The organism is Rhizobium leguminosarum (assembly GCF_002953715.1).
Lineage (GTDB): Bacteria > Pseudomonadota > Alphaproteobacteria > Rhizobiales > Rhizobiaceae > Rhizobium > Rhizobium leguminosarum_V.
Map to the genome: position 1 here is coordinate 839,840 of NZ_CP025012.1, position 109,263 is coordinate 949,102.

Annotated in this window: 114 protein-coding genes and 4 pseudogenes (2 of these 118 only partly in view); 72 read left to right on the forward strand and 46 right to left on the reverse strand. The window is 61.0% G+C overall.

Going from position 1 to position 109,263, the window contains the following annotated elements:
- The 6 genes and pseudogenes from CUJ84_RS04275 to CUJ84_RS04300 form a co-directional block, all read left to right on the forward strand.
- A pseudogene (locus tag CUJ84_RS04275) lies at positions 1-185 on the forward strand (DODA-type extradiol aromatic ring-opening family dioxygenase) (it extends 663 nt beyond the left edge of the window).
- Positions 182-562, forward strand: coding sequence for a glutathione S-transferase N-terminal domain-containing protein (locus CUJ84_RS04280; RefSeq protein WP_105005316.1), 381 nt, complete (start codon positions 182-184; stop codon positions 560-562). The pseudogene CUJ84_RS04275 and the gene CUJ84_RS04280 overlap by 4 nt, the downstream one beginning before the upstream one ends.
- Positions 563-593: 31 nt before the next feature.
- Positions 594-992, forward strand: coding sequence for a DoxX family protein (locus CUJ84_RS04285; protein ID WP_105005317.1), 399 nt, complete (start codon positions 594-596; stop codon positions 990-992).
- Positions 993-1,075: 83 nt separating this feature from the next.
- Positions 1,076-1,978 carry an NADP-dependent oxidoreductase gene (locus CUJ84_RS04290; RefSeq protein WP_105005318.1) on the forward strand — a complete coding sequence of 301 codons (903 nt, stop codon included), beginning with the start codon at positions 1,076-1,078 and terminating at the stop codon, positions 1,976-1,978.
- 180 nt (positions 1,979-2,158) lie between these two features.
- On the forward strand, positions 2,159-2,557 hold the full coding sequence (locus CUJ84_RS04295) for a hypothetical protein (RefSeq protein ID WP_105005319.1): 399 nt from the start codon (positions 2,159-2,161) through the stop codon (positions 2,555-2,557).
- Between the two features lie 8 nt (positions 2,558-2,565).
- Positions 2,566-2,762, forward strand: a pseudogene (locus CUJ84_RS04300) (hypothetical protein).
- A gap of 148 nt (positions 2,763-2,910) precedes the next feature.
- On the opposite strand, the gene CUJ84_RS04305 reads toward CUJ84_RS04300, so the two are convergent.
- Complete coding sequence (locus CUJ84_RS04305) at positions 2,911-3,486, reverse strand: TetR/AcrR family transcriptional regulator (RefSeq protein WP_105005320.1); 576 nt, start codon at positions 3,484-3,486, stop codon at positions 2,911-2,913.
- Between the two features lie 113 nt (positions 3,487-3,599).
- Here CUJ84_RS04305 and CUJ84_RS04310 point away from each other — a divergent pair, with 113 nt between their 5' ends.
- Together CUJ84_RS04310 and CUJ84_RS04315 are read left to right on the forward strand one after the other, a co-directional pair.
- Complete coding sequence (locus CUJ84_RS04310; protein ID WP_105005321.1) at positions 3,600-4,388, forward strand: SDR family NAD(P)-dependent oxidoreductase; 789 nt, start codon at positions 3,600-3,602, stop codon at positions 4,386-4,388.
- A gap of 120 nt (positions 4,389-4,508) precedes the next feature.
- Positions 4,509-5,582: an alkene reductase gene (locus tag CUJ84_RS04315; RefSeq protein WP_105005322.1), complete on the forward strand. Its 1,074-nt coding sequence runs from the start codon at positions 4,509-4,511 to the stop codon at positions 5,580-5,582.
- A 360-nt stretch (positions 5,583-5,942) separates the two neighbouring features.
- Here the strand turns inward: CUJ84_RS04315 and CUJ84_RS04320 are convergent, their stop codons facing one another.
- The 5 genes from CUJ84_RS04320 to CUJ84_RS04340 all read right to left on the reverse strand — a co-directional run bounded on the left by CUJ84_RS04320 (position 5,943) and on the right by CUJ84_RS04340 (position 8,658).
- Complete coding sequence (locus CUJ84_RS04320) at positions 5,943-6,359, reverse strand: GFA family protein (protein ID WP_105005323.1); 417 nt, start codon at positions 6,357-6,359, stop codon at positions 5,943-5,945.
- Between the two features lie 64 nt (positions 6,360-6,423).
- Entirely contained in the window at positions 6,424-6,888 is a 465-nt protein-coding gene (locus CUJ84_RS04325; protein WP_027685562.1) for an SRPBCC family protein, read from the reverse strand.
- Positions 6,885-7,214, reverse strand: coding sequence for an ArsR/SmtB family transcription factor (locus CUJ84_RS04330; RefSeq protein WP_105005324.1), 330 nt, complete (start codon positions 7,212-7,214; stop codon positions 6,885-6,887). Before CUJ84_RS04330 ends, CUJ84_RS04325 begins: the two co-directional genes overlap by 4 nt.
- Before the next feature lie 332 nt (positions 7,215-7,546).
- Complete coding sequence (locus tag CUJ84_RS04335) at positions 7,547-7,726, reverse strand: hypothetical protein (RefSeq protein ID WP_199788770.1); 180 nt, start codon at positions 7,724-7,726, stop codon at positions 7,547-7,549.
- 86 nt (positions 7,727-7,812) lie between these two features.
- Positions 7,813-8,658 carry a dienelactone hydrolase family protein gene (locus tag CUJ84_RS04340; RefSeq protein WP_105005326.1) on the reverse strand — a complete coding sequence of 282 codons (846 nt, stop codon included), beginning with the start codon at positions 8,656-8,658 and terminating at the stop codon, positions 7,813-7,815.
- Positions 8,659-8,843: 185 nt separating this feature from the next.
- Between CUJ84_RS04340 and CUJ84_RS04345 the strand changes: the two genes are divergently transcribed.
- Positions 8,844-9,086 carry a hypothetical protein gene (locus CUJ84_RS04345; RefSeq protein ID WP_245457526.1) on the forward strand — a complete coding sequence of 81 codons (243 nt, stop codon included), beginning with the start codon at positions 8,844-8,846 and terminating at the stop codon, positions 9,084-9,086.
- Between the two features lie 13 nt (positions 9,087-9,099).
- Here CUJ84_RS04345 and CUJ84_RS04350 read toward each other — a convergent pair.
- A pseudogene (locus CUJ84_RS04350) lies at positions 9,100-9,863 on the reverse strand (IS5 family transposase).
- Positions 9,864-10,088: 225 nt separating this feature from the next.
- Here CUJ84_RS04350 and CUJ84_RS38205 point away from each other — a divergent pair.
- Positions 10,089-10,503, forward strand: a pseudogene (locus CUJ84_RS38205) (DUF1515 domain-containing protein).
- Between the two features lie 279 nt (positions 10,504-10,782).
- Positions 10,783-10,968 carry a hypothetical protein gene (locus CUJ84_RS04365; RefSeq protein ID WP_105005329.1) on the forward strand — a complete coding sequence of 62 codons (186 nt, stop codon included), beginning with the start codon at positions 10,783-10,785 and terminating at the stop codon, positions 10,966-10,968.
- Positions 10,969-11,583: 615 nt separating this feature from the next.
- Here CUJ84_RS04365 and CUJ84_RS04375 read toward each other — a convergent pair.
- The 8 genes from CUJ84_RS04375 to CUJ84_RS04405 form a co-directional block, all read right to left on the reverse strand.
- Entirely contained in the window at positions 11,584-11,784 is a 201-nt protein-coding gene (locus tag CUJ84_RS04375) for a hypothetical protein (protein WP_027685556.1), read from the reverse strand.
- 448 nt (positions 11,785-12,232) lie between these two features.
- Positions 12,233-12,415: a DUF3606 domain-containing protein gene (locus tag CUJ84_RS04380; RefSeq protein WP_105005330.1), complete on the reverse strand. Its 183-nt coding sequence runs from the start codon at positions 12,413-12,415 to the stop codon at positions 12,233-12,235.
- 116 nt (positions 12,416-12,531) lie between these two features.
- Positions 12,532-12,768, reverse strand: a complete 237-nt coding sequence (locus tag CUJ84_RS04385; RefSeq protein ID WP_105005331.1) for a hypothetical protein — start codon at positions 12,766-12,768, stop codon at positions 12,532-12,534.
- Positions 12,769-12,980: 212 nt separating this feature from the next.
- Entirely contained in the window at positions 12,981-13,424 is a 444-nt protein-coding gene (locus CUJ84_RS04390; RefSeq protein ID WP_105005332.1) for a pyridoxamine 5'-phosphate oxidase family protein, read from the reverse strand.
- Positions 13,425-13,510: 86 nt separating this feature from the next.
- Positions 13,511-13,657 (reverse strand): hypothetical protein, encoded by a 147-nt coding sequence (locus CUJ84_RS38210; protein ID WP_199788771.1) that lies wholly within the window; start codon positions 13,655-13,657, stop codon positions 13,511-13,513.
- Between the two features lie 71 nt (positions 13,658-13,728).
- Positions 13,729-14,091: a hypothetical protein gene (locus CUJ84_RS04395; RefSeq protein ID WP_105005333.1), complete on the reverse strand. Its 363-nt coding sequence runs from the start codon at positions 14,089-14,091 to the stop codon at positions 13,729-13,731.
- A gap of 76 nt (positions 14,092-14,167) precedes the next feature.
- Positions 14,168-14,431, reverse strand: a complete 264-nt coding sequence (locus tag CUJ84_RS04400) for a DUF1488 domain-containing protein (protein WP_105005334.1) — start codon at positions 14,429-14,431, stop codon at positions 14,168-14,170.
- A gap of 140 nt (positions 14,432-14,571) precedes the next feature.
- On the reverse strand, positions 14,572-14,874 hold the full coding sequence (locus CUJ84_RS04405; RefSeq protein WP_018449489.1) for a hypothetical protein: 303 nt from the start codon (positions 14,872-14,874) through the stop codon (positions 14,572-14,574).
- 191 nt (positions 14,875-15,065) lie between these two features.
- Here CUJ84_RS04405 and CUJ84_RS04410 point away from each other — a divergent pair, with 191 nt between their 5' ends.
- Positions 15,066-15,470 (forward strand): hypothetical protein, encoded by a 405-nt coding sequence (locus CUJ84_RS04410; RefSeq protein ID WP_027685551.1) that lies wholly within the window; start codon positions 15,066-15,068, stop codon positions 15,468-15,470.
- Positions 15,471-15,543: 73 nt separating this feature from the next.
- Positions 15,544-15,912, forward strand: coding sequence for a hypothetical protein (locus CUJ84_RS04415; protein ID WP_105008085.1), 369 nt, complete (start codon positions 15,544-15,546; stop codon positions 15,910-15,912).
- A gap of 111 nt (positions 15,913-16,023) precedes the next feature.
- Here the strand turns inward: CUJ84_RS04415 and CUJ84_RS04420 are convergent, their stop codons facing one another.
- Positions 16,024-17,529: a DegQ family serine endoprotease gene (locus tag CUJ84_RS04420; protein WP_105005335.1), complete on the reverse strand. Its 1,506-nt coding sequence runs from the start codon at positions 17,527-17,529 to the stop codon at positions 16,024-16,026.
- A gap of 611 nt (positions 17,530-18,140) precedes the next feature.
- Between CUJ84_RS04420 and CUJ84_RS04425 the strand changes: the two genes are divergently transcribed.
- Complete coding sequence (locus CUJ84_RS04425; protein WP_199788772.1) at positions 18,141-19,130, forward strand: LacI family DNA-binding transcriptional regulator; 990 nt, start codon at positions 18,141-18,143, stop codon at positions 19,128-19,130.
- A gap of 53 nt (positions 19,131-19,183) precedes the next feature.
- Here the strand turns inward: CUJ84_RS04425 and CUJ84_RS04430 are convergent, their stop codons facing one another.
- Positions 19,184-20,113: a LysR family transcriptional regulator gene (locus CUJ84_RS04430; RefSeq protein WP_105005337.1), complete on the reverse strand. Its 930-nt coding sequence runs from the start codon at positions 20,111-20,113 to the stop codon at positions 19,184-19,186.
- A 111-nt stretch (positions 20,114-20,224) separates the two neighbouring features.
- Here CUJ84_RS04430 and CUJ84_RS04435 point away from each other — a divergent pair, with 111 nt between their 5' ends.
- Complete coding sequence (locus CUJ84_RS04435; RefSeq protein ID WP_105005338.1) at positions 20,225-20,824, forward strand: NADPH-dependent F420 reductase; 600 nt, start codon at positions 20,225-20,227, stop codon at positions 20,822-20,824.
- Positions 20,825-20,920: 96 nt separating this feature from the next.
- Positions 20,921-21,841 (forward strand): LysR family transcriptional regulator, encoded by a 921-nt coding sequence (locus CUJ84_RS04440; protein WP_105005339.1) that lies wholly within the window; start codon positions 20,921-20,923, stop codon positions 21,839-21,841.
- A gap of 1 nt (position 21,842) precedes the next feature.
- Here CUJ84_RS04440 and CUJ84_RS04445 read toward each other — a convergent pair whose 3' ends face one another.
- Positions 21,843-22,796 carry an NmrA/HSCARG family protein gene (locus CUJ84_RS04445; protein WP_105005340.1) on the reverse strand — a complete coding sequence of 318 codons (954 nt, stop codon included), beginning with the start codon at positions 22,794-22,796 and terminating at the stop codon, positions 21,843-21,845.
- A gap of 682 nt (positions 22,797-23,478) precedes the next feature.
- Here CUJ84_RS04445 and CUJ84_RS04450 point away from each other — a divergent pair.
- The 10 genes from CUJ84_RS04450 (at position 23,479) to CUJ84_RS04495 (ending at position 35,253) form a co-directional block, all read left to right on the forward strand.
- Entirely contained in the window at positions 23,479-24,735 is a 1,257-nt protein-coding gene (locus CUJ84_RS04450; RefSeq protein ID WP_245457527.1) for a polysaccharide biosynthesis/export family protein, read from the forward strand.
- Between the two features lie 110 nt (positions 24,736-24,845).
- Entirely contained in the window at positions 24,846-25,643 is a 798-nt protein-coding gene (locus tag CUJ84_RS04455; RefSeq protein WP_105005341.1) for a glycosyltransferase family 2 protein, read from the forward strand.
- Between the two features lie 25 nt (positions 25,644-25,668).
- Positions 25,669-26,829: a glycosyltransferase family 4 protein gene (locus tag CUJ84_RS04460; RefSeq protein WP_105005342.1), complete on the forward strand. Its 1,161-nt coding sequence runs from the start codon at positions 25,669-25,671 to the stop codon at positions 26,827-26,829.
- Positions 26,816-28,915, forward strand: a complete 2,100-nt coding sequence (locus CUJ84_RS04465) for a hypothetical protein (RefSeq protein WP_105005343.1) — start codon at positions 26,816-26,818, stop codon at positions 28,913-28,915. The genes CUJ84_RS04460 and CUJ84_RS04465 overlap by 14 nt, the downstream gene beginning before the upstream one ends.
- Positions 28,912-29,799, forward strand: a complete 888-nt coding sequence (locus tag CUJ84_RS04470; protein WP_105005344.1) for a DUF6492 family protein — start codon at positions 28,912-28,914, stop codon at positions 29,797-29,799. Before CUJ84_RS04465 ends, CUJ84_RS04470 begins: the two co-directional genes overlap by 4 nt.
- A complete protein-coding gene (locus CUJ84_RS04475) occupies positions 29,796-30,623 on the forward strand; it encodes a hypothetical protein (protein WP_105005345.1) in 828 nt (275 codons plus the stop codon). Before CUJ84_RS04470 ends, CUJ84_RS04475 begins: the two co-directional genes overlap by 4 nt.
- Entirely contained in the window at positions 30,616-31,617 is a 1,002-nt protein-coding gene (locus CUJ84_RS04480) for a glycosyltransferase family 2 protein (RefSeq protein WP_105005346.1), read from the forward strand. The genes CUJ84_RS04475 and CUJ84_RS04480 overlap by 8 nt, the downstream gene beginning before the upstream one ends.
- 2 nt (positions 31,618-31,619) lie before the next feature.
- Complete coding sequence (locus CUJ84_RS04485) at positions 31,620-32,999, forward strand: hypothetical protein (RefSeq protein WP_105005347.1); 1,380 nt, start codon at positions 31,620-31,622, stop codon at positions 32,997-32,999.
- Positions 33,000-33,015: 16 nt separating this feature from the next.
- Positions 33,016-34,197, forward strand: coding sequence for a glycoside hydrolase 5 family protein (locus tag CUJ84_RS04490; protein WP_105005348.1), 1,182 nt, complete (start codon positions 33,016-33,018; stop codon positions 34,195-34,197).
- A 555-nt stretch (positions 34,198-34,752) separates the two neighbouring features.
- The gene (locus tag CUJ84_RS04495; protein ID WP_105005349.1) at positions 34,753-35,253 is read left to right on the forward strand and encodes a hypothetical protein; all 501 of its coding nucleotides are present in this window, start codon (positions 34,753-34,755) and stop codon (positions 35,251-35,253) included.
- A gap of 187 nt (positions 35,254-35,440) precedes the next feature.
- Here CUJ84_RS04495 and CUJ84_RS04500 read toward each other — a convergent pair whose 3' ends face one another.
- A complete protein-coding gene (locus CUJ84_RS04500; RefSeq protein ID WP_105005350.1) occupies positions 35,441-36,412 on the reverse strand; it encodes a quinone oxidoreductase family protein in 972 nt (323 codons plus the stop codon).
- A 45-nt stretch (positions 36,413-36,457) separates the two neighbouring features.
- On the opposite strand from CUJ84_RS04500, the gene CUJ84_RS04505 reads away from it, so the two are divergent.
- On the forward strand, positions 36,458-37,348 hold the full coding sequence (locus CUJ84_RS04505; RefSeq protein WP_105005351.1) for a LysR family transcriptional regulator: 891 nt from the start codon (positions 36,458-36,460) through the stop codon (positions 37,346-37,348).
- A gap of 219 nt (positions 37,349-37,567) precedes the next feature.
- Here the strand turns inward: CUJ84_RS04505 and CUJ84_RS04510 are convergent, their stop codons facing one another.
- From CUJ84_RS04510 to CUJ84_RS04530, 5 genes are all read right to left on the reverse strand, one after another.
- Complete coding sequence (locus CUJ84_RS04510) at positions 37,568-37,981, reverse strand: GFA family protein (RefSeq protein ID WP_105005352.1); 414 nt, start codon at positions 37,979-37,981, stop codon at positions 37,568-37,570.
- A gap of 405 nt (positions 37,982-38,386) precedes the next feature.
- The gene (locus CUJ84_RS04515; RefSeq protein WP_105005353.1) at positions 38,387-39,028 is read right to left on the reverse strand and encodes a peroxiredoxin-like family protein; all 642 of its coding nucleotides are present in this window, start codon (positions 39,026-39,028) and stop codon (positions 38,387-38,389) included.
- A gap of 480 nt (positions 39,029-39,508) precedes the next feature.
- Positions 39,509-41,005: a sulfate adenylyltransferase subunit CysN gene (cysN, locus tag CUJ84_RS04520; RefSeq protein WP_105005354.1), complete on the reverse strand. Its 1,497-nt coding sequence runs from the start codon at positions 41,003-41,005 to the stop codon at positions 39,509-39,511.
- Between the two features lies 1 nt (position 41,006).
- On the reverse strand, positions 41,007-41,960 hold the full coding sequence (gene cysD / locus CUJ84_RS04525; RefSeq protein WP_105005355.1) for a sulfate adenylyltransferase subunit CysD: 954 nt from the start codon (positions 41,958-41,960) through the stop codon (positions 41,007-41,009).
- Positions 41,961-42,111: 151 nt separating this feature from the next.
- On the reverse strand, positions 42,112-42,870 hold the full coding sequence (locus CUJ84_RS04530; RefSeq protein ID WP_105005356.1) for a phosphoadenylyl-sulfate reductase: 759 nt from the start codon (positions 42,868-42,870) through the stop codon (positions 42,112-42,114).
- Between the two features lie 420 nt (positions 42,871-43,290).
- Here CUJ84_RS04530 and CUJ84_RS04535 point away from each other — a divergent pair, with 420 nt between their 5' ends.
- The 5 genes from CUJ84_RS04535 (at position 43,291) to CUJ84_RS04555 (ending at position 45,620) form a co-directional block, all read left to right on the forward strand.
- A complete protein-coding gene (locus CUJ84_RS04535; protein ID WP_105005357.1) occupies positions 43,291-43,737 on the forward strand; it encodes an RrF2 family transcriptional regulator in 447 nt (148 codons plus the stop codon).
- Positions 43,738-44,082: 345 nt separating this feature from the next.
- Positions 44,083-44,430: a DUF6152 family protein gene (locus CUJ84_RS04540; RefSeq protein ID WP_105005358.1), complete on the forward strand. Its 348-nt coding sequence runs from the start codon at positions 44,083-44,085 to the stop codon at positions 44,428-44,430.
- A 19-nt stretch (positions 44,431-44,449) separates the two neighbouring features.
- Positions 44,450-44,923: a DUF6644 family protein gene (locus tag CUJ84_RS04545; RefSeq protein WP_105005359.1), complete on the forward strand. Its 474-nt coding sequence runs from the start codon at positions 44,450-44,452 to the stop codon at positions 44,921-44,923.
- A 119-nt stretch (positions 44,924-45,042) separates the two neighbouring features.
- Positions 45,043-45,324 carry a YlcI/YnfO family protein gene (locus CUJ84_RS04550; protein WP_003546405.1) on the forward strand — a complete coding sequence of 94 codons (282 nt, stop codon included), beginning with the start codon at positions 45,043-45,045 and terminating at the stop codon, positions 45,322-45,324.
- Complete coding sequence (locus tag CUJ84_RS04555; protein ID WP_105005360.1) at positions 45,321-45,620, forward strand: type II toxin-antitoxin system RelE/ParE family toxin; 300 nt, start codon at positions 45,321-45,323, stop codon at positions 45,618-45,620. Before CUJ84_RS04550 ends, CUJ84_RS04555 begins: the two co-directional genes overlap by 4 nt.
- Here CUJ84_RS04555 and betA read toward each other — a convergent pair whose 3' ends face one another.
- The 3 genes from betA to betI all read right to left on the reverse strand — a co-directional run bounded on the left by betA (position 45,621) and on the right by betI (position 49,608).
- Entirely contained in the window at positions 45,621-47,270 is a 1,650-nt protein-coding gene (gene betA / locus CUJ84_RS04560; protein WP_105005361.1) for a choline dehydrogenase, read from the reverse strand.
- Between the two features lie 251 nt (positions 47,271-47,521).
- Positions 47,522-48,985, reverse strand: coding sequence for a betaine-aldehyde dehydrogenase (betB, locus tag CUJ84_RS04565; RefSeq protein ID WP_105005362.1), 1,464 nt, complete (start codon positions 48,983-48,985; stop codon positions 47,522-47,524).
- Positions 48,982-49,608 carry a transcriptional regulator BetI gene (betI, locus tag CUJ84_RS04570; protein ID WP_105008087.1) on the reverse strand — a complete coding sequence of 209 codons (627 nt, stop codon included), beginning with the start codon at positions 49,606-49,608 and terminating at the stop codon, positions 48,982-48,984. Before betI ends, betB begins: the two co-directional genes overlap by 4 nt.
- 155 nt (positions 49,609-49,763) lie before the next feature.
- On the opposite strand from betI, the gene CUJ84_RS04575 reads away from it, so the two are divergent.
- The 4 genes from CUJ84_RS04575 to CUJ84_RS04590 all read left to right on the forward strand — a co-directional run bounded on the left by CUJ84_RS04575 (position 49,764) and on the right by CUJ84_RS04590 (position 53,911).
- Positions 49,764-50,312: an HdeD family acid-resistance protein gene (locus CUJ84_RS04575; protein WP_105005363.1), complete on the forward strand. Its 549-nt coding sequence runs from the start codon at positions 49,764-49,766 to the stop codon at positions 50,310-50,312.
- A gap of 218 nt (positions 50,313-50,530) precedes the next feature.
- Positions 50,531-50,770, forward strand: coding sequence for a ribbon-helix-helix domain-containing protein (locus CUJ84_RS04580; RefSeq protein ID WP_027685520.1), 240 nt, complete (start codon positions 50,531-50,533; stop codon positions 50,768-50,770).
- A gap of 159 nt (positions 50,771-50,929) precedes the next feature.
- Complete coding sequence (locus CUJ84_RS04585; RefSeq protein ID WP_245457529.1) at positions 50,930-52,747, forward strand: GGDEF domain-containing protein; 1,818 nt, start codon at positions 50,930-50,932, stop codon at positions 52,745-52,747.
- A gap of 165 nt (positions 52,748-52,912) precedes the next feature.
- Complete coding sequence (locus CUJ84_RS04590) at positions 52,913-53,911, forward strand: NAD(P)H-quinone oxidoreductase (RefSeq protein ID WP_105005365.1); 999 nt, start codon at positions 52,913-52,915, stop codon at positions 53,909-53,911.
- 150 nt (positions 53,912-54,061) lie between these two features.
- Here CUJ84_RS04590 and CUJ84_RS04595 read toward each other — a convergent pair whose 3' ends face one another.
- Entirely contained in the window at positions 54,062-55,501 is a 1,440-nt protein-coding gene (locus CUJ84_RS04595) for an MFS transporter (protein WP_105005366.1), read from the reverse strand.
- Positions 55,502-55,602: 101 nt separating this feature from the next.
- Here CUJ84_RS04595 and CUJ84_RS04600 point away from each other — a divergent pair, with 101 nt between their 5' ends.
- Positions 55,603-56,226, forward strand: coding sequence for a helix-turn-helix transcriptional regulator (locus CUJ84_RS04600; RefSeq protein WP_105005367.1), 624 nt, complete (start codon positions 55,603-55,605; stop codon positions 56,224-56,226).
- A 28-nt stretch (positions 56,227-56,254) separates the two neighbouring features.
- Here the strand turns inward: CUJ84_RS04600 and CUJ84_RS04605 are convergent, their stop codons facing one another.
- Entirely contained in the window at positions 56,255-57,466 is a 1,212-nt protein-coding gene (locus CUJ84_RS04605; protein ID WP_105005368.1) for an MFS transporter, read from the reverse strand.
- Positions 57,467-58,230: 764 nt separating this feature from the next.
- Here CUJ84_RS04605 and CUJ84_RS04620 point away from each other — a divergent pair.
- The gene (locus CUJ84_RS04620) at positions 58,231-59,238 is read left to right on the forward strand and encodes an asparaginase (protein ID WP_105005371.1); all 1,008 of its coding nucleotides are present in this window, start codon (positions 58,231-58,233) and stop codon (positions 59,236-59,238) included.
- Between the two features lie 128 nt (positions 59,239-59,366).
- A complete protein-coding gene (locus tag CUJ84_RS04625; RefSeq protein WP_105005372.1) occupies positions 59,367-60,107 on the forward strand; it encodes a hypothetical protein in 741 nt (246 codons plus the stop codon).
- On the opposite strand, the gene CUJ84_RS04630 is transcribed toward CUJ84_RS04625, so the two are convergent.
- The gene (locus CUJ84_RS04630) at positions 60,082-60,837 is read right to left on the reverse strand and encodes a DeoR/GlpR family DNA-binding transcription regulator (RefSeq protein WP_105005373.1); all 756 of its coding nucleotides are present in this window, start codon (positions 60,835-60,837) and stop codon (positions 60,082-60,084) included. The two genes, CUJ84_RS04625 and CUJ84_RS04630, sit on opposite strands and share 26 nt — an antisense overlap.
- A 143-nt stretch (positions 60,838-60,980) precedes the next feature.
- Here CUJ84_RS04630 and CUJ84_RS04635 point away from each other — a divergent pair, with 143 nt between their 5' ends.
- Positions 60,981-61,337 carry a hypothetical protein gene (locus CUJ84_RS04635; protein WP_012756560.1) on the forward strand — a complete coding sequence of 119 codons (357 nt, stop codon included), beginning with the start codon at positions 60,981-60,983 and terminating at the stop codon, positions 61,335-61,337.
- A 363-nt stretch (positions 61,338-61,700) separates the two neighbouring features.
- A complete protein-coding gene (locus CUJ84_RS04640; RefSeq protein ID WP_105005374.1) occupies positions 61,701-62,321 on the forward strand; it encodes a glutathione S-transferase family protein in 621 nt (206 codons plus the stop codon).
- On the opposite strand, the gene CUJ84_RS04645 is transcribed toward CUJ84_RS04640, so the two are convergent.
- Both CUJ84_RS04645 and CUJ84_RS04650 read right to left on the reverse strand, forming a co-directional pair.
- The gene (locus tag CUJ84_RS04645) at positions 62,309-62,671 is read right to left on the reverse strand and encodes an MmcQ/YjbR family DNA-binding protein (RefSeq protein WP_105005375.1); all 363 of its coding nucleotides are present in this window, start codon (positions 62,669-62,671) and stop codon (positions 62,309-62,311) included. The genes CUJ84_RS04640 and CUJ84_RS04645 overlap by 13 nt on opposite strands.
- Before the next feature lie 38 nt (positions 62,672-62,709).
- Positions 62,710-62,904 carry a hypothetical protein gene (locus tag CUJ84_RS04650; protein WP_105005376.1) on the reverse strand — a complete coding sequence of 65 codons (195 nt, stop codon included), beginning with the start codon at positions 62,902-62,904 and terminating at the stop codon, positions 62,710-62,712.
- 177 nt (positions 62,905-63,081) lie between these two features.
- Between CUJ84_RS04650 and CUJ84_RS04655 the strand changes: the two genes are divergently transcribed.
- Complete coding sequence (locus CUJ84_RS04655) at positions 63,082-63,978, forward strand: LysR substrate-binding domain-containing protein (protein WP_105005377.1); 897 nt, start codon at positions 63,082-63,084, stop codon at positions 63,976-63,978.
- 3 nt (positions 63,979-63,981) lie between these two features.
- Here CUJ84_RS04655 and CUJ84_RS04660 read toward each other — a convergent pair whose 3' ends face one another.
- Complete coding sequence (locus tag CUJ84_RS04660; protein ID WP_105008088.1) at positions 63,982-64,647, reverse strand: glutathione S-transferase family protein; 666 nt, start codon at positions 64,645-64,647, stop codon at positions 63,982-63,984.
- A 98-nt stretch (positions 64,648-64,745) separates the two neighbouring features.
- Positions 64,746-66,113: a TIGR03808 family TAT-translocated repetitive protein gene (locus tag CUJ84_RS04665; protein WP_105005378.1), complete on the reverse strand. Its 1,368-nt coding sequence runs from the start codon at positions 66,111-66,113 to the stop codon at positions 64,746-64,748.
- 254 nt (positions 66,114-66,367) lie between these two features.
- Between CUJ84_RS04665 and CUJ84_RS04670 the strand changes: the two genes are divergently transcribed.
- The gene (locus CUJ84_RS04670) at positions 66,368-68,665 is read left to right on the forward strand and encodes a sensor domain-containing protein (protein ID WP_105005379.1); all 2,298 of its coding nucleotides are present in this window, start codon (positions 66,368-66,370) and stop codon (positions 68,663-68,665) included.
- A gap of 105 nt (positions 68,666-68,770) precedes the next feature.
- On the opposite strand, the gene CUJ84_RS04675 is transcribed toward CUJ84_RS04670, so the two are convergent.
- The gene (locus CUJ84_RS04675; protein WP_105005380.1) at positions 68,771-69,718 is read right to left on the reverse strand and encodes a glycerophosphodiester phosphodiesterase family protein; all 948 of its coding nucleotides are present in this window, start codon (positions 69,716-69,718) and stop codon (positions 68,771-68,773) included.
- Positions 69,719-69,832: 114 nt separating this feature from the next.
- Here CUJ84_RS04675 and CUJ84_RS04680 point away from each other — a divergent pair, with 114 nt between their 5' ends.
- The 12 genes from CUJ84_RS04680 (at position 69,833) to CUJ84_RS04740 (ending at position 79,395) form a co-directional block, all read left to right on the forward strand.
- Positions 69,833-70,639 (forward strand): alpha/beta fold hydrolase, encoded by an 807-nt coding sequence (locus CUJ84_RS04680; RefSeq protein ID WP_105005381.1) that lies wholly within the window; start codon positions 69,833-69,835, stop codon positions 70,637-70,639.
- Positions 70,640-70,726: 87 nt separating this feature from the next.
- On the forward strand, positions 70,727-71,737 hold the full coding sequence (locus CUJ84_RS04685) for a ligase-associated DNA damage response exonuclease (protein ID WP_105005382.1): 1,011 nt from the start codon (positions 70,727-70,729) through the stop codon (positions 71,735-71,737).
- A gap of 229 nt (positions 71,738-71,966) precedes the next feature.
- Entirely contained in the window at positions 71,967-73,592 is a 1,626-nt protein-coding gene (locus CUJ84_RS04695) for a cisplatin damage response ATP-dependent DNA ligase (protein WP_105005383.1), read from the forward strand.
- 176 nt (positions 73,593-73,768) lie between these two features.
- The gene (locus CUJ84_RS04700) at positions 73,769-74,689 is read left to right on the forward strand and encodes an alpha/beta hydrolase family protein (RefSeq protein WP_105005384.1); all 921 of its coding nucleotides are present in this window, start codon (positions 73,769-73,771) and stop codon (positions 74,687-74,689) included.
- A gap of 48 nt (positions 74,690-74,737) precedes the next feature.
- The gene (locus CUJ84_RS04705) at positions 74,738-74,962 is read left to right on the forward strand and encodes a hypothetical protein (protein ID WP_105005385.1); all 225 of its coding nucleotides are present in this window, start codon (positions 74,738-74,740) and stop codon (positions 74,960-74,962) included.
- Positions 74,963-75,117: 155 nt separating this feature from the next.
- Positions 75,118-75,816, forward strand: a complete 699-nt coding sequence (locus tag CUJ84_RS04710) for a nucleotidyl transferase AbiEii/AbiGii toxin family protein (RefSeq protein WP_105005386.1) — start codon at positions 75,118-75,120, stop codon at positions 75,814-75,816.
- A gap of 99 nt (positions 75,817-75,915) precedes the next feature.
- Positions 75,916-76,722, forward strand: coding sequence for a L,D-transpeptidase (locus tag CUJ84_RS04715; protein WP_105005387.1), 807 nt, complete (start codon positions 75,916-75,918; stop codon positions 76,720-76,722).
- 139 nt (positions 76,723-76,861) lie between these two features.
- Positions 76,862-77,596 carry a L,D-transpeptidase family protein gene (locus CUJ84_RS04720; RefSeq protein WP_105005388.1) on the forward strand — a complete coding sequence of 245 codons (735 nt, stop codon included), beginning with the start codon at positions 76,862-76,864 and terminating at the stop codon, positions 77,594-77,596.
- 327 nt (positions 77,597-77,923) lie between these two features.
- The gene (locus CUJ84_RS04725; protein WP_003546468.1) at positions 77,924-78,133 is read left to right on the forward strand and encodes a cold-shock protein; all 210 of its coding nucleotides are present in this window, start codon (positions 77,924-77,926) and stop codon (positions 78,131-78,133) included.
- Between the two features lie 207 nt (positions 78,134-78,340).
- Complete coding sequence (locus tag CUJ84_RS04730) at positions 78,341-78,625, forward strand: hypothetical protein (protein ID WP_003557652.1); 285 nt, start codon at positions 78,341-78,343, stop codon at positions 78,623-78,625.
- A gap of 59 nt (positions 78,626-78,684) precedes the next feature.
- Positions 78,685-78,921: a 30S ribosomal protein S21 gene (rpsU, locus tag CUJ84_RS04735; RefSeq protein ID WP_018241185.1), complete on the forward strand. Its 237-nt coding sequence runs from the start codon at positions 78,685-78,687 to the stop codon at positions 78,919-78,921.
- Positions 78,922-79,170: 249 nt separating this feature from the next.
- Positions 79,171-79,395, forward strand: a complete 225-nt coding sequence (locus CUJ84_RS04740; protein ID WP_105005389.1) for a hypothetical protein — start codon at positions 79,171-79,173, stop codon at positions 79,393-79,395.
- A 41-nt stretch (positions 79,396-79,436) separates the two neighbouring features.
- On the opposite strand, the gene CUJ84_RS04745 is transcribed toward CUJ84_RS04740, so the two are convergent.
- Positions 79,437-79,925, reverse strand: a complete 489-nt coding sequence (locus CUJ84_RS04745) for a MarR family winged helix-turn-helix transcriptional regulator (RefSeq protein ID WP_105005390.1) — start codon at positions 79,923-79,925, stop codon at positions 79,437-79,439.
- 338 nt (positions 79,926-80,263) lie between these two features.
- Between CUJ84_RS04745 and CUJ84_RS04750 the strand changes: the two genes are divergently transcribed.
- Complete coding sequence (locus tag CUJ84_RS04750) at positions 80,264-80,686, forward strand: organic hydroperoxide resistance protein (RefSeq protein ID WP_018241187.1); 423 nt, start codon at positions 80,264-80,266, stop codon at positions 80,684-80,686.
- A 92-nt stretch (positions 80,687-80,778) separates the two neighbouring features.
- On the opposite strand, the gene CUJ84_RS04755 is transcribed toward CUJ84_RS04750, so the two are convergent.
- Positions 80,779-81,225 carry a MarR family winged helix-turn-helix transcriptional regulator gene (locus tag CUJ84_RS04755; protein ID WP_105005391.1) on the reverse strand — a complete coding sequence of 149 codons (447 nt, stop codon included), beginning with the start codon at positions 81,223-81,225 and terminating at the stop codon, positions 80,779-80,781.
- An 88-nt stretch (positions 81,226-81,313) separates the two neighbouring features.
- Here CUJ84_RS04755 and CUJ84_RS04760 point away from each other — a divergent pair, with 88 nt between their 5' ends.
- From CUJ84_RS04760 to CUJ84_RS04770, 3 genes are all read left to right on the forward strand, one after another.
- Positions 81,314-82,042 (forward strand): DUF899 domain-containing protein, encoded by a 729-nt coding sequence (locus CUJ84_RS04760; RefSeq protein WP_105005392.1) that lies wholly within the window; start codon positions 81,314-81,316, stop codon positions 82,040-82,042.
- 30 nt (positions 82,043-82,072) lie between these two features.
- Positions 82,073-82,540, forward strand: coding sequence for a DUF1579 domain-containing protein (locus CUJ84_RS04765; protein ID WP_105005393.1), 468 nt, complete (start codon positions 82,073-82,075; stop codon positions 82,538-82,540).
- Positions 82,541-82,618: 78 nt separating this feature from the next.
- Positions 82,619-83,398, forward strand: a complete 780-nt coding sequence (locus CUJ84_RS04770) for a VOC family protein (RefSeq protein ID WP_105005394.1) — start codon at positions 82,619-82,621, stop codon at positions 83,396-83,398.
- A gap of 241 nt (positions 83,399-83,639) precedes the next feature.
- On the opposite strand, the gene CUJ84_RS04775 is transcribed toward CUJ84_RS04770, so the two are convergent.
- Positions 83,640-85,160 carry an ABC-F family ATP-binding cassette domain-containing protein gene (locus CUJ84_RS04775; protein ID WP_105005395.1) on the reverse strand — a complete coding sequence of 507 codons (1,521 nt, stop codon included), beginning with the start codon at positions 85,158-85,160 and terminating at the stop codon, positions 83,640-83,642.
- Between the two features lie 380 nt (positions 85,161-85,540).
- Between CUJ84_RS04775 and CUJ84_RS04780 the strand changes: the two genes are divergently transcribed.
- Positions 85,541-86,038: a metal-dependent hydrolase gene (locus CUJ84_RS04780; RefSeq protein WP_105005396.1), complete on the forward strand. Its 498-nt coding sequence runs from the start codon at positions 85,541-85,543 to the stop codon at positions 86,036-86,038.
- A 7-nt stretch (positions 86,039-86,045) separates the two neighbouring features.
- Here the strand turns inward: CUJ84_RS04780 and CUJ84_RS04785 are convergent, their stop codons facing one another.
- Together CUJ84_RS04785 and CUJ84_RS04790 are read right to left on the reverse strand one after the other, a co-directional pair.
- Positions 86,046-87,641 (reverse strand): ABC-F family ATP-binding cassette domain-containing protein, encoded by a 1,596-nt coding sequence (locus CUJ84_RS04785; protein WP_105005397.1) that lies wholly within the window; start codon positions 87,639-87,641, stop codon positions 86,046-86,048.
- Between the two features lie 362 nt (positions 87,642-88,003).
- Positions 88,004-89,569, reverse strand: coding sequence for a helicase HerA-like C-terminal domain-containing protein (locus CUJ84_RS04790; RefSeq protein ID WP_105005398.1), 1,566 nt, complete (start codon positions 89,567-89,569; stop codon positions 88,004-88,006).
- A gap of 221 nt (positions 89,570-89,790) precedes the next feature.
- On the opposite strand from CUJ84_RS04790, the gene CUJ84_RS04795 reads away from it, so the two are divergent.
- From CUJ84_RS04795 to CUJ84_RS04805, 3 genes are all read left to right on the forward strand, one after another.
- Positions 89,791-90,183, forward strand: coding sequence for a hypothetical protein (locus tag CUJ84_RS04795; protein WP_003546502.1), 393 nt, complete (start codon positions 89,791-89,793; stop codon positions 90,181-90,183).
- Between the two features lie 114 nt (positions 90,184-90,297).
- Positions 90,298-90,753, forward strand: coding sequence for an NUDIX hydrolase (locus CUJ84_RS04800; protein WP_105005399.1), 456 nt, complete (start codon positions 90,298-90,300; stop codon positions 90,751-90,753).
- Between the two features lie 188 nt (positions 90,754-90,941).
- A complete protein-coding gene (locus CUJ84_RS04805) occupies positions 90,942-91,265 on the forward strand; it encodes a hypothetical protein (protein ID WP_105005400.1) in 324 nt (107 codons plus the stop codon).
- A gap of 15 nt (positions 91,266-91,280) precedes the next feature.
- Here the strand turns inward: CUJ84_RS04805 and zwf are convergent, their stop codons facing one another.
- The 3 genes from zwf to CUJ84_RS04820 all read right to left on the reverse strand — a co-directional run bounded on the left by zwf (position 91,281) and on the right by CUJ84_RS04820 (position 95,219).
- The gene (zwf, locus tag CUJ84_RS04810; protein ID WP_105005401.1) at positions 91,281-92,798 is read right to left on the reverse strand and encodes a glucose-6-phosphate dehydrogenase; all 1,518 of its coding nucleotides are present in this window, start codon (positions 92,796-92,798) and stop codon (positions 91,281-91,283) included.
- Positions 92,799-93,048: 250 nt separating this feature from the next.
- Positions 93,049-93,819, reverse strand: coding sequence for a trans-aconitate 2-methyltransferase (gene tam, locus CUJ84_RS04815; RefSeq protein WP_105005402.1), 771 nt, complete (start codon positions 93,817-93,819; stop codon positions 93,049-93,051).
- A gap of 125 nt (positions 93,820-93,944) precedes the next feature.
- Positions 93,945-95,219 carry a hemolysin family protein gene (locus tag CUJ84_RS04820; protein WP_105005403.1) on the reverse strand — a complete coding sequence of 425 codons (1,275 nt, stop codon included), beginning with the start codon at positions 95,217-95,219 and terminating at the stop codon, positions 93,945-93,947.
- Between the two features lie 641 nt (positions 95,220-95,860).
- On the opposite strand from CUJ84_RS04820, the gene CUJ84_RS04825 reads away from it, so the two are divergent.
- Positions 95,861-98,242: a methyl-accepting chemotaxis protein gene (locus tag CUJ84_RS04825; protein WP_105005404.1), complete on the forward strand. Its 2,382-nt coding sequence runs from the start codon at positions 95,861-95,863 to the stop codon at positions 98,240-98,242.
- A gap of 208 nt (positions 98,243-98,450) precedes the next feature.
- The gene (locus tag CUJ84_RS04830; protein ID WP_105005405.1) at positions 98,451-98,957 is read left to right on the forward strand and encodes an AAA family ATPase; all 507 of its coding nucleotides are present in this window, start codon (positions 98,451-98,453) and stop codon (positions 98,955-98,957) included.
- Positions 98,958-99,005: 48 nt separating this feature from the next.
- Here CUJ84_RS04830 and CUJ84_RS04835 read toward each other — a convergent pair whose 3' ends face one another.
- Both CUJ84_RS04835 and CUJ84_RS04840 read right to left on the reverse strand, forming a co-directional pair.
- Complete coding sequence (locus CUJ84_RS04835; protein ID WP_105005406.1) at positions 99,006-99,455, reverse strand: hypothetical protein; 450 nt, start codon at positions 99,453-99,455, stop codon at positions 99,006-99,008.
- A 97-nt stretch (positions 99,456-99,552) separates the two neighbouring features.
- Positions 99,553-100,239 (reverse strand): TetR/AcrR family transcriptional regulator, encoded by a 687-nt coding sequence (locus tag CUJ84_RS04840; RefSeq protein WP_105008089.1) that lies wholly within the window; start codon positions 100,237-100,239, stop codon positions 99,553-99,555.
- 146 nt (positions 100,240-100,385) lie between these two features.
- On the opposite strand from CUJ84_RS04840, the gene CUJ84_RS04845 reads away from it, so the two are divergent.
- From CUJ84_RS04845 to CUJ84_RS04860, 4 genes are all read left to right on the forward strand, one after another.
- On the forward strand, positions 100,386-101,564 hold the full coding sequence (locus CUJ84_RS04845; RefSeq protein ID WP_105005407.1) for a patatin-like phospholipase family protein: 1,179 nt from the start codon (positions 100,386-100,388) through the stop codon (positions 101,562-101,564).
- Between the two features lie 27 nt (positions 101,565-101,591).
- Positions 101,592-102,350 (forward strand): acetoacetate decarboxylase, encoded by a 759-nt coding sequence (locus CUJ84_RS04850; protein WP_105005408.1) that lies wholly within the window; start codon positions 101,592-101,594, stop codon positions 102,348-102,350.
- A gap of 26 nt (positions 102,351-102,376) precedes the next feature.
- The gene (locus CUJ84_RS04855; protein ID WP_105005409.1) at positions 102,377-103,159 is read left to right on the forward strand and encodes a 3-hydroxybutyrate dehydrogenase; all 783 of its coding nucleotides are present in this window, start codon (positions 102,377-102,379) and stop codon (positions 103,157-103,159) included.
- Between the two features lie 128 nt (positions 103,160-103,287).
- On the forward strand, positions 103,288-104,181 hold the full coding sequence (locus CUJ84_RS04860; RefSeq protein WP_105005410.1) for a DUF2092 domain-containing protein: 894 nt from the start codon (positions 103,288-103,290) through the stop codon (positions 104,179-104,181).
- 1,250 nt (positions 104,182-105,431) lie between these two features.
- Here the strand turns inward: CUJ84_RS04860 and CUJ84_RS04870 are convergent.
- Complete coding sequence (locus CUJ84_RS04870; protein ID WP_245457530.1) at positions 105,432-106,115, reverse strand: TetR/AcrR family transcriptional regulator; 684 nt, start codon at positions 106,113-106,115, stop codon at positions 105,432-105,434.
- A 121-nt stretch (positions 106,116-106,236) separates the two neighbouring features.
- Between CUJ84_RS04870 and CUJ84_RS04875 the strand changes: the two genes are divergently transcribed.
- The 3 genes in view from CUJ84_RS04875 to CUJ84_RS04885 are tightly spaced (at most 1 nt apart) and all read left to right on the forward strand, a layout consistent with a single transcriptional unit that may run on beyond the window.
- On the forward strand, positions 106,237-107,301 hold the full coding sequence (locus CUJ84_RS04875; RefSeq protein WP_105005412.1) for an efflux RND transporter periplasmic adaptor subunit: 1,065 nt from the start codon (positions 106,237-106,239) through the stop codon (positions 107,299-107,301).
- 1 nt (position 107,302) lies between these two features.
- Positions 107,303-108,400 (forward strand): efflux RND transporter periplasmic adaptor subunit, encoded by a 1,098-nt coding sequence (locus tag CUJ84_RS04880; RefSeq protein WP_199788773.1) that lies wholly within the window; start codon positions 107,303-107,305, stop codon positions 108,398-108,400.
- Positions 108,397-109,263, forward strand: partial view of an efflux RND transporter permease subunit gene (locus CUJ84_RS04885; RefSeq protein ID WP_105005413.1) — the 5' end (the start) only. 2,184 nt of this gene lie beyond the right edge of the window; only the first 867 of its 3,051 coding nucleotides appear in the window; it begins with the start codon at positions 108,397-108,399; its stop codon lies beyond the right edge, outside the window. The genes CUJ84_RS04880 and CUJ84_RS04885 overlap by 4 nt, the downstream gene beginning before the upstream one ends.

Below are 109,263 nucleotides of genomic sequence, written 5' to 3' on the forward strand. Positions count from 1 at the left end.
CTGCGCGTGCAGCGCATCCGCGTGAAGACCACCTGATCCCCTTGATGGTGGCGGTGGGTGCGGCCGAGGACGAACCGGGCACTGTTACCTATCACCAGAAAGATTTCGCCGGCGGCCTGACCGCATCGAGCTTCCGCTTCGGCGATGTTCCCCCGGCACCTCAATCAAAAGGAGATGCGCCATGACCAACGCACCGTTCAAGCCGATCGTCTATCTCAAGGAAAACTGCCCCTTCTGCCTCAAGGTTCGCCTGTTCCTTCTGGAATCGGGACTGGCCTCGGACGTTGAAACCCGCGACTTCGTCCCCGACAGCGAGCACGAGAAGAAGATCCGAGCCGAGCTTCAGCCACATCTCGACAAGGTGAGCTTTCCCTCCGCGCAGCTTGAGCCCGGCCGATACGTCACGGAATCCGACGACATCGTTGCGTTCTTTGCAGCCAAGGCAGGCCGCGATCCGGCCGGCATGACGGTCTACCGGAACTATGTCGACGGCGTCTTCGCCATGTCGATGAAGCTCTGGAAAGAAAACCAGGAACTGAAGAAGGCGGCATCCGCCGCCTGATCTCTCCCACAACCCACATTGGAAAGTCTCGATGACCGATACCAGCAAATGGACGCCATACGTCCTCGCAATCCTGCGCATCATCACCGCGCTTCTCTTCCTCGAACACGCGACCATGAAATTCCTGCAATTTCCGGGTCCGATTCAGGGCGTGCCCTATCCGCTTCCGACCATCATGATCATCGCCGGCGCCATCGAGGTGATCACCTCGGCTCTGATGCTGGTCGGCTTTCAAACGCGCATCGCCGCTTTCATCGCCTCGGGCGAAATGGCGGCCGCCTATTTCATGGGCCACATGCCCTATGGCTTCTGGCCGGCGCTGAACATGGGTGAAGTCGCCATCCTGTTCTGCTTCATCTTCCTCTACATCGCCTTTGCCGGTGGCGGGGCATGGACGCTCGACACCGCGCGTCGTCCGGCCACGGCTTAAACGGCAGGAACCGGCCTGTACCGGGCTGCCAGCCGGCAGCCTGGTCTCGCGCCCAAACGCGACGACAAAATCTGGAGACCACAATGAAAGCGGCCCTTCTCAAATCCTACGGCGATGTCGATCAGTTCGAAATCGGCGATATCCCGACGCCGAAGCCCGGACCGGGCGAGATCCTGATCAAGATCGAAGCATCCGCCGTCAATCCATTCGATCTCATTCTCCGCCGGGGTTTCATGGCCAAGTTCATTCCGCTTCCGCTGCCGGCCGTGCTCGGGGGCGACGCTGCCGGCACCATCTCGGCACTCGGCGACGGCGTCACCAGTTTTGCGGTCGGTGACCGGGTTGTCGCCGATTTCGCGGCAAACGGCAAAGGCGCCCATGCCGAATATGGTGTGCTTCCCGCCACATCGGTCGCCAAGCTGCCGGCCGGCCTGGGCTTCGAAGAGGGTGCATCGCTGGTCAAGGCCGGGTTGACCGGGCGCCAGACCGTCGAGGCGCTTGGCGTCAAGGCCGGCGACCGGGTTCTGGTCTCCGGCGGCCTCGGGACCGTCGGCCGTTCGGCCATCCAATATCTCAAGCAGATCGGCGCCCAGCCGGTGGCCGGTGTCCGTCCCGAGCGGCTGAACGAAGGCCGGGAGTTGGCCGGCGAAGCCCTCGACATCACGCTCCCCACCGCAAGCCCGGGCTTTGCCTATGCGATCAGCACGGCCGGCCCGGTGGCCGGCAATCTCATCGGCCATGTCAGTGATGGCGGCACGGTCGCCAGCATCGTTCCGGTGCCGGAAGGCGCCAATGCCGGAGACCGTGTCACCATCCATGAACTCTTCCACCGCACCGATGCGGCGACGCTCGACGCCGTGCTGGATGCCGCCGTGCGCGGGCTGCTGGTCATCCCGATTTCCCATACCTTCACTCTGGAGGAGATCGGTGCGGCGCAGACTGCGGTCGCAGCCGGAGCCCCGGGTAAGGTCGTGCTCAAGCATTGAGGGATCAAGACCAGGGCCGGAGCGTGGTGCAGATCTCTTGATCAGGCACCATTCTCCGGCGGGTGCAGTGAAAGGTTGCTCACAGCAAAACATCCGTCTTGACACTCTTCGCTATCAGAACATAATAAGAACATCGGCGCGGCGGCCGCCATCTGAAAACCGAAGATGTGGAGAGCGGATATGCGTGAGCAGCCGATCGGCGAAGCCGTGGAAGACGATGCGTGGCCTGCAAGTGATGTGATGTGGCCGCCGGAGAAGGAGATTGAGGTCTCCGAGGCGCATGCAAGCCTGGTCAAGGCCGTGGCGGGGAGCCGAGGCGTGAGATTTTTCACGGCCTTCATCATCGACATCCCCAGCGATACCTATCTTGGCGATGTCCAGATGGCGATCGACGAGGCCGCCGGCGAGGCCTGCGGCATCCTGCTGACGAAACATGTCACCGGCCGCGACGCCACAACCGGCGAGCCGGTTCTGACCGAGGAAGCCACGCGACCGTTCAAGTTTCCCTGCAGCGAGGGCGTCGCGAAAGCCATAGCGAGCTTCTGCGACAAACTAAAAATGGCGGGCATCCTCCCTTGAGTGCCACCATGGAAGCCGAAACATCGTCACCGCCGGTCGAAAATGAGCTTGCCGAGGTGGTCGCCTATCACAATGGCGATATGCGGGCCGCATAGGCACGCTGCTGGAGGACGTCCGACATTTGCGCCGGCCGTTGATATTAGCAGAAGGCGCCATGGGCGGCGGCATGACCCGCGGCTGGCGGCCGAGCTACAATCGGGACTAAAATACCCGAAATGAACAACGACAAAAAGCTGCGGGGCTGGACGCTCAGCCGACGGCTGCTCACCTATGGCAGGTCGGCATCGAGGATCTTGGATCCGGCGATGGGATGACAACTGCGGCGCGACGCGGCCGCTGGCCGTCGCATTTCCTCATTCGGCTTTTGCCGGTACCGAAGCAGGTCGGTCGGCTCCGTCATCGATCCAGGCCAGCGTCTCCGTCAATATTTCCTTGGACAGGGCGGGATCGACCATGACGCGAGCGAGGATCGTTGCCCCGACCATCGCCGACCAGCTGGCGATTGCCCGGCGTCGGCGGTCGGCGTCCGGCCCTTCGACCTTCTCGCTCATCCAGTCGATCTGCGCCCGCACACCCTCCGTCACCGCCGCACGGGCCTCAGGCGTTTGGCGCAGCGTGTCGGCGGCAAGTCCCGAAATCGGGCAGCCACCGGCCCTGTTGTCGCGATGGCGCGGCGACAGGTACTCTTCCATGTAGGCGCCGAGCGGGAGTGACGCGCCATTGCGCTGGCCAAGCGCATGCGCGAGCGCCTGGACGATCAGGTCGTCCTTCGAGCTGAAATGACCGTAGAAGCTGCCATGCGTCAGGCCCGCGGCCTTCATCACCTCGGCAACGCCGACGGCCTCGAATCCTTTCTCCCGAAACAGCCGGCTTGCGACTTCCAGGATCCTTTGGCGGTTTTCGGCCATCTGCTCACGGCTGATTTTCATGTTGAGATTTCTCCCTCTCTACCATTGACTTTTTTATGATAGCCATCACTTTAAATCAGTAATTAGGATCGTCATCATAATTATATAACGCTCATTCGAAAGAGAACAAGACAATGACTGACACTCCCACCGTCCTCATCACCGGCGCCTCCTCGGGTATTGGAGCGACCTATGCAGACCGTTTCGCCCGTCGTGGGCACAATCTCGTACTGGTCGCGCGCAATAAGGCAAGGCTGGAGGCTCTCTCGACGCGACTTCGCGAGGAAACCGGCGTAACGATCGACATCCTGCAGGCCGATGTCACCAAATCCGATGAGCTTGCGGCGGTGGAAAGCCGTCTGCGCGACGATCATCGGATCGGAATTCTCGTCAACAATGCCGGCACGAGCCTCGAAGGCACGTTCGTCAATCAGCCCGTCAATGATATCGCCCAGCTGATCGCGCTCAACGCGACGGCGGTTGCCCGCCTTTCCAGCGCCGTTGCGCCACGCTTCGTCGAAGCGGGCTCGGGCGCCATCGTCAACGTCTCCTCGGTCGTCGGGCTCGTCCCGGAATTCGGAATGACGGTCTACGGCGCCACCAAGGCCTTCGTGACCTTTCTTTCCCAGGGGCTCAGCCTCGAACTCGGTCCCAAAGGCGTCTACGTCCAGGCGGTCCTGCCGGCGGCGACGCGGACGGAGATCTGGGAGCTTTCCGGCATCGACGTCAACACGCTCTCCGGCGTGATGGAAGTGGGCGAACTGGTGGACGCCGCCCTGGCAGGCTTCGACAAGCGCGAGCCCGTCACCATCCCGCCGCTGCACGATGCCGCCCAATGGGACGCCTATCAGTCCGCGCGCCAGGCGATGATCCCGGGCTTTTCGCAGGCTGAGCCGGCAGAGCGCTATCGCGCCGCCTCGTAGCGCTTCCCGCGGGAACGCGCCGTCACCAGCACAGGCTGTGTCTTAAGGCCGGCCTATGCCGAGTTCCGGCGCGAAACTCCGAGACATGACAGAGACCCCCGAAATTCTGAAAGAAACGAAATGACTGACAACGCAGTTTTTGAACCCTACACACTCGGCGCCCTGACGCTGGCGAACCGCATCGTGATGGCGCCCTTGACCCGTAACAGAGCCGGCGCCGGCTTCGTGCCGGGCGATATCGCCGCGACATATTATGCCCAGCGGGCGACAGCCGGCCTGATCATCTCGGAAGGCGCGCAGATTTCGCAGGAAGGGCAGGGCTACCAGGATACACCGGGAATTTATACGCAAGCCCAGATCGACGGCTGGCGGAAAGTCACCGACGCGGTGCATGCCAAAGGCGGACACATCTTCCTGCAGCTCTGGCATGTCGGTCGTATTTCGCATGTCGATCTGCAGCCGAACGCGCAGGCGCCGGTCGCGCCATCGGCCATCAAGGCCGAGACCAAGGTCTTCGTGAACAATGCCTTCGTCGACGTCTCCGAACCTCGCGCGCTCAAACTGGATGAGATCCAGGCCATCATCGCCGATTTCCGTCGCGCCGCCGCCAACGCGATTGCCGCGGGCTTCGATGGCGTCGAAGTCCATGGCGCCAACGGTTATCTGCTGGAACAGTTTGCCAAAGACGGCTCCAACACCCGCACCGACGCCTATGGCGGCTCGATCGAACATCGCGCCCGGATGATATTGGAAGTCGCTGCCGCCGTGGCTGCCGAGGTCGGCGCAGAGCGGACGGGAGTGCGGATTTCGCCGGTCAACAGCGTCACCTCGAGCGATCCGCAGGCGCAATTCAACTATATCGCCGAGAAGCTTGGCCAGATGGGGATTGCCTATCTCCATGTCGTCGAAGCTGGGCGCGGCGGGCCTAATGACGCTGTTGCCTTTGACTACGCGGAGCTCAGGGCCAAGTTCGCAAACACCTACATTGCCAATAACGGCTACGACCTCGACCGCGCAACGTTGCGATTGACGGAGGGCGCGGCGGATCTCTTCTCGTTCGGCCGGCCATTCATCGCCAATCCTGATCTCGTCGAGAGACTGAAGACCGCTGCTCCGCTGGCGGAGGTGAACCCGGCGACCATCTATGGCGGCGGCGCCCAACGCTATACCGACTATCCCTCCATCGCCGCATGACGCGCGCGTGATGCACCGGCGCCGTGCTGCTGCACGGCGCCTTTTCACCATGCCGAATGGCGGAGGCGGCGGGGCTACGAACGCCCTTGCCTCAGCTTTCATCAGGACGGACTGCGCAGACCGAGGCGAATTTTTGCATTACCAGCTGACACCGTCCGCCAGCTTTGGATGTTCAGACGCCGGATCATGTTCATTGGTTGGACTATCGCCCGTATTGGATCGACCTCGCCGAGCCGATCGAGTGTCTTGCCGGAAACTTAACTCTCCTGGCATCGCCTGCATCATCAGCTTGAGCGGGCGCTCGAAATCGCCCGCGCGCAGCAGCCGCTCTTCTGAGTTTCGAGCGGCCGCGAACCGGCATCACATCGGCGGCATCGTCTCGAATTTCGGCGCCGCCGGATCGACCAGGTCCCAGGCGAGGCCGCGCAGCGTGTAGGTCACCATCTGCGGCTGGTATCGGTTGGGATCGTCGAGGCTGGCGGCGTGAATGGTGAAGAGATCGGGCATGGCAGAGAAGGTCAGATAGACCGGCGAGCCGCAGGCGGGGCAGAAGCCGCGCGTCTTGACGTTGCCGCTGTCTGCGACCATGTCCCAATGCGTCGCTTGACCCTTGAGCTTCACCGCCTGCCGGCTCGGGAAGGTCAGGTAGGATCCGTGCCCGGTGCCGCTGGTCGCCTGGCAATCGCGGCACTGGCAGTCGTTCATCGCAATCGGCTCGGCCGAGATTTCATAGTGGATCGCACCGCAGGCGCATCCGCCGGTGTAAGGCTTGCTCATATCTCTCTCCTGATGAAGCGCTGCCGAATAAAACGTTGCGTCGGCAAGCGCGATGTCGGTCGCCTCAGTCCGTCTCGTCGACGATGGCGCCGATGTTCTTCACGACCTTCTTCCAGCCTTCGCCCATCTTCTGGAAGGCCGTTTCATTCCTAGGCAGGACGAAGCCGGAATGGATGAGGCGAAGCCGCGTGCCGGCTTCGACCTCGGACAGAATGAAGGTGACCACGGTGTTGAGCGGGGAGCCGTAGCCGGCGTTTCCCTCATGCCCGCCTTTCCAGGCATAGGAGAGACGCTCGTTCGGCTTCACTTCCAGCACCTGGCAGTGAATGGTGCCGTCCCAGGCGCCAGCCGGCGTCGTCTGGTAGGAGAAGCGCTTGCCTTCCACCGGCTCGAAGCCCGCCGGCATCATCAGCCAGCGGCCCATCAGATTGGCCGTGGTCAGCGTTTTCCAGATCGTCTCCGGCCGATGCGGGAAAATCTCGTCGACCACGATCTCTTGCGTGTCGGGCTTCAATGCGGCGTCGCTCATGGATCGATTTCCTTCAGCAATGTTCTGAGATTGGCAAAGCGGTCGCGCCAGAAGACGCCGTAATGGCTCATCCAGTCGACAAGCGGCTCCAGGCCTTCCGGCTCGGCGCGGTAATAGACCTTCCGCCCTTCGGGGCGCTCGGCGACCAGGCCCGCCTGTTTCAGCGCCTTGAGGTGCTGAGAGATGGCGCCCTGCGTGACGCTGCTTGCCCGCGTCAGTTCGACGACGGTGATCTCGTCGGAATTGACGATCTGCTCGAAGACGGCCCGCCGCGTGGGATCGGCAAGGGCGCGCATGACGGTGGTGATGGAGGCGGCTTCGGTCATGGGGGAATAAATAGCGGATACTAATTGATGAGTCAATACTAATTGTTGTGGTGGGTGATTGGTCGATAGTCATTCCGCGGCGGCGCGTTCGCACAATTCTCGCCGTACGTCGCTGTATTTTCCGCAGAGTTCGCCCCTTGCTCCGTCTTCCCAGGGCTTGACCCGAGGATCCACGTCGGCCTCCATCAGCCACCGGCATGGATCCCAGGCTCGAGGCCTGGGATGACGGAGGTTGGGGGTGCGTTTCCGCCAAACTCGCCGCCGGCGCGGAACCCTGCGCAAGCCAATGCAACGATTGAACCCGCGTGCCTCATGCCTCGGCAATGGTTTACCTAGGACCCTTCGTTACCGGTGTCCGTGATATTGGCATCATACGGCTCTACGGAGTTCCCGCTCGGTTGCGGGAGCCATGATTTTCGGTCGGACAGTGACGGGGAGGTGCCGACCCAGATCGCGAGGCCGATCAGTAGCGCGCCGCTCAAGACGCCGATGACAGAGTAGATCCAGATCATCCGCTCGCTCCTCTTGCGAGCACCCACCATAACACCGGGCGCCTTGTTTCAACAATATCAGCGCTCAAGCGGACAAACCTCGGACTTTAGTTCGAGAGGTGCGTTTGAAGGAATGTGCGAACGCTGCGGATGGACTTTCCGGCGGCGTCCGGATTGTATTTTTCGATATGACCAAACACCCTCCTTCCCACCTTAAACTCCGGGGCATCGAAATCGTGGTAGGTGCCCTTGTAGATGTTGAGCTCGATGGGCGGGCTATTGTCACTGAGACGGGCAAGCCTCTTCCGGCATCGGTCGGCCGGGCTCCAATTGTCTCGTTCGCCAGTTAAAATCAAGATCGGCACCGTCGCATCGCCCTGAGTTGCCGCGCAGAGGGGATAGTAGGCAACCGCTGCGTTGAATTTGCGGTCCATCAGCTGTTCGTTGCCTTCGATTTTTGTCCCCTCCAGCGTCGCGGTGCCGCCCGTTGAAAAGCCCATCAAGGCAACGCGCCTGATATCGACTAAGCTTTGTTTCGATAAAAAATTCAAAGCCCCATAGGCGTCGAAGACGCGATCGGGGAGATGGTTTTGACACGGGTCCTTGATGTTGCGGGTGGTGAAGCTATCGACGACCAGCACGACGTAACCCCATGCGACCAGCCGTTTCGGCCAAAGCTCCTTGACGCTCAAACGCAGACCCTCGCATCCATGCAGGACGACGACCGCCGGGAAGGGGCCATCACCCTGGGGGCGGGATAGATATCCGAGCAACGGCGTGCCCTGCGGTTGAGAAAGAATTTCTCCCTGTTCTCTCGCCTTGCTTATTCGAAATGGGCTTAGCTTGACAGGCGCGCTTTCGAAGTGAACCAGCTCGTCGGCACCAGCCGGGTTTCCAGCGAACGTGACGCTGAGAAAAGCGGCAAGGCAAAGAAAAAGTCTCGTGGTTTTCACTGAGCTTCTCCACCGTTGGATCAACAGCCCGCCAATTATACGCCGGACCTGAAGGCGCGCAAAGCGGGCGAGGGGTTTTACCGCCGATTGGGTCGGGTTGGGTGGATTTCAAATTAACCGCATGTTGCGGTTAGAAGCCCTTGATCACCCCCTGGCCGGCTTCAGTGCCGGACGGCACTCGCATCATGTTCGAATATCAGTCTGGTCAATGGACGTCGAGAAACACCTATGGCCGCATCGACGATGGCGACGGGACGGCCGACTATAAGGTGCAGGAGATATTCGCCACCAACGTCCAGGACAATGCCGCGCTGCTGGCCCACGGCATGAACCTCGATACCACGTCGTATGTCCACCCGACGCTGCAAGGGATCTTGCGATTTGTCGGCCGATTGCCGCAATCCGAAAAGCTGAAATTTTACCCCTAGGCTGAATCGACATTCATCGCATCCAGACGAGGGCGGCGGCTAGGTGGATGAAGCTTAGGAAGTTGACGGCGCGCCTGTCGTAACGGGTTGCGATGCGACGGAAGTGTTTGAGCTTGTTGAAGCAGCGCTCGATGAGGTTTCGAGCTTTGTAGGCGTCGAAGTCGTATGGGATGAGGTGCTTACGCGTCGGATTGCATGGGATGACGGCTTCGGCACCCAGATTGCTGATGACTTGTCGCAATGCATTAGAATCATAGGCTTTATCGGCGAGAACGCGGCGGGCTTCTAGTCCTTCGAGCAAGGCTGGGGCCTGGGTGACATCGCCGCGCTGGCCAGGAGTGAGGATGATCCTGAGTGGCCGCCCTCTGCCATCGGTGGCCATGTGGATCTTGGTGGTCAGTCCTCCTCGGGAGCGCCCCAAAGCTTGGTCCCCCCTTTTTGGCCGCCACCCTTTCCGGTGGCCGCCTGCTGGTGGGCGCGCACCAGTGAAGAATCGAGGGCGACATAGTCGTTGTCGGGATCCTTGACGAGATGATCGAACACCGTCTCCCAGACTCCCGCCTTGGCCCACCGGGTGAAGCGCTTGTGGACTGTCTTGTACTTGCCGTAGCGCTCAGGCAGGTCATGCCAATGGGCTCCGGACCGCAACACCCACAAAACCGCGTTCACAAACAAAAGGTTATCCTGCCCGCATCGGCCAGGATCTCCGGGCTTGCCCGGCAAAAGATCGCAGATACGGCGCCATTGAGAGGCAGTCAGTTCATATCGCTTGGCCATCTGAGGTCTCCAGATCAATCAATCCGGAGACCTATGAATCACACATTAAGTCTGACGTGAATCCTGAATGTCGATTGGACCTAGAGCGGTTCAGCTTTTAACGGAAGCGCAGGACCGCTCTAGCCTTTTGTTTTTACGCAGTTCTCGGCAAAACCGCTTCGCGCTTTGCCTGGGAAAACCGCTTCGCACTTTTCCTGGAATTGCTCTAGTCGAGCGCGGATACAGATGACATCGAATGACGATATTCTCCGCGCTCTCGGGCGCGTCGAGGGAAGGCTGACCGGCATCGAGGACAACGTCGCGCTTCTGCGCAAGGAGGTCAGCGACGAAAAGGCCAATGCCCATGATAGCCGTGCCGTGATCCACAAGCGGCTCGACGAGCAGGCCAGGCAGAAAGCCCATGGCTGTCAGCGGCGGCGCGGATGCGCAGATCCGCGAGGAAATCAAAAGCCTCAAGGAGACCGTCGAGAAGAACCAGGAGGCGGTCGGGCCGGCGCTTGAAGAGTGGAAGCGGATGAAAACGATCGGCTACGGGATATCGGGGCTTATCGCCTTTGCCGGCCTGACGATTGGCGGGATGATCGCCTATGCGAGCGACGGCGCAGTGGCGGCGCTTCGGCATTGGTTGAAGATCAATTGATCTGGCGGCGCCGGTCATCGGGCCGCCGGTCTTGGGTGTGGCGTGCGCAGATGCATCTCGTGCTCTACAGATAGCCTACTATTGCGGTGGCGATGGCGCTGTTTCGTTTTATGAAAATGGAACCCATTGGTGATCCTTTTCCGCGCCGCCCGCCGTGGCGCCCGGCAGACCGATACTCTTGCTCGCCCCAAAACCGAAGCAAACCAAACTCCTAAATTCTAGACGTCGCTAACGAACAAAACGGCGGCCTGTTGGTTTTCCTCTCAGGAGGAAATGGTCATGAAGAGCATGAGCAATCGCCAAGTTCGCATTCCCGGCCCGCGAGAGCACGATGTCGCCGAACATTGCCGCAAGTTTGGGATCGGCCCGGCAGAGGAGAAGAAGCTGAAAAAACTTCTCGGGTCTCGGGCGCCGCTCCATGAAATCCAGGCCAATGCTTCGCCGCGGCAGCCAAGGTGGCGGTAGGTGGGGAAGGGGTCGCGGAAGACGTCGCACGTGATGACTACACGCTACATTACGGCGATGATTCAAAGATTGACCGAAACAGAGCAGCGCCGTGAACGCTCGCGAAAGAGGTGCTTTTGCCGGGTTTTGACATGATCGATCTTGTTTGAGACGTGGGCCGAATCTTCGGTCTGCTCCACTCGGATCCGCTGAAAGCCCCGCTCCGGCGGGGTTTTTCGTTGGCGTTGTGATGTGCCTGTCGGTTTTCGCCCGGCGGGAGCTTATCGGTGTGACGGTCGCAACGTGCCCGGGCAGGTTGTCGATGATCCCCAGGCGGAATTTCCGGGATCGTGGCGTCGTATCTCTGACGCGGAACTTCCGACAATATCAGGGGTTTTGCCGGCGGATCGCGTGGCAGGTCTCGTCTCCTGTACCACTGCTACCCCTGCAGTTGCTGCGCGGTCCACTCATGCAAATATGATGATAAGGCGCTTTGCTCCCGGCTGTCGTCAGCGGGCAAAGTCATTTGTCGTTTGTCGACGTTGGAAGTTCACACGCTCCAAGACGCGGCGATCCGCGTCGGCGCCAGCATCTGCGATGGATCAAGAAGGCACAGCTGCGCGCCAGGAAAGCCTGTCAATGCTGCAGTTGCCGCGAGAGCATGAGGATGTAATCGTCGGCGATATCGGCAACCACCATGGCGGCTTCCGCGGCCGTGTACCCCTTGCCGATGGCGTCGCTGACGATTTTCATCACAGCCGGTTCAAGCGCTTCCCGGCAGTCGGACAGACTTTCGACATGCGGGCATTTTGGACGAAATTCCAAGACGTTGTTCATGGCATACCCTCCATTCGATCTAGCTCGGGCCCTATGACGGCAAGCCAGTCTCTCCAGGGAAAGGCGGGCCACGGTTCCGGCGAGCTGCTTCAGGAACCAGAAGTGTTGTCGTTGAAGCTACGATGGCATAGGGCCGGATGTATTCAAGCGCATGCTGATATTAAGGTAAGCCAGTAGGGTTAATTCGTCCGCTGATGTTGCATCGTGGCATCGCAAGCAGATGCAAAGCCAGCCACGGCTAATGCATGTCGCCCAAAACTGTGCGCGGTTTTGGGATAATGACATGCATCAAATGAAGCCCTTAGAGTTTAGCGCCTGCGAGGCTATTTTCTGCCCTGGAACAGGATGATTTTAGGCCGGGTCGGCCCAAAATCTGAATCCTGTTCTCAATTAAAGAGTTAGAGCATGATGTCGTCCGAAAACCGCTCACACTTTTCGGCATCATGCTCTAGACGCTGATACGGCGGCCGGCCTTATCAGCCTCTTTGCGATTGGCGCCGTGCTTCTCAATGATGTCCCTGGCATCCTCGTTGGAAATGCGATGTTTCTTGGCGAAATAGATGACTTCGTAGGGCGCCTCAGTCACGGCCTCTTTGGCGGGTTGGATCTTTTTCGGCTTGTCATTGGACATGATTTTTCCTTTCATGGAAATGTTGAGCTGGACGTGCCAACGCCGTCTCCGGACCGAAGATCGGAGACCCGGCGCTCTCAAGTCGGCATCAATCGAAGAATGGGCTTCGTGCCGTCTTATCGATGAGCTCGGGCCGTCATGTGTTTTTCCCAGATCTGCGTCGCCTGCGCTGCCGTGCCGGTCTTGTGGAATCGCAGGAGGTGCAGTCCTTCCGCCCGTCGTTTTTCGTTGAAGGCGCTGTTTTCGTAGTCGGTGCCTTCGACAATGCTCTCGCTTTGAAGAACGGCCTTCAATTCCTGCACATAGTGCCCGGTGATGTTGAAAAGCGCTTCATTCTCAGGTGTGTCTGTCATCGTTTTCCCTATGGGTGGTCGCGTGGCATTCAACGCGGTGCCGGTTCGGCAGGCCACGTTGGTAAGATGCATCAAGCAATCCGCGCCCCTATGGGAAAGGCTGGTATCGGACAGCGTTTAGCTGGGGTGTCTGTCTGGAGTTCCATATATCATGCAGCAGCGCCGCCTTGCGAATCAAGGATCAAGGCGCGGCCAGTCTGAACGCCCGCATGTTAAACCACTTGCCTCCCCGATACCATCTCAATCGAGATGCCGAAGAATATGGAGGGAGCAGGGCTATCTTCGCTTTCCGAGTTTAAGGCAAACGCTCCGGGTTCCCACCAGAACGGTTGCTTCTGCAGCAGAGACCAGGCGTGGATGCGTTCGTCATGCCGGGCCGGCGTATCGGTCAGCTCATCATAGGTGCCCTGAACAAGCACGCTCTTCCACGTTCGGTTTTCACCGAATTCTTCAACCTGAACGCAGGCGGGTGAATGGGCCCGCAACAGATCAATCTTCAGGCCCGGCATGGAAAATATGAAAAGCCGGCCTGTTTCATAGGCATACTGAATGGGAACGATATAGGGGTATTTTTCGCCCAGGCATGCCAGATGGCCACGGGTGTGGCCTGCCAGAAAGGCGAGGCAGTCTTGTTCACCCATTTCTCGCAGTTGCATCGCATTATCCAATTCCGTCAGCGTTTCAGCCCTTCGTTTGATAGGCAGCCAAGCGTCTTGGGCTCGCCGCAACAGTCTTGCAGCGCCTACCAGAACACATCGTTGAGAATGATATAGACGATAAAGGCCAGACAGATGGCTGGTGTCGATTTCACCAGAAAGTCGATATACCTGAACCTGCCGATATGCTGGGCCAGGCGTTTCCACGAATGGCTGTGTACCGTGGAAGACATCATGCCCTCCTTTGGTTGGGGCCGGATAACTCTGATTACCCCGGGAAGCAGCGCCCGTTCACAAGCTGCCACTACACCAAATATGGGCGCCAATCATCTGCGCTACAAGGCGTGGCGGATTGCCGGTCCGGCAAAGAGATCCCGCTGCTGTGCACGATCGCAAGGGGCGGCGCGGAGGGGGCAGGATTGCGGGGCACGTCCATGCAGGGTTGCGCTTCTACCTCAACCATCGTTTCGATCAGTTTCAGCCGATCGAGTTTACGCCGTTGATCGTCGTAGAGCCTGCTGAGCAGTGCATAGGCCGATCCGGAGGGTCTGCCTTTGCGCAATAGTTTCCTGATCAGCATTTCCTGATCGGCAACGCGGTGCGCCGCCTTCACGATATGGCGACGCGCCAGCTTCAGGTCTTTCGGGCGGTATCGTGTGGAAACCATATGCTTTCTCCCCCTGTCATCCGGCAGTAGCCGGATGGTGGCCGTTTCAGTTCACCGGCCTTGCGACTTCTCGCGATCAGCGAAAATCTGCAGCCGTGAGCGTGAAGTTGTTTCCGCGTCGATGCTGATAGACTCTCGACGCAGCCTCCTGAATGGAAGAACGCGCCGCATCAAAGGCGTTGAGAAATGCGGCTTCGGAAGAATTCCGGGTGATCGCGCTGCCGAGCGCTGCTTCTTCGACCAGAAACCTGACCTCGAACATGCCGTCATAGCCGGTGAAGCGGACACCTTTTCTCGCTTCGTCGAAGCTGCGGCTTCTGTTGGGAAAGATAAGTGCCATTGCGGTTGTCCTTGGAAGTGGGCGGGAGGCGCTCTGCGGACCTCGGACCCGGCGATAATTCTAGATGCACTAGGAAACGAGGCGCTCGATGCCAGATGGTTGGCAATCAGCCTGCCGTCATGCCCGACTGTCGGCAGGTCTTAATGGATCGTCTGCACGATGACCCGGTCATCAAGCAATGCCTGCGATGTCTTGATCAAGCGCACCGTACCAGTGATGATCTCGTCGGAATAGACCGGGTCCGCACGCGAAATTTCGTCCGTCATATCGCGGAGGACTTTGTTTATCTCAAGCAGAGGCGGCACAAGGTCCAGCAATCCGTCGGCGGCCAGCCCGTGAGCCAGGCCTGCGATCACCTCTCTGAGGTGATCTATGAGCGCACGTCTTTCCGAAACCGCCAGTGCCGACGGCTTTGTGAGGGTCGCTTCACCGTTGAACTGCATGATGCGTATCCTCCTCTCTTTAAAATGGGTTCCGCCACGCCATTATCAATGGCTGCCGCCGAATGAGGTTGCGGTCAGATGGCAAAGAGCGCAAACTGAACTATCGGCGGGCACGATACGGGCACCGCTGCTTGGGGCGCGCCAGTAAACCCTGGCGCCAGCGAACCCTAGCCCCAACGAAGGAGGACGCCATGTCTTCCACATCAGATCAATTTTTCGATATCCACAATTTGAGAATGCTGGACCGTATCCTCCGAAAGGCCGGCTTTCGCGGCGGCGAAACCTACGCGACCGATGATGGCGAGATCAGCGCCACAAGTTTCCTCATTCATTGTTTCCAGATGGGGATCGTCGATGAGGCCGCGTTGAAATCGGCTCTGAAAATGTATCTCGCGACACAGTTGAGTTCAGGCCCGCTTCCACAGGCACTGGAAGACGGCTCCTTTGCCAGATGGCAGGATGACGGTGGCGCCCCGGTGAAAGCCTATCGGATCGCGCGGTATACGGCGTCTGGGCGTGCGGACGCACCGCTGCGGCCGCCAGCTTACCGCTTTCCCAAAACCAGGCTGCCTGAACGAGTGTCCGAGATCCCGTGAACAGGCCCTGCTGCGACGTCGCCGGCAACGCCCGATCGATCGTCACGATGACATGACGAACAAGGAAGAAGACATGTCTGGGATTCACGCCGATCAAAAGGACCGGGCCAGGAAACGCGAGATCATCGCCCCCGTGCGGAAAAGCGCGACGTCAAGCTCGACCGCCGACGATCTGATAACGCAGGCGCGTCAAGCGCGGTCACCGGAGCAGGGGATCGATAACGCTGATAAGCAAGCCTATGGTCTGGCGCGTCCACACAAAGGTCCGTTCGACAACGCGACGGCATTCAGCGCTTCCACCTACGACCATGATCTCCCGACGCGGCAACAATTGGAGGCTGCGCAACGCAGCCAATCCGACGCGATAAAGCGGCAAGAAGCAAACCGCCAAAAGGGCAAATCCCGTCTGCGCGCAAAGACAACGAAGCTGAAATCTTCCTGAGCAGGAAATAGAGGGGCGGGCGGCGCCCTATAGATTTCTTGCCGACAGACCGGTTCGAAGAGCCCGCCTCAGGCGGGCTTTTCCTGTTTGCGGCAAAAGCTCGGGCGACCGTCAGGCCGCCCCAAACGGCACGGCGACAAAGGTTTTGTTGCCGTCGCGTTCAACGAGCAGCAGCACCGACTTGCGGCCGGCCTTGCCGGCATCGGCGATCGCGGTCTTGACGTCGCGGGTGTTGTGGACCGGTCTGTCGTTCACCGAGACGATGACATCGCCGGACTGAATTCCGGCGGCCGCGGCTGACTTGTCCGGGTTGACACTGGCGACCACCGCACCGTTGACGGAGCGCGGCAGGTTGAGCTGCTGGCGCACGTCGGGTGTCAGGTCGGCAAGGCCGATGCCGAGGCTCGGCTGGCCGCTGCTCTCGTCCTTGCTGGCGGGATTTTCGGCCGCGGCCTGTTTCTGGCCTTCCTCATTGGTGCCGACGGTGACGTTGAGATCGATCGTCTTGCCGTCGCGCCAGACGCTGAGGGCTTCCTTGGCGCCCGGCGAAAGGTCGGCGACCAGGCGCGACAGGTCCTTCGGCGTCTTGACACTCTCGCCGCCGACTGAAGTGACGATATCGCCCGGCTTCAGGCCGGCATGGGCGGCCGGCGTATCGGCGGTGACGGCGGCAACCAGCGCGCCGCCTGTTTTATCAAGGCCGACGGCATCGGCGACATCCTTGGTGACCGGCTGGATCTGCACGCCGAGATAGCCGTGATCGATCGAGCCGTCCTTCTGCAGCTTGGCGACGATCGCCTTGGCCTCGTCGGAGGGAATGGCGAAACCGACGCCGACACTGCCGCCGTTCGGCGAATAGATGGCGGTGTTGATGCCGACGACATTGCCGCTGCGGTCGACGAGCGGGCCGCCGGAATTGCCATGGTTGATCGGCGCGTCGATCTGGATGAAATCGTCATAGGGCCCGCTGTGCAGGTCGCGGCCGCGCGCCGAAACGATGCCGGCGGTTACCGTGGTGCCGATGCCGAAGGGGTTGCCGATCGCCAGGATCTGGTCGCCGAGCTTCAGCCTGTCGGAATCGCCCCAGGCAATGGTCTGCAGCGGCTTGCCCGCCTCTATCTTCACCACGGCGACATCGGATTTCGGGTCGGTGCCGATCAGCTTGGCCGGCAGCTCCGTGCCGTCATCCAGCGTCACCTTGATGTCGACGGCATTGTCGATGACATGGTTGTTGGTGACGATCACCCCGTCGGGGCTGATGATGAAGCCGGAGCCGAGCGCCATTGCCTGCTGCGAAGGCCGGTTTTTCGGCGCCTGGCGCGGCAGCGGAATGCCCTGGTCCTCGAAGAATTGGCGGAACTGCTCGTCCATCGGCGACTCCTGCTGGTCGGCGCTGACATCGGTCGCCTTCATCGTCGTGGTGATGGTGACGACGGCAGGCTTGTCGGCATCGACGATGGACGCGAAGGAGCCGCTCGGCGCGAGAACGCCGCCGGCATCGGATGGCGCGGCAAAGGCGCTGGACGAATTGATCGTAAAGGGCAGGCATGCCGCGCCGGCGATGATGGCGGCCCCGACAAGCGCTGCGGTGCGATGTTTGCGTAAGATGTGTGACATGGTGGTGATCCCTTGGGCGGTGGTCCCTTGCGAGAGCGTTGGCTTTGGATGGCGTCGTGGTTCCATGTCCTGGGACCTGGCGTCGGATGGCTTTTGGCGGCAATTCCTCTGGGAAACGCGCAGCCGTCGAGGGGCGGCGACCGGGGGGAGAGAAGAATTGGCGCTCGGGATTCATATGATCCCATCGAGCGGATTTACAAATTAAAGTTTGATCATGTTTATATTGCCGATTTGTAAGTTATGACGGGAATTTAATCTTCGCTGCCCATGCGCTCCGGCCGGCTGCCCCGCTGCAGAACTTCCGGCCCGGTTTTGCCTCGCTTGGCGTCCGCTGCGATGTTTTCATTCGAAAATAAATGGACTTATTCCCGAAGGCGGTGATCCGATCGCCGCAGGCGCCCGTAATTTGCCGACAGACGATCCTGCTGCTCTTTCTGGAAATTGTATTCCCGGATCCTGTTGCGAATATAAAATGTTAGTAGACTCTAAATTATTTCTTCTTCAGAAAGTAAAGACCGCGATTCGAGGGCAAGCGAGTCTCGCGGGCGAGATATAACGGGGCGGTGAGGACGGCAGTGGAGCGGGGGCGGAAGGCCAGGCGCGGTGCGCATGTGAAGTTGAGCGATGTGGCAAAGAGGGTGGGGGTCAGCCCCATCACCATTTCGCGCGCGCTTCGCAATCCTGAAATCGTCTCGGAAGATCTGCGCCAGACCATTCTGCGCACGGTAGACGAGATGGGTTATATCCCCAATCTCGCCGCCCGGGCGTTGGCTGGCCGCCACAACGGCAGCGTCGGCGTCATCACGCCCGCTTTGCACCAGCACGGCTTCGCCGGCCTGATGATCGGCATTGAGGATCGCTTGCGCGCCACCGAATTCGGCGTGCAGTATTCGAACACGCTCCACCATGCCGACGGCGAGGCCGGCCAACTGAAATCCTTCCTGATGCAGAAGCCGGCCGGCGTCATCATTGCCGGTGCCGAATCCTATCATGATCTTCTGCCGTTGATCGAGAATGCCGCCTGTCCGATCGCCCATATCACCGATCTCAGCCAGGAGCCGGAAAGGATGGTCGTCGGCCTTGATCATCATGCGGCAGGCGCCGAACCCACCCGCTTCCTGCTGTCGAGGGGCTATCAGAGGATCGGCTTCATCGGCCGCGGCACGGATATTCGCTCGCGTCGCCGGAAGGAAGGCTATGAGGCCGCGATGCGGGAAGCTGGCCGTTTCGATCCCGATCTCGCCATTGGCGGAGATGAGGGAAGCAGCACCGGCCTCGGCAGGGAATTGTTTGCCCGCCTGTTGCAGCGCGTGCCGGATATTGATGCCGTCTTTGCCCAAAGCGACGATCTGGCGCTCGGCGTGCTCATCGAAAGCGCCGTGCGCGGCATCCGCGTGCCGGAGGATGTCGGCATCTGCGGCTTCAACGATCTGGAATTTTCGGCCTTCACCGAGCCATCGCTGACGACGGTGCACATACCGCGCTACGATATCGGCTACCGCGTCGCCGACATGTTGCTGCGCGCCGTCCGCGACGAACCGCCCGGCGAAGACAAGATCGATTGCGGCTTCTCCATCATCCCGCGCGGCTCGACGCGCTAGCGCGTCTTGACGCGGCAATCTGGTACGATCTGCCAGCTTTGTGTCTGCCGATATCAGCCCAGTGTTCCTGCAAATCGTTCCGGCCACCGCTCACGTTGAAACACCTCCGTCAGGAAGTCGATGAACACCCTTGTCTTGGAGGGCAGCAGGGTACGGTTTGCATAATAGATCGAAATCGGGCCTGCATCGGCATACCATGCCGGGATCAATCGGATCAGCTCGCCGCTCTCCAGATAACCAAGAGCATCCGCCTTGGCGATCATCGCGACACCAAGGCCGAGCAGCGCGGCGGATCGCATTGCCGCGGGATCGTTGACGACGATCGTCTCTTTCAAGGCCGCAGGCTGCTCATCTCCAGCAAGATTGCGCATCTGCCGCTGGTGAATTCGACCCGTTCGCATCGAGCGCATGACGATACCGTCGAGTTCGCGCAAGCCGGACGGATCATGAGGCGGAACCCGATCGCCCATATATCCCGGTGATGCCACGGGGATAATATGAGCGGGCGCCAATGGCCTGGCGATGATGCCAGGCGTCAATTCGAACCCTCCGCCGATCGCCGCATCATACCCTTCGGCGATCAGATCGACCTGTCTGTTCTCGAACATCCATTCCGGCCGGATCATCGGATATCGCCGCATGAACTCCGGCAATAGCGGAAGGATGTAGCCGATGCCGAGTGTCGGGCTCATGCTGAGTTTCAGCACGCCGGATGGTTCGGACTCTTCGTTCGATGCCTCGGAGATCGCTCCCTGAAGGCTGTCCAGATGGTCACGGATTGAAAGCAGAAAGCGCTCGCCTGCTTCCGTGAGCGTCAGACTTCGGGTGCTTCGTTGAAACAGCCGGAGCTTCAGGTTGCCTTCAAGGGCTGCGACATTGCGGCTGACCGCCGCCGGCGTCAGGCCGAGCCGCCGTGCCGCCGAGGAGAAGCTCCCAAGCTCGGCGCTGCGCACGAAGGATTCCAGGTTTGCAAGCGTTTCCATATCATGACTTTCAATGAATGCTTGAAATTGATAACAGGCAATTCCGTCTAATCACAGGGGAATAACGAGGCGATATTCGCTCCATCGAAACCAAACAATGGAGTTATCGCAATGACCATCGGTATCATTGGCGCCGGCAAGATCGGCTCCGCCTTCGCCCGGGCCCTTGCCCGCAACGGCATCGCTGCCACGATCTCAAACAGTCGCGGCCCTGACACATTGCAGGAGTTGACCGAGGAGCTGTCGCCGCACATTACGGCGGGGACGATCGAACAGGCGGCGAAAGCCGACCTCGTCCTTGTCGCCGTCCCTTGGTCGAATCTTCCCAAGGCATTGGCGGGTCTTCCCGACTGGGCGGGTCGCATCGTGATCGACGCCAACAATCCGATCGAAGGACCACTGTTCAAGCCGGCCGAGCTGAATGGCCGCCTGTCGACGGAGGTCTTCGCGAGCCTGGTGCCCGGCGCTCGCGTCGTCAAGGCATTCAACCATCTTCTGGCGCATCTGGTTTCAGCCGATCCCGGCGCCGAGGGCGGCAGCCGCGTGCTCTTCTATTCCGGCGACGATGCCCAATCGAAGGCCGAAGTGGGAGCGCTGATCTCCAAACTGGGCTTTGCCGGCATCGATCTCGGGCCAATTTCGATTGGCGGCAAGCTCGCGCAATTCCCCGGCGGACCGTTGCCTGTCCTCAACCTCGTCAAATTCGGATGAACAGCGATCGGCCGGATCGATCCGGCCGATCTGCTTGACTAGGCACAGCCCAGATTATTCCCTATATGGAATGAATGACAATCACTGTGCTGAAAAATGGATAACACCGGACTGTCTCTCGACAGAATGCGCACCTTTGTCCGCGTCGCCGAACGCGGCAACCTGTCGATGGTCGCCAGAGAGCTGGGTGTCGGTCAGTCCACCGTGACGCGGCACCTCAATGAACTTGAGGAGGCTGTCGGCGTACCGCTTCTCAGCCGAACCACGCGTCGCGTCACCCTCACGCACGAAGGTAGCCGCTATTATACCAACTGCCTTCAGATATTACGCCTGGTCGAACAGGCTGCCGAAGAAGCGAGAGATGCCCGTCAGGCCCCGGCCGGCGCTGTTCGGCTTTCTTGTACGGCAGCGCTCGGCGTGATGCACATCACGCGCCTGATCTTTGATTTCCAGGACAGGCATCCGGACATCCGGGTCGACCTCAACCTGACGGACGAGCGGATCGACCTGGTTCGCGAAGGCGTCGACGTCGCACTCCGTCTTGGGCCTCTCGCTGACAGCGCGATGAAACTTCATGCGCTCGGAGAGAGCCATCGGCTGCTGGTGGGCGCGCCGGCCTATTTGTCCGTCCATGGACGGCCGCAACACCCAGCCGATCTGTCACGCTGCGAAACCATCGTGATGTCCAATGTGGCCGGCAGCGATCAGCTCGTTCTTTCCTCTCCCGATGGCACAAGCCTGATGATCCCGGTCAGTGGGAAATTGCGCGTCGACCACGGGCTCGCGGCGCGCGAAGCCTTTGCCGCCGGGCGCGGCATTGGACCTGCACATCTCTGGTTGGTCCACGATCTTCTGGATGACGGCCAGCTCGATGTCGTGCTTGGCGACTATCGTCCTTTACCGGTTCCGGTGAGCTTGCTGATCGTTCCAGAGCGTGCCGGTATTGCCCGCGTTCGGCTTCTCGTCGACTTTCTTGTCGCCGAGATTTCCAAATTACCGGGAATCCGGCCGTCATAATTTAGAGTCCGAAGGACCGCTTATCGCCACGCCACCCCGTCGTTCGCAGATATTGCTCCCAGTTGAGCGTGTCGGGGTTCAGGCGACGGCTCCATTCAAGATCGTGCTCCTTGCCGAAATAGCCATAGTCGACAGCATATTCGACCATCCCCAGAATCTCTCGAACGAGAAGTTCGTTGGCGGCAAACTCTGGAAAATAGTGCAGCAGGCCATCCCGGGTGAAAGCGTTTCGATAAGCGGCCTTGCGCCCGGTCACGCGCTGAAAGGTTTCGACCATTTCGCGCGGAGAAATGATGTCGCCAACGATCGGCAGCGTTTTGCCGTTGTAACGCTCGGGATTTGAGAAAATTTCGAGCACGACCGGCCCGGTCGCCGTCAGCGGATCGACAAACGGTGCTCGGAAATCTTCAGGAAGATAGACCGGCAAGAGGAGCGTATCGCCCTCCATGCGCGGCACATAATATTCGAGAAGATTGGTGTAGAAGAACGCCAGCATGACGAAGGAATGAGAAATAGGCAGGCCGCGAATATGGTCGGCAACGCGCGCCTTGTCGGTAAAATGCGGCGCATACTTCGTCCCGCCGGTGATCTTGTCGACATTCTCGAGCGTGCTGAAAACAATATGCCCGACGCCGGCCTCCACGGCGGCATCCGCCAGTTGCCGCCCGAGAGGAGCCTCGATTGTCTCCGGCGGGGCGATCGGCGGCGTCAGCAGAAATGCGCCATCGGCGCCTTTGAAGGCAGCAACGAGGTCTTTCTGAAGGCCAAGTTCGAGAGGGACGGTTACGATTTCAGCGCCGCGTTTCTCCAGATGCAAAGCTTCAGGCGAATCCTTTTTCCGGGTGAAAGCTCGCACCCGGAAACGTTGGCTCTCAAGAAGGGCCGCGGCGACGCTGCGCCCCTGTTTGCTCGTTGCACCGGCAATCGCGATCAGTGGCTTTTCATCTGCAGACATAGAGCTTTAAACCTTTCCCTGTCATTGACGCCGACTGCGGTGCCAGGCGTCATTTTGCGGGAGAGCGGTCGGCCTGTGCCGAGAGCTCACCTCGATGGCGAGCACCCTATCGCAACGGGTTCTATGGCTGTAGATATCTGAAATACATAACATAATGCCATTTTTCGGATAAATGGCTGCCAGCCAGGCGCGCATACAAGTCGGTTCGCCATCCCGGATCAGAACGCCGAAACTCGCGCCCGGATGGTCGGAAGCGCCGAAAGCCATCCCCGGGACACCGCCGATATTCAGGATCGCGACGGCGCAAGTGTCGTTCTTGAAGCCATTTCTCAAACGTTGGCCTTGGCTCAGAGCTGCATTGCAAAGATCGCAAAGTTCACCCTGCAGATCGTCAAATAAACCGATGAGGTCAAGGTTTTCGAAGTGCTGCCCAGTCGCCGCAAGATGTTATATTTATTGAATTCTTTTCAATTCAGACTCTTAGCCTGCCTGTCAGATGTATTAATCATTGTTAAGTACTATTGAATGTGGTTAATATTATGTTAACCTTAAACAGATCCGAGGGCGATCAGCGCTTTCAAGGCGGAAATCCGAAAACATGAAGCTTTCGCAGATAATATCGCCAGTTATACATGACTATAGGTTGAGAAGCGGTTCTCGCCTAAATCAAACAATACTCTGCATGGTATTTGCAGCGATTGTTCCAGTGGCGTCAGCAGCGGAGGAGTTACCTGCGCCCAAGGAAGCGGTCTCGGTTGTGACATCTGGTGAGACTTCGGTCCGGCAGCCTCAATTGTTGCGTGACGTTCTTCGCTCAGGCGATAAATTGAATCTCGCATTTTACGAAAGTTTGGCCTCCGTCGAAGATCGCTGGACTGGCTCACGGGGCACGGTTCCCTGGAACTTTTACCAGCGGCCCGAGCTCACGGGCGAATACGTCGTTGAAGCGGATGGAACGATTTCGCTTCCGCTTTTGGGGCGCTTCCCGGTTCGAGGGCTTCCTCCGGCGGATGTGGAGGCGATAATTCTTCCTTCGTACGAAAGTTTGGTCGGCAGAAAGGGGTTCGTGACTATCGTCAAGATTGAGCACCAGCCTGTTTATATTACCGGCCCGGTTCGTAATCCTGGCTCGTTTCGATATGTTGACGGCATGACTGTTCTGCATGCCGTTGCGCAAGCGGGTGGCATGGCGGCGAAGAGTATTGAGCCATGGCAGAGTGTGGAAATTACACGCCAGATCGAGCGGTTGAAGGCTGAGTTGGCAGATCTGAAGCGGCTTGCGTCGCGAACCGAGGTGCTCAGGGCGAAGCGCGATTCCGTGCAAATTGCCAGCATTGGCACACCTATTCTTGGTCCCGATCCCGATGCCCAACGGTTGCTGGATGATGAGACATGGCAGCGCCAATTGGTAACGACGAGCAAGGATGCGCAGAGCAGTGCTTACGCACAATCTGTTGTCAATGCTCAGGCCGATCTCGATCTGCGTCAGGCACGCGTCGGCAATTATGATGCTACTATACGGGTCCGTCAGGATCGGCTGGCAAGTATCGAGAAGTTGGCCAAAAACAAACTTGTCACCAGCATTGAGTTGACCCGGGCACAAAGCGAACTGACCGAGTCGGAAGATCGAAAGCAGCAAGCCGTCATCGATGTCGAGAGCGCAAAGCAACGGCTGGCGGCAGCAAAACAGGACGTTGAGCGCGATCGTATCGAACGCAAGATCGAGATCGAAAAGTCGGCAGCTGATGCCGAAAAAGGCCTATCCACTGCGTTGAAGACGACCGAGAGCGATCTTGAAATCTTCCGGTCGATGGTATCATCGAATGATAGCGCCGGTGTTGAATTTGAAATCGTTCGGCCTGGACCGAATGGTGTCATCGTCGAACCTGCGACCGAAGAAACGGTCTTACAGCCTGGCGATCTGATCAAAGTGCATTGAGACTTAGCCACATACTCTTCCAGGAGAGTCTAATCCTCCTCTCGGCCGAACAGCTCAGGGGCATCGTCGATTTGCGATTTGTCACGCGGTCCAAACGCCAAGGAGAGCTTATGTCTGCAATCGAAGCTTTAGAATCCTCGCATTCCTCGATGCCGGTTCCCTCGCATTCCTCGATGCCGGTTCAAGGTCCGATGTTCAATTTGCCAAGGACCTCACTCGTCATTCCAACCTTGAACGAAGCGGAAAACATCAAGCTGCTCTTGCCCCGCATACCGACCTGGGTGCATGAAATCATCATCGTCGATGGGCGATCGACAGACGGAACGCCGGATATAGCGCGAAGCATGCGCGATGATGTCAAGATCGTACTTCAGCCTAAGAAGGGCAAAGGCATCGCATTGCGGACGGGCTTCGAAGCCGCAACTGGTGATATGATCGTGATGCTTGATGCTGACGGGTCGATGGATCCCTACGAAATCATACTGTTCGTCGCAGCTCTTGTTGCAGGTGCGGATTTCGTCAAGGGTTCGCGCTTTATGCAGGGTGGCGGCACCAGCGACATGACGGTCATCCGCCGTTTCGGCAATCTGGGCCTGACCCTCCTGGTCCGGATGCTCTATGGCAGCTCTTTTAGCGATCTGTGCTACGGCTACATGGGCTTTTGGAGACGGCATGTTCCCTTGCTGCGTGCCGATTGCGACGGCTTCGAAATTGAGACGCTGATCAATTTGCGAGCCCTGAAGAACAAGCTCAAAATCATGGAAGTCGCGAGCTTTGAATCGGAGCGTATCTACGGCGTCAGCAATCTGCGTGCCCTCCCGGACGGCTGGCGCGTGCTGAAGACGATCTTCCGAGAACGCGTCAGTACGCCGACGGGCGTCCAAGTCCTCGAGCAGGGCATTTCCTGAGGTCTGGATTAACTGGCGAGGCCGCATGATGCGCATTTTGATGCTCAGCGCGAGATACCTGCCTTTTGCCGGAGGGACGGAAACCCATGTAAGCGAGGTCGCAATCCGGCTCGTGCGCAAGGGGCATACGGTGACGGTATTGACCGGCAATCCCGACGGCCTTCTTCCGGCAGCGGAAACCCGAGACGGTGTGCAGATTGTCAGGCTGAAGACGTTTCCCCGTGGGCGGGATTGGTGCTTCGCCCCCGGCGTTTTCAGGGCGGTCGCCGAAGGTGATTGGGACCTGATGCATGTTCAAGGCTACCACACCTTCCTGGCACCGCTGGGAATGGCCGCCGCATCGCGCAAGGGGCTTCCTTTCGTGGTCACCTTTCACAGCGGTGGCCATTCGTCACGATTTCGGTCCTCGATCCGGCACTTTCAACATAGAATGCTTGCGCCTCTGGCTGCCAGGGCAGCGCAACTCATTGGCGTGTCGCGATTCGAAGCGGATCTATTCAGCCAGAATATGGCAATCGCGAGAGACCGGTTTATCGTTATCCCCAATGGCGCGCGCCTGCCGGAAACGTCAGGGTGGCGACCGGCTTCAGCTCCCGACAGGCCGCTGATTGTCTCGCTCGGCAGGCTGGAGCACTATAAAGGTCATCATCGGGCGCTTGCTGCATTTAGTGTGCTGGCAACAAAATTCCCTGATATGCGCCTTCGGATCCTAGGAGAGGGGCCCTATGAGGCGAAGCTGCGTCAGCAGGTGGCCGAACTCGGGCTCGGCAACCGTGTCGAGATCGGGGCAATTCCGCCGACCGACCGGTCCGCAATGGCCGATCTTTTGTCTTCGGCCGCTCTTGTCGTGCTCCTCAGCGATTATGAAGCTCATCCCGTGGCGGTTATGGAGGCGCTTTCGGTCAAGGCTCCCGTACTGACCACCGACACATCCGGCTTTCGGGAGCTGGCTGAGGAGGGCCTCGTGCGATCCGTTCCGCTCAACGCTTCGCCAGACTTCACCGCGCGTGAAATGCTGGCCGCTATGGACGCGGGGCCGATCTCAATCGAGACGAGGTTGCCGGACTGGGACGATTGCACGGACCGGCTGTTGATGGTGTACAGACGCGTCCTTTCGCATCCGCAGCCTGAACTGCGAACCGGTCCAGCACTGCTTGGAGATTTGAAGCACGATGACCGTTGTTAAGGGGCGGGCTTCTCCAGGCGGGCAGAAGGCCTACCAGGACGGAGCTTATCGTCATGGCTATCCAGGAAGGGTTTCCATTCCACGCGTCGATCTGTGGCTCGCCGCATTTCTCGGCCTGCGCAGGCAGGACAGCGCGGTCGGGGGCGTTGCCGATCCTTCGTCGCTGGGGATGTCGCCGGTCTTTGCCTTCCTGTGCAGCTGGGCCCTTGTTGTGGCCGCTCTTGCTGCAAATGCCAGTCGGCTGGGAGAGAGCTGGGCGGTTCCCACGTTCTATTGCGCCATCGCCGCGATCTTTCTCCCCGCGGCAGCGCGAATCATCCATCCGGGAGCCAGCCGCCTGGAGCGCTTGGCGCTCATAGTGATCGTCACCTCAGCCCTCTTCGTGGTACGCGTCATCCGCGCGCCCGTCGCCTTCATAGACCATGACGAATTCCTGCACTGGGCGACGGTGAACGACATTCTGGGGGCAGGGCGACTGTTCCTGCCCAATCCGCTTTTGCCGGTCAGCCCCCTCTATCCCGGGCTAGAGCTCATAACGTCCGCCTTGGTCAGCCTGTCCGGACTCTCCGTTTTCGCGGCAGGCCTCATCGTGTTGGCGGCGGCACGGATGATGCTGATGCTCACGCTATTCCTGCTCTTCGAGAAGATCACGGGCTCGGCACGGATCGCCTCCATCGCCTGCCTGATCTACATGGGCTCGTCTACGTTTTTGCTGTTCGACGTCCACTATTCCTATGAAAGCCTGGCGATCCCCATGCTTGCGGCGGTGCTGTTGGCTTCGGAAAGCCGACGCATGGAGCGAGGCGACACGGCAGGCTGGCCGACGGTCGTCGCCACCATAGTCCTGATCGTGGCGCTCGCGGTTACTCATCATCTCACCTCCTATTTTTGCGCGGCCCTTTTGTGCGGCACGGCGGTGATGGAATGCCTGAGACAGGGCGCGTCCGCTATGCAGAGGCGGCAGGCGATCCTGCTGGCCTCGATCGGCGTGATTGCTCCGGTCGCCTGGTCAAAGATCGTCGGGAACCCCACCGGCAGCTACATCCTTCCCGTACTGGCAGGCGGCATACACGAGGTAGCGCAACTCGTATCGAGTTCGACCTCGACGCGTAAGCTTTTCGTGTCGGACACGGGAGCCTTGGCGCCTGCTTGGCAACGTTACCTGACGATGGCGGGCGTCGCGCTGATCTGCCTGGGACTTCTCACCGGCTTTCTCCGCTCGCTCGTTTTCAATGGGCAGCACCAGAATGCGAGTATCCTCTGGCCGCCGACCAGATGGCGCCTGTGGCGGTCAAGCCTTCTCCAGATCCTCGTTTTGGTGACGCTGGCCTATCCCCTCAGTATCATCTTCCGCCTGACACGCAGTGGATGGGAGATCGGCAACCGCATCGGCTCGCTATCCTTCCTCGGCGTCGCAATTGTCGTCGCGGTGGCCGTCGCGGCGTTCTGGCACGGCACGTCGCGTGGCTGGCTGCGCGCAACGGCGCTTGCCGCCGCCGCAACGACGGTGCTGGTTGCTGGCGTCATCAGCTCCGAGGGACCACGTATCCTGGTTCCGGCCGGCTATGAAGTGTCGGCCGACTCCTCGTCGATAGAACCGATGGGGATCAGCGCCGCAAGGTGGACCAGGGAATGGCTGGGCGGCGACCAGCATTTCGCAACCGACCGGATCAATCGCCTGCTCCTGTCTACCTACGGCCGGCAAAAGGTCTCGACCACGCTTGAGAGTGGGCAGGATACAGGCATGGCCATCACCGCAGCCGATCTCGGCCCGATGGAACGCAAGCTGCTGATCGACTCGGGCGTCGGTTTCGTCATGGTCGACCTGCGCATGACCACCGGCCTGCCCGGCGTCGGCGTCTATTTCGACGGCGGCGCGCAGGACCGAAACCACATGGTCCCCCTCCAGTCGTCGTCGCTGCTCAAGTTCAACTCCGAGCCCGATGTCGACCGCACCTTCGACAACGGCTTCATGGTCATTTTCGACGTCGGGCGGCTCGGGAAAACACGGCAGCCCGCCGTCCCTGGCAAGCGGACCGGAGAGCCGGTGCAATCCTTGGGACGAACAGACGGAGATTTGCGATGATCGATAGCCGTATCGACGCTTTCATGTGCGTCCATTCGCGGGACATCGAATATTTACTCGAAGCGTCCCTTCGCTCCTACCAGCGGCATTTCCCCGACAAGGGAAACCTGACCATGGTCACCGACAACCCGACTGCTTTAAGAGCCTTCCTCGACGCTAAGGGTCTCGTGCCTGGCGCTGCCGTCACCGGCGACAACGACTGGCTTTCGGCCAGCGAACTGGAGCTTCCCGGCTGGTTTCGGCAGCAGATCATCAAGCTGCGCGCCTTCGAATTCTGCCGGGCCGAGCATTTCTGTAATCTCGGTGCGGATACACTGCTGCTGCGGCCCATCGCGACGACCGATCTGATCGACCGGCGCGAACCGGTTCTCTATTATTCCAGCCACAGACTTCCCGATCTGCACTACCGTTTCGAGAAGCGACGGTTGCGCAATGTCGCAAAGATCCTCGGCGTCGAGCCGACCCGCTCTTTTCGCTACGTCGATTTCATCAACGATTTCTTCTGCTTCAAGCGCGAATGGCTCATCGCGCTGAATGACTACATCGCGTCGAAATACGGCTCAAACCCCTACGTCGAGCTGCTCAAGGGTCTCAGCGCCTCAAAAGACCAGACACGGTTCGGAGAATGGACACTCTATTCCGTCTTTCTGCTCGATGTGATGCACCGGTCGCCGACGATGCGCGATGCGCGCGGGGCCTATCTGACGCAGATCCATAGCCGTCTCGGCCTCACTCTGAGCCGGCTGGACAGCAAGATCGTTCATCTCGTCCAGAAATCCTTCGACCCGAACGTGATCCGGCAGAAGCTCATGAAAGTGAACCCGGGCGCCGCTCAGATCATCGGCGCGACGGCATGGGCGGATGCAGGAGCTCGCCCCCGATGATGGCCCGCCGTGTCTTTCTGGGAGTCATTCCGCTGTGGGTTCTTGCCGCCGCGTTGGCCGTAACGTGGCTGCCCGAAACCTTTTCGACCTGGGAGAAGGCGGTCCGTCTGGCGCTCTGCGCGCCGCTGATACTGTATCTCCCGGGCCGCATGCTGGTGGACACCCTGCGCATAGAGGGCGATATGGTCACCAGGGGGACGCTCTCGGTGTTCCTGAGCTTCGCGGCCTGCATTTTTTTGGGGCTTCTGCTGCATGTCGTCGGGCATCTCGATGCGCGAGGCTGGGTCTACGCGCTGGGTCTGACGACTATCGCCGTTCGGTGGCTGAATGTCGTTTTGCAGCTCGCAAGGCCGGTTCCAGCCATTCCGTGGGCTTGGCCCGGCCGCCGTTTTGGGGCCTTCGCAGCTTCCATGATCTTGGCGACGAGTTCCGTCCTCGTGGCGCGCCCGGTCGCGCTTGAACGCAAGCCGTTTCATTTCACCGAGCTTTGGATGGTGCCCAAATGGAACTGGACGAACAATGTGGTAACGGTCGGCGTGCGTAATTCGGAAGACGCCAAGACGCTTTACAGTCTTGACCTTGTTCTGGGCGGCACGCTGATTGGAAAGATGCCGACCTTCGAACTGGCGCCTTCCTCCAGCCAAACCTTCGAATTCTCCGTACCGACAAAAACGCGCCCCCCCGCACGGCTGGAAGCCTGGCTCTACAAGGACGGCGACAGGGGAATGATCTACCGCAAGGTCTGGATGACCATCGACACGCTCCAGTCCCCGGCACCGACCGGATTAACCCTTCAGTCCGCTCCGGAGACGAAAAATGGATAATTTCCAGCACCCCGTGCCCGGCAAGCTCACGACGGCAATCGTCATCTGCTGCTATTCCGACAAGCGCTGGGACATTCTCAACAAAGCAATCGAGGCGGCAGCGCGCCAGGTCCCGGCCGCGGACGAGATCGTCGTCATCGTCGATCACAATCCGGCACTCGCGCTGCGTCTGCGCGCCAAGCACTTCGAAACCCCGGTCAGGATCGTCGAGAATATTCATCCGCCCGGCCTCTCCGGTGCCCGCAACACCGGGATTTCTGTCAGCCGCGGCGAGGTCATCCTGTTTCTCGACGACGACGCCGTGTCGGATCAAGATTTGCTGGCGACCTTGGTGCGGCAACTGGAGGATCCCTCGGTGCTGGGCGCCGTGTCCGCTATCCGCCCGTTGTGGGAAACAGACCGTCCGTCCTGGTTTCCCGACGAATTCCTGTGGACCCTCGGCTGCACCTATCGCGGCCTTCATCCGGGGCCGGTGCGCAACCTCATCGGCGCGTCCATGTGCATCCGCCGCGACGTCTTCGATCACACGGGCGGCTTCGATTCCGGCTTGGGCCGAACGGCCAAGGCCTTGCCGCTCGGATGCGAGGAAACCGAACTCTGCATCCGTGCAACCAAGGCCTTGCCGCATGGCCGTTTCGTCTTCGAGCCATCGAGCGGCAGCGATCACGCCATACCCGCCGATCGCGCGACGTGGAAATATTTCCTGCATCGATGCTGGGCCGAAGGGCTTTCAAAGGCCAGCCTATCGTTGATCACAGGCTCCGGCGAGGCGCTGGCGTCGGAAAAGACCTATATGACGAGGACGTTGCCCCAAGGGGTTATGCGGGGATTCGCTGATGTGTTGCTTGGCCAGCCGAGCGGCCTTCTTCGCGCCGTCGCGCTGGGCGCCGGCCTGGCGGCCACTGCGGCCGGCTTCGCTCTCGGCCGGACCCGCGCTGCCCTTACGCGACCGTTCACCTCCGTTCCTGCTCGCGCTCTCGAACCGGTGGAATAGGCATGATGACCCTCAGCGCCGCCAGGACTAAGGTCCGCAGCCTCCTGATGAATCAGGCGGTTTTGCTCCTCAATGCAGGCATGCTGGGGCTTGGAACGTTGATGACGGCCATTCTCGGCTTCGTCTACTGGTGGTTCGCGGCGCGCTCCTTCTCGGCCGAAGCTGTTGGGCTCGCCGCGGCCGCCATATCGTTGATGAATCTCCTCGCGAATCTCGGTGAAGTCGGTCTCGGGCCCTTCCTGATGGGCGAGATAGGCCGTCAGAAAAGAGCGGGCCCCTTTCTGACGGGCGCCCTCCTGGCCTCGTTCAGCGCCTCCATCGTCGTGGGGCTGATCTATCTTGTTATCGCAGCCTGTACATCGACGCAGCTTGGCTCCATCGTCGGTTCCTCCGCGACCGATCTCTTCTTCGTCGCTGGTTGCGCTCTGACGGCCGTGACCCTCGTGCTCGACCAAGCCCTGGTTGGCCTTCTGCGCAGCGGCCTTCAACTGGCCCGGAATGTCGTCTTCGCCGCCAGCAAGCTTCTTCTACTGATCGCTCTCGGCCTGACACTTGGCCGGGCGACCAGCGGACTGGCGATCTTCGCCACGTGGTTTAGCGGGCAGCTTGTCTCGCTGGTCGTCGTGGCCGGGCTTCTTGTTTATGTCGGCAGGCGCGTTTTCCACCGGCCGGAGATCCGCGCCTTCCGCCCGGTGCTCGGACAGGTTTTCGGCCATCATACGCTCAGCATGGCTGTTCAGGCGCCGGCGCTGCTGCTGCCCTTCGTCGTCACCGTGATGCTGTCCGCTGAGATCAACGCCGCCTTCTATGCCGCCTGGACGGTGCTGAACGTCGCGCTTCTAGTCCCTGCGTCACTCGCCTCGGTGTTGTTTGCCATCGCTATGCGGGAGCCGGAGCTATTTCCTGCGCGCTTGCGCCTGTCGCTCGGCTTGTCGATGCTGGTCTGCGCGGCGACCGCCTTGGCGTTCCTCTTCCTGTCGCGCTTCATGCTCTGGATATTCAATCCCGCCTATGCCGTGATTGCAGGAAATGGGCTCCAGTTTCTGGGCGTTGCCGCTTTCGGAATGGCGTTGAAGTATCATTATCTGGCGGTTCAACGTGTCCGACGGCGCCTGGGTTTTGCTACGCTCGTTCTGACCGGCGGTGCGGTGCTGGAGATCGCGGCCGCCGTCGGTGGTGCGCAATTCGGGATCGCCGGCACAGCCAACTTCTGGGTCATTGCTGTTTCGCTGGAAGGCCTGCTTCTGTGCCCGGCATTGTATTGGGCCACACGGCACACTGCGACGCAGTCCACCATCGCGCCATCAGCGGCTGCCGGTGCCTCGACATACGGCAATTCCCTCGACGAGACAGACCAAATCGGAATTGCGTCACGGGCTTGAAAGGGAGTTTCTTCGCATGAGACGTATTCACCATTTCCGGAGTTTCGCTATCGGCGCTGTGGCGCTGGCGCTTTTTTGGTCTGCTCAAGTCGGATCTGCGGACGCGCAGTCATCTGCGCAGCAATCTTTCGTCACGACGAAAGAGGGGGGCTTCCTGCTAGACGGCAAGCCATTTCGCGTGGCCGGCGTAAACAACCATTATCTGACATTTGGCTCGTCAGGCGAAGTCACCCGCGTGTTGGACGATGCCACGGCAATGGGTGCCAATGTGGTGCGCACCTTCCTGCAACCGGTTATAGGGTCGCTGGACGGCCAGGTGCCAACGATCTGGAATTCAAAAAGCACAGCCGATTCCAGCAATCTGGGGACCAAGGGCATCTATATGATGAGTTGGGATCCGATAACCAACAAGATGGTTCCCAACGACGGACCTGACGGCCTGCAAAAGGTCGATTACCTCATCGCGGAAGCGGCGAAGCGCAAGCTCAAGCTGATCCTCGCATTCGTCGATTTCTGGGCCTACACGGGCGGTGCCCAGCAGATGAACGCCTGGTATGGGAGTTCGGACAAATACACTTTTTTTGCCGCTGATCCGCGAACCCGACGCGATTACAAGGCATGGGTTCGGCATGTTCTGTCGCGCGTCAACACGATTACCGGTGTGCGCTATTCCGATGACCCCACCATATTTGCCTGGGATCTGGCCAACGAACCTGACATCCATCCCAAACCGCTCCTTCATGAGTGGGTGTCGGAAATGTCAGCCTATGTCAAATCCCTGGCACCGAAACAGCTGGTAACGACGGGCCATGGGAACATGGATCAGAAGCTGGCGGATATGAACATTCCGAGCGTCGATTTCGGCACGTGGCATGGCTACCCATCCTACGTCAAAATGAGCCATTCCGATTTCGATGCCCGCATTCGCGAATACTGCGCGATCGGACGAAATATCGGAAAACCGGTGATCCTGGAGGAGTTTGGAATTCCGCGGTCCGATGCCGATCAGGCAAACGCCTATGGAACGTGGCTGAACACGATCGCCACCTCGGATTGCGGAGGCTGGGTGGTCTGGCGGCTCACCAGCACCCAGGACTCGGGCCTCTATCCCCAGGACGACTACGACAAATTCGACATCCATAACGATGGAAGCCCTGCCTGGCAGGCTCTGCGCGACGCCGCCCTCAAGCTTCAATAATCAGGGCCACCGGAGCCATTCCGCCGTTCAGCATTAAAGCATGTCGCGCAAAACTGTGCCGCGGTTTTGCGACAACGGCATGCGTAAAAACAAAGAGCTAAAGCGCGAGGAGCGAATCTGAAAGATCGCGACGCGCTTTAGTCGTCTTGAGCGATGGATCGGTTATGGCACCGGGTGTTGCCGTTCGATTTGATGGCTGCCAACAACATGTGGCATATCGCTTGAAGGCGGAAACCGATTTCAAGACGAAAACACGCGTGACACGACGATCGGAAGCGCTCCCGCGAACCGGGATGGTCGCGCGAACGAACAAGCGATAGCGATCTCAACACGCCAGAATATTGACCTAAATGCTTCCATATTTTCTTGCGATCTAAAACTGGGTCTCTAGTTTCGCCAAATATTCGCGGTATATCCAGGATATCGGGGACAAACTGGAGATTTTCGAAGGTCAGCAGTTGGTAATATGAATAATGCGGACGGCTCGCTCCCAGAAGCGGTATCGTATATTGACTCATCATCGGGCTATCCCGATTCGAAAGAGGGATTCCGGCAGTGAACTCTTCACGTTTTCTCCAATCAATCGTTGAAGCCGAATCCCATGATACACGCTTGAATTTCGCCCGCGCCGCGATTTTTCAGCTTTATAGTGCTTGCCTGCCAACCGGTTCTGCGCCGGCTCAGTTTTCCGTCGAACTCACTCTATCTGAAGAAGCGGTGACTCTTGTCGTGCGGCCGTTCGTCAATAAGGTCGAAGCACTTGGCGGGCTTGTTAAATCCCTGTTTTCGACAAACGCGGAGACCGTACTGCGAGCCCTGCCATGCAGGGTGGAGGATAAGGTTGGATCCGGCATTGGATTGATACTTTTCGTGGACGATGAGCCGATGATTACCATCGGATCTCTCGCAGATGATAGCGGACTGTTTCTTCGCCAGATCGAGCCGGCATCCAGGAATACGTCCGGGGTTGCCACAATCGGTGCGGTGGTAGGCCAACGACTTGCCAGTGTGGTTCCTATTCCGACTGGATCTCTCGATCTTCGTAAGCCGAAATAACTGTAGCTTGGCAGTGAATCGAGGTCTGCCTCGCGTTGTGTGGTGACCAAGTCGGCTGAGCTGCAACATGCGTGCCCTGAGCGGGTGCGGTTCAGCTCTAAGCCTCGCCTTCATCCAGGCCGCAATGATTAAACTCATGACGAGAAGGCCGGCCCGCTACCCGCTGTCTTGAACGGACTCTGGCCAATCAAGGGATCAGCAGGATACTACCCGCCGAGCGTCCGGATTCCATCTCTTCATGCGCCTTGGCAACATCGGCCAAGCGATATTCGGCACCGATCTGCGAAACGATCCCTGTTTCCATCGCCCCGACTGCGGCGAGAGCCGCCTCGCGATATTGTCCGACGTCAGCGCACCAGGCCATGATGCTCGGATGGCAGAGCGCCTTGCCCGGGCGAAGTTCCTCGACAGGCACCGGTGGAATAGCACCGGCGGCCTGACCGATGGTGACAGCCATGCCGAATGGGCGGACAGAACGTATGGTTTTGAGAAGTGTATCGCCGCCGATCCCGTCATAGGCGACGTCGACGCCAAGTCCGTTCGTCAGCCGTTTCACGTCCGCGATGATATCGGCGCTTCGTCCGACAATAAGGTGATCGGCCCCATAAGATGCGGCGAGTGCGGCCTTTTCGGAAGAGCCGACCGTCCCGATCACGGTGGCATCGAGCGACCTGGCCCAACGAACGAGGATGCTCCCCAGCCCGCCCGCGGCCGCATGGATCAGAACCTGAGTGCCTGCGCGCACATCATAGGTCTTTTTCAACAGCATGTAGGCGGTCATGCCCTTGAGCAGCGAACTCGCTGCCGTTCTTGCTGAAACGGCATCCGGAAGTTTGATCGCCCGTTCAGCGGCAATATTCCTCGTGGAGCGATAGGCGCCAACCGGAGGCCCGGCATAGGCAACGCGGTCACCTTTTTGGAACATGGAGACGCCAGGACCGACATCGTCGACGATGCCCGCCGCCTCGGCACCGATCACCGCGGGGTAGGAAGGCATGGGGTAGACGCCCTTTCGGTGATAGACGTCGAGAAAGTTGGTGCCGATCGCCTGATGACGGATTGTTATCTCGCCATCACCGGGAGGTTCACAACCGCGATGCTCGACGTGGAACTTGGTGATGTCACCAGGGGCGTTCAGCCATATGATTTGGTCAGTCATCTCTCGTGCTCCTACATGGGCACAAATTAACCGATGGCATGATGTGTGAAAATTCCCTATTGCTTCACAATGATTGGGAGAGAATTCACAAAGATCGACTGGGACGACCTTCGGCATTTCCTGGCGCTCGCGCAGTCGGGAACGTTGCTCGGTGCCGCAAAGCAGCTCGGCGTCGAACACGCCACGATCAGTCGGCGCATTTCGTCGCTTGAAGCCAGTTTGGGGCGTAAACTCATAGACCGCCGCGGACGGCGCATCATGTTGACCTTGGACGGAGAGCAGGTTGCCAAGCACGCAGCTCTTGTCGCGGCGCAAACTGCGGCAATCGAGCAGCTTGGTCGCAGCAGCGCAACGGAATTGCGTGGCCATGTGAGGATCAGCGCGCCTCCCGCTCTCTCAAGTGTGCTCCTGGCAAAGCCGATCGCGGCCGTCAGGCGAGACCATCCCGGTGTTCAGATCACGCTCGTCGGAGAAAAGCGCCTCGCGTCCCTGAACAGACGAGAGGCGGATATCGCCGTGCGAATGTCGCGTCCAGAGGACGGGGATTACGCCATCGTAAAACTCGGTGAGACAAGCTTCCATCTCTACGCATCAAAGACCTATCTCGAAACGGTTCCACCGTCGGACTGGACCTTCATCGGTTACGACGAAACCATGAACGCCTCGCCGCAACAACTGCGGCTGATGGAACTGGCCGCCGGCCGGCCGATCGCTGTGAGGTCGTCCGTTCTGGAGTTTCAGGCCGCAACTGCAAGCCTTGGCGCAGGTGTCGTCATGCTGCCCGATTTCGCCGTCCTGGAGTCCGCTGGTCTCCAGCGCATTGAGACCGAACGGCCTTTGACAAGAGAGGTCTGGCTGGTTGTCCATTCGGATATCAAGGACGTCCCCTCCGTCCGCGTCGTCGTCGATGCGCTGAAGAGCGCTGTCGGCAAGTAGTGCGTTCAGGTTGGGAGCATGTGGGCGAAAAGGAGAATGAGCTTCTTTTCGAACGATCACTCTGAGTTTTGCGCGACTATCTGCCGAGACGGCTCGATCCGGAGGCAACGGTGTTGTCAGCGATCGATGGTCTGCGCGAAAGGGTCGTCTAGCAGGCAACGAAAGAGCTTCCGCTGCCGATGATCCAAAGTCCGCTTCAGGCCGAAAGCCCGCGTCGATTCATTCCACTTGGCGGATTGGATGGCTTTGAAAGTGCTCTACCGTTTCGTCAAGCTGCACCCACTTATGTTTCGATTGTTCGAAGACTGACATGGCAGGTGGCGCGAAGGCCGGGTCGGCAAGGGAACCGACCGCCACCCCGATCCAGGACGGCGCAGTGTCGGCCTTCCAATAGACGGTCGAGCCGCATGTTGGGCAAAAATGCATTCGGACCTTGCGACCGCTCTCGGCAGTGCGAATGAATTCTGTAGACGTTCCAGATATTTCGACGCAGCCAATCGAGTAGAAAGCATTTGCGCTGAACGGCGCACCCGTTCTGCGCTGGCAAGCCAGACAGTGACACAGCGCAGTCATTTGTGGCGGCTCGCTGAGCATCAGTCTCAGAGCGCCGCAGGCGCATTGGGCATTGGTCATGGAAACTCCTCCCGCTTGTACGGTGAAATTGCGTTGAATTGGGGGGGGGAAGCGCAGGCCCGAACCGCAAATGGTTAGGGTGGGCGATGCGAAGGGGCTGAGACCTGATACAATTCAGGCTCACAGAAGCTCAAATGTAGATCGCGGAATGCCGAAGTCTAGAGGAAAGGCCATCTGGCCGCGTCAGGCCGGAAGCGGATGCGGCGCCCTCATTGCACGGTCTCAGGTTCTGATCGGTTCTTTGCGGCAAGCTGGATTTCAAATTCCACTGGTGATCTATAGCCAATGGCGGAGTGCAGTCGCTCGCGAGCAAGCGGTAAACAGTGAATCGATGAGCATCTCGAACGATGCTTCAATCCACTGAGCACCACCCGGGCGGGGGGGCGTCGAGCGAGTTTTTCGTTGTTAATGTACGACTTGGGAAGCTACCGACATCAATTCCTCGGAATTCGGTGCCTTGAATGTCTGGAGCCCAGCCTCCAGAACCTCAGTGAAGCTCCAGCGTACGATGCCCTCCCGGTCGATTAGGAACTGACCAACAAGCTGCCCGTGGTCGGCAGTGATCATCTGCTGATCTGCTTCGGTAATCTGATATCCTTCCTTCTCGTTGAGAAACTCGTCCATTGCCATCACGCCCATGGGCTCGGGCAACTCGCCCGGAAGATCGATCCGTATCGCCATGACCGTGTCGATCCCGACCTCGCGTAAGCCGAAGGCTTGGTGCGAAGCCCGTACCGGGTCGGAAGCAGCAAGAAGATCGGGTATCGGATGGTAACGGAAATAGAGCCGCGCGCGTTCGACCGGGGTGTTCACCACCGCCAGGGATTGGACGCCTTTCTCACGCAGCATCGGGTTGAGATATGCCATGGCCGCGACATGGCGCCGGCAGAACGGACAATGCAGGCCTCGAAACAAACCGATCAACAATGGGCTGCGGCCGCGAAAATCATCAAGTGCGATCTTCCCCTCGCGAGAGATCGCATCAAACACAAGGTTCGGGACCCGGTCGCCCGGTTGTAGTGGATGGTCGACATAGCGCGTGGACATGGACAACCTCCTCGCTCGGGGATCAGTCGAGAAAAGGCAGTGCTTCGAGGTCGAGATTGAGCGTTGCAGGGCCTGACCTCTCGTCTTACCGCACCGCCAGGATCCGATCTAAGAATGGCCCCACATTGGCCCGCGGGCAAGCGGTAAACAGCGAATCGTGAATGGAAAAAGCCCGTTTTCTGCAAACTCTGATTTTTTTAGCGGCCGTAGAGGCCGACACGGAAAATTGCGCTGGGGGACCAGCCAATTTTGCGTTCAAGCGGTGTGGGGCCGCGTAGCGGAGGTTAAGCCCGGATTTTCGACTTTTTCAACACTATCGGCGGGAAGGAAGCGGACACGAAGCCCCTATCGCAAAGTCTCAGGTTCTGATCGGTTCTTTGCCGCTCGACAGGGAATAGCCCTGCAGCCAGCGGCTTGGGCTGCGGTGAGGGGCCAGTCTTGCTGGCCCCTTATCCCTTATCCCTTATCGCTTATCCCTTGTCAGATATCGCTTGCAGCGCTCGACCAGAGGTCGGCCGCTTCGGCGGCCGTCATGCGCCGCACCTCGGCCTCGTGACTGCGGCTGGCGAAGAGTTCGCTCGCCATGATCTGCTCGGCAAGGTCAGCCGGAAGCGAGAGGATGACGCGGGCTTCGCCATTGTGCAGGCCGCCGAGTTCGGTGCGCTTGCCGGTCACCATGCCGCCGGCGACCGTGTTGTTGGTCTCCGGATCGATCAGGATGAAGGAGCCGGACAGCCGGTTCTGCTCATAGGGGTCGAAGATCGCCGCTTCGTCGAAGATGAGCCGGACTTTGCCGATGGCATTCATGTAGAGCCGTTGGGCGGCGTTCCAGGTGCCGGTCTTCAGTTCCAGCTGGCTGAGCGGCTGCACCTGCACGCGCTGGCGGCGGCTGCCGCTCTTCAGCCAGTAGCGTTTGCCGGGCTCGATACCCTCAGGCTGCAGCGCCACGATCTGCGCGTCGAAGGCAAGGCCGACCTGCGGTTGGGCGTCGATTGAGACGATCATATCGCCGCGCGCCACATCGACCTGGCGGTCGAGCACCAGCGTGATCGCGTCGCCGGCAACGGCCGCGTTGCGGACGAGATCGAAGGTGACGATCTTGGAGACATTGGCGACCATGCCCGACGGCAGGATCATGACGCTGTCGCCGGGCTTGACCGAACCGCCGGCAACCGTGCCCTGATAGCCGCGGAAGCTTTCGCCGGGACGCGAGACGCGCTGGACCGAAAGGCGGAAGCCGACCGTCTGCGACGAGCGCACGGTGGCAAGCTCGAGCGTCTCCACCAGCGACGGGCCGTTGTACCAGGGCATGGCGGCCTGGCCGGAATAGACGACGTTTTCGCCCTTCAGCGCCGACATCGGAATGGCGGTGATCTGCTTGACGCCGAGCGACAGGGCAAATTCCCGGAAATCATGGCTGATCTTGTCGAAGCCGGCGCGGTCGTAGCCCGTCAGGTCGATCTTGTTGACGGCAAGCACGAATTGCTTGATCCCGAGCAGCGAGGCGATCGTTGCGTGACGGCGCGTCTGCTCGAGAATGCCGAAGCGCGCATCGACCAGCAGGATGGCGAGATCGGCGGTCGAGGCGCCGGTCGCCATGTTGCGGGTATATTGCTCATGGCCGGGCGTGTCGGCGACGATGAAGGAGCGCTTGTCGGTCGAGAAATAGCGATAGGCGACATCGATGGTGATGCCCTGTTCGCGCTCGGCCTGCAGGCCGTCGAGCAGCAGCGCGAAGTCAGGCAGTCCGAGATCGTTCTGCTTGCCGGTGGAATCGCGCTGCAGGGTGGCGGCCTGGTCTTCCTTGACCGCCTTGGTGTCCCAGAGCAGGCGGCCGATCAAGGTCGACTTGCCGTCATCGACGCTGCCGCAGGTGATGAGGCGCAGCGGCCTGGTATCGCGCAGGGCCTTGAGCGGCTCGGCGGCGGGCAGGCTGACGACGGTGGCGGCCGAGACGGCGGTTTGGGCTGCGGTCATCTCAGAAATATCCTTCACGCTTCTTCTTTTCCATGGAGCCGGACTGGTCGCGATCGATGGCGCGGCCCTGGCGTTCGGACACCGTTGCAATTTCGAGTTCGGCAATCACCTCTTCGAGGGTGGTGGCCTGTGAGCGGATGGCGCCGGTCAGCGGGAAGTCGCCGAGGGTGCGGAAGCGGATCATGCCTTCCTGGCGGACTTCGCCGGGCAGCAGTTCCAGGCGCGGATCCTCGGCCAGGGTCATCATGCCGTCACGCTCCACGAAGGGCCGCTTCTTGGCGTAATAGAGCGGCACCAACGGAATGTCTTCGGCCTGGATGTAGCGCCAGATATCGACCTCCGTCCAGTTCGACAGCGGGAAGGCGCGCACGCTCTCGCCCTTGCGGATCATGCCGTTATAGATGTTCCAGAGTTCCGGCCGCTGGTTGCGCGGATCCCAGCGATGGTCGGGCGTGCGGAAGGAATAGATGCGCTCCTTGGCGCGGCTGGCTTCCTCGTCGCGCCGCGCACCGCCGAAAGCGGCATCGAACTGGCCGGCATCGAGCGCTTGACGCAGGCCTTCGGTCTTCATGATGTCGGTGAAGGCGGCCGATCCATGCGTAAACGGCGTGATGTTTTCGGCTTTGCCGCGCGGATTGATGTGCTCGATCAGATCGAGATCATACTTCTTCGCGGTCTCGTCGCGGAAGGCGATCATCTCGGAAAACTTCCAGCCGGTGTTCACATGCAGCAGCGGGAAGGGCACGCGGCCGGGATAGAAGGCCTTGCGCGCCAGATGCAGCAGCACCGAGGAGTCCTTGCCGATCGAATAGAGCATGACCGGACGCTCGAATTCGGCCGCAACCTCGCGGAAGATGTGGATGGATTCGTTTTCCAGCGCTTTCAGATGCGGGTCGAGCGGCGCCTTGGCGCTCTGCGGATTGCTGAGTTCCGTATCCGGACGGCTATCGGGCATGTTTTACTCCAGGCTATCGGTCGTTTACGGCTCGCCGCAAAACAATTCCTTGATGTTGACTTCCCCGGGAATGTTGGCTTTCCCAGGGAATGTTGACTTTCCCAAGGCTGCGGCGGTCGCCGCGCCCTGATTGGGAAAGCCGTGGGGTGATTTACTGTGCGGCGATCGCTGCGGCCTCTTCGGCGACATGCAGGCCGCATTCGCGCGTTTCGTCCTGCTCCCACCACCAGCGGCCGGCGCGTTCCGGCTCACCGGGCTTGATCGCCCGGGTGCAGGGCTCGCAGCCGATCGAGGGATAGCCGCGAGCGTGCAGCGGGTTGACCGGCACGCTATTTGCGGAAACGAAAGCCTTGATCGCCTCGATGTCCCAATCGGCGAGCGGATTGACCTTCAGCAGGTGGCGTTCGGCGTCGTATTCGGCAAAGGGGGTTTCGGCCCGATTGTTCGATTGGCCGCGGCGCAGACCGGTGATCCAGATCGCAGCACCTTCGAGGGCACGGGCAAGCGGCTTCAGCTTGCGCACGCCGCAACAGGCATGGCGGGCTTCGACGCTCTCGTAGAAGCCGTTGAGGCCGTATTGCGCCGCATAGGCGTCGATATCGGCCTTCTCGGGTTCGTAACGATGAATGCGGAGGTCGTACTGGCTTTCGGTCTCTTCGATCAGTGCCAGTGTTTCCGCAAACAGCCGGCCGGTCTGCAGCGTGGCGATATCGATCGGCAGGCGGTGCGTGCCGATCTCGGCGGTGATCACCTGGTCCTCGATGCCGAGTGACGTCGTGAACACCACGCGGCCGCCAAGGCCGGAGACCAGCGACAGACGTCCGGCAAGATCAAGGCCCGCCAGTCTGTCGTTCAGCGCCTCGGCTTCCGCAATCGGCCCTTCTTCCGCAATCGTATTGATAGCAGTCATGAGAATCCTGTCCTTTGTTGACTGGAGTATCGCAGTTCAGGCAGGGATCGGACAGAAAAAGGGATTTCGAAAGCTGCGGCCGGAAGAGCAAATATCTCTCCGAAGCTGCCGCGATGCAGAAAAGCAGCCGCCTGCGGACAAAAATCCACATCGGCAGCTCGAATGTCTATAGAAATAGTAGAGTTACACGCAGCCTGTCAATCCGAAATCTGAAGTGATGCCGAAAATGGTGCAGAAGGCGCGGTTTTGGCATAGATTAAGAGAGCTTGGCCGAGAGCAAAAAACAAGGCCAAAACGCTTGTCTCTCAAGGCTTTCTCCGGCGCGTTCAAATTCCGTTCATGCTGGTTGTGCCATAGAGGTGAAAGTACTTCCGTAGCAGTGCGGAGATTCGCACTGCCTGTGTGTGTCGATGGTCAAAAATGATTACGCAAAAGGCGAAATATGCGCTGCGGGCGCTCACGGTCTTGGCTGATGCCGATGCCGACGAACCGGTGATGATTTCCGATATCGCGGCGCAGCAGAAGATCCCGAAGAAGTTCCTCGAACAGATCCTGCTCGACCTGAAACATCACGGCGTCGTCGCCAGCCGCCGCGGCAAGCAGGGCGGTTACCTCCTGTTGAAACCCGCCCACACCATTACCTTCGGCGAGATCCTGCGCATCATCGACGGCCCGATCGCCCCGCTGCCGTGCCTCTCGATCACCGCCTACCGCCGATGCGACGATTGCGACGGCGAACAGAACTGCCAGATCCGCCACGTCTTCGCCAAGGTGGCGGACGCCACCCGCAAGGTGCTGTTCTCGACGACCATCGCCGATGCCGTCGCGCCAACGCACACCGCCGAAGTCACCCGTCTGCTGGCCTGAGCATCAGGGTGAACTGACGCCCGCATCTTTCTTCAAGATTTGGTGAAATCCCTTTTCTTCCAGCCTTGGTGCTCCACCTGCCTGCCCAAACGGCTACAGCGCCGCGCGTCTTTAGACGCGCAAAGGACGCTGTAACACTTTGAATTGCTGCATACTTCCTCAAATCGCCTCCGATTTGAGGAAGTATGCAGTGGGGAGGATATCATGTCTATAATTTCAGCACAGCGGCTAGAGCAATTCCAGCAAAAGTGCATAGCGGTTTTGCGTCCGGAATTGCGTGAAAACAAAGAGATAGGGCATTTCCGTGGTTCGAAGAAAAACGGAAATACTCTAGCGGCTGCGGCCATGCTTTCCGTGGTTTTTGCCACCGGCGCAATTGCCCATCACGGCTGGTCGTGGGCCGAGGCGGACCAGATCGAGCTTGCCGGCACCATCGAGAAGATCTCCATGGGCGGGCCGCATCCGACCCTCAATGTCGCGACCGCTAATGATGGCGTCTGGCTGGTCGAGCTCGGCAATCCGCGCCAGACGGAACGCTCCGGCTTCGTCGAAGGTGTGGCCAAGCCCGGCGACCAGGTGGTCGCCCTTGGAAACCGTTCGCAGGATCCAAAGGAGAAGCGGATGAAGGCGGTGCGCCTCACCATCGGCGAGAAGCGCTACGATATCTATCCCGACCGCATCAAGACGAACTGACCTCTGGGCGAACTGAGCTGTGATCGACATTCTCGAATGGCTGTCGGCAACGACACCTGCGGTCGCGCTCCGGCGCTCCGGAACACTTTACATGTTCGTCAACGCGGCCCATATCCTGGCGATCGGCCTTCTCATCGGCGCTATCCTGCCGCTTGATCTCAGGCTCGCCGGCTTCTTCCGCAAGCTGCCTATTGAAGTCGTTGCCCCGTTTCTCTCCCGCTCCGCCGGCGTCGGCCTTGCCGCGGCTATTCTAACCGGCTTCTGCCTCTTCAGCGTCCGGGCGGTCGAATATGCCGCCAATCCCGCCTTCCTCGCCAAGCTCGGGCTGATTGCCTTCGGATTACTCAACGTGCTGGTGGTGCATACCGGGCAGGGTTGGCGAACGGCAACCACCGTCGGCATTCTTCGCCCTGCCATAAGAGTTTCGGCGGCTCTGTCGGCGGCGACATGGATCGCCGCACTTGTGGCGGGACGCTGGATCGGATTTCTCTGATGTGATCGCTCCCGATTTTCTCAACCGCGGCGCATATGAATTGCGCCAGGTGGAGGGGAGTTGAATATAACACGATGATCCATCATATTGCATTGCAATTGCAACGCATGAGGAACGTCATGAAAACGGCATCTCTCCCGTCCCTTCGCGTGGATCCTGAATTGCGCGCTGCCGCCGAAAGCGTTCTCAAAGAAGGCGAGAGCTTGTCGTCGCTGATAGAGGACTCTCTTCGCCGCCAGATCGATTATAGAAAGACCCAAGCGGAGTTCATCGCGCGGGGTCTGGCTGGCTTGGCGGACGCAGAGCGGACCGGTGTGTTTTACACAACGGACGACATTCAGGAGTTGATGCGCAAAAAGCTTGAAAAGGCGAAAGCCCGCAAAGCTGCACAGCAGAAATGACCTTCGGGCTAAAGTATACTCAGACCTTCTATGAAGATCTGGACCGGCTCGCCGATTTTCTGATCGAACGTGATCCGGATTTGGCGGAACGTGCCATCAACGCCATCCAAAAAGCTCTGATGATACTTCAGGATTTCCCGCTAATGGCCAGACGCGCCTCTGCGGATGATCCTTTGCTGCGCGAGCTCGTCGTACCATTCGGTTCTGCCGGATATGTCATTCTTTTCAAAGTGATGAGCGAAACGAGCGTCATTGTCCTCGCCGTCCGTCACCAGCGCGAAGAAGATTACCACTGACTATCTGTCGCTGACGGCCGCGCGCGGGTTGACCCAGGGTACCTGGTTCGAGCGCGCCAGCGGCTGTTTGCCGAGGATATGGTCGGCCGCCTTCTCTCCGGTCATGATCGAGGGTCCGTTCAGATTGCCGTAGGTGACGTGCGGGAAGATCGAGCTGTCGGCGACACGCAGGCCATCGACGCCGATCACCCGCGTTTGCGGATCGACCACGGCCATCGGGTCGTCCTTGGCGCCCATGCGGCAGGTGCCGCAAGGGTGATAGGCACTTTCCAGATGCTCGCGCAGGAAGGCGTCGATCTCTTCGTCGCTTTGCACGCCTTCGCCCGGCTGGATCTCCGGCCCGCGATAGTCGTTGAAGGCGCTCTGCCCGAAGATCTCGCGGGTGAGGCGCACGCAGTGGCGGAACTTCTCCCAATCCTCGGCATGGCTCATATAGTTGAAGCGCAGCACCGGATCGGCCTTGGGGTCGGCGGAGCGTAAGCTCACGCTGCCGCGCGATTTCGACAGGTTGTAGCCGACATGAACCTGGAAACCGTGGCTTTTCGCCGCCGCCTTGCCGTCATAGCTGATTGCCACCGGCAGGAAATGATACTGGATGTCGGGTTGCTTCAGCCCCGGCGCGGAGCGCAGGAAGGCACAGGCCTCGAACTGGTTGGAGGCGCCGAGCCCGCCGCGCGAGAGCAGCCATTGTGCGCCGGCCACCCCCTGCCAGAACCACGGCAGCCAGGAATAGAGCGACACCGGCTTGGTGCTCACCTGCTGAAAGTAGAATTCCATATGGTCCTGCAGATTGGCGCCGACGCCCGGCCTGTCGGCCTTCACTGCAATGCCCATGTCCTGCAGATGAGCGCCGGGACCGATGCCCGACAGCATCAAGAGCTTCGGCGAATTGAAGGAGGAGGCCGAGACGATCACCTCGCGGTTCGCCTTCACCACCTCTGTTCTGCCGTTGCGGTCGATCTCGACGCCTGTGGCACGTCCGTCCTCGATCACGATCTTCTGCGCAAAGCCGTAGACGATCCTGACATTGTCCCGCTTCAGCGCCGGTTTCAGATAGGCATTGGCAGCAGACCAGCGGCGGCCGCCGAAGATGGTCTGCTCCATCAGACCGAAGCCTTCCTGCTTGCTGCCGTTATAATCCTCCGTCGTCTCGAAGCCCGCCTGTTTGCCGGCGTCGACGAAGGCGCGGAAGAGCGGATTGGTGAAGCCGCCGCGCTGGACATGCAGCGGCCCATCGGTGCCGCGCCAGCCCTCTTCGCCGCCATGCGAATGTTCCATCCGCTTGAAATAGGGAAGCACGTCGGCATAGGCCCAGCCGCTGGCGCCGAGCTCCTCCCAGCGGTTGAAGTCCTCGGCATGGCCGCGCACATAGACCATGCCATTGATCGAGGAGGAGCCGCCGATCACCTTGCCGCGCGGCGCGGTGATGCGCCGGTTGTTGAGGTTTGCCTCGGGCTCGGACAGATAACCCCAGTTATATCTCTTCATGCTCATCGGCCAGGCAAGCGCTGCCGGCATCTGGATGAACGGCCCAAAATCGCTGCCGCCCGCCTCGATGACGATGACACTGTTCTTGCCGTCTTCCGACAGACGGTAGGCGAGGGCGGAGCCGGCGGAGCCCGAGCCGATGATGACGAAATCTGCTTGCATCTACTTGTTTCCCTCGAGCAGCCATCATCCGGCTGCTTCTTGTTTTTCCCAGAACCTGCCCCTCATCCGCCTGCCGGCACCTTCTCCCCGTAAACGGGGCGAAGGGACATGCCGCACCAGCTTCCCCCAACCTCGACGCTGCGTTTGGCACGTCCCCTCTCCCCGCGAGCGGGGGTCCGGAGGACGGGTCGAGACGAGTGGCTCGACCCCGTTAGGGTGAGGGGCAAAGGCAAGGGCAGATGTGTTTCAATTCAATAAGGCGCCACCACCGGCCCCATGCCGACATAGACCGTCTTCAGCTCGGAATAATGCTCCAGCGCGGCCAGCGAATTCTCGCGGCCGAAGCCGGATTGTTTCGAGCCGCCGAAGGGGATTTCCACTGGGCAGAGATTATAGGTGTTGATCCACAGCGTGCCCGCCTCCAGCCGGTCGACGACGCGGTGGGCGCGGGTGAGGTCGGCGGTAAAGACGCCGCCGGAAAGGCCGAATTCGCTGGCATTGGCCCGCGTAATCACCTCGTCCTCGGCGTCGAAATCGAGCACTGACATGACCGGCCCGAAGATCTCCTCGCGGGCGATGCTCATGTCGTCGGTGACATCTGCAAACACCGTCGGCTGCACATAATAACCTTCGCCGGAGACGTTGTTCGGAATGCCGCCGCCGGCAATGAGTGTTGCGCCCTCGGCCTTGCCCTTCTCGATGTAGGAGATCACTTTCTCGCGCTGCGCCCAGGAGACCATCGGCCCCACCTGCGTCGCCTCGTCCATCGGATCGCCGATCAGCATCGCCTCGGTGCGGACCTTCAGCCGCTTCAGGAATTCGGCCTTAATAGCCTTCTGCACGAAGACGCGCGTGCCGTTCGAGCAGACTTGGCCGGTCGAATAGAAATTGCCGAGCATCGCGCCCCCGACCGCCGAATCGAGATCGGCATCGTCGAAAACAATCAGCGGCGACTTGCCGCCGAGCTCCATCGTCACGTGCTTGAGGTTGCCGGCGGCAGCCGCCGCCACCCTGCGCCCGGTCGGCACCGAGCCGGTCAGCGACACCTTGGCGACATCGGGATGGTTGACGAGCAGCGGCCCGGTGTCGCGGTCGCCCTGGATCACATTGAAGAGCCCCTTCGGCAGTCCCGCCTCGTGCAGGATCTCGGCGATCTTCAGCGCCCCGAGCGGCGTGTTCTCGGACGGTTTGAACACCATGGCATTGCCGCAGACAAGCGCCGGGGCAGCTTTCCAGCAGGCGATCTGCTGCGGATAGTTCCAGGCGCCGATGCCGACGCAGACGCCGAGCGGCACCCGCTTGGTATAGGCGAAATCCTGGCCGAGCGGGATCTGCGAACCGTTGAGACCGGCCGGCGCAATGCCGCCGAAGAATTCGAAGGCATCCGCACCCGAGGTCGGGTCAGCGACAACAGTCTCCTGGATCGGCTTGCCGGTATCGAGCGTCTCGAGTTCGGAGAGCGCCCGGTTTCTCTCGCGCATGATGTCGGCTGCCCGTTTCAGGATGCGCCCGCGCGCCATCGGGCTCATCGCCGCCCATTCCGGCTGGGCGCGTTTGGCCGCGGCGATCGCCCGTTCGACGATCGCGGGCGTTGCGGCATGCAGCCGGGCGATCACCTCGCCGGTCGCCGGATAGAGGCTCTCGATGACGGTGCCGTCGGTATCCTCGACATATTCGCCGTCGATGAAGTGCGAGGCTTTCGGCTGGGCTTTCATGTCATTTGTCCTTGGGTGGTTCGATGTGGTCGTCCCTTCTCGCTCCGGGGAGAGGGGGAGGCGGTGGCCAAAAGCGCATTCAGATAATCTTCCGTCAGCGCGATCGAAGCTTCAATGCCGATCGGCGCGGATTTCAGACTTTGCCTGATATAGAGCCCGTCGATCATCGCCGCAGCGCCTTCGGCGATGCGTTCTGCGGCGTCAGCTGGCAACAGCGCCTTGAGGTCGGCCAGCAGATTGGAGCGCAGCCGCCGCGCATAGATCACCAGGAAGCGCCGCGTCTCTTCCGAGCGCTGCGCTTCGGCGTAAAAGGCAAGCCAGGCGGCGATCGTCTCCGGCGCGAACTGGTCGGCGTGGAAGCTGACGCGGATGACGGCCGAAAGCCGCGCGCGCGGCGTACTGGCGGCCGCAAGCGCCGTCACCGTATCGTTGCGCAATTGTCTTAGAAGCGAGCGGATCGTCTCGATCAGCAATTGCTCCTTGCTGCCGAAATAATGATGAGCCAGGGCTGGCGACACGCCGGCCTGCCGGGCGATGTCGGACATGGTGACGGCAAGCGAGCCGTGATCGCCGATCACCCGCAGCGCCGCATCGACAAGCGCCTTGCGGCGCACCGGCTCCATTCCGACCTTCGGCAACAAACCACTCCTATGAAATCAGCGGCAGGTTATTTTTGATTGACTGATCAATCAATAAAAATCTTTCTCGATTTGCTCGAACGCAGATCTTTCCCTGCCGAATTGCTGCAACATATTCTCAACCTGTCAGGAGGTGCACCATGGCCGATGTCTTCGAGGGGACGCCGACATCTTCGCTGCAGTCGAAATGGATCTGGTTTGCCGGTCTCGGCGTGCTGCTGCTCGTCTGCGGTTTGATCGCGCTCGGCAATCTGATGCTCGCCACCGTCGTCTCGGTCTATTACGTCGGCATGCTGATGCTGGCCGGCGGCGTGATCTATCTCGTCCATGCCTTCCAGGTGCGCGGCTGGGATCATGTGCTGTTCTGGATACTGAGCGGCCTGCTCTATGTGCTTGCCGGCATCTGCGCCTTCATCAATCCGATCCTGACCTCGGCGGCGCTGACGCTGTTTCTCTCACTCGCACTCGTCGTCGCCGGTGTCTTCCGCACCTGGGTCGGCATGCGCATGAAGCCCACCAAGGGCTGGCGTTGGATCGTCGCAAGCGGCGTGATCACCGCCCTTGCCGGTTTCGTCATCGCGCTCGGCTGGCCGGTGAACAGTCTGTGGATCCTCGGCCTGTTCCTGGCCGCCGATCTCATCGTCCAGGGCTCGACGATGATTGCCTTCGGCCTCGGCATCCGCAGTTGAAACTGATGCCGCTGACCGTTCTTTTTTGACAAGACCCGTTCTTTTTTGACAAGACTAGGACAGGGGATTAGACTTAACGGGTTACAGACCGGTCTCGAGTAAGCGAACGGTCTGAGTGCGAATGCACCAAGGCACCGGCGAGATCGCCGAGAATGCTGAAAATGGTCATGCGTCCCCCAGAGGCAGGGTTCTGCCTGATCAGCAAAGGGAGGAAGTTCATGCCGATGGTCACCGTTTCCATCTCTCCGCAACAGGCAGCGGGCATCCGCGCCGCCGTCGATAATGGCGGCTATGCCTCGAGCAGTGAGGTTGTCCGCGAGGCGCTGCGCCTCTGGGATACCACCCGCAAGCTCAATGAGTTCCGGGACGATATTCTTGACGACGACGCTCCATCCGGCGGCAGATGCGTCGCCGACATGTTCGCCGATCACGAGGCGGAGCGCCGTCGCTCCGCCTGAGCAAGTGTTTGATTGCATTGGAAAAGTTGAATAAACGCGAAACGCGTAGGATGCCTTTGCGCGTTTCATAAAACTTTCACACTGGCGAAAGAGTTCATTGATCCTTCTGCGGCATGTTCCGGACGAAAAAGAACAAGTCACAGTGGAGATCGGCCCACAATGAAGACCAGCATATCCTTGGCTGCCACCGTCGCGCCGGATGTCCTGCGCCGCTACGCCAGCGATCAGATCGTCACCCTTGCCAAACTCGTCGTCGAGAATGCCTTCCAGCCGATCGTCGAGGCCGGCACCGGCACGGTTTTCGGCTACGAATCCCTGATGCGCGGCCAGGAACGCATCGGCTATGATACGCCCCTCGAAATCCTCGACGAGGCTCACCAGGCCGGCCAGCTGCTGCAGCTCGAACAGATGGTCGCCAGCCGCGCGCTTGCCAAATTCGCGACGCTATCGAATTTCTCCACCTCGACGCTGTTCCTCAATCTCGATGTCCGGCTGATCCCGCATGGCGAGCACCTGGTCGAGAGCCTGCTGCAGCATCTGCGCAAGGCTAATATTCCGCCGTCCTCCGTCTGTTTCGAATTCTCCGAGCGGTTCGACAATACCAGCGTGCCGGAATTTTCCGGCCTCGTTTCCAGGCTGCGCAAGGCCGGTTTCAAGCTGGCGATCGACGATTTCGGCGTCGGTCATGGCGAGATGAAGCTGCTCTGCGATTATGCCGTCGATTATCTCAAGATCGACCGCCATTTCGTCGCCGAGATCGACCGCAGCCCCCGCAAGCGCCATCTCTTGAAGAGCATCGTCAACATCGCCCATGTGCTCGGCACGCGCGTCATCGCCGAAGGCATCGAGACCGAGGCCGAATTCATCGCCTGCCGCGAATATGGCGTCGACCTCGTTCAGGGCTGGTTTATCTCCCGTCCGACGACGCATATGTCTGAGCTGGCGCCGTCCTTCCCGCATCTGCAGGAGCTCGGCAAGAGCAAGCGGGGCAGCCAGTCACTCGACGAAATCCTCATCCGCAAGCAGATCGAGCTGCTGCCGACGGTCTATGAGAATGACGGCATCGACAGCGTCTTCGAACTCTTCCGCCGCAATCCACGCCAGGCTTTCTTTCCCGTCCTCAACGCCAATGACGAGCCACGCGGCATCATCCACGAGCATCACCTCAAGGAATATATCTACCAGCCCTTCGGCCGCGATCTCCTGAAGAACAAGATGTACGAGCGCAGCATCTCGCATTTCGTCGAGATGGCGCCGATCGTCGGCCTCGACAGCGACGCCGAGCATCTGATGGCGATCTTCGCCAATATGGAAGGCAGCAACTGCCTGATCCTGACCGACAATATGCGTTATGCCGGGGTCGTCTCCGCCGCATCGCTGATCAAGGTCATCAACGAGAAGCAGCTGAAGACCGCGCAGGACCAGAACCCGCTGACCGGCCTGCCGGGCAATCGCGCCATCCGCGATTTCATGCGTCAGTCCGGCCGTGACGGCGATGAGCTCCGCCACTTCTGCTATTGCGACTTCGACAATTTCAAGCCGTTCAACGATGCCTATGGCTTCCATCTCGGCGACCACGCGATCTCGCTGTTTGCCGCGCTGATGCGCCGTTATTTCTTCGCCGAACGCCATTTCCTCGGCCATGTCGGCGGCGACGATTTCTTCATCGGCATCGTCGGCTGGACCAAGGAGGAACTGACGGAGATCCTCGACCGGCTGATCAGCGATTTCCACGACGACGTGCGGGATCTCTATTCCGACGAGCACCGCGCCGCCGGCCGCATCCTCGGTCACGACCGCACCGGCGCCGAAGCTTTGTTCCCGCTGATGCGCTGCTCGATCGGCGTCATCGAACTGCCGGAGGGCCTCGTCATCGACGATATCAACCGCGTCAGCGCCGAAATTGCCATCATCAAGTCGGCTGCCAAGGACAGCGAGGAAGGCCTGGTCTTCCACCTGCTGGGCGAGGCGAATTGACGCCTCTGCCACATCAAGCCTTCCCAAGCCTGCGGGGCTGATTTATTTCCTGTGTCCAGCGAATAGAGCAATTCCCAGCAAAAGTGCGAAGCGGTTTTGCGTCCGGGATTGCGTCAAAGCAAAAAGGTAGAGCGGTTCTCAACCGCTCTAGGGAGGAGCCGGGTCATGCCATTGCCTCAGGAAATGCGTTTCGTCGATCTGCCGTCGTTCGGCGGGCCGGAGGTGATGAGGATCGGCAGGCGGCCGCTTCCTGTGCCCGGCGACGGAGAGGTCCTGGTGCGGGCCGAGGCGATCGGCGTCAACCGCCCCGATATTGCCCAGCGCCAGGGCAGCTATCCCCCGCCCAAGGATGCGAGCCCGATCCTCGGCCTGGAATTGTCGGGCGAAATTGTCGCCGTCGGCCCGGGCGTCAGCGGCTATGGCGTCGGCGACAAGGTCTGCGGGCTCGCCAATGGCGGCGCCTATGCCGAATATTGCCTGCTGCCGGCAGGCCAGATTCTGCCCTTCCCTAGGGGTTATGACGCGGTGAAGGCGGCCGCTTTGCCTGAAACCTTCTTCACCGTCTGGGCCAATCTCTTCCAGATGGCCGGGCTGACGGAAGGCGAGACGGTGCTGATCCATGGCGGTTCCAGCGGCATCGGCACGACGGCGATCCAACTCGCTCGCGCCTTCGGCGCCGAGGTCTACGCGACGGCGGGCTCGAAGGAGAAATGCGAGGCCTGCGAAAAGCTTGGCGCCAAACGCGCGATCAACTACAGGACCGAGGATTTCGCCGAGGTGATCAAGGCCGAGACCGGCCAGGGCGTCGATATCATCCTCGACATGATCGGCGCCGCCTATTTCGAGCGCAACATCGCCTCGCTGGCCAGGGACGGCTGCCTGTCGCTAATCGCCTTCCTCGGCGGCGCTGTCGCCGAAAAGGTCAATCTCTCGCCGATCATGGTCAAGCGCCTGACGGTTACCGGCTCGACCATGCGGCCGCGCACGGCGGAAGAAAAACGCGCCATCCGCGACGATCTGCTCTCGGAGGTCTGGCCGCTGCTCGAAGCCGGCACCGTCGCCCCCGTCATCCACAAGGTCTTTGCCTTCGAAGAGGTCGTCGAAGCCCACCGGCTGCTGGAAGACGGCAACCATATCGGCAAGGTCATGCTGCGCGTCGGCTAGAGCAATTCCAGCAAAAGTGCGCAGCGGTTTTGTGTCCGGAATTGCGTGAGAACAAAGAGCAATTCCAGCAAAAGTGCGCAGCGGTTTTGCCAGGCAAAGCGCGAAGTGCTTTTGCCGGGAATTGCGCGAGAGCAAAGAGATAGGGCGCTCTTAGCGCGTCCTATCGGACGCGCGGCGCGGTAGTGTCAGCGACACGCCGACGGCGAGAACACCGGGCAGCGCCATCAGCAGATAGAGCCAGTGCGCCGCCGAAAGCGCGCCTGATATGCCGCAGGGATGAACGAGGCCGGCGCCATTGGCGATGACGCCGGCAAAGGCAGCCCCGAACGCCGCGCCGAGCGAACTCATCGTCGGGATCGCGGCAGAAGCCTTGTCCTTCTCGTTGTCGGCGACGAGCCTCAAAACCATGGCGACGAGATGCGCCCAGCCGAGACCGATACCGAAGCCCATCATGAACATGCCGATCGCCGCCGGCACGATGAGGAGCATATGCCCCTCGGGATTGTCCTTGGCGAGGAAGACGGCGAGGCAAGCGGTCGCCGCCGCCTCGATGAGGGCGCCAATGACGATTGCCGCGTACGCCCGCCTGCCGGTCAGCGAGCCGCTGAGGAAGGCCGCAAACGTCCATCCGAGGGCAACCAGCGCCACCAGATAACCCGATGCGAGTGGAGCCACCCCATGCAGGGTCTGCAGGAAATAGGGAATGAAGACGTCGCTGACGAGAACGACGGTCATGGCGAGCATCGCCAGGTAGACCCGGGAAATCGGCTGGGAAAGGCTGACGGCGCCAGAGGGCAGCAGGCGGTTCGGGCTTCTGCCCTCGATGAAGATCATGCCGGCGACCGCGACGACCGAAGAGGCGATCAGCGCGACCTTCGTGGCTGTCGTCTCGATCGCGCCGGCCGTGCTGACCATCAGGACGGCGGCAAGCAGCAGCCCGATCTGGGCAATCGGCGTCTTTACCTGCTCGCGGTCGTCCTCGACCTCTGGCAACAGCCGCGGCGCCAGGAAGGCCATCAGCAGGCCGAGCGGCACGAGCACGATGAATGCGTAGCGCCAGGCGTGGCCGGATGAAAAGAAGCCGCCGAACGTCGGCCCGATGACGGTCGCCACCCCCCAGATCGCGGCATAGAGCGTCGAGGCCTTCGGCCATAGCGGCTCGGGATAGACGAAGCGGATGAAGGCATAGCCGAGGGCGGCAAGCGCCCCAGTTCCCAGACCCTGCACCGCGCGTCCGATCAACACCACCGGCATCGACGGTGCGGCTGCGGCAATCAGGCTGCCGACGCCGAAGACCAGTGCCGCGATCACGTAGACGGATCGAAGTCCGATGCCGCGCGGCCGCATGGCGACGAAGATCGAGCCGAGCACGGCAGCGGCGACAAACAGGCTGGTGACCCAGGAAAACAGCGCGAGGCCGCCGATATCGCGCACGATCGAAGGCGCGATCGTCGCCATGATGTAACTCTCCACCGCATAAAGCGTCACGCCACCGGCCAGCATCAATGTTGCCGGCAGGAGCTCCGGCAGGAAGAGGCGGAAGATGGAGTTGGCGCTGGGGATGGCTGCTGTCTGGTCGATATTCGACATGGGAGGACCCCGAGATTTTTGCTGGCGAAGGATTATTTTCCAAGTTATAAATTGGAAAATTACACGCCGTTTCGAATTAAACAAGACTTGACTTGGAAAATATGCGCCAGTCCCCAGCCAACCGGATCCTGATTCTGATAAAAACCGACGGCCCGCAGCTCGCCGCAGCGATCGGCGATGCGCTAGGCATATCGGGCGAGGCTGCCCGCCAGCAACTGTCGAAGATGGCGGAGGAGGGGCTGGTGGAACCGGTCACTGTTGCCGCCGCGGGCCGTGGCCGGCCGCGCCAGCTCTGGCACCTCACAACGAGCGGCAACCGCCAATTTCCCGACGGCCATGCCGAGCTGACGGCAAACCTCCTCGGTACGCTCGTCGAACAGCTCGGCCCCGCAGCCCTCGATACCGTCATCTCCGCCCGTGAGGCCGAGACGCTGCAGCGCTATCGGCAGGAACTCGGCAAGGCGCATGACCTTGCCGCGCGCGTCGAAGGCCTTGCCGGCATCCGCACCCGCGAGGGCTATATGGCCGATCACTGGCAGGAGGCGGACGGCGCCTTCATGCTGGTCGAAAACCATTGCCCGATCTGCGCCGCCGCCACCGCCTGTGCCGGCTTCTGCCGCTCCGAACTCGAAACCTTCCGCGCCGTCCTTTGTGCTAAGGTCGAGCGCAGCGAACACATCCTCGCCGGCGCCCGCCGCTGCGCCTATCGCATCACGCCGCGTTGACGGATATCGCTCGCAAGCGGCTCGCACTTCACGCCGGTTGCCGCGCCTGCCGCCAGCTGCTTTCGAGATAGAGCAGCACTCCGATCGATGCGAGACCGGCGGCCGCGCCGACGAAGGCGGTGCCGGAATAATCGCTGATCGCGGTGCCGAAGGCGAAGAGCCCGGCGCTAATGCCGGTGCCGATGAAAGTGTTCAGCGAAATCAGCGAGGTTCCGAGCCCCGGTCGGTCGGCGATCAGGTCCTGCAGATAGGTGATCGGCACGCTGAGGATCGCTGCCGCCCCGCAGGCATTGACGAGGAGCAGTGCATAGATGTGCCAGGGCGCGGAAGCAAAACCAAGCAGCAGCAGATAGACGCAATAGATCAGCGCGCCGAAGGCGAGCACATGCACGGTCCGGAAGCGGCGCTGCGCAAAGCCCCACATCATCATGAACGGCATCTCGAGCAAGGCCGTCAATCCGGCGATGAAGCCGACATCGACCACGCTTCCGCCGGCCGCATGGGTGATGATCAGCGGCAGGAGCATGCTGTTCAGCCGCTGCAGCCCGAACAGCATCGCCATGACGATAACGCGTGAAAGCACATAGGGCATGAAGATCCGCTTCAGCGATGCCAAGAAGCCGGGCTGATCGGGGGACGGACCGGCAGTGCCGTTTCCGGGCGCGAAGAAGAAATACAGGCAGAAGCAGGTGCAGCTTGCCAATGCCGCGATCCCATAGGCCGGCGTCATCGACGGCGAACTGACGAGATAGAGGCCGATCAACCCCGGCGCCAGCGCCCATGAGCCGGAAAAGAGCGCCCGCACCGTTGCGGTGATCGCCGCCCCCTGGCCGCGGTCCATCTGGTTGGTCCTGGCGCGCAGGCTGGCAAACAGCAGCGAATAGGTGGAATTGCTCATCGGCACCAGCAACAGCGTCGAGAAGATGAAGACCACGGGGCTATGAAAGATCGCGATCGACCCGAAGCCGAGCATGCCGGCGACGCAAAGCCCCAGCACCAGCGGCCGGCGCTCTTTCAGCCTGTCCGACCAGATGCCGAGCGTCAGGCTTGTCGTGACGTTGACGATCGCCGAGAAGAACACCAGCGCCGAATAGGCGCCATTGCTCAAGCCGAGTTCGTTGATCCCGATGATCGACTGGTAGGGCGCGGTCGAAGCATAGGTGAAGGCGAGCGCGACGAGGGTCACCGTCGGAATTCGGATCCTGTTGTCGCGAAGGATCAAGGAAAAGGTGGATGGCATGGGGCGGTTCCTGATGCACCACTCTTAGCTGCATCGGACTTATCAGAGAAACGATAGTTTTAGATTGCTTCGGTCAATTTATGTGATGAATGTTTGGACGATGTGATCGCGGTCCGAGCCCACGGCGAGGCTGAGCGCCTAGCTCAGAATTTCGCGACCAAACTTGAGAGCCAGAAGTCGATTTGCCCGAAGGGAAGCACATTTCCCAAAAATCCGACCAGAGCTGACGTGCTGACGATCAGCGCTAGCCCCAGAAGTGTTCCAAGGATTATTCCAACGCTCGCCTTTGCCGGCCGGCGTGCCAGCCAAGACGCAAGACCCAGGGAGACAATTGTGAAAAATGCCAACAATATGGACTCGGTCATAGGCATGCCCGCTTGCAAAACAATTCCTTGGAATGTGAATCGGGCTGCACGATAGCGTCTCGATGCGTCCACATGGTGGAGGTTGGGGAGCGCGGCCGGCGGGAGGGCGCACTTCCGCTCCCATTCCATCTGAGGTTGCTGTACTGGCCACAAAGCTCACCCCACCCTCCGTCATCCTCGGGCTTGACCCGAGGATCTACGCCGGCCTTCCACCGGCAGCGGGCATGGGTCCTCGGCTCAAGGCCGAGGATGACGGAATATGCGGTGACGTCCAGCCACCGATAGAGCCGGTGCACTATCAGCAGGCACCCGCGCAGCCGCAAAACGTCAACCCCGTTGGCTTTCCCCGCGTGACGCGTTATGGACTGCGCAACCCCGCCAGCATCCGGACAAAAGCTCATGACCAATCCCGTCACCGTCGAAGTTTCCCGCGGCCTGCTCGTCGAAAGTCGCCATCGCGGCGCGGTGGCTGTGGTCGATGGCGATGGCAAGCTTGTCTTCTCGCTGGGCAACATCGAGGCCGCGGTCTTTCCGCGCTCGTCCTGCAAGGCGATGCAGGCGCTGCCGCTGGTCGAGAGTGGTGCTGCCGATGCCTATGGCTTCGGTGACAAGGAATTGGCGCTGGCCTGCGCCTCGCATAATGGCGAGGACGAGCATGTCGCGCTAGCCCATTCCATGCTGTCGCGTGCCGGTCGCGATGCGCAAGCGCTGGAATGCGGCGCTCACTGGTCGATGAGCCAGAAGATCCTGATCCAGCAGGCTCGCACGCTCGATGCGCCGACTGCGCTGCACAACAATTGCTCGGGAAAACATGCCGGTTTCATCTGCGCTTGCTGCCATCAGGACCTCGATCCGAAGGGCTATGTCGGCTATCAGCACCCGCTGCAGGTCGAGATCCGCGCGGCGATAGAAAGCCTGACCGGCGCTGTGCTTGGCGCGGACAGCTGCGGCACCGACGGCTGCTCGATCCCGACCTATGCCGTGCCGCTGCGCAGCCTTGCCCACGGTTTTGCCAAAATGGCGACCGGCACCGGCCTCGAACCCCTGCGCGCCAAGGCATCCCGCCGACTGATCGAGGCCTGCATGGCCGAGCCCTTCTATGTCGCCGGCTCCGGCCGCGCCTGCACGGCGCTGATGCAGATCGCCCCCGGCCGCATCTTCGTCAAGACCGGCGCCGAGGGCGTCTTCTGTGCCGCGATTCCGGAAAAGGGCATCGCCATCGCACTCAAATGCGAGGATGGCACGACCCGCGCCGCGGAAGCCATGGTGGCGGCGACGCTCGCCCGTTTCTTCGAGACGGAAGACGAGGTGCATGCGGGCCTGATGGCCTATGCCGCAACGCCGATGCGCAATTGGAACGGCATCCATGTCGGTGATGTCAGGGTCACTTCCGCCTTGGCCGGATGAGTCGAGCTTTCGTACATAAGTTATTAGAAAAATAAGAATTACCTAATATAAGGGGGTACGTCCTGCGATCGCGGATGCACCCTTTCGCGGCGACGTGAGCACAGTCCTGGAAGCCGTGAGGGCAGGGCATGTTTGCAGGCCGCTATCTCTGGTGGATGCTGATGGGGATCGGCATCTTCATGTTCGCCGCGTTGAGCCTCGATTATATCACCTGGCTCACGATCCAGCTGTCCGGCTGCGGCGATATGGCCGGGGCCTGCGAGCCGGCCCTCCGGCTGATATCGGGCGTGCTCAAACCCGCCTGCATCTGGACCGCGATCGGCGTGCTCTTCATGGCAACGCTGCTGCGTCTTCACGCTCTCTCGCTCATCTGGTTCTGGGGGCCGATCGTCGCCATCTGGTTCGTCGCTTCCACGCCGATCCTGCTCTTCCTGGCGGCGGATGCGGCGGCGCTGGCGCAACCCGCCACCCTGGCGGCGCTGCCCGTCGCCTTCCTGTTTCTGGCGGCTTTCGCAGCCTATCTCATGTTTGCCCTCGAGGATGGCGACAGGCTGCCGCTTGCAGCCTCGGCGCCGTTACGCCTCACACTCCGCCTGACGGCGGTCTACGGCGCGCTTTCTGGCGCAGCCTTCATGCCGGAACTGTCGCGGATCGCCGGGACCCTGCTCGACATGCCGGCACTTTCCGTCATCATCGCGCTGGCGCAGCCATATCTGCAGACGGTGCTCACCCTTGGAACCGGCAGCATGGCGCCGGCCTATGCCGTGCTGGCGGCCTTCATCGCGGCCCTTGCCGCAAGCCTCCTGCCACATGCTGCCGCACCGCAGCCCTCCCGCAGCGCCATCATGCTGCGGCGATCGCGCCGTTGAGATCGCGATAGGGTTTCAGCTGTTCGGCCGTCATCTCCATGGGCACGATCAGCCCCGCCACCTCGGAAATGCCAAGCACCGGGCAGGGCGAGACGAGGTCGAACTTCTCCTCGGTCAGCAGCACATGCGTTTCGGCAGAGCAGCGGGCGATGTGCCGCTTGATCGCCGCTTCCTCGAAATCGCCGGTGGAAAGCCCGTGCACCGGATGCGCCGCCGTCACCCCGAGGAAGAAGAGATCGGGGCGAAGCTGCGAGATCGCCGCCATCGCCGCTGCCCCCGTCGCCACCATCGAATGTTTGTAGAGCCGTCCGCCGGCGAGGATCACCTCGGCTGTCGGGTGGTATTCGAGTTCGGCGGCAATCGTCGGGCTGTGGGTCGCAACCGTCAGCGGCATGTCGCGCGGCAAGTGCCTGGCGATCTCCGCCGTCGTCGTGCCGCCGTCGAGGAAGATCATCTGACCGGGCTTCACCATCGCCGCCGCCGCCGCCCCCAGCCGTGCCTTGATCTGCGACGACACGCTGCGCCGGGCGGTAAAATCCGGCAGGTCAGGCGCCAGCGGCATCGCCCCGCCATGCACCCGCTTCAACAGCCCCTCCGCCGCCATTTCCCGGAGGTCACGCCGGATCGTGTCCTCCGAAAGCGCGAAATCCTCGGCGACGCGTTTGGCGATCACCTGGCCGTCACGGCGCAGGATGTCGAGAATGAGGGCCTTGCGTTGGGTTGTCAGCATCGTCTCTCTGCACGAAATTAAACATAATAGCCCGATATTGCACGAAGTGACTCGACATTCAAGAAATATCGTGCATTTTCACGAAATCCCGTGCATGAGGCCGGGAAAATGCTCACGCATAAAGCGGAGCGAAGGAGTGGATCATGTTGATTTTGATTGCCGGGCCCTATCGGTCCGGAACCGGCGACGACCCGGAAAAGATGGCCGCCAACCTGAAGCGGCTGGAAGCGCCCTCGCACGCGCTGTTTCAGGCCGGCCATGTGCCGATGATCGGCGAATGGGTAGCCCTGCCGATCTGGCATGCCGCCGGCGGCCGGTCGGTCGGCGACGCGCTCTACGAAGAGATCTTCCACCCGGTCGCCGGCCGGCTGCTGCAGCTCTGCGAAGGCGTGCTGCGCCTGCCGGGCGATTCCAAGGGAGCGGACAACGACGTCCGCATCGCCCGGGAACGCGGCATCCCGGTCTGGCACCGCCTGGAAGACGTGCCGGGCTGCGGCTGAATGTGCGTGTTTTCTCTCCGGAGGGAGAAGGGGCATCTATCGTATCCGGCTGCGTTGGCTGACAAGGCGAGTTGAAGTGCAAGATCTGCCCCTCACCCTAACCCTCTCCCCGTAAAAACGGGGCGAGGGGACGTGGCAAACGCAGCGTCGAGGTCGGGGAAAGCCGGTGCGGCATGTCCCTTCTCCCCGTAAGCGGGGAGAAGGTGGCGGCAGCCGGATGAGGGGCGCGGCGCGGCACACCGATCATGCTCTCACACTCGCACGCACCCACCCTTGTCCCGATGGAGAAGCAAAACCCAATCCCACCAGTTCCAGCCCGCCCACCGCTACGCTATAACCCTTGCCGAAAGGGAGTCGAGAACCATGCTGACATTGTACTACGCGCCCGGAACCTGCGCGCTCGCAAGCCTTATTGCCCTGGAAGAATCCGGCCTGGCCTTCGAGGTCAAGAAGATCAGCCTCCGCGATGGCGAACAGCGTTCGCCGGACTATTTGAAGATCAACCCGAAGGGCCGGGTGCCGGCACTGGTCACCGATTACGGCGTGCTGACGGAAACGCCGGCGATCTTGGCCTATATCGCCCAGAGCGCGCCGGCCGCCAAGCTGGCGCCGCTTGACGATCCTTTCGAATTTGCCAGGCTCCAGTCCTTCAACAGCTATATCTGCTCGACCGTGCATGTGAACCATGCCCATCGCCCGCGCGGCTCCCGCTGGGCCGACGAGCCGGCGGCAATCGAGGCGATGAAGGCCAAGGTGCCTGAGAATATGGCCGATTGTTTCACGCTGATCGAGCAGACGATGTTCGAAGGCCCATGGGTGATGGGTGAGACCTATTCGCTCGCCGATCCCTATCTCTTCGTCATGACCGACTGGCTGCCGTCGGACGGCGTCGATCCCGCCCGCTTCGAAAGGGCGAGCGATCACCACGCCCGCATGCTGCAGCGCCCCGCCGTCCAGCGGGCGCTGGCCTATTACCGGGCCTGATCCTTAAATCCGGCGGCAAGCTTCTTCGGCGCCCGGAACAGCCAGGCGCCGATCAGCCGCAACCGCAATTCCTCGTCGCCGATCACGGCGGCGCGCACCGGCAGATGCGGCCAGCCGACATAATGATCGGTTTGAAAATAGACGTCGGGCGCCATCTCCAGTAGGTGATCCTTGTCGTCGATCGAAATCGAGATCACGATCGTCTCGGCGTTCTTCACCGCGACAAAACTCTTGCCGCCGACCTTCAGCGCCGGATTGCCGTAGGAGGTGCTCTCCTCGACATCAGGCAGGCCGGCTTCCGCCGCCAGCCGTTTTAGGCGTTGGAAGATCGCATCGACGTCGTCCGCCATTGCTCCGCCCTTTCGGTTGGGGCGAACCTACCATATCTTCACGCGCATTTCGCCAGCGGCGGTTTGGCCTCTGTGGGAAAGCCGGCCGGCATCCCGAGCGGCAGATCGGCGATTTCGCGCATCGACATGCGCTCGACCTCGGGATGCCGGAGCGGATCATCCTTCCAGCTGGGGATAATTTCTGTGCTTTCCACGGGAAGGGCAGGTCTCAAGAAAAACTTCAGCAACGACATGGCAGGCCTCGCTTTCTTCAGTGGCGGAGAAGGATGATCGCAAAGTGGCGTCCGCCTGCTGAGCTATCTTATCCGCCTCACGCACTGTGTTTGAATGGATTGCCTATGCTTGCAATGTCGGCCTCAACAGGCAGATTTTCAATTGAGATTAATGCGGCGGCGCTATAGAAAAACTATATGAAGAACTTGAATATGGTCCATCTCAACGGCCTGCGCGCGCTGGAGGCCGTCGGTCGTCTCGGCTCGCTCCAGGCCGCCGCCGACGAACTCGGCGTCTCGGTTGGCGCCGTCAGCCAGCAGGTCATCAAGGCCGAAGCCCAGCTTGGTCAGGTGATCTTCGAGCGCACCGCCAGGGGCATGATCGCCACCGAAGCCGGCCGGCCGGTGCTCCTGGCGCTCGACGAGGGTTTTGCTCGTCTTTCGGCAGCGGTGTCGATCGCGAGCCGCAAGGACGATACGATCCTGACGATCTCGGTGGCGCCGGTTTTCGCCGCCCGCTGGCTGGTCTACCGGCTCGATCGTTTCGCCGAGCGTCATCCCGACATCAAGCTGCGGCTGGACGCGACGACCAATCTCGTCAATCCGGCCCTTTGCGACGTCGATATCGGCATCCGCGTCGGCAGCGGCAAATGGCCGGATGTGAAGGCTGAACTGCTGTTGGCACAGGAGGTCTTTCCCGTCTGTTCCCCTGATATGGCCGCGACATTGAAAGAGCCCGCCGATATCCTCCAACTGCCTGCCATCATCGATGGCCATGCCATGTTCACCTGGGAGGTCTGGATGCGCGAGGTCGGACTATCAGGTGCCACGCTTTCGACCCGTCACGTCTTCAACGACGCTTCGCTCTGCCTCGATGCGGCGATCGCGGGCCAGGGCGTCATGCTCGCCTGGCAGACCCTTGCCGCCTTTGCGATTGCCGAAGGCCGGCTCGCCGCCCCTTTCGGCATACGCGCGCCGACCGGTTTCGGCCATTACTTCGTCACCGCTGAAGGCCCGCGCGAGCCGAAGAAGGTGAAGGATTTCAAGGCCTGGATCCGTGAGGAAATGGCCGGCACGCTCACGCTCTTCAAGTAGCCCTCAAACCTCGATCGGCTCCCTACCGCGGGTCGCCTGCATCGCCTTGTAAGCCGGGCGGGACTGGCAGCGCTCGATCCAGGCTTTGATATTCGGATGCGCATCGAACAGCGCCTCTTCGGTCTGGGCGTAGCGCAACACCTCGGCGATGTTGAGATCGGCGACGGTAAAGCGGTCACCAACGACCCATTGCCGGCCGGCAAGGTGGCCTTCGAGGACCGCCAGTGGCCTGCGTAGCGAGCGGCAGGCAACCGCGATCGTCTGTTGGCCGCCTTCGCTGTTTTCGAGCCCGTTATCATAGGTGAGTACGATCTTCACCGTGTGCGGCTCGACCTCCGCAGCCGCCCAGACCGTCCACATCGTCAGCAATCCGTCTTCCTCGACGGTTTGGCCGGAAAGCGGTCCGCCATGTTTACGGGCGAGGTAAAGATTGATCGCCAGTGACTCGTGCATGACGAGGTCGCCGTCCCGAATGCTGGGGATCTGCGCCATCGGGTTGACGGCAATGAATTCCGGCGAATGCGTGTTGAGCGGCGCATCCTCAGATAGCGGATCTGCCAGCCGCCTTGCCTGCAGCACCGGCACCGAGCGGAATTCGACCCCAAGCTCTTCCGCCATCCAATAGACGCGTGAGGCGCGCGACCGATAGACCCCGTAGATTGTCAGCATGTCCATATCCCCTCGATGTGTCCGAGAGACCGTAAATGCCGGATCGGCGTGGGAAAAGTCCTTGTGGCTGATGGGATGATGAAAGCTTTTGATGGCCTTCAGGAGACGCGGTTTCTCTCGACGGTCAGCTGTGGATAGGGCGAGCCGCCGCCCGCCATCTCGCCGGAGACCTTCTTCTCCCACTGGAAGCCGAGCACCGCCCCTTCGGCGGTCTCATGGAAGACGTTGTCGGTGATGACGGCAGTCCCGGCGCCATCGGCGACCGAAACCGCGCATCCCACCGGCGCCTTACGCACCACGTTGCCTGTCACAACGACGTTGCGCAGATACGGACCCCAGCCGATCTGCAGACCCCAGCGCGGCGCTCCCTCGATCACATTGCCTGAAATCAGCGTGTCGGCCTCTGCCGCGATGCCGATGCCGAAACCGACCTCGTGCTGGTAGGGACCTTTCAGCGTCAGGTTGCGCACGACATTGCCGGTGACGCTTGCCAGCCTGCCGCCCTCGTCGAAATTGGCGATCGAAATGCCGTTTGCCGCCCCGTCGATCATATTGGCGGAAACGACGGCGCCCTCGAAGGCGAATTCGACATAGATCGCCGTCTCGCCGGATCGCCGGCACTGGTTGCTGCTGATCTGGATGTCCGAGGCCGAATTGGCGCGGATCGCCGTAAACGCGCAATCGGAGATCTGGTTATTCACAACCATCACCCCGTCGGCACGGAAGATATTGATGCCGTTACCGTTTTCGCCGGTGCCGCCGTCATTGGCGCGGATGTTGGAGATGCGGTTGCCGGATACAACCGTGCCGTCCTCCGCCTTTTTCCAGCGGTGCACGAGGATGCCGCCATTGCCGCAATCCGAGACCGTGTTGCCGGTGACCGTAAGGTTAGCCGATTCCACCGCGTAAAGCCCGGATTGGGCGGCCCCCGATATGCGGCTGCGCTCGATCCGCCCGCCACAGCGCTCCAGCTGCAGGCCGTGCTTGCGGCTGCCGCCGATCTCGCAATTGTCGATCAGCACCTCGTCGACGCCGGTAAATTGCAACAGCCCGCCGGCATAGTCGCCAAGCCTGCGGTCGCCGCCGTCGATGACGAGATTGGAAAGCTCGATCCGCCGCACGTTCTCGGCCGAAAACAGGTGGCCGTCGCCGGTATAGACGATCCGTGAGGCGCCGGGCACGCCTGATATGCGCGTATTGTCGGGCAAGGTGAGGTTGGAGACCCGGTAGGTACCGGGCGGCAGGAACACCGGCACGTTCTCGCGCGCCGCCTGTTTGATCATCTGCTCAAGGTTGCGGGTCTTGCTGTCGCCGCTTTCGGGAATGGCGCGATATTCCGCCGCGTCGATCGCTCCGCGCAGATCGGGCTGACCGGCTGCCGTCCGCGGCGAAGCGAGGGCGCGTGACGTCCCTCCTGCAATGGCCGAGGCAGCGAGGAATAAAAGCATGTCGCGGCGTGAAGGCATCCGGGGATCACTTGTCATAGCGCGCCCGTAGCACGAAACGTGCCAAGCCCGCATGTATTCTTTTGGCACAAGCTTGGCAAAGGCGGGCAAAATTGCAGTTGTGGCCGAGCGCGACGGCAGGATATCGCCGCTTATATTGTCGTCTTGTTCACCCTTTCATTTAAGCAAGCCGAAGGAAATGAGGACTACTTTTAAGGGAATTTCTTTGATGACGGGTACGGGATACGGCCTTCGGCCGCAGGGGGAATGGCGTCATGCGCGAATTGGGTGCCAGGCGATGGGAATCAACCGATGCCCTGACGGCCGAAACGCGGCGTATCGTCGCCGCGACGGAGGCAATGATGGCATCGACCGCCCACCACCTTTCCGAGGGCATCGAGAACCTGCGCCTCAAGGAAATCGTCCACGAGCTTCCGGATTTTCTCTACGTCAAGGATCGTGACAGCCGCTTCGTTTTTGCCAATGCCGTCACCGCCAGCAGCCTTGGCCTGGAGAGCGCTGCGCTGATCACCGGCAAGCGCGATTTCGACCTGTTCGATTTCGAGACGGCGCTCCACCATTTCGATATTGAGCAGCAGATCATGACGACGGGCGAAGCCCGCATCGACATGGAGGAATCCTACGTCTTTCCGGGCAGCAGAAGACCGATATGCCGGCTGACCTCGAAGATACCGCTGCGCAACGATCGCGGCGAAATCGTCGGTCTGATCGGTGTTTCCCGTGATATCACCGAACGCAAGCGCCAGGAGGATCTGCATCGCGGCCAGGCGAGCCTGCTCGAAATGATTGCCCGCAACGAGCCGTTGCCGATGATCCTCGAGGCACTCGTGCTGATGATCGAGGCGCAACTGACCGGGATCGACGGATCGGTGCTGCTGCTCGACAGCGAGGGCACCAGGCTCTATCACGGCGCCTCTCCCAATCTGCCGGGCGGCTACAGCCGCCTCATCGATGGTGTCACGATCGGTCCCAAGGTCGGCTCCTGCGGCACCGCCGCCTGGCGCGGTCAGACCGTGATCGTCGAGGATGTGATGAGCGATCCGCTCTGGGAGGATTTTCGCGCCTTGATCGCCCCGTTCGGCTTCCGCTCCTGCTGGTCGACGCCGATTGCCACATCGCAGAACAATGTGCTCGGCACGTTCGCGCTCTATTCCAGGGAAGTCCGCCGTCCCACCGAGCACGAGATGACGCTGGTGGCGCTCGCCACCCATATCGCCGGCATCGCCATCGAGCGCAAGCGTGTCGACGACCGCATTCATTTCATGGCCCATCATGACGATCTGACGGGCCTGCCCAACCGCGCCTTCCTGAAGGAACGGCTGGCGAGTATCCTCGACCAGGCCCGGCGCAACAACCGCAAGGTGACCGTCGCCTATATCGATCTCGACAATTTCAAGGACATCAATGACGGCCGCGGCCACGCCGCCGGCGACGAGGTGCTGAAGGAGATCGCCGCCCGCATGGCCAATAGTGTCAGGGCGTCCGATATGGTGGTGCGTCTCGGCGGCGACGAATTCCTTGTGGTGCTCGTCCACCAGTCGAGCCACGATGCCGGCATCACGCGCCGCCTTCGCGAGCTGCAGAAGGCGATCAACCGGCCGATCCGCGGCGCCGACGGCGAGATCACCGTCACTTCGAGCATCGGCGTTGCCGCCTTCCCCTTCGATGGCGCAACCTCGGAAGAGCTTCTCGCCAATGCCGACCGCGCCATGTACCGCGCCAAGGAACTCGGCCGCAACACATTGCAACATCACGAGGGCGGCAGCACGCCGGTCGGAATGCCGCTCGGCGAGCATGAGGAATTGCATCAGGCGATCACTGGCGACCAGTTGTTCCTGCAATACCAGCCGCAGGTCGATGTCGCCACCGGCCGTATCACCGGGCTCGAGGCGCTGGTCCGCTGGAACCATCCGGCCAAGGGCAGGGTGCCGCCGGTCAATTTCATTCCGCTCGCCGAAGAGACCGGCCTGATCGTCCCCCTCGGTCTCTGGGTGCTGAACGAGGCCTGCCGCCAGGCGCGCAACTGGCAGGATATGGGTCTGACGCCGCTGACGATCGCCGTCAATGTCTCCGCCAAGCAGTTCGCCGACCCGGATTTCGCAACCCATGTCACCGAAGCGCTGGAGCGCCACCGCCTGCAGTCGCGTTGGCTGGAGCTGGAGGTCACCGAAAGCGTGGTGATGCACGATGCCGAACGCGCGCTCGCCATGATGGAAACGCTGCGGGCGTTGGGTGTTCGCCTGTCGATCGACGATTTCGGCTCCGGCTATTCCAGCCTGGCGGCACTGAAGACCTTTCCCTTCGACCGCCTGAAGATGGACCGTTCGCTGGTCGAGGCCCTGCCGGGCGACAAGACCGCCGTCGCCATCGCCTCGGCTGTCATCTCGCTGGCGCAGACGCTGAAGCTTTCGGTTCTCGCCGAAGGTGTCGAAACCGACGCTCAGATGGATTTCCTGCGCCAGGCGCGCTGCGAGCAGGCGCAAGGCTACCGCTTCTCGAAACCCGTCTCCCCGGAGGAGATCCCGGCATTGCTGCGGGCGCGAAGCCTCTAGCGCATGTCGCCCAAAAGTGTGCAGCGGTTTTGGGAGAACGACATGCACAAAAGGAAACATTGAAAGACGCCGCATCGATCAGGTCGATGCGGCGTCTTTCAAGCTCTATTTCGCAAGCTTGCCGATCGCCTCGATCTCGTTCGTCCATATGCCCGCTGCATAGTTTGGCGGCAGCCGCGCCAGTTGCGAGGGGTCGTCGATGCCGGTGGAAAAATCGTTGCCGCGATAGGGGCCGAGCACGAAGACCTCGGTCCCGGCATCGGCCATCCGGTTGAGAAAACGATCGGGCCAGCCCCAGAGCCACGGGGCGATATTGATCGGCACCAGCATCATCGCATGTCTGCATTCGTCCGGCAGCAGGCCGGTCCAGCCATAGCCGATATAGCCGAACAGGCAGCCCTTCAGGCTCTTGCGCGAGGCGGTCTTGATATCGGGTGCCATACGGCGCAGCACGTCGATCGGCTCGTCACCGCCATAGACGATGATCTCGGCCCGTCTTTCCTCAGAAAGTCCGTTGAGCACGGCGGCGAGCTTCTTGACGTTGATGAGGAAGCGCCGATCCGGAAAGGTCGACAGCACCTCGGCAAGGGTCGGCATCATGCCGACGCCCCGGCCGCGAAAGGGAAAGGTCTTGCCGCCATCGGCGGTGTAGCCATAGCCGATGTCGAGCCTCTTCATGTCAGCCATCGAATGCTCGCGGGTGACGCCATGCCCGTCGGTGCGGCAGTCGAGCGTCCAGTCGTGAAAAACCGCAAACTGCCCGTCCGTCGTCGGATGTATGTCGATCTCGACGATATCGGCGCCCGCCGCAAAACCTGCCTGCATCGACGGAATAGTGTTTTCGAGATAATCGTGTTTCGGCGGCAGCATGCGGCTCGCCGTGCAGGTGTCGTTCTTGAGATCGGTTTCGTCGAAGCGCTGGGCGATGCCGCGATGGGCGAGCAGCACCGGTTTTCCCGGCCGATGTTCGGCAAGCAGGCTGGTATTGTTGAGGTAGATGCTCGCCGCGGCGACGGCGATTGCCGCCGCGCAATAGAAAAACTTCCTGCCCAACGCCGATCCTCCTGGTTGCATTACAAGGGCTAGAAAGCGATTCTGGTTGTTCTTGGGCTGTTTTCCGGCTTTTCTATGCCATCGGTCTATTCGCCGGACGGGAGCCTCATCGCTATGGAACCACAAGACGACGAGCTCATCCATTTCGAAACGAATGGTGCAGCTCCGTTGCCGCCGGCAGCAGTCGAAGGGCATGTCGCGCGCGACGGTGCCCGCATCTGGTATGCGTCCTACGGCGCAGGTCCCCCCGTCATTCTGCTGCATGGCGGCCTTGGTCACAGCGGCAACTGGGGCTATCAGGTCCCGGCACTGTTGCGCCGCGGCCGCCGCGTCGTGCTGATCGACAGCCGCGGCCATGGACGAAGCACCCGCGATGCCCGTCCCTATAGTTATGAGCTGATGGCCTTCGACGTGCTCGCCGTCATGGACGCACTGCATCTCGACAAGGCGGCCGTCGTCGGCTGGAGCGACGGCGCCTGCATCGCCCTGATTCTTGCCATGGCGGCGCCCTCACGTGTCGAGGGGGTCTTCTTTTTCGCCTGCAACATGGATCCGAGCGGCACGCTGGAATTTGTTCCGAGCCCGGTCATCGACCGATGCTTCAGCCGGCACGCCAAGGACTATGCCGCATTGTCCACCACGCCGGATGATTTCGGCCCATTCGTCGAGGCGGTCAGCCTGATGATGCGAACGGAGCCGAATTATCAGGCCGCCGACTTGGGGCTGATCCGCGTGCCGGTCGCAATCGTCCTCGGCGAGCACGACGAATTCATCAAGCCCGACCATGCCGAATACCTTGCCCGCAGCATTCCGAACGCTGAGATGACCTATCTCACCGGCGTCAGCCATTTCGCGCCGCTGCAGCGGCCGGGTGAGTTTAATGTCGCTGTGGTCAACTTCCTCGACGGGATAGGGTCATGACATTGCAGTCGTTGAGCCGCACTCCATTCCATAGTCCGTTCTTCCCGCCCTCTGGCCTCGCGTCCATTTCCCGCTATCTCTCGTTTCATGAGACCTGATGCGCTGCTTTATCCTGCCCCGGAGGGGCTCTATTGCCCCGAGGGCGGCTTTTATGTCGATCCGGTGCGGCCGGTCGAGCAGGCGCTCGTCACCCATGGCCATTCGGATCATGCTCGTCCGGGCCATGTGAACGTGCTTGCCACCCGCCAGACGCTCGAAATCATGCGCCTGCGTTACGGCGACGGTTTCTGCGCCAACGAGCAGGCCGCAGCCTTCGGCGAGGAACTGCTGGTCAACGGCGTCAAGGTGAGCTTTCATCCGGCCGGCCATGTGCTCGGCTCCGCTCAGATCGCCATCGAAAAGAACGGCACCCGCATCGTCGTCTCCGGCGACTACAAGCGCCGACCGGACCCGACCTGCGCCGCCTATGTGCCGGTTGCCTGCGATGTCTTCATCACCGAGGCGACCTTCGGCCTGCCGGTCTTCCATCATCCCGATCCGATGGAGGAGATAGCCAAGCTGCTGGCGTCGCTCAGGCAATTTCCCGAGCGCACCCATCTCGTCGGCGCCTATGCGCTCGGCAAGGCCCAGCGCGTCATCCGGCTGCTGCGCGATGCCGGTTATGCCGAACCGATCTATATCCACGGCGCCATGGAAAAACTCTGCGACTATTATATCGAGCAGGGCATCGATCTCGGCGAGCTGCTGCCGGCGACGATCGAAAGCCGCGACAAGTCCGCCTTCAAGGGTGCGGTCGTCATCGGTCCGTCATCGGCCTTCGCCGACCGCTGGGCCCGGCGCTTCAACGAGCCGCTGCCGGCCTTCGCCTCCGGCTGGATGATGGTGCGCCAGCGCGCCAAACAGCTCGGCGTCGAACTGCCGCTCGTCATCTCCGATCATTGCGACTGGCCGGAACTGACCGAAACCATCCGGGAACTGCACCCGGCCGAGGTCTGGGTGACGCATGGCCGCGAGGAGGCCTTGGTGCGCTGGTGCCAATTGCAGGGCATCATGGCGAAACCGCTGCATCTGGTGGGTTATGAGGATGAGGGGGATTGAGGATGGAGTTTGTCGCTGAAAACCCCTCCCCAACCCCTCCCCACAAGGGGGAGGGGCTAAGCCGTTGCACCGCCTCGCAAACCAACAAGCCGGCCACATGCTCTGCGCTGGACGATGAATGCGGCGAGGGCCGCGCATTAAGTCCCTCCCCCTTGTGGGGAGGGGTTGGGGAGGGGTCTTTTTCATATGCCATTGGGGAGGGGCCTTTCTCCCGAGTCGGGAGGCGCCTATGAAAGCCTTCGCCGACCTCCTCGACCGCCTGGTGCTCACACCCAGCCGCAACGGCAAGCTGAAGCTGCTGACCGACTATTTCCGCGACACGCCCGACCCTGACCGCGGCTACGGCCTAGCCGCCATCGCCGGCACGCTGGAGGTGCGCAACGTCAAGCCCGCCATGCTGCGCGAGCTGGTGCTGGAGCGCATGGACGAGGTGCTGTTCCGCTATTCCTACGATTATGTCGGCGATCTCGCCGAGACCATCTCGCTCGTCTGGGACAATGAGAGGGATATCGACCGTTCGGCGCTTGCCCAGCCGCGTCTCGGCGAGGTCGTCAGCGGCATGAATGCGCTCGGCCGTACAGAGGTGCGCAGCTTCGTCCGTGACCTGCTCGATCGGCTGGATTCGTCCGGCCGTTTCGCCTTCATCAAGCTGGCCACCGGCGCCATGCGCATTGGCGTTTCCGCCCGCCTTGCCAAGCAGGCGCTCGCCGATCTCGGCAACAGGGACGTCACCGAGATCGAAACCCTCTGGCACGGCCTGCAGCCGCCCTATGAAACATTGTTCGAATGGCTGGCGAATGGCGGTGAAAAACCGGTGCTGGCGACACCGGCGATCTTCCACTCCGTCATGCTCGCCAATGCGGTGGAGGAGGGCGATCTTACCGACCTTGATCCGGCCGACTACGCCGCCGAATGGAAATGGGACGGCATCCGCGTCCAGCTCTCCCGCTCCGGCGACAGGCGCAAGATCTATTCCCGCTCCGGCGACGACATATCAGGCGCCTTTCCCGATATTCTCGACGCGATCAGTTTTTCCGGCGTCGTCGACGGCGAATTGCTGGTCGGCGGCACCGCCCGCTCCAACAGCCCGACCCGAACCTTCTCCGACCTGCAGCAGCGCCTGAACCGCAAGACGGTGACGGCGAAGATGCTCGGCGACTATCCCGCCTTCATCCGCACCTATGACCTGCTCTTCGATGATGATGAGGATGCTCGCGGCCGCACCTATGTCGATCGCCGCGACCGGCTGACCGAGATCATCGACCGCGCCCCCCATGACCGTTTCGACCTCTCGCCGCTCGTGCCGTTCTCCTCGTGGGAAGAGCTCGACGCCCTGCGCGCCGCGCCGCCCGATCCGGTCATCGAAGGCGTGATGATCAAGCGCCGCGACAGCGTTTACCAGGCCGGCCGCATGAAGGGCCCCTGGTTCAAGTGGAAGCGCAACCCCTATAATGTCGATGCGGTGCTGATGTATGCCCAGCGCGGCCACGGCAAGCGCTCGAGCTACTATTCCGATTTCACCTTCGGCGTCTGGGCCGATGACGAGGACGGCGAACAGCTGGTGCCCGTCGGCAAGGCCTATTTCGGCTTCACCGATGCCGAGCTCGAGGTGCTCGACAAATTCGTGCGCAACAATACCACCGAGCGTTTCGGACCGGTGCGGGCGGTGCGCGCCGACAAGGATTTCGGCTTCGTCGTCGAAGTGGCCTTCGAGGGCATCAACCGCTCGACCCGGCACAAATCGGGGGTTGCCATGCGTTTCCCTCGCATCGCCCGCCTTCGCCCCGACAAGCCCTCCTACGAGGCCGACCGGCTGCGCACGCTGATCGCCCTGATCGACGCCAAGCCGGGGTGATGCCCTGCGCAACAATGACGCAGGGCAATATTTTCAACAGCATGTGTATTGGCGGCAACGATCTTCCGGTGCAGATTTTCCAGAGCATGATGCCGAAAAGTGTAAACGGTTTTCGGACGACATCATGCTCTAACTGTTTAATTTGGAATGGCCGGGGAAATGATGGGTGCCGCGTTATGAGCTCGCATGAACGAAATTCCTTTTTCCGCCAACGCCGTGCCGTGCTGGCGGGTCTTGCCGGCGCATTTGTCCTGCCGCGCATGGCGGCCGCGTTCGATGTCCCGGACGAGCCGCGCCTTGCCAAGCACGACTATGCCAAGGTCCGCCACCAATTCCGCACCAAACTGTTACAGAAGGGCCCGGCGCCCGACAAATACGAACCGCTGAATGCGCCTGCCGATGCCGACAAGATCTTCTACCGCTCCGGCTACGGCGAGCTGGAACTGGCGGCCTGGGTCTCCAAATACAAGCGCGAGCGCGCCACCAAGCCGGCCGTGCTCTTCCTGCACGGCGGCAATGCGATGGGCATCGGCCACTGGCAGCTGATGAAGCCCTATATGGATGCCGGTTATGTCGTGATGATGCCGTCGCTGCGCGGCGAAAACGGCCAGATGGGCAATTTCTCCGGTTTTTACGACGAGGTCGACGACGTGCTCGCCGCCACCGAGCGCCTGGCGCATCTGCCGGGTGTCGATCCCGAACGGCTGTTCATCGCCGGCCACAGCATCGGCGGCACGCTGACCATGCTGACGGCGATGACCACCCGCAAATTCCGCGCCGCCGCGCCGATTTCGGGCAACCCCGATGCCTTCCGCTTCTTCAACCGCTACCCGCAGGATATCCGTTTCGACGACAGCAATGCGCATGAATTCGAGGTGCGTTCGGCCCTGTGTTACGCCCACAGCTTCAAATGTCCGGTCCGCGTCGTTCACGGCACGGAGGAGCCGCATTTTAACGACCGCGCCGATCTGCTTGCCCGCCGCGCTCGCGGCGCCGGTGTTCAGATCGAGACGGAAACCGTCGCCGGCAACCACACCTCGGCGCTGCCGACCGAGATCGAACAGAGCATCCGCTTTTTCCACGGGGTGGCGGCCTGAGTTTTGCGGCCGCTTCAAATAAAGGGCGATCGGCCCTATATTGCTGGAATGACCACGAATGCAGAGAGCATGATTGTGCCGAACGACTTCCCCGAGCTGAAATCGCTCGTCTGGAATCGCGACCCCGCGCGCGCCATGCCTGCCTGCGAGGCCTTCGCGCTTTATGAACGAAACTGGCGTTTCGTCGATACTGGTAGGCTGACTGAGCGGGAGGTACAACTGATCCGCGATCTGGCTGCCACTTATGGCAACGGAGTCCTGCTCGTTTCCTGATTTTCCGTTTCTTTATCCGTTGTTTTGAGTGCAATTCCCGCAAAGTGCTGAGCGGTTTTGCGTTCGGAATTGCGTAAAAACAAAAGATTAGAGCGGTTCTGCGCTTCCGTGAAACGTTGAACCGCTCTAGGCTTGGCGGAAATCGGGTAGCCATCATGGAATTCAAACGTCCGGAACATCGTACCATCGCTGCAGCCCTTCGGCTGATGGAGGCCGATTTTCTTCTGGCCAACAAGTGTTGGTTTGGGGGCGGAACCGCCATTGTCATGCATCTCGACGAATACCGGCTGTCGCTTGATGTCGATTTTCTCTGTGCGGATGGCGAGGGATATCGCGTCTTGCGTATGACGGCCGTCGAAACCGGAGTAGGGGCCTTTTTCGAAAGGCCGGTCGCCGCGCTCAGGGACTTCAGGACAGACCAATATGGCATCCGCACGGCCCTTACCCTCGAAGGGCAGCCGATTCGCTTTGAAATCGTGCGTGAGGCCCGGATTGCTCTTGAAGGTACTCTCGATCCACGGCTGAGCGTTCCCATGCTTTCGTTGCCTGATATGTTCGCCGAAAAACTGCTCGCCAATGCTGACCGCTGCCAGGACAAGGCCGTTGCTTATCGTGATGCTATCGATCTCGGTATGCTTCTCACTCGCTACGTGGAAATTCCAGCCGTCGCCGTTCTCAAGGCGACGGAAGCTTATGGGCAGGACATTGAGCGCAAGATCGTTTGGGTCCTCGCCAGACTTGAGGACGAGACCGAATTGAGAGATGCCGCAAGCGTTCTGCAGATGGACGGCGACCTTGCAGTGCGGGCGATCGCCGCGCTTCGCGGCGAAGCTCGGCGGCTCTGGTCGTCTTAGCGCCTGCCTTTCCCACCCCAACGCCAGCCTCGCGCCAGCCGCGGATGCCATCGTTCCGGCAGATATTGCTGTCTGCCGATCGTTGATAAGGGTGGTTCCATGAATTTTCTGCGCCGGGTCTTCCCGATTGCCGGGCTCGTGATTGCGGTTGCGTCGCTGAGCGGCTGCAACATTCTCATCCCCGATGTCGCCGCCGATTCGCCCGCCCGCTTCGTCCAGGAGACCTCGCCGGTCTTCTATCAGCCGCCCGGCGTCGATCCGCGCCGGGTGCGGCCGATCCCCGATCAGCCGGTGCCGCAGACGCGCGAACTCTACAAGACCCAGTTCCACCAGACCTATGGCCTGCCGGTCACCAATCCGGTGCATATGGCGATGTATGGTGAGCTTCGCGACGAAGATTTCACCCTGCCGGCGATCCCGGTCAGCCGCGTGCAGCCGCAGTTCCTGCGTCAGGAAGTCGACTATCAGACGACCGAGCGTCCCGGCACCGTGGTCATCGATACCAAGGCGCGTTTTCTCTATTTCGTCGAGGGCAACGGCAAGGCGATGCGCTACGGCGTCGGCCTCGGCCGCGACGGTTACGCCTGGTCCGGCCGCGGTGTCATTCAGTGGAAGCAGAAATGGCCGCGTTGGACGCCGTCGGTCGAAATGGTCTCGCGCCAGCCTGAGGTTCGCCCGTTTGGGGCGGAGAATGGCGGCATGAATCCGGGGCTGATGAACCCGCTCGGCGCGCGCGCTATGTATATCTTCAAGGACGGGCAGGATACGCTCTACCGCGTCCACGGCACGCCCGACTGGCAGTCGATCGGCAAGGCCACCTCGTCGGGCTGTGTGCGCATGCTGAACCAGGACGTCATCGATCTCTACGACCGCGTTCCTGCCAAGGCCGAGATCGTTGTGATGTAGCGCTGCAACAGCGGGGCCCATTCGTCCGCTCCGGGCCGGACACGTCTGCGTGAAGCTATGGTTTATTTGGCGCAAGCCGATAGATCTTCTTATGTCGTTATCCCAAGATTCCCGCATCAAAGGAAATCAGTCCCGCGTCATGAGCTTCGATAGACACCTTTCCCGCCGCAGCTTTCTTTCCTTTTCGGCATTGACCGCAGCCTCCGCGCTTACCGGCTGCGCCTCCTCAGCCAACACGGTGACATCAGGCGATACAACGATCATCTACCGTTCGCCCATGCGCCTGTTCCAATCGATGGGAACGTCGAGCGTGCCGAGTGGGGCCGAGCTTGCCGTCATGTATGGCCCCGTCGAAGACGGCGGCTTCCTCATTCCCGCCGTTCCCTACGAACAGATCGATCCGCGCTATTATCGCCAGCGCGTCGTCGATCCCACCGGCCAGCCCCCCGGCACCATCGTCGTCGATACGCCGTCGCGCTTCCTCTATCTCGTCCAGGGCGACGGCATGGCGATGCGTTACGGCGTCGGCATCGGCCGCGAGGGTTTCGCCTGGCAGGGGTCGGGTGTCATCCAGTGGCGTCAGAAATGGCCGCGCTGGAAGCCGCCGAACGAGATGGTCGCCCGCCAGCCCGAACTCGTCAAATATTCGATCGAGAACGGCGGCATGGAGCCGGGTCTGAAAAACCCGCTCGGCGCCCGCGCGCTCTACATCTTCTCGAATGGTGAGGACACGCTTTATCGCCTGCACGGCAATCCCGACTGGCGCTCGATCGGCAAGGCCGTCTCATCGGGCTGCGTGCGGCTGCTGAACCAGGATATCATCGATCTCTACGATCGCGTTCCGACCAAGGCGCCGATCGTCGTCTGGCAGTAATTTTCACCCAGGCGGCCGCGATCCGGCCGCCTCGGATCGGTCCCTTTCCCCAGGCAAGCACCTGCTTTGCCCCCGGGCAAACAGTTGCTTTGCCCCGGGCAAACCGGTGCTTTGCCCCTGGAAAAGGGCCTCATTTTGCGCCCGCAAGAGAATTATTTTCCGAAATACCATTGCTTAATTCGGTAAATATCCTACATGGTGCGTATCGAATTGCTTGCGACCTTTGTCCACGCGCTTGAGCGCACCGTCAGATATCCTCTCAACATCGATACGGCTTGTCGGATATCTCTCCGCAGGCGAACACAAACGGTTGAAAAGGAGATCGTTATGAATTCAGGCGTCGTCAAGTGGTTCAATGGCACCAAGGGTTTTGGCTTCATTCAGCCCGATGATGGTTCTACGGACGTTTTTGTCCATATTTCAGCGGTTGAACGCGCCGGCATGCGCGAACTCGTTGAAGGTCAGAAGATCCGCTACGATCTCGTCCGTGACAAGAAGTCCGGCAAGAATTCGGCTGATAATCTTCAGGCCGCATGATTTGTCATTCGCCTCTGCTGACCATGAATATGGCAGCGGGCTGGCCATGTGCTGGCAGCAAGCTGACCACGGATGTACTGGCAGCGAGCTGACCGCGGGTGGCAGTGAGCTGACCATACGGGCAGCGGGCTGAGTGACTGGAAGAGGTCGGGTCCGAGCCCGGCCTTTTTGCTTTGATCGCAGCCGAAGAGTCGAAGGGACGCTGAAATGGGCAGACCAAACTATAAAGTCGGCGACATGATCGTGCTGAAGTCCGGCCTCACCCGCACGGCGAAAGCCGACAAGCGGTGCCGGATCTCCAGCATCCTGCCCAACGACCATGGGCATGTGCAATATCGCGTCCAGTTCGACGCAGAGAACTTCGAACGCCGCATCACTGAGGCCGACATCGATACCGGGGAATCGCCATCCAGGGTTTCCCCCCAAGCGGCGGCCAAGTCCGACGGCGCCGAACCCTGGCTGAAGTTTTCGAGCATCAAAATCGGGAAGTAGTCCCGCGTTTTTTATTATGGACAGTGCGGCCTCGCCGCCGCGACAGGAAGGATATCGTTTTGCAGGTACTCGTCAGGGATAACAATGTCGATCAGGCGCTCCGCGTGCTCAAGAAAAAGATGCAGCGGGAAGGCCTGTTCCGGGAAATGAAGGCGCGCAGCGCCTTTGAAAAGCCGTCCGAGAAGCGCGCCCGCGAAAAGGCCGAGGCCATTCGCCGCCAGCGCAAGCTTGCCCGCAAGAAGCTGCAGCGCGAAGGTCTGCTGCCGGCACCGAAGAAAGTTCTTCGCACCCGCTGATCCCAAACGTGGAATCACGGTCCGGCTGTGGCATCACGGCTCAAACGTGGAATCACGGTCCAGCTGTGGAATCATGGTTTCAGCCGTGAGATCACGGCTTTCAGCCGCGGAGTCATGGCTTGCAGCGCCGCGCGTCTTTTCAGACGCGCAAAGGATGCTGTAACACTTTGAATTTTTGCATAATTCCTTGAGCCGATTCCGATTTAAGGAATTATGCAGTAGCGCCGCCATCACCTGGGAAAGGGGCACATGACCGCCACCAAGGGAGAATTCTTCAATCCCGCCAAGCTCTCGTCTCGCGACAAGGCGGAAGCGACCGATCACACGGCGCGCGCCATCATCGCCGCCGAGGCATCGGCCCGTGACAAGAAGACGGAGAAGCTGAAGGCGCTGCGTTTGCAGCAGGAGGCCGATGCTGAACCGAAGGCGGCGCCTGTCAAGAAGCGCCGGTCGGCGGCTAAACCGCAGCCCTGATCTCTCGGCGCGCACACTGAGGGGCTACCGGGTGGATGCGTTCAGCCACCGTCCGTGCCGGCCCGCCCGAGGTTGCCCCGCAGCCGATGCAGCATGTCGCGCATCTCGGCCATTTCCTTGAGCGTGCAGCCTGCGGCTTGTCCGATCGCCGTCATGATCGTATCGATCTCCCCCTTCATGGCCTCACCTCTAGGGGTGAGCGACACGATCACCTGCCGTTCGTCGCGCAGGTCGCGGATGCGCTTGATCAGCCCGCTCTGTTCCAGCCGTTTCAACAGCGGCGACAGCGTGCCGGAATCGAGATCCAGTTGCTCGCCGATCGTCTTGACCGGCAACTCGCCGCGTTCCCACAGCACCAGCATCACCAGATATTGCGGATAGGTCAGGCCGACCTTGTCGAGGATCGGCTTGTAGGCGCGGGTGAAAGCATGCGCCGTCGCATAGACCGCGAAGCACAGCTGTTTTTCCAGCCGCTTCTCCTCTTGCGGTATCTCCATCGTCTTCGTCGTGTGCGCTTTCATATCCATCATCCCCAGAGCATTTCCGTTTTTCTTCGAGTAACGAAAATGCTCTATCCCTTTGTTTTCACGCAATTCCGGGCGCAAAACCGCTGCGCACTTTTGCTGGAATTGCTCTGGAGCATGATGCCGAAAAGTGTCGGCGGTTTTCGGCCGACATCATGCTCTAACTCTTTAATTTAGAACAGGATTCAGATTTTAGGCCGGCCCGGCTGAAATCATCCTGTTCTAAGGCCCGATTGTCCTCCTTTCGAATTCGAAATGCAATTTGCAAAATTCACTTGCGTACAATTTAATTGTTCGATACTAAAAATCCAACCCGATCGAAGGGCCAACCAAAGGAGATCGTCATGCCTATTCTCTATACGACCAAAGCCTCTGCCACCGGCGGCCGCGCAGGCCGCGCCGTTTCTGAAAACGGCGTTCTGGACGTGACGCTGACCGTCCCCAAGGAACTCGGCGGCGACGGCGCGACCGGCACCAATCCCGAACAGCTCTTCGCTGCCGGCTACTCCGCCTGCTTCCTCGGTGCATTGAAATTTGTCGCGGGCCAGCAGAAGGTCAAGATTCCGGAAGATACGACGGTCTCCGCCAAGGTCGGCATCGGCCCGCGTGAAGATGGCGGCGGCTTCGGCATCGAAGTGGCGCTGACGGTTGACATTCCGGGTCTCGACCGCGAAACGGCTGAAAAGCTCGCAGCCGCAGCCCATATCGTCTGCCCCTACAGCCACGCCATGCGCACCTCGACCGAGGTTCCGGTCACGGTCGCCTGATCGATTTTAAAAAGTTGGTAGCCGTATCGGCTGCCGCCATCTGCCGTCCGGGTAGGGTACTATCCGGCCGGCTTCGGCGTCTCTGCCATCATTCATGACAGCGCCTGCAGATCCTGCCGCAGCCTTGCGACGCTGCCATCCGGCAGCTTTCCGTCGATCATCGCATGCGTGCTTTCCCAGATCGGCAGCGCTCTCGCCAATACCGCCTTGCCCTCAGTGGTGAGGCTCAGCAGCCGGCCGCGCCTGTCCCTCGGGTTCTCCATCACTTTCACCCAGCCCTTGCGCTGCAGCGGCTTCAGCGCCGCCGTCAGCGTCGTCTGGTCCATGGCGAGCAGGGCGGCGACCGGCCCCATTGGCGGTGGCTCCGGCCGGTTCAGCGACATCATCAGTGAAAACTGCCCATTGGTCAGCCCGGCCGGCCTCAGCGCGTCGTCGAACAGCCGGGCAAGCGCGCGCGCTGCCCGCTGCACATGCAGGCAGAGGCAGGTGTCGCGCACCATCAGCGTCGTGGAAAAGGGAATCTCGATCGAATTTGACATGCTCCATTTCTATTGATATCAATGTATTTAGTCAAGGAGAAGGAGATGAGCCGGCTTCACCGGCAAGCGCCGGAGGAGGGCGCACTCCATGCAGAATGACGTTGTTTCCCGCGAAGAGTGTCTCGAGGCCCGCCGTGCCCTGCTGGCAAAGGAGAAGGAGGCGACGCGGCTGCGCGACAGCGTCAACGCCGCCCGTCTGGCGCTGCCCTGGGTAAAGGTCGACAAGGATTATCTCTTCGAATCGCCCGAGGGCAGGAAGTCGCTCGCCGATCTCTTCGACGGCCGCAGCCAGCTTCTGATCTATCATTTCATGCTCGGCCCGGATTGGGATGCCGGCTGCACCGGCTGCTCCTTCCTGTCGGATCATGTGGATGGCGCCCTGCCGCATCTGAACCATCACGACGTCACCTGGGTCGCCGTTTCGCGCGCGCCGCTTGACAAGATCGCCGCCTATAAACAGCGCATGGGCTGGAAATTTCCCTGGGTCTCCTCCTTCGGCAGCGATTTTAATTTCGATTATCACGTTTCTTTCAGTCCGGAGGATCTTGCCAAAGACAAGGTCTTCTACAATTTCACGCCTATGCAGCCGGCTGATGCCAATGACGAACTGCCGGGCCTCAGCGCTTTCTACCGCAACGACAAGGGCGAGATCTTCCATACCTATTCGAGTTATGCCCGCGGGCCGGAAGAACTGATCGGCACCCTGATGATCCTCGACCGCGCGCCGAAGGGCCGTAACGAGGACAGCACGATGAATTTCGTGCGCCGCCACGACGAATACCAGGAGGCCCCGAAGGCGCCATCCTGCTGTCACTGACATAGGGCACCATCACTCAAGGGAGAAGAGATGATGAAGACCGCTGAAGTGCTGAAGGAACATTCCTTCCTGGAAAGATTGATCGGCGACTGGACCGTCACCGCACCCGACATGAGTGGCGGCGAGCCCTGGACCGAGACCGTCCGCTCGCTGCACGGCATCTGGTTCGTCGCCGAAGGGACCGGCCGCATGCCTGATGGTAAGGAGGCCACCAGCATCCTGACGCTCGGCTACAACGCCGCAAAGGGCAAGTATGTCGGCAGCTGGATCGGCAGCATGATGGACTATATGTGGGTCTATGAGGGCGAGCTCGACGCGTCAGGCAATGTGCTGGACCTTTATACGACAGGGCCTGCCTTCGACGGCGAGGGCCTTGCCGATTACCGCGAGCAGATCATCTTCGTCGATGCCGATCACCGCACCTTCGTCTCCAGCGCCAAGCAGCCGGATGGCTCCTGGAAGCAGTTCATGGAAGCGCATTACACCCGCAGGATCTGACAATCACGGCGCTCACCCTCGAAAGAGAGGCCTTGCAAAGAGGCCTCCGAAGAGGAGCGTCGAAAAAGGGAGAGCATGATGTCTGAGACGCATGGAAAGTTCATCTGGTGCGAGTTGATGACCCCCGACACATCGGCTGCGGCGAAATTCTATAGCTCCGTCGTCGGCTGGACCACCTCCGAAATGAAAATGGAGGGCATGCCCACCTATACGATCTTCGAGGCGAACGGCATCGGCGTCGCCGGCCTGATGGAATTTCCGGCCGAACTCGAAGGCAAGGGCATTCCGCCGAACTGGACGGGTTATGTCGATGTCGATGACGTCGACCAGTCGGCCAAGGATTTCGCCGCCAATGGTGGTTCGGTCCGCCGTCCGCCGGAAGACATATCGACCATCGGCCGCTTCGCCGTCGTCGCCGATCCGCATGGCGCGGTGCTCTGCATCATGACGCCGGCGCCGATGGAGAAGCCCATGCCGGAACTGGCCTTCGACGCACCCGGCAATATTGGCTGGCGCGAACTCTATGCCGGCAATGGCGAACAGGCGCTGGCCTTTTATTCCAAGCTGTTCGGCTGGACGAAGGACAGTGAATTCGACATGGGCCCGATGGGCGTCTACTATCTTTTCGCCCATAATGGCAGGCAGACCGGCGGCATGATGACCAAGCCGGAAAACATGCCGATGACTTTCTGGTGCTATTATTTCATCGTGCCGACCCTCGACGCCGCGATCGAACGTGTCACCTCAGGCGGCGGCAAGGTGGTCCACGGCCCGATGGAAGTCCCCGGCGGCAGCTGGATCATCCAGGCCACCGACCCGCAAGGCGCCTTCTTCTGCCTGGTCGCACCGAAGCGGTAGGTTTTGACGCGGCAAAGTGCGGCCGGCCCCTCATCCGGCTGCCGGCGCCAACCGGGGTCGAGCCACGGGTCTCGACCCGTCCTTCGGACCCCCGCTCGCGGGGCGAAGGGGATATGCCGCAACCTCTCCGTTCCCCACCCACCTCTCGCAGGGCACGTCCCCTCTCCCCGCGAGCGGGGAGAGGGTTAGGGTGAGGGGCAGCGCCCCACGCCAGATCCCCACGCCAGATCCCCACCATCCATCACCCTCCAACCGAAGCAAAGAACCCTTCCGGGCTTTCCACCTCCACCAGCCGCTTCTTCTCGATCAGCCAGAACCGGTTTCCCACCGCCCGCACGAAACTGCGGTCATGCGAGACCAGCAGGCAGCTCGCCTCGTGCGCCATCAACTCGCTCTCCAGCGCCTCCTGTCCCTCGATGTCGAGATGGTTGGTCGGCTCGTCGAGGAGGTAGAAGTTCGGCTCCGTCAATCTCAGCACCAGCATGCCGAGCCGCGCTTTCTGGCCGCCGGACAGCTGGCCGATCGGTTTTGCCTGCATGTCGATCGTCATGCCGGCGCCCGCCAGCAAGGCGCGGGCCCGCTGGTCGCCGACATCGAAGCGGCGGATGATCGTGCCGATCGGCGTGTCGGTGTCGGCAAGATCGGCAAGCGCCTGGTCGCCATAGCCGAGCACGAGCGACGGCGTCGCCTTGATGCTGTCGCGCACCGTCTCCGGTCTTTCGATCGCCTGTTTCAACATCGACACCAGCCGTGACTTGCCGGCGCCGTTGAGGCCGAGGAGCACAATGCGGTCGCCCTGGCAGATGAACTGCCGGCCGGTCTTGAACAGCAGCGTTCCATCCGGCGTCGTCACCGCCGCATCCTCCACCGTCACCAGCACCTTGGCATGGGTACCGCGGTTGGCAAGCCGGATGGCGCCGGCCGAGCGCTCCAGATGCGCCGGTTTTGCCGCATCCTCCAGCTTATCCGCCCGCTGCTTGAGCTGCTTCGTCTTGACGACGAGCAGGTCGCTGCCGGAGTTGATGCCGATATTGTTGAGCTTCGCAGCCTGCTTGCGCAATTGCTCCGCCACCTTCATGTCGCGCTCGTAGCGCCGGGCTTCGGAAGCGTCGGCCTCATCGAGGGCGGCGCGTGCCCTGGTATAGGGCAGGGCGAAGACCGGCGATTGCTCCGGCCGCAGAAACAGCGTCCGGTTGGTCGTCGCATCGAGGAAGGCGCGGTCGTGGCTGGACAGGATAACCGGCACGTCGCGCGGCAGCGCGTTCAGCCAGCCCTCCAGCTGCGCGATCTTTTCGAGGTCGAGATGGTTGGTCGGCTCGTCGAGCAGAAGCACATCGGGCTCGCTGACCCAGGTGCGGGCAAGCATGGCAAGCCGCTGCCATCCGCCGCTCAACTGCTTCAGCGGCCGGCCGCGCATGACCTCCGGCACGTCGAGCGATTCCAGCACCACGTCGACGCGCCAGCTTTCGCTTTCGGCCTGATCGGCCGGCAGCGCCTGCAGCACCGCATCGTAGAACGGCGTGTCGAAAAGGGCAGGTGGCACATTCTGCGCGACATGGCCGACGGTCAGTCCGCGCGCCTTGGTGATCTCGCCCTCGCTCGGCTCCAGCGCGCCGGTGATGCAGGCAAGCAGCGTCGATTTCCCCCGCCCGTTGGCGGCGACGAGGCCGATGCGATCACCGGCATTGACGACGAGATTGAGCTTGGAAAACAAAGGATTGCCCAGCGTCACGCCGAGATTGCGGATATTGATGAGTGTCATGATCGTTCTCTGGTCTTGACCGGGTGGTCGGCACGATCCGGGGCGTTCAGCCATCACGGGATTGCGCGGTTCGAGCCCGGGAAATGAGAGGAATGCGCGCTGTCAGCTGCGGCGTCGCATTGGCCACGAAGGGCAGACCAGGAAGAGATGTCGAGAAACGGTCTCTGGTCAGCCCTGCAAACGCATTTGCAGGGCGTTGACGGGACCACGCTGGCGATTAAACCGAAAATAATATTGCATTGCGTGATCCTCCTTTCTCAAAAGCTTGCGCGATCCAAATAACATTGCCCGCAAAAAGAGGCAAGGGAGCCGGACGTGCGCCGATTTCCAGCCACAAACCGTGCATAGAGGATTCGGGGCCGACCGGGAGAACAAGACGCATGCTCATTGCCCATTTGCCGGCAGGCTACATTCTGGCGAGCGCCGCGCGGCAGCGATCCGCTGCGCCCCGCATCATGACTGCGGCATTGGTCGGTAGCGTGCTTCCGGATTTCGACATGGTCTATTTTTTTCTGACCGGCGGCAAGGTCCATCATCACGACTATGTCTCCCACTGGCCGCTGTTCTGGCTTGCTCTCGCCGTCGTGGCTCTGCCGGCCGTCGGACGGCCGGCGCCGCGCTGGTTTCCCGCGGCCGCCGTCTTTTTCGCGGCCGTCATGCTCCACATGATCATGGATACGGTCGCAGCGCCGATGCTCTGGCTGGCACCATTTGATTGGTCCAAATTGGAGCTGACGACGGTGCCGGCGACCTACAGCAACTGGGTGGTCAGTTTCCTGCTGCACTGGACCTTCGGTCTGGAACTCCTGATCTGCGCGACGGCGTTGATCGTTGCCGTTCGCCGCAACCGTCGCGTTCAAAGCGCAGAACGAGCGTGACGCGGAATTATCCGGCCGAGTCGCCAGCAGCCAGCTCCAGCCGCCGCGTTATGCCGATACTCCTAAGGAAGGTCTCGTCGTGGCTGACGACGATGAGCGCGCCGTCGTAAGCGCGCAGTCCGGCCTCGACCGCGGCGATCGAGTCGATGTCGAGATGGTTGGTCGGCTCGTCGAGGATCAACAGCGGCGGCGGTGCCGAGCCGAGCACGCAGGCAAGGCCCGCCCGCAGCAATTGCCCGCCGCTCAGCGTCGATACGGTCTGCAGCGCAGCATCGGCCCTGAACATGAAGCGGGCAAGGGCCGCCCGGCAGGTATTTTCATCGGAAAGCGGATTGATCCGGCGGAAATTGTCGCGGATCGAGGCCGACGGATCGAGCAGGCTGACCTTCTGATCGAGCATCGAGAAGGCAGTCATGACGCTGACCGTGCCGACCCAGGGTTTCAACTCGCCGGTGACGAGCGCCAGCAAGGTGGTCTTGCCCGAGCCGTTGCGGCCGGTGACGGCGATGCGCTCCGGTCCCGCCACATCGAAGGAGAGATCGCGGATGACGGGATCACCCGGCTGGTAGCCTGATGTCACGCCATCCATCCTCAGCACGATCTTGCTGGCGGGCAGCGCGGTCGGCGACAAGGTTACCGACAAGGGCTGGAGGATCTCGATCTTCTCGCGCGCTGCCCTTGCCTCTTCCAGGGCCTGGGCGCGCCGGCGTTCAGCGAGACGGGCATTGTCGCCACCCGTCGTTTCGCTCCGCTCCTTCATGCCGCCGAGCATGATGCGCGGTATGCCGCCCTTGGCGGCCATCTTCCGCCCGGTGCTGTCCCTCTGCGCCTGACGCTCCACCGTCGCCTGCGCCTTTCTCGCAACCTCGGCCATGCGTTTTTCGGCTTCAGTGAGATCATGCTGTGCCGTCGCGAGCTCGAGCGCCTTGCGTTCGCGATAATGGCTCCAGTTGCCGCCGTAGCGCGTGGCAGCGAGCGAGGTCAGTTCGACGATCGCGTCGACACTTTCGAGCAGTTCCCGGTCATGGCTGACGATGATGGCGCCGGCCCGCCAACCTGACATCAGCGCCATCACCGCCTCGCGGCCTTCGCGATCGAGATTGTTGGTCGGTTCGTCGAGCAGCAGGAAATCCGGTTCGGTAAAGATCAGCGCCGCCAGCCCGGCCCGTGTGCGCTGCCCGCCGGAGAGTGCCGCAAGCGGCGTCTCCGGTGACGCGTCGAGCCCGGTCCGAGTGAGCGCTGCGGCAATGCGCGCCTCCAGCATCCAGTCCGCCGATGCAAGCTCGTCGGCCGTTGCCCCGCCGGCTTCGGCGCGGCGAAGAATAGCGAGCGCATCGGTCACGCCGAAGAGACCGGCAATCGTTTCGTCAGATGCTATCTGAACGCTCTGCCGCAGCACGCCGAGGCTGCCGCTGACGGATACGGTGCCCGAATGAGGATGGAGCTCACCTGAGGCAAGCTTCAGCAGCGTCGTCTTGCCGACGCCGTTGCGCCCGACGAGACCGGTCCGTTCCGCCCCGAAGCTCAGGTCGAGATTGGAAAAAAGCGGCCGCCCGTCAGGCGCGGACCACGAAACTTGGGAGAGGGTGATGGATGCAGGCATGGATATGGATTTCCCGGTTGGCAAGGCGAACTGGCGTTGCGATCGGGTTGAAATCCATTGCGGCACACATCCTGTTGAATTGGTCGATGGCAGATAATTTAGGGAATAAAGGCTGAAGGTTCAAGAAGGAGAACGATCTTGCATTCTTCGGGGAAGGCCGTGGGAAGTTGCCCCTCACCCTAACCGTCTCCCCGTAAACGGGGCGAGGGGACGTGCCCTACGAGAGGTGAGCGAGGAAAGGAGAGGTTGCGGCTATTCCCCCTTCGCCCCGCGAGCGGGGGTCCGAAGGACGGGTCGAGACACGTGGCTCGACCCCGGTCGGTGCCGGCAGGCGGATGAGGGGCTTACGGCAGTCCGCAGGCTTACCGCTTCAAGCTCCCCAATATCCCACGCACCAGCGCCCGGCCGACTTGGGTCGCAACCGTGCGCGCCACGCTTTTCATCGCCGCTTCCACCACCGTTTCGCGCTGATAGCCGGAAGTCCGGCCGCGCGATTGGCCGCGGCCCTGATTGTCGTCGTCATTGCCGCCGCCGAAGCCCGGCAGGTTCCAGCCGGAGGTCGTGTTGCCCTGTTGCTGGGGTGCTTCTTCCTGGGCCCGCTTGGCGGCCTCGGCATCGGCCGCCTTCTTCGCCCGTGCGGCCAGCAGTTCGAAGGCGGATTCGCGGTCGATATCCTCGTCATAGATGCCGAGAACCGGGCTCCTATCCATGATCTGCCGGCGCTCGTCATCCGTCACCGGGCCGACGCGGCCGGATGGCGGGCGGATCAGCGTGCGCTCGACGATCGAAGGTGCGCCCTTGGCCTCCAGCGTTGAGACCAATGCCTCGCCGGTGCCGAGATTGGTGATGACCGTGGCGCAATCGAAGGCCGGATTCGCACGGAATGTATCGGCCGCCGTCCTCACCGCCTTCTGTTCGCGCGGCGAATAGGCGCGAAGCGCATGCTGTGCCCGGTTGCCGAGCTGGGCGAGCACCGTTTCCGGCACGTCGAGCGGGTTCTGCGTCACGAAATAAACACCGACACCCTTGGAACGAATCAACCGCACCACCTGCTCGACGCGTTCGGTCAGCACCTTCGGTGCGTCGTTGAAGAGCAGGTGCGCCTCGTCAAAGAAGAAGACGAGCTTCGGCTTGTCGGGGTCGCCCACCTCGGGCAATTCCTCGAAGAGCTCGGAGAGCAGCCAGAGCAGGAAAGTGGCGTAAAGCCGCGGGTTCATCATCAGCTTGTCGGCGGCAAGCACCGAGATCTGGCCGTAGCCGTTGTTGCTGGTGCGCATGATGTCGGAAATCTTCAACGCCGGTTCGCCGAAGAAGTGCTCCGCACCCTGCTGTTCGAGAACGAGCAGCGCCCGCTGGATCGAGCCGACCGAGGCCTTGGAGATCAGGCCGTACTGGTTGGAAAGTTGGCTGGCGTTCTCGCCCATATAGTTGAGCAGCGAGCTGAAATCCTTGAGGTCGAGCAGCGGCAGCCCGCCCTGGTCGGCGATCTTGAAGGCAATGTTGATGACGCCTTCCTGCGGTTCGGAGGCATCCATCAGGCGGGCGAGCAGCAGCGGTCCCATCTCGGCGATGGTGGTGCGCACCCGGTGGCCCTTCTCGCCGAACAGATCCCAGAAGATCACCGGAAACTGGTCGAATTCGTAGTCGGTGAAGCCGATCTGTTCGGCGCGCTTCGTCAGGAAATCCTTAGGCTCGCCCTTGGCGGCGATGCCGGAAAGGTCGCCCTTGATATCGGCCGCAAACACCGGAACGCCGGCCCGGGAGAAGCCTTCGGCCAGCACCTGCAGCGTTACCGTTTTGCCGGTGCCGGTAGCGCCGGTGACGAGGCCGTGGCGATTGCCGAATTTCAGGTCGAGATATTCCGGCTTGTTGATACTGTCATCGGGATTGCGGCTCGCGCCGATGAAAATCTTGCCTTCCTCGATCATCCGGAATGCTCCCTTGGGGCTCTGCCGCCATTTATGAGAAGGCTTGCTTCCACAGCCTTCATCGAACCATCGTTTCCCTGTTATAAGCAGGCAAGCGCATGCGGACAACTGTTTGCATTAAAAGCAAAACCGGACAAAGTGCCGCCCGGGAAGGGCCGGCTTGAGTTGCTGTGGAATTTCGATTAACGTTGACGTTAACGTCAAAAAACAGGAGGCTGACGATGAATGAAATAGTGACCCAGATCGCCGATCGCGTGGGTATTGCGCCTGATTTGGCCGAAAAGGCGCTCGGCATGATGCTTGGCTTCCTGCAGCGCGAAGCCGCCGATGGCCCGGTTGCCAAGATGATCGAAGCGATCCCCGGCGGCGCCGATCTCGTCGCCCAGTTCAATGGCGCAGGTGCCGGCGGCGGCGGTCTGCTCGGCGGGCTGATGAGCTCGCTCGGCGGCGGCGGCATCATGGGGCTTGGCCAGCAACTGATGGGCGAAGGCCTCGGCATGGGCGAGATCACCTCGCTTGCCAAGGAAACCATCGCCATCGCCAAGCAATATGCCGGCGAGGAAGTCGTCGACGAGGTCGTCGCTTCCGTCCCGGGCCTCAGCCAGTTCGTCTGAGACGAGAGAATCAGGAGCTCCGCCTCAGTGCGGGGCTCATTGTTCTTGCGCCGGAAGCACTGGCTGAAGACCAAGCGCTGTCCCCTGGCTGCCCATTGGATGGAAGGAGAGCAGATGGCCATCTGGCGTCCGTCGCAGCAGATCAGGGTGAAGGTGATCGGCCTCGCCTGGCGCAATGACCGGCTGCTCGCCGCCGAAGTGGAGGATGACAGCGGTCGCATCAAGGGCGTTCGCCCGCTTGGTGGCGCCATTGAATTCGGCGAGAGCCGCGAAGAGGCCCTGCACCGCGAATTCCAGGAGGAGCTCGAAACGGCGATCCGCATCGTCGGTCCCTGGCATCTGCTTGAAAACATCTACGAGCATCACGGCGCGACCGGTCACGAATACATCTTCGCCGCTGATATCGAACTGGCCGATGCATCGCTCTATGAGCGCGATGAAATCCACTATTCCGAACTCGACGAGACGGCGGCGACGGCGCGCTGGTTCGGCCGCGACAGGCTGCGCGACGCCGGCATCGATCTCTATCCGACAGGTCTCGACAGACTGCTGTCGCGCTGGCGCGATTGAGCCAGAAAGCGCGCACTTTGAGGCGGCTTAGGCCGATCGCCAAACTTTGATCGTCTGCGGCCTGATCCATGGGAACAATGAGCTGGCATCGCCTGTTGCTAGAGCAATTCCAGCAAAACTGTGCAGCGGTTTTGCGTCCGGAATTGCGTGAAACAAAAACGATCGCTGAAACCAGAAGGAATAGCATCATGCGCAGGTTTATTGCAGCAACGTCGATCGCTCTCCTCAGCCTCTCCGCCCCGGTTCTTGCCCAGTCGAATATGGGCATGGATGCCAGCGGCCGGATCGACGGCACGCCGCCGCTCGGCACCGCGCCGGGAGCCGAAACGCAAAGCGGGCTGATAATCCCGCTCGACTCGATCGAAACCGGCAGCATCGACAATGGACCAGTAAGCGGTCCGGTCGACTGGGCGCGCTGCCCGCCGCGCAAGGCGCGCGGAGCGCTTGCCACCGAAGGCGGCAAGAGCGGCGCCTCCGTCAGCCCCGCATGCCGTGATAACGGAAACCAGTAACACCAGGGGAGGGCGCTATTTGCCGTCCTTCTTGTCGTGATGCAGGATGACGCCGAGTTCATGCCATCGACGCCCGTCGCGCTCGATGAGTAGATCGGCTGAGGCCGGTCCCATGCTGCCCGGCGCGTAAGCGTCAGGCTCGCTCTCATCCCTAGCCCAGATATCGAGGAAGGGCTGCACCGCCGCCCATCCGGCCTCGATGCCGTCGGCGCGCTGGAACAGCGTCTGGTCGCCGATGAAGAGATCGTAGAGCAGCGATTCATAGCCGGTCGTCTTGGCGATATCGAATTTGTCGGCATAGCGGAAATCGAGAGAGACCGGCACGGTATCGACGGAAAGCCCCGGCGACTTGATCGAGATTTCCATGCTCATGCCCTCGTCCGGCTGTACCTGGATCACCAGCCGGTTCGGTGGCAGGCGGCGCTTGACGTCGGTCTCGCGAAACTGCGCGAACGGCACCGGCTGGAAGGTGATAACGATTTCGGTGTCGCGCGCCGTCAGCGCCTTGCCCGTCCTGAGATAGAAGGGCACGCCGGCCCAGCGCCAGGTATCGGCATAGAGCTTCAGTGCCACGAAGGTCTCGGTCCTGCTGTCGGGCGAGACGTCCTTGGTGTCGCGATAGGCTGGAAGCTCAGCACCATTGAGCGGGCCTGCGCCATAGGCGCCGCGCACGCCATGCGTTTTGGCCTCTTCCGGCGTATAGACGCGCAGCGCCTTCAGCACCTTGCTCTTCTCGTTGCGGATTGCCTCGGCATCGAAACTGTTCGGCGGCTCCATGGCGATCATCGCCAGCAGCTGGAAAAGATGGTTCGGCACCATGTCGCGCAGCGCACCGGTTGCATCGTAGAATTTGCCGCGGCTGCCGACATCGACGATCTCGGCGGCGGTGATCTGCACATGGTCGATGTAGCGGCTGTTCCACAAGGACTCGATCATCATGTTGGCGAAACGCGCCGTCATCAGGTTCTGCACCGTCTCCTTGCCGAGGAAATGGTCGAGCCGGTAGACTTGGCCTTCCCCGACCTGGGCGAGAATCCGCGCATTGAGCGCCTGCGCCGAGGCGAGATCGGTGCCGAACGGCTTCTCGATCGCGACGCGGCGGAAGACGCCTTCGCTTTCATCGGTCAGCCCATGCGCGGCAAGCTTCTCGACAATCGTGCCGAAGAAGGATGGCGGCACCGCGAGATAAAAGGCGGCATTGGCATTCGGCCCCAGCCGCTTGCCGATCTCGACGAAAATATCGTCCTTGGTGAAATCCCCGGACGTATAGGAAATGCGCCGGCGCAGGCTCTCCCAGGCTTCGTCCTTCACCGTCGGCTCTTCGCCGCTCAGATGGCTGAGGAATTGGTCGAGCCGCCCGCGCAGGAATTCGTCGTCACCCGGCTCGATGCCGATGCCGAGAATGTGGAGATCCTCGCCCACCAGGCGGCTGCGCGTCAGATTGATGATCGCCGGCACCAGCAGGCGGCGCGTCAGGTCCCCCGTGGCGCCGAAGATGACGAGGGTGACCGGCGGGGTAGGGGCAGCGTCCATGTGTCATCTCCTTGGAATTTGCGGCCGACTATACTGCGCGCTGGTTTTGCCGCAACATATGCAGGCGAGGGATAACAGGCATTTGACATCCTCTGGCGCTCGCGGTCGCCCCTCATCTGCCTGCCGGCACCAACCGGGGTCGAGCCACGGGTCTCGACCCCGGCAAGGTTAGGGTGAGGGGCAAGCCACACGGTAGGTTAGGGTGAGGGCTGCCATCGGCGCGAACCGGACATGCCGGCAGCGGCCGCCTTTACCCCTTCACCGCCACCATGAAGATCCTCGGAAACCTGAGCAGCACCCGTCCATCCGACATCTTGGGATAGGCCTTTTCCAACCGCTCCAGGTAATCCGCCAGGAACGCCTCACGATGCTCTTCGCCGGCATGGGCAAGATAGGGCATCAGCCCGGTTCCCTTCACCCATTCGACGATACCAGCCGCATCCGCCATCGGGTGATTGTAGACGGTGTGCCAGATATCGACATGCGCGGCTTTGGCGATCAGCCGGCTGTAATAGGTGGATGGCGGCGGCAGCGACCTGCGGCGCACGCTCTTCGCCTCGAAGGCGGATTTCCACGGTCCGGCATGCGCCGTCTCCTCCATCGCCAGATGTGAGGGTTCGCCGAGATTATCGGGCATCTGCACCGCAAGCACGCCGCCTTCGGAAAGCCCGTCCATCAGCCGGTCGAAGATATCGAGATGATCGGGCAGCCATTGGAAGACGGCATTGGCAAACAAGAGGTCGGCGGGTTGGTCCGGCTGCCAGCGGGTGAGATCGGCCTCGACGAAGGCAGTGCCCGGAAGCCGCTTGCGCGCCGCCTCCAGCATGTTCATGTCGCTGTCGACGCCCGAGACGCCCTGCGCCCCGTAGCGCTCGATGATCAGCTCGGTCGAATTGCCCGGGCCACAGCCGAGATCGATGGCATGACGAAGGTTTTGCAGCGGCACCTGTGCCAACAGGTCACGCGCCGGTCGCGTGCGCTCATCCTCGAATTTCACATATTGGTTGGCGGACCATGCCATGGCGTTCACTCCTGCTGTCAGGCCACATCGTCCATGTGGTGGATGCGGATCTTGTCGATGTTGCGGCCGTCGAGATTGACGACCTCATCGGCGAAGTCGCCAGCGACGAGGGGACGCGCCGATCTTCACTCAGCCGACACAAGTATTTTGTCCACGCGCCTCCCGTCGAGATCGACGACTTCGAAGCGCCATCCATCTCTCGTGAAGCTCTCGCCCAATTCCGGCAGATGTTTCAACTCTTCCAACACCAGGCCGGCGACCGTCTGATATTCCAAGTCGCCATCGAGCCTGAGGCTTAAGAATTCAGCGAACTCGTCAATTGGCGTCCAGCCCGACACCAGATAAGAGCCGTCGTCTCGCCGAGCGATGGCCTGTTCATCGACAGGCCCCTCCTGGAGAGCCCCCATGATTGCTTCCAAAATGTCACCTGACGAAACAACCCCCTCGAAGTGGCCGTACTCGTCGAAAACCAGCACCATGTGAACGGGCGATTTCCTGATGGCTTCAATCACATTGATGGCAGTTGAAAGGTCTGAAACCACCGGGACGTCTTGCGTCAGAGCCGCAATGTCGGCACTGCCGTGTTCGGACATCGCGTCGTAGAAGTCCTTGACCGGAAGGATGCCGATCACCTCGTCCGAACTGCCTTTTCGAACGGGCAACCGCGACCGCTTCGTCCTGTGCAACTGGGTCCGAATTTCATCAAGGCTGTCGTCGATATCAATAATTTCGACGTCCCGCCGGGGCGTCATAAGCGCTCGGGCAGTGCGATCCGCCAGCCGCATGACACCTGATATCATCGCGGACTCTTCGCTTTCGATCACTCCAGCCGACTGCGCCTCGGCCAGAACAGTTTTGATTTCTGCGTCAGAGACATTTTCGCCAGCTTTTCCTGTTTGGCCCAAGAGCTTGAGCACAAGATTTCCGGAGGCGTTCAGAAGCCACACGAGTGGCAGCGCAATTTTTGAAAGGACCGCCATAGCGGGTGCGACCTTGGCCGCAACCGCTTCGGGTTCCCGCAATGCGATCTGCTTTGGAACAAGTTCGCCGACGATCAACGAAAGATATGTGATTGCCACGACGACTGAACCTACGCCAATGGCATCAGCGGCCGTCGATGATATTCCCTGGGCTTCTAGCCATCCGCTCAGGCGGCCGCCGAGCGTGGCGCCTGAGAAAGCGCCGGATAGAACGCCGACCAGCGTGATTCCGATCTGCACCGTAGAGAGAAAACGACCGGGGTTTTCGGCAAGTTTGATCGCTTGAGCTGCACCCTTGCTTCCATTGTCGGAGAGGACCTTTAGGCGAGCTGTCCGAGAATAAACAACGGCCAGTTCCGACATGGCGAGCACACCATTCAGGATGGTGAGGAACGCCACAATTCCAATTTCCAGAAACACAGGGACCCTATTCGTTGAGGTTGTAGTGCCGCATTCGTCAGGCGAAGCGGCGAGGCATTCGAAGGGACGCTCTATATACGCATCGCCTGTCGTCTCTCCATCATCGTGTTGACATCAAGGTTCCATCAGACCGCTCCTCTGAAGTGAGCGCGGCCGCCCGTCATCGGCAATGGTCTGGGAAGCGGCCCTCTCTGCGGGAGCATTGATATGCCTGAGGCGAGGCGGAGGTCATCGCACCGTCTACAATGGTCGCCTGCTTCCTCGGCCGGGAGATCCCGGTTGGAAGGGGCGGAGCTTGTACTGGATGGGTCGCTGTCAGGCATGTCGCAATTTTGACGGTGAAACAGTGCCGACGCAAGAGGCGCCGGGCAAAAATCCTTATAGCGTCTTGATGTGACAGTTTCGCCAACGGCAGCAGCGCCGCATTTGCGCGTCTTAAAAGAGGCGCTGCGGGCTGCCTTGCCATAAGTAAAAGTGGCGCAATACACCGTAAATTAACAGCCGCTCCGTATTTTCTCTAAATTGCGAACGATTTCCGCGACGTGCAGCCACGTCCTGAAATCAGTTCTCGGTCTGGGGAAGCCGGGACGGAATAGATCGGTGCGCGATCGACGACCTGCCCGCTTGAGGAGGTTAAGCGCATGCAGTTCAAATCGGCTACCGGGCGCAACATTTTTTCCGTGGCGGCCTGCGGTGTCATCGCCACCATCGCGGCATCGGGCGTCCTTTTCTACATCGCCTACAACGATATGCGCAAATCGAGCCTCGATCAGATGCTCCAGATCGCTGCCACCAACGCGCTCAACGTCGAGAAATCCATGAGCGTGGCGCTCGGTATCGTCAATGCGTTGGAAACGTCGCTGTCGACGATGAAGGACGGCGGAAACGCCAATCGTGCTGCCGCCGACGACCTGCTGAAGAACATGCTGCAGGATAATCCGATGGCGCTCGGTGTTTGGACCGGCTGGGAACCGAATGCCTTCGACGGCAAGGACAAGGATTTTGTCGGCAAGGAAGGCCACGACACGACCGGCCGCTACGTGCCCTACTGGGTCCGCAGTGGCGACAAGATCCAGCACACGCCGCTGGTCGATTATGGCGCGTCGGGCGCCGGCGATTACTACCAGCTGCCCTTTACTCAGAAAAAGACCGTGGTCATCGAACCTTATGTTTACGCGGTCGACGGCAAGGACGTGCTGATGACCTCGGTCGCCAAGCCGATCATGGTCGATGGCAAGGCGCTCGGCGTCGCCGGCATGGACATTTCGCTCGACGACGCCAACAAGGCGATCTCGGCAGTCCACCCGATGGAGACCGGCTATCTCAGCCTGGTGACGGGCGCCGGCAGCATCATCAGCCATCCTTCCGCAGAACTCGCAGGCAAGAATATCAAGGACGGCGGTGATCTCACCGCCGGCTGGGATCAGTTGATCGCCAAGCCCGGCGTCGCGCAGGAGATCGCAGGCCCGGACGGCCAGACCTATTTCTCGGTCGCCTATCCGGTAAAGCTGACGAATGACCTCAACTGGTACGCCATCGTCTCGGTGCCGAAATCCACCGTCTTTGCCCAACTGAATAACATGGCCTGGAGCGCCGTTGCGATCACCGCCATCGCTGCCCTCTTGCTCGGTTTTTCAGGCTGGCTCATTGCCCGCAAATTCATCCGCCGCATAGAGGGCGTGATCGCCGAGACCGATCGCATCGCCCATGGCCAGCTCGACGTGCAATTGAACGACAAGAATGCCAAGGACGAAATCGGCGATCTCTCACGCTCCCTCGCCATCCTGCTGGAAAGCAATCGCCAGAAGATCAAGCTGGAAACGGATGCAGAAACCTCCCGGTCCCGCGAAGAGATCGAACGACAGGAACGTTCCGTCCTCCATGCCGCCCGTGAGGATTCGATCAAGTTTGCGGTGAGCGAACTCGGCAACGGACTGGCCAGCCTTTCCAACGGAGATATGACCGTCCGGTTGGAAAAGCCATTCACCGACTCCCTTGACGAAATCCGCGTCGATTTCAATGCGTCTGTCGAAAAGCTCCAGGCGGCCCTGATTTCCTTCTCCGAAAACGCTGCCGTCATTCAGGCCGGTTCGGAGGAAATCCGCTCCGGCGCCGACGATCTCGCCCGCCGCACCGAACAGCAGGCCGCTTCCGTCGAGGAGACCGCCGCCGCGCTCGAGCAGATCACCACCTCGGTCAAGGACTCCACCCTTCGCGCCGAAGAAGCGGGAACGCTCGTCAGCCGCACCAAGGATGGTGCAGAAAAGTCCGGAGAGATCGTGCGCAATGCCGTCGATGCCATGACCGGCATCGAGCAATCCTCGCAGTCGATCTCCAACATCATCGGCGTGATCGACGATATCGCCTTCCAGACCAATCTGCTGGCCCTCAATGCAGGCGTTGAGGCAGCACGTGCAGGGGAGGCCGGCAAGGGCTTCGCCGTCGTCGCACAGGAAGTGCGTGAACTCGCACAGCGCTCGGCCACCGCCGCCAAGGAGATCAAGGCGCTGATCACCTCGTCCGGCGCCCAGGTCAAGCGCGGCGTCGATCTCGTCGGCCAGACCGGCAAGGCGCTGCAGGCGATCGTTGCCGAAGTCCAGCAGATCAACAGCAATGTCCAGGCGGTCGTCCAGGCTGCCCGTGAACAGTCGACGGGTCTCCTGGAGATCAACACCGCGGTCAACCAGATGGACCAGTCGACCCAGAAGAACGCCGCGATGGTCGAGGAATCGAATGCCGCCTCGCACACGCTGGTGACGGAGGTGTCTGCCCTTTCGGAGCGTCTGGCACAGTTCAATCTCGGCCAGGTTGCAAAGGCGGCCCCCGCCGCCCGGACGACTGCCAAGCCGCTGGCCCGCCCGGTCGCGGCGACGCTTGCGGCGCGCAGACAGGTTCCCGCCTCGGCCGCCGACCATGCCAGGCCCGCTCCCTCGCCGGCGCGCGCACTCGGCGGCAAGCTCGCAGCCGCCTTCGGCACCTCAGCCGCACCGGCTTCGAGCGAGGGCAACTGGGAAGAGTTCTAGAAGCATGTCGCGTAAAACTGTCAGCGGTTTTGCGGCGCGAGACGCTGTCAGATTTTACGAGGCGCTCGGAGGACCGTCGTCGAGGCCGGTGGTGAAAACCCGGTGCTGACAAAGGAATTGCGAACCAGGCCTCAATGGTGAAGTATTGCGCTGACCGCGAGCTGCCCTGACGTTCTCGTGGAGCCTCTCCAAAAACGACGAGGTCACGATGCTTATTATCTTTGGCGGTCTGCCTGGCAGTGGAAAGACGACGATTGCTCGCGCTTTGGCTGAGCGGTTGAATGCAGTCCATGTGCGCGTCGATACCATCGAGCAAGCAATCCGTGCCTCCGGAATTGCCGATGATGCCGGGCCTGCAGGCTATATCGTGGCTTACGGAATTGCCGGAGACAATCTGACCCTCGGCAGGACTGTTATCGCCGACTCCGTCAACCCGCTTCGGATAACCAGGTCAGCGTGGCTTTCGGTCGCGCAAGCGGCCGGGGTGGTGGCGGCGGAGGTCGAGGTGGTTTGCTCGGACAAAGCCGAGCACCGCAACCGTGTTGAAACGCGCCTCACTGACGTCGAAGGTCTCGTGAAGCCGACATGGCAAGAGACTTCCGAACGAGCCTATGACGAATGGCACGATGCGATCGTCATCGATACGGCTTCGAAAACGGTCGACGTCGCTTTGGAGGAACTGGTGAGCCGATTGAAATCGCTGGCGATGCGATGACTACGAAACAACGTCCTGGTTGAGCTTTCTACTGAGTTCCGTAAAATCCTACCGTCGGGTAGACTGTCGTCCTGTCGCCAGTTCTGCCCGGCAAGCCTCACCAAAATCGAGGAGAAAGTTCATCGCGCCGGAACGGGCAAGATCCCGGATTTCAGAGAGCGAGCGATTGGGCGTCAAATAGGTCTCGACGATCCTTACCATGGCCAGCTCGGCTGCATCCACGACCGGACGGGATGAGATCAGACGCATCTGGGCGACCAGTGCATAAAGCAGCACGAGGTCGGAAACGTCGTCCTTCTGGTGGCTTAGTGCGTCACCGTAAAGCCGCGTGGCTTCCGCGATGAAATCCGAAAACAGCTTTTCGCGTTTGGCAGCCTCGGCCTCGCGTTGTTTTTCCTTCACCTGTGATCGATGCGTCATCCACGTGCTGACAAACGAGGTTAGGCTGCCAATCGCGATGCCGGCGAGGCCCATCAGGGCGGAGATGTATGCGTCCATGAGAATTCTCCACTCGGAACGAACGCGGCGTGACTAGGAAAATGAGGAGACCGCTCACTGACACGCTCCGTACCCGGCGGAAGCGTCATCGGTACTTTTACCCCGCAAGCGGAGGACCTACCCATACGCCTTCTGGTACCGCGGGGATGCTGTTGACCAACCCGTCGAGCATTCCTTGCAGGACGTTCGCGGTCAGCTCCTTTGTCTTGTCGCCGGGGCCGACGAGTCGGTCCGCCAGCAGCAAAGTCAGACCGTGCATTTGGGACCAAAAAACGAGAATCGCCCCATCGATCGTGCGCGTATTGGCCTCGGTATCTGCAATTGGGCGCCCGAGAGCGCCGTCGGAAATCGCCTCAACGACAAGGGCTTTCATGTTGTAGGCCGCAGTTCTTTCGATCGCGGGACGCCCATCGTCCTGACCGGCAAGGTAGCCGCCGAACATCAATCGGTAGAGCGCCGGATTGTTGACGCCGCCGCAGACATATGCGCTCGCCATGGCTGCCAGCCGCTCGCGCGGACTGTCGAGTTCCCTGGTCGCTTCGGCCATCCGCTTCGCCAGCAGTTCGAACCCAACCGCCGAGACGGCTCCCAGCAATTCGCGCTTATCGGTGAAGTGTTTGTACGGGGCGTTGTGACTGACGCCCGCCCGACGTGCGAGCTCACGAAGCGAAAACTCTGTGCTTTGAGACTCGCTGAGGACGTCGAGTGCGGCCTCTACGATCGTCCTATGCAGGTCGCCATGGTGGTACGGGCGCTGGTCTTTCGTGGATATGTCTTGGGTCATGCCGTCCATTTAGATTGTTAAGTTGCTCATGTCAACATTCTGTCGAGATATGTTGACATTGTCCACTCTAGCACTTAAGTGGGCGATGTCAACATATCTGCGGCCGATCTGGAACGGCAGCGGGATCAATAACCGAGGTAAACTGCATGGCCGCTCAACATCCCGTCAAAAACAAGACGCACCGCATAGCGGAGCGTCCGCCATTCGAGCGTATCGCGCTGTTGTTGCAAGGCGGAGGGGCGCTCGGTTCATATCAGGCCGGCGTCTATCAGGCACTGGCCGAAGCCGGTCTGCATCCTGACTGGGTCGCCGGCATCTCCATCGGTGCCATCAACAGCGCTCTGATCGCCGGCAATCCACCTGAAAGGCGGGTGGAGGCGCTCCGGAGCTTTTGGGAAACGGTAACCGCCCCGGCTTACGGGTTTCCCACTCTGTTTTCGGCGATGCTGGGGGCGATGGGGCTCGAGGGTGATTTCGCGCGTGGCCTGCTCAATCAGGCACACGCCTTCGCCACCCTCATGGACGGCGCCACGGGCTTCTTCACGCCCCGTCCGGTGCCACCTTTCTTTTCATCCGCCGGCAGCATCGAGGCGGAAAGCTTCTACGACGTCGCACCGCTGAAGGCGACGCTGGAACGGCTGGTGGACTTTGACCGCATCAACACAGGGGCCATGCGTTTCAGCGTCGGCGCCGTCAACGTGCGCACCGGCAACTTCGAGTATTTCGACACCACGACCCACAACATCCGCCCCGAACATATCATGGCGAGCGGCTCCCTGCCGCCTGGCTTCCCCGCGACGAGGATCGACGGCGAGTGTTACTGGGACGGCGGCCTCATATCGAACACGCCGCTGCAATGGGTCCTCGATAACTCGCCGCGCCAGGACACGCTGGCCTTTCAGGTCGACCTCTGGAGCGCAAGTGGCGAGTTCCCGCGTGACCTCCTCGGAATCGAACTGCGGCAGAAGGATATCCGCTTCTCGAGCCGCACGCGCGCGGCGACCGACCATTTCAAGACGCAGCAGCGGCTGCGCCGCGCACTCGGCCATCTGGTCGAACTCGTCCCGCAGGACGCGCTGCTGCAAGCCGATCCGGAGATCAAGCTTCTCGTCGATCAGGCCGACGAGAAGGTCTACAACATCGTCCAGCTCATATATCGCGCCAAAAAATACGAAGCGAGCTCCAAGGATTACGAGTTCTCTCGCCTGACGATGGAGGAGCACTGGGCCTCCGGCTACAACGACGCCCTTCGAACATTGCGTCACCCCGAGGTGCTGCAGCGGCCCGGCACGCCGGACGGCGTCGCCATTTTCGACTTCGATTGAGTTTTCACCAAAGAGCAGAGCACGACCATGAAGATCGCCGCAGTCCGCGAAAATGCCTTCGCGATGCCGCTCAACAACCCGGCCTTTCCGAGGCCACCCTACAAGTTCTACAACCGCGAATTTGTCGTCATCAACTACCGGACCGATCCGGAGGCTCTTCGCGCCGTCGTGCCGGAGCCGCTGGAAGTGATCGGCGACACTGTCGCCTATGAATTCATCCGCATGCCGGATTCGACCGGCTTCGGCGACTATACGGAAACCGGGCAGGTCATTCCGGTGCGTTTCACGACGAGATCGGGCAAGGTGCAGGAAGGCAGCTACGTGCATGCCATGTATCTTGACGACAACTCTCCGATCGCCGGCGGCCGCGAGATCTGGGGCTTTCCGAAGAAGCTGGCAACGCCGAAGTTGTCGCACGAGCAGGAGACGCTCGTCGGGACGCTCCACTACGGCTCGGTTATGTGCGTGACGGCGACCATGGGCTACAAGCATCGCGAGCTGCCGCTGGAGCCGCTGGCAAAGGCCATGGCGAAGCCCGCCTTCGTGCTGAAGGTCATCCCGCACGTCGACGGTTCGCCCCGGATTTGCGAACTCGTGCGCTACTATCTCGAGGATGTGACGTTGAAGGGCGCATGGGTCGGGCCGGCAGCCCTGCAATTGTTCGAACACGCGATGTGCGACGTCGCGCGTCTACCCGTGCGCGAGGTCACCTCGGCCAGCCACTACATCGCCGACCTGACCCTCGGCCTCGGCGAGGTCGTATTCGACTACCTCCAAAACGACTGATCTCCCGCAACTGAAAGGAATTATCCATGTCTCGATTTGATGGAAGAGTAGCGATTATCACCGGAGCCGCGAGCGGCATCGGCAAGGAAATCGCGCTTCGCTTCGCAGCCGAAGGCGGCATTCCCGTGATCGCCGACCTCAATCTCGACGCCGCGACCGCAACGGCCGCCGAGATCAAGAGCAAGGGCGGCGATGCCTTCGCCGTGGCGATGAACGTCGCCGACGAAGAGCAGGTGGAAAAGGCCGTCGGCGAGGTGGTCGCCAGGTTCGGCAAGATCGACGTGCTGGTCAGCAACGCCGGCATCCAGATCGTTAAGCCGCTGGTCGACTTTCCCTTTGCGGATTGGAGAAAGCTGCTTTCGATCCATCTCGACGGCGCCTTTCTGACCACTCGCGCCTGCCTCAAGCACATGTATGCCGCCAATTACGGTCGGGTGATCTACATGGGTTCCGTGCACTCCAAGGAAGCCTCGAAGCTGAAGGGCCCCTATGTCACGGCCAAGCATGGCCTGATCGGACTGGCCAAGGTGCTGGCAAAGGAGGGAGCCGAGCACAACGTCACGGCCAACGTGGTCTGCCCCGGCTTCGTGCGCACGCCGCTCGTCGACAAACAGATCCCCGAACAGGCGCGGGAGCTCGGCATCAGCGAGGAGCAGGTGGTCAAGACGGTGATGCTCAAGGACACGGTCGACGGCGAGTTTACCAGCACCGATGACGTGGCCGACGCTGTTCTCTATTTCGCGGCGGCCAGGTCCAATGCCGTGACGGGTCAGTCGCTGGTCGTGAGCCACGGCTGGTTCATGCAGTAGGATCGATTGGACGACGCGCTTTGCGCGGCCGTGCGACAGGAACGCTCCAGCACCCGGACCAACTCTACCTCGCGACGAGCCACAGTGGGCTCGCGCTATCTCGTTCTTGAGTATCAAAGGAAATGAACATGGAAGTCTCTAATGGTTTGCGGCGGGCCCTCTTGAAGGCCTGGCGACTGTCTGTCGCCACCAGTCCGTCTGTTGACGGCGCAAGCGTGCGTCGCGTGACCGCGATACTGCGGCATGCCGTCCAAACTGCCACGCTCGGCATGTTCGTAGGATTTGCTGCGCTGCCGACAGCTCGAGCGGATGAGCCGACCCCGTCGGTAAAACCGGCGATCAGCGATGAGGCCGCGACCGCCGTTTCGCAGATGGGAAAGACGCTCCTTGCCAAGGACCTGACGATCACGGCGAGAACGATCAGCATTTACTTGGATCAGTCAGGACAACCGCTGCACATCTTCCATACGATGAAAATCACCGTGCGCCGTCCCGACCGGATTGCCGTCGAGTTTACCGGCGATGACGGCAAGCACGATCTGTTCTACGACGGCAAGGCGGCATCGGTCTTCTTTCCCGACACCAAGAAATACGCAACGATCCCGGCATCGGGCGACATACCATCTGCGCTCAACGAGGTGGCAACCAAGCTGGACGTCGATTTTCCGCTCGGCGCCCTTTTTGCAGACTTTCCAGACAAGGTCCTGTTGGGCGATGCCTTGGCCGCCTGGCAAGTGGGAACGGCTACCGTCGACGGCGTCGAGTGCCGGCATCTGTTTTTCTCTCAGAAGTCCGGCATCGATCTGGAATTGTGGGTCGAGAAGAATGCCGCGGCGACGCCGCATCGTCTGGTCGTCACCTACCAGTTGCTGCAGGGGCAACCAAGCTTCGTCGCCGAATTCGCGAGTTGGAAGATCCAACCCCCTCTGTCCGACTCCGAATTCACCTTTGAACCTCCCGCCGATGTGAAAAAGATCGACCCGACACCAGCCGTCGCATCGGGAACGAAAGGAAGCAAGTGATGAATTATCTGAAGCGCACCTGCTTTGCTTTTCTCGCTTTCACGGCCATTACATCGGACGCGGCCTTCGGTCAGTTTGCACCGCCCCCTGGCGGTCCGCCGCCCCTGCCGTCTGGAGGGCCACCCCATTTCCCGTCGGGAGGGCCGGGCGGGTTCCCACGTCCGCAGATAGGCCGCACCCCGCGTCCGCCGATGGCGAGCCACGGTCGGCCGCCGATGCGCGTGCAGAACCGTCCACCGGTGAACCCTCGTACTCGTGTGCCAAATGTCGGTGGCGCCAAGGGGCGATTGGCGGAAGGGCCCGGCCGCGGACGGGGCAACCTGTCCGGAAATATCCGCAACACGCTGAACTCGGGCGGTAACATCAACGGCAACCGCACCTTCATGAACTCCGGGGGCAATATCGTCGCAAAGGACTCAGGCAACCTCACTGTCAACAATTCCGGCGATCTCAAGGTCTCTGGCAACGGCAACGGATACTTTGGCCGTGGATATTATGGTCGTGGGGACCGCGGCGTTGGAGACTATGGTCACGGAGGGTATGGCCGTGGAGACTATGGCCGCTCTGACGGTGGAGACTATGGGCGTGGATACTATCGCCGCGAAGCCTACGTCCTGGGCGGGTATGCGGCAGGCGTCGCCGTCGGTGCTTCGGCCGCCTCGAGCACAGGCGGAACGACGTATTCTTCCAGTGGAGATCAGTCCGGATCTACTACGAGTTCCTCTGGCGCAGCGTCCTCGAGTTCGTCCCACAGCAGCGCTCCGGGTTCTGCTAACGCGGCGTCGTCGGGTTCGTCTCACGGGAGCTCTTCAGGTTCGTCACACGCCAGCTCTTCTGGCTCTTCTGGCGAGGTATATGCGAGCTCTTCCGATCAGAGCCGCTCCGACCGGCCCGTTGGCAGCGGAGAGGGCGGGTCGAACCAGAGCGGCGGCAATGGCAGGTCCCAGTCCGTCAATCCGCTGATTGCCGGCCTGTTTGAGAGCCTGCCACCGGAGGGCACGGCATGGTCATCGGAAGATGCGGTCGGTTGGCTTCAGGCTGCGGCCGCCAATCTACGGATCGTCTATAGGATCCAGGGAAACATCACGGTCACGGGCGAAGTTCCGCCGTCGGATGACAATCGCGTTCCTAGCGGAAATTAGATTCAGCTCAGCATGGGGAAGAGGTTTAGGCCGGACGTCGCACGACATCCGGCCTTTGCCAGCATAGAAAACTGCACAGCTCCGTCCGCTCTGAGGCACCTCGCCAAATCAGGCCATTCGTTCCGAACGCCGCAGAAGCCCGTTCATCACGAGGTTAATGTGCGCCTTCATAAGCGCCCTGCCGTCGATCGGCTTTCGATCGGCAAGCATGAGATGCCAGACGGCAACCTGAAAAATCGAACTCGCGAGCACGTCAGGCGTATCGGCCGCCGTATCATGTCTCAACTCTCCCGATTCCACGCCTTCGTCGACCAGGGCCGTGAGGGCTGCAAGCGTCGGTGCGATGAATAGCTCATGACGGCAATCGACCATTTCGGGAAGACGAGTTCCTTCGGCGACGGACAAGCGCAGGAGTTCTCTCGTCTTTCGGTCGTTGGCCGTGTTTTCATAAGCGATAAGCAGTAGGTCGCGGATCCTATCGGCGCAGGATCCTCGAAGGCTGCCGATGGCGGTCGACAGGTCTGCGGACGACGTCGACGCGTGGCGAAACATCTCCTGGAAAAGAACGTCCTTGGTCGGGAAATAGAGGTAGACCGTTCCCTTTGTTATCCGCAGTCGGGTTGCGACGTCTTCAACTCGCGTTGCCGCATAACCTTTTGCCGCGAACTCCTCGAATGCGGCCTCCAGTATTTCATGGGGACGCCGCGCCTTCCGTTCCGCCCGCGATGTTTTTTTAACAACTCGTTCCATCATCCAATTGGAATTATTTGGCTGTCCGGCGGCTAACCGCATCTGCTTCACCCATGCCTATGTTGCGCGTGTCAACATTTTCTGATGAAGATGTTGACATCGTCTACTTTAGCTATTAAGTGGGCGTTGTCAACATCGGGCGATGGCCTGTTAGGAGCAAAAAATGCAGTCCTTTCGATTGCTGGGAATTGGTCTCGCCTGCGCAGTCCTGGCTGCCTGCGAAGAGAAAGCTGAAGTTGCGCCGCCGCCGCAGCAGGTCCGCGTCGTCGCGGCAGCCGAGGCTCAGTATCAGCCGGGTGCGGAAATCACCGGCGAGGTGAAGGCGAGGGTCCAGACCGAACTCTCCTTTCGCGTCAGCGGCCGGGTTCTTGAGAGAAGGGTCGACGTCGGGTCGCATGTCCACGCCGGCGACGTCCTCGCCCGGCTCAACGACACGGAACAGCAGGCCGACGTCAGCGTCGCCCGTGCCGCGCTGGCGTCGGCGCAGGCCGTCGTTGCGCAGAAGACGCTCGCCTTCGACCGGGCGAAATCACTCCTGCAGTCGCAGGCCGTTCCGAGGGCGGTCTTTGATGATGCCCAGAAGGAGCTGCTGAGCGCACAGGCTTCGCTCGAGGCCGCCGAGGCCGCGCTCGCGACGGCAGAGGACGCTCTGTCCTACACCGAGCTGAAGGCCGCCGCGGACGGCATCATCACGGCGCGCAGCATTGAAGCCGGGCAGGTGGTGTCAGCAGCGCAGTCGGCCTTCACGCTCGCCCATGACGGGCCACGAGACGCAGTGTTCGACGTCTTCGAGGCGTTCTTTCTGGATGGCCGACCGCTGAACGATGTCGAGGTCGCACCGGTCTCCGACCTTGCGAGCGACGTCCACGCCAGCATTCGCGAGGTCTCTCCCGTCATAGACGCGAAGGCAGGCACGATCCGGATCAAGGTGGGGCTGCAGGACGGCGCGCCATGGCCACTCGGAACGCCTGTCGTGGGCAAGCTGCGCACCTCGCCGCGCGACGGAATCGTGCTGCCCTATACCGCGATCGCATCAGCCGGGGGCGAACCTGCCGTGTGGCTCGTCAACACTCAAAACCAATCCGTTTCGCTCCGTAAGATCTCGGTCGACCGATATCGCCAAAGCGATTTCGTCGTCACCGGCGGCGTCGCCGCACAAGACCTGATCGTCACCGAAGGCGGAAAGTTCCTCAAGGAAGGCCAGGCCGTCGCCTGGGAAGGCAAGTGAGATGACCCTCAATCGCATATATACCTCTCTCCCGCTTCTTCTGTCAGTGTCGCTGCTTGCAGGCTGCGATCAGAGCTCCGTCGCAGGGGAGGAGACAGCTCCCCGCCCTGTCAAAGTCGTCATGGCCGCGGCCGAACAGGACAAAATCGTAAGTTTGCCCGGCGTGGTGCGAGCCCGCATCGAGACCGACCTGGCGTTTCGGACGCTGGGGCGAATGGTCTCTCGCAAGGTCGATGTCGGTGACCTTGTGCACAAGGGCGATGTCCTGGCGGAAATCGATCCGCTCACTCTGCAGCTCGCGGTCACGAGCGCGGAGGCCGAACTCCGCAACGCCCAGGCGCAGTTGGAGAACGCAGCGACGACGGAAACCCGCAAGCGAAGGCTCGTTCAGAGCAATGCGGCGAGCGTTGCCGATCACGATCTTGCCGAACAGCAACTCAAATCGGCTACCGCCAATGCTGCGAAAGCGACGGCGAGCCTTGCGAAGGCGCGCGAGCAGCTGGGCTACGCCGAGCTGAAAGCTGAGTTCGATGGCGTCGTGACCGCCACGTCCGCAGAAATGGGCGAGACCGTTTCTGCCGGCCAACCGGTCTTGAAACTGGCACGCCTCGAGCAGCGCGACGTGGTCGTCGACGTGCCGGAAGCGCAGTTCCGTCGCGTTCGCCTGGATGACCGCTTCAACGTCGCCCTCCAGCTCGACAGCAGGATCCAGGCGACTGGCGTGGTCCGCGAGATCGCACCGCAGGCCGATCCCAATACCCGCACCTATCGGCTGAAGATCGGGATCGATCAGGCGCCGGACATCTTCCGCCTTGGCGCCGTGGTCACTGCGACGCCGCTTGTCGGAGAAAGGAAGGAGGCGATCACGCTGCCGCTCTCCGCCATCCGCCATAAAGACGGTACCAGCCAGGTATGGGTGGTAGATCGCTCGACAGCCACAGTCGCTCCGAGAGCGGTTGAACTGGAAGGTCCGGCGTCCGCCCCCCGCTCTGTCCTGGTTCAAGCGGGCCTGCGGGAAGGGGAAGAGATCGTCATCGCCGGAGTCGATGAACTCACCGATGGACAGAAAGTGCAACTCGGACAGGAGCCACGCCCGTGAACAAATTCAACCTTTCTGACTGGGCGCTCGAGCATCGTTCTCTCGTCTGGTACTTCATGATCATGTTCGCGGTGGCCGGCGCCTTTGCCTATCTCGGGCTCGGCCGCGAGGAGGATCCGTCCTTCACGATCAAGACGATGGTGATCCAGGCCCAGTGGCCGGGCGCTTCTGCCCAGGAGGTGACGCAGCAGGTTACCGATCGCATCGAAAAGAAGCTCCAGGAACTCGACAAACTGGAACATACCCGCAGCATTACGACTGCCGGTCAAACGATCGTCTTCGTCGATTTGCTGCCGGATACGAACGCGCGGGATGTAAAGCCCACCTGGTCGCGCGTCCGCAACTTGATTGACGATATCAAGCACGAATTCCCCCAAGGCGTGGTCGGACCCTTCTTCGATGACCAGTTCGGCGACGTCTATGGCAACATCTTTGCCTTCACGGCAGACGGCCTCAGTCAGCGAGAACTGCGCGATTTCGCAGAGGATGCCCGAACACAGATCCTCAACATCCCCGACGTCGGCAAGGTCGACATCGTCGGCGCGCAGGACGAGGTGATCTACCTCGAGTTCTCCACCCGCAAGATCGCCGCCCTCGGCATCGACCGCTCCGCCATCATTGCGACGCTGCAGGCGCAGAACGCCGTCACCCAGTCCGGCTTTGTCGAAACGGGGCCGGAGCGGGTCGCTTTGCGGGTCGGCGGGCGTTTCATCTCTGAAGACACCTTGCGGGGGATCAATCTTCGAGTAAACGACCGGTTCTTCCCGCTGACCGACGTCGCCACGATCACCCGTGGCTACGTCGACCCGCCGACGTCGCTCTTCCGCTTCAACGGAAAGCCCGCCATCGGGCTCGCGATCGGC

What these genes read in the sequence shown, in the direction of transcription:
- CUJ84_RS04280 (WP_105005316.1), top strand. Translation starts at nt 182, where the DNA reads ATGACCAACGCACCGTTCAAGCCGATCGTCTATCTCAAGGAAAACTGC.
- CUJ84_RS04285 (WP_105005317.1), top strand. Translation starts at nt 594, where the DNA reads ATGACCGATACCAGCAAATGGACGCCATACGTCCTCGCAATCCTGCGC.
- CUJ84_RS04290 (WP_105005318.1), top strand. Translation starts at nt 1,076, where the DNA reads ATGAAAGCGGCCCTTCTCAAATCCTACGGCGATGTCGATCAGTTCGAA.
- CUJ84_RS04295 (WP_105005319.1), top strand. Translation starts at nt 2,159, where the DNA reads ATGCGTGAGCAGCCGATCGGCGAAGCCGTGGAAGACGATGCGTGGCCT.
- CUJ84_RS04305 (WP_105005320.1), bottom strand. Translation starts at nt 3,486, where the DNA reads ATGAAAATCAGCCGTGAGCAGATGGCCGAAAACCGCCAAAGGATCCTG.
- CUJ84_RS04310 (WP_105005321.1), top strand. Translation starts at nt 3,600, where the DNA reads ATGACTGACACTCCCACCGTCCTCATCACCGGCGCCTCCTCGGGTATT.
- CUJ84_RS04315 (WP_105005322.1), top strand. Translation starts at nt 4,509, where the DNA reads ATGACTGACAACGCAGTTTTTGAACCCTACACACTCGGCGCCCTGACG.
- CUJ84_RS04320 (WP_105005323.1), bottom strand. Translation starts at nt 6,359, where the DNA reads ATGAGCAAGCCTTACACCGGCGGATGCGCCTGCGGTGCGATCCACTAT.
- CUJ84_RS04325 (WP_027685562.1), bottom strand. Translation starts at nt 6,888, where the DNA reads ATGAGCGACGCCGCATTGAAGCCCGACACGCAAGAGATCGTGGTCGAC.
- CUJ84_RS04330 (WP_105005324.1), bottom strand. Translation starts at nt 7,214, where the DNA reads ATGACCGAAGCCGCCTCCATCACCACCGTCATGCGCGCCCTTGCCGAT.
- CUJ84_RS04335 (WP_199788770.1), bottom strand. Translation starts at nt 7,726, where the DNA reads ATGATCTGGATCTACTCTGTCATCGGCGTCTTGAGCGGCGCGCTACTG.
- CUJ84_RS04345 (WP_245457526.1), top strand. Translation starts at nt 8,844, where the DNA reads ATGTTCGAATATCAGTCTGGTCAATGGACGTCGAGAAACACCTATGGC.
- CUJ84_RS04365 (WP_105005329.1), top strand. Translation starts at nt 10,783, where the DNA reads ATGAAGAGCATGAGCAATCGCCAAGTTCGCATTCCCGGCCCGCGAGAG.
- CUJ84_RS04375 (WP_027685556.1), bottom strand. Translation starts at nt 11,784, where the DNA reads ATGAACAACGTCTTGGAATTTCGTCCAAAATGCCCGCATGTCGAAAGT.
- CUJ84_RS04380 (WP_105005330.1), bottom strand. Translation starts at nt 12,415, where the DNA reads ATGTCCAATGACAAGCCGAAAAAGATCCAACCCGCCAAAGAGGCCGTG.
- CUJ84_RS04385 (WP_105005331.1), bottom strand. Translation starts at nt 12,768, where the DNA reads ATGACAGACACACCTGAGAATGAAGCGCTTTTCAACATCACCGGGCAC.
- CUJ84_RS04390 (WP_105005332.1), bottom strand. Translation starts at nt 13,424, where the DNA reads ATGCAACTGCGAGAAATGGGTGAACAAGACTGCCTCGCCTTTCTGGCA.
- CUJ84_RS38210 (WP_199788771.1), bottom strand. Translation starts at nt 13,657, where the DNA reads ATGTCTTCCACGGTACACAGCCATTCGTGGAAACGCCTGGCCCAGCAT.
- CUJ84_RS04395 (WP_105005333.1), bottom strand. Translation starts at nt 14,091, where the DNA reads ATGGTTTCCACACGATACCGCCCGAAAGACCTGAAGCTGGCGCGTCGC.
- CUJ84_RS04400 (WP_105005334.1), bottom strand. Translation starts at nt 14,431, where the DNA reads ATGGCACTTATCTTTCCCAACAGAAGCCGCAGCTTCGACGAAGCGAGA.
- CUJ84_RS04405 (WP_018449489.1), bottom strand. Translation starts at nt 14,874, where the DNA reads ATGCAGTTCAACGGTGAAGCGACCCTCACAAAGCCGTCGGCACTGGCG.
- CUJ84_RS04410 (WP_027685551.1), top strand. Translation starts at nt 15,066, where the DNA reads ATGTCTTCCACATCAGATCAATTTTTCGATATCCACAATTTGAGAATG.
- CUJ84_RS04415 (WP_105008085.1), top strand. Translation starts at nt 15,544, where the DNA reads ATGTCTGGGATTCACGCCGATCAAAAGGACCGGGCCAGGAAACGCGAG.
- CUJ84_RS04420 (WP_105005335.1), bottom strand. Translation starts at nt 17,529, where the DNA reads ATGTCACACATCTTACGCAAACATCGCACCGCAGCGCTTGTCGGGGCC.
- CUJ84_RS04430 (WP_105005337.1), bottom strand. Translation starts at nt 20,113, where the DNA reads ATGGAAACGCTTGCAAACCTGGAATCCTTCGTGCGCAGCGCCGAGCTT.
- CUJ84_RS04435 (WP_105005338.1), top strand. Translation starts at nt 20,225, where the DNA reads ATGACCATCGGTATCATTGGCGCCGGCAAGATCGGCTCCGCCTTCGCC.
- CUJ84_RS04440 (WP_105005339.1), top strand. Translation starts at nt 20,921, where the DNA reads ATGGATAACACCGGACTGTCTCTCGACAGAATGCGCACCTTTGTCCGC.
- CUJ84_RS04445 (WP_105005340.1), bottom strand. Translation starts at nt 22,796, where the DNA reads ATGTCTGCAGATGAAAAGCCACTGATCGCGATTGCCGGTGCAACGAGC.
- CUJ84_RS04450 (WP_245457527.1), top strand. Translation starts at nt 23,479, where the DNA reads ATGGTATTTGCAGCGATTGTTCCAGTGGCGTCAGCAGCGGAGGAGTTA.
- CUJ84_RS04455 (WP_105005341.1), top strand. Translation starts at nt 24,846, where the DNA reads ATGTCTGCAATCGAAGCTTTAGAATCCTCGCATTCCTCGATGCCGGTT.
- CUJ84_RS04460 (WP_105005342.1), top strand. Translation starts at nt 25,669, where the DNA reads ATGATGCGCATTTTGATGCTCAGCGCGAGATACCTGCCTTTTGCCGGA.
- CUJ84_RS04465 (WP_105005343.1), top strand. Translation starts at nt 26,816, where the DNA reads ATGACCGTTGTTAAGGGGCGGGCTTCTCCAGGCGGGCAGAAGGCCTAC.
- CUJ84_RS04470 (WP_105005344.1), top strand. Translation starts at nt 28,912, where the DNA reads ATGATCGATAGCCGTATCGACGCTTTCATGTGCGTCCATTCGCGGGAC.
- CUJ84_RS04475 (WP_105005345.1), top strand. Translation starts at nt 29,796, where the DNA reads ATGATGGCCCGCCGTGTCTTTCTGGGAGTCATTCCGCTGTGGGTTCTT.
- CUJ84_RS04480 (WP_105005346.1), top strand. Translation starts at nt 30,616, where the DNA reads ATGGATAATTTCCAGCACCCCGTGCCCGGCAAGCTCACGACGGCAATC.
- CUJ84_RS04485 (WP_105005347.1), top strand. Translation starts at nt 31,620, where the DNA reads ATGATGACCCTCAGCGCCGCCAGGACTAAGGTCCGCAGCCTCCTGATG.
- CUJ84_RS04490 (WP_105005348.1), top strand. Translation starts at nt 33,016, where the DNA reads ATGAGACGTATTCACCATTTCCGGAGTTTCGCTATCGGCGCTGTGGCG.
- CUJ84_RS04500 (WP_105005350.1), bottom strand. Translation starts at nt 36,412, where the DNA reads ATGACTGACCAAATCATATGGCTGAACGCCCCTGGTGACATCACCAAG.
- CUJ84_RS04510 (WP_105005352.1), bottom strand. Translation starts at nt 37,981, where the DNA reads ATGACCAATGCCCAATGCGCCTGCGGCGCTCTGAGACTGATGCTCAGC.
- CUJ84_RS04515 (WP_105005353.1), bottom strand. Translation starts at nt 39,028, where the DNA reads ATGTCCACGCGCTATGTCGACCATCCACTACAACCGGGCGACCGGGTC.
- cysN (WP_105005354.1), bottom strand. Translation starts at nt 41,005, where the DNA reads ATGACCGCAGCCCAAACCGCCGTCTCGGCCGCCACCGTCGTCAGCCTG.
- cysD (WP_105005355.1), bottom strand. Translation starts at nt 41,960, where the DNA reads ATGCCCGATAGCCGTCCGGATACGGAACTCAGCAATCCGCAGAGCGCC.
- CUJ84_RS04530 (WP_105005356.1), bottom strand. Translation starts at nt 42,870, where the DNA reads ATGACTGCTATCAATACGATTGCGGAAGAAGGGCCGATTGCGGAAGCC.
- CUJ84_RS04535 (WP_105005357.1), top strand. Translation starts at nt 43,291, where the DNA reads ATGATTACGCAAAAGGCGAAATATGCGCTGCGGGCGCTCACGGTCTTG.
- CUJ84_RS04540 (WP_105005358.1), top strand. Translation starts at nt 44,083, where the DNA reads ATGCTTTCCGTGGTTTTTGCCACCGGCGCAATTGCCCATCACGGCTGG.
- CUJ84_RS04550 (WP_003546405.1), top strand. Translation starts at nt 45,043, where the DNA reads ATGAAAACGGCATCTCTCCCGTCCCTTCGCGTGGATCCTGAATTGCGC.
- CUJ84_RS04555 (WP_105005360.1), top strand. Translation starts at nt 45,321, where the DNA reads ATGACCTTCGGGCTAAAGTATACTCAGACCTTCTATGAAGATCTGGAC.
- betA (WP_105005361.1), bottom strand. Translation starts at nt 47,270, where the DNA reads ATGCAAGCAGATTTCGTCATCATCGGCTCGGGCTCCGCCGGCTCCGCC.
- betB (WP_105005362.1), bottom strand. Translation starts at nt 48,985, where the DNA reads ATGAAAGCCCAGCCGAAAGCCTCGCACTTCATCGACGGCGAATATGTC.
- betI (WP_105008087.1), bottom strand. Translation starts at nt 49,608, where the DNA reads ATGGAGCCGGTGCGCCGCAAGGCGCTTGTCGATGCGGCGCTGCGGGTG.
- CUJ84_RS04575 (WP_105005363.1), top strand. Translation starts at nt 49,764, where the DNA reads ATGGCCGATGTCTTCGAGGGGACGCCGACATCTTCGCTGCAGTCGAAA.
- CUJ84_RS04580 (WP_027685520.1), top strand. Translation starts at nt 50,531, where the DNA reads ATGCCGATGGTCACCGTTTCCATCTCTCCGCAACAGGCAGCGGGCATC.
- CUJ84_RS04585 (WP_245457529.1), top strand. Translation starts at nt 50,930, where the DNA reads ATGAAGACCAGCATATCCTTGGCTGCCACCGTCGCGCCGGATGTCCTG.
- CUJ84_RS04590 (WP_105005365.1), top strand. Translation starts at nt 52,913, where the DNA reads ATGCCATTGCCTCAGGAAATGCGTTTCGTCGATCTGCCGTCGTTCGGC.
- CUJ84_RS04595 (WP_105005366.1), bottom strand. Translation starts at nt 55,501, where the DNA reads ATGTCGAATATCGACCAGACAGCAGCCATCCCCAGCGCCAACTCCATC.
- CUJ84_RS04600 (WP_105005367.1), top strand. Translation starts at nt 55,603, where the DNA reads ATGCGCCAGTCCCCAGCCAACCGGATCCTGATTCTGATAAAAACCGAC.
- CUJ84_RS04605 (WP_105005368.1), bottom strand. Translation starts at nt 57,466, where the DNA reads ATGCCATCCACCTTTTCCTTGATCCTTCGCGACAACAGGATCCGAATT.
- CUJ84_RS04620 (WP_105005371.1), top strand. Translation starts at nt 58,231, where the DNA reads ATGACCAATCCCGTCACCGTCGAAGTTTCCCGCGGCCTGCTCGTCGAA.
- CUJ84_RS04625 (WP_105005372.1), top strand. Translation starts at nt 59,367, where the DNA reads ATGTTTGCAGGCCGCTATCTCTGGTGGATGCTGATGGGGATCGGCATC.
- CUJ84_RS04630 (WP_105005373.1), bottom strand. Translation starts at nt 60,837, where the DNA reads ATGCTGACAACCCAACGCAAGGCCCTCATTCTCGACATCCTGCGCCGT.
- CUJ84_RS04635 (WP_012756560.1), top strand. Translation starts at nt 60,981, where the DNA reads ATGTTGATTTTGATTGCCGGGCCCTATCGGTCCGGAACCGGCGACGAC.
- CUJ84_RS04640 (WP_105005374.1), top strand. Translation starts at nt 61,701, where the DNA reads ATGCTGACATTGTACTACGCGCCCGGAACCTGCGCGCTCGCAAGCCTT.
- CUJ84_RS04645 (WP_105005375.1), bottom strand. Translation starts at nt 62,671, where the DNA reads ATGGCGGACGACGTCGATGCGATCTTCCAACGCCTAAAACGGCTGGCG.
- CUJ84_RS04650 (WP_105005376.1), bottom strand. Translation starts at nt 62,904, where the DNA reads ATGTCGTTGCTGAAGTTTTTCTTGAGACCTGCCCTTCCCGTGGAAAGC.
- CUJ84_RS04655 (WP_105005377.1), top strand. Translation starts at nt 63,082, where the DNA reads ATGAAGAACTTGAATATGGTCCATCTCAACGGCCTGCGCGCGCTGGAG.
- CUJ84_RS04660 (WP_105008088.1), bottom strand. Translation starts at nt 64,647, where the DNA reads ATGCTGACAATCTACGGGGTCTATCGGTCGCGCGCCTCACGCGTCTAT.
- CUJ84_RS04665 (WP_105005378.1), bottom strand. Translation starts at nt 66,113, where the DNA reads ATGCCTTCACGCCGCGACATGCTTTTATTCCTCGCTGCCTCGGCCATT.
- CUJ84_RS04670 (WP_105005379.1), top strand. Translation starts at nt 66,368, where the DNA reads ATGCGCGAATTGGGTGCCAGGCGATGGGAATCAACCGATGCCCTGACG.
- CUJ84_RS04680 (WP_105005381.1), top strand. Translation starts at nt 69,833, where the DNA reads ATGGAACCACAAGACGACGAGCTCATCCATTTCGAAACGAATGGTGCA.
- CUJ84_RS04685 (WP_105005382.1), top strand. Translation starts at nt 70,727, where the DNA reads ATGAGACCTGATGCGCTGCTTTATCCTGCCCCGGAGGGGCTCTATTGC.
- CUJ84_RS04695 (WP_105005383.1), top strand. Translation starts at nt 71,967, where the DNA reads ATGAAAGCCTTCGCCGACCTCCTCGACCGCCTGGTGCTCACACCCAGC.
- CUJ84_RS04700 (WP_105005384.1), top strand. Translation starts at nt 73,769, where the DNA reads ATGAGCTCGCATGAACGAAATTCCTTTTTCCGCCAACGCCGTGCCGTG.
- CUJ84_RS04705 (WP_105005385.1), top strand. Translation starts at nt 74,738, where the DNA reads ATGACCACGAATGCAGAGAGCATGATTGTGCCGAACGACTTCCCCGAG.
- CUJ84_RS04710 (WP_105005386.1), top strand. Translation starts at nt 75,118, where the DNA reads ATGGAATTCAAACGTCCGGAACATCGTACCATCGCTGCAGCCCTTCGG.
- CUJ84_RS04715 (WP_105005387.1), top strand. Translation starts at nt 75,916, where the DNA reads ATGAATTTTCTGCGCCGGGTCTTCCCGATTGCCGGGCTCGTGATTGCG.
- CUJ84_RS04720 (WP_105005388.1), top strand. Translation starts at nt 76,862, where the DNA reads ATGAGCTTCGATAGACACCTTTCCCGCCGCAGCTTTCTTTCCTTTTCG.
- CUJ84_RS04725 (WP_003546468.1), top strand. Translation starts at nt 77,924, where the DNA reads ATGAATTCAGGCGTCGTCAAGTGGTTCAATGGCACCAAGGGTTTTGGC.
- CUJ84_RS04730 (WP_003557652.1), top strand. Translation starts at nt 78,341, where the DNA reads ATGGGCAGACCAAACTATAAAGTCGGCGACATGATCGTGCTGAAGTCC.
- CUJ84_RS04740 (WP_105005389.1), top strand. Translation starts at nt 79,171, where the DNA reads ATGACCGCCACCAAGGGAGAATTCTTCAATCCCGCCAAGCTCTCGTCT.
- CUJ84_RS04745 (WP_105005390.1), bottom strand. Translation starts at nt 79,925, where the DNA reads ATGATGGATATGAAAGCGCACACGACGAAGACGATGGAGATACCGCAA.
- CUJ84_RS04750 (WP_018241187.1), top strand. Translation starts at nt 80,264, where the DNA reads ATGCCTATTCTCTATACGACCAAAGCCTCTGCCACCGGCGGCCGCGCA.
- CUJ84_RS04755 (WP_105005391.1), bottom strand. Translation starts at nt 81,225, where the DNA reads ATGTCAAATTCGATCGAGATTCCCTTTTCCACGACGCTGATGGTGCGC.
- CUJ84_RS04760 (WP_105005392.1), top strand. Translation starts at nt 81,314, where the DNA reads ATGCAGAATGACGTTGTTTCCCGCGAAGAGTGTCTCGAGGCCCGCCGT.
- CUJ84_RS04765 (WP_105005393.1), top strand. Translation starts at nt 82,073, where the DNA reads ATGATGAAGACCGCTGAAGTGCTGAAGGAACATTCCTTCCTGGAAAGA.
- CUJ84_RS04770 (WP_105005394.1), top strand. Translation starts at nt 82,619, where the DNA reads ATGTCTGAGACGCATGGAAAGTTCATCTGGTGCGAGTTGATGACCCCC.
- CUJ84_RS04775 (WP_105005395.1), bottom strand. Translation starts at nt 85,160, where the DNA reads ATGACACTCATCAATATCCGCAATCTCGGCGTGACGCTGGGCAATCCT.
- CUJ84_RS04780 (WP_105005396.1), top strand. Translation starts at nt 85,541, where the DNA reads ATGCTCATTGCCCATTTGCCGGCAGGCTACATTCTGGCGAGCGCCGCG.
- CUJ84_RS04785 (WP_105005397.1), bottom strand. Translation starts at nt 87,641, where the DNA reads ATGCCTGCATCCATCACCCTCTCCCAAGTTTCGTGGTCCGCGCCTGAC.
- CUJ84_RS04790 (WP_105005398.1), bottom strand. Translation starts at nt 89,569, where the DNA reads ATGATCGAGGAAGGCAAGATTTTCATCGGCGCGAGCCGCAATCCCGAT.
- CUJ84_RS04795 (WP_003546502.1), top strand. Translation starts at nt 89,791, where the DNA reads ATGAATGAAATAGTGACCCAGATCGCCGATCGCGTGGGTATTGCGCCT.
- CUJ84_RS04800 (WP_105005399.1), top strand. Translation starts at nt 90,298, where the DNA reads ATGGCCATCTGGCGTCCGTCGCAGCAGATCAGGGTGAAGGTGATCGGC.
- CUJ84_RS04805 (WP_105005400.1), top strand. Translation starts at nt 90,942, where the DNA reads ATGCGCAGGTTTATTGCAGCAACGTCGATCGCTCTCCTCAGCCTCTCC.
- zwf (WP_105005401.1), bottom strand. Translation starts at nt 92,798, where the DNA reads ATGGACGCTGCCCCTACCCCGCCGGTCACCCTCGTCATCTTCGGCGCC.
- tam (WP_105005402.1), bottom strand. Translation starts at nt 93,819, where the DNA reads ATGGCATGGTCCGCCAACCAATATGTGAAATTCGAGGATGAGCGCACG.
- CUJ84_RS04825 (WP_105005404.1), top strand. Translation starts at nt 95,861, where the DNA reads ATGCAGTTCAAATCGGCTACCGGGCGCAACATTTTTTCCGTGGCGGCC.
- CUJ84_RS04830 (WP_105005405.1), top strand. Translation starts at nt 98,451, where the DNA reads ATGCTTATTATCTTTGGCGGTCTGCCTGGCAGTGGAAAGACGACGATT.
- CUJ84_RS04835 (WP_105005406.1), bottom strand. Translation starts at nt 99,455, where the DNA reads ATGGACGCATACATCTCCGCCCTGATGGGCCTCGCCGGCATCGCGATT.
- CUJ84_RS04840 (WP_105008089.1), bottom strand. Translation starts at nt 100,239, where the DNA reads ATGACCCAAGACATATCCACGAAAGACCAGCGCCCGTACCACCATGGC.
- CUJ84_RS04845 (WP_105005407.1), top strand. Translation starts at nt 100,386, where the DNA reads ATGGCCGCTCAACATCCCGTCAAAAACAAGACGCACCGCATAGCGGAG.
- CUJ84_RS04850 (WP_105005408.1), top strand. Translation starts at nt 101,592, where the DNA reads ATGAAGATCGCCGCAGTCCGCGAAAATGCCTTCGCGATGCCGCTCAAC.
- CUJ84_RS04855 (WP_105005409.1), top strand. Translation starts at nt 102,377, where the DNA reads ATGTCTCGATTTGATGGAAGAGTAGCGATTATCACCGGAGCCGCGAGC.
- CUJ84_RS04860 (WP_105005410.1), top strand. Translation starts at nt 103,288, where the DNA reads ATGGAAGTCTCTAATGGTTTGCGGCGGGCCCTCTTGAAGGCCTGGCGA.
- CUJ84_RS04870 (WP_245457530.1), bottom strand. Translation starts at nt 106,115, where the DNA reads ATGCGGTTAGCCGCCGGACAGCCAAATAATTCCAATTGGATGATGGAA.
- CUJ84_RS04875 (WP_105005412.1), top strand. Translation starts at nt 106,237, where the DNA reads ATGCAGTCCTTTCGATTGCTGGGAATTGGTCTCGCCTGCGCAGTCCTG.
- CUJ84_RS04880 (WP_199788773.1), top strand. Translation starts at nt 107,303, where the DNA reads ATGACCCTCAATCGCATATATACCTCTCTCCCGCTTCTTCTGTCAGTG.